The organism is Prevotella multiformis, from assembly GCF_018127985.1.
GTDB lineage: Bacteria > Bacteroidota > Bacteroidia > Bacteroidales > Bacteroidaceae > Prevotella > Prevotella multiformis.
The window spans coordinates 749,729-865,071 of record NZ_CP072357.1; the positions used below are offsets into that span (position 1 = coordinate 749,729).

Genomic DNA, 115,343 nt, shown 5'->3' on the forward strand with positions numbered 1-115,343 from the left:
TACGGAAATGAAAGAGAGACTGCGTCCTACGGTCTTCAAGAACGCCACCTATACCCGGGGCACGAGCTCGGTTCCGGAGCCGGAGGAGGTCGACAAGGCGCTCCGCGAGCTGTTCGCGGAAAAACCATTCATCACCGTCGCCGACCTGCGCCGCCACCTCAACCTCTCCCCTGCCAATTCCTACCGCATCGCTGAACGGCTGGAGAAGGAGGGGCGGATCCGCAACGCCGGCTCCTGGCGCAACAAGGTGTACATAAAAGGCGACGGCGGAAAATGACAGAAGGCGGCCCGCCCATATTGTGGACGGCCGCCTTCTGACCTATAATTGTTACAAGACTTAATCTTTGTTCTGACGCTTGCGCTCCAGATGGTCGAGTATAATCTTGCGCATACGGATGTTCTTCGGGGTCACTTCGACATACTCGTCGCCCTTGATATACTCCAGACACTCCTCCAGACTCATTTCCGTCTTGGGGATAACCCGCGCCTTCTCGTCTGATCCGGAAGCACGGACATTGGTCAGCTGCTTGGCCTTGGTGACGTTGATGACGAGGTCATTGTCGTGGACGTGTTCGCCGACGACCTGTCCGCCATAGACCTCTTCACCTGCATCGATGAAGAACTTGCCCCGGTCCTGCAGCTTGTCGATGGCGTAGGCATAGGCCGTACCGTTTTCAAGGGCAATCATCGAACCGTTGGTGCGGCGGACTATCTCGCCCTTGAACGGCTGGTAGTTCTTGAAGCGGTGTGCCATGATCGCCTCGCCCTGACTGGCCGTCAGCACATTGGTACGCAGGCCGATGATGCCGCGTGACGGAATCTCAAAGGTGATGTTCACACGGTCGCCTTCGGCATCCATGCCGAGCAGGTCGCCCTTGCGGCGTGTCACCATGTCGATCATCTTGCTTGAGAAGTCCGTCGGCACATTGATGGTCAGTTCCTCGATAGGCTCGCATTTCTGTCCGTCGATTTCCTTGTAGATGACCTGCGGCTGCCCTACCTGCAGCTCGTAGCCCTCACGGCGCATGGTCTCGACGAGGACGGAGAGGTGGAGCACACCGCGCCCGCTGACAATCCACTTGTCCATGGAGCCTTCTACAGGGCGGACACGCAGGGCAAGATTCTTCTCCAATTCCTTGTTCAGACGGTCGCTGATATGGCGCGATGTGCAGAACTTTCCCTCCTTGCCGAAGAAAGGAGAGTCGTTGATGGTGAAGAGCATGCTCATGGTAGGCTCGTCCACCGCAATCGGCGGCAACGGCTCCGGATTGTCGAAGTCGGCTATGGTATCACCGATTTCAAACTTCTCCAGACCGATTACGGCGCAGATGTCACCGGAATCCACATGGTCTGTCTTCTTGTGCCCCATTCCCTCGAAAGTGTGGAGTTCCTTGATCTTCGTGCGTTCCTGCGTACCGTCGCGGTGACAGATCGTGATGTTCTGTCCGTCTTTCAAAGTCCCCCGGTGTACACGGCCTACGGCGATGCGTCCTGTATAGCTTGAATAATCCAGAGAGGTGATCAGCATCTGCGGCGTTCCCTCCAGCTGCTTCGGTGCAGGGATGGCCTCAAGAATAAGGTCGAGCAGGTATTCAATGTTGTCCGTCGGCTTCTTCCAGTCTGCCCCCATCCAGCCGTTCTTGGCCGAACCGTAGACAACAGGGAAGTCCAGCTGTTCTTCCGTGGCATTGAGGTCGCACATGAGGTCGAACACCATCTCATAGACTTCTTCCGGCCGGCAGTTGGGCTTGTCAACCTTGTTGATGACAACCACCGGTTTCAGTCCGAGCTGCAAAGCCTTCTGCAGCACGAAGCGCGTCTGCGGCATCGGCCCTTCAAAAGCGTCTACCAGCAGCAGGCAGCCGTCTGCCATGTTCAGCACACGCTCTACTTCACCGCCGAAGTCGGAGTGTCCCGGCGTATCGAGAATATTGATTTTGACTCCTTTCCAGTTGATACTTACGTTCTTGCTCAGAATTGTTATCCCTCGTTCGCGCTCCAAATCGTTAGAGTCGAGAACTTCACCGCTGTTGTCCTGTCCGTCACGGAAGAGTTTACCAGCGAGCATCATCTTGTCAACCAAAGTCGTTTTGCCGTGGTCAACGTGCGCAATAACTGCGATGTTACGAATATCTTGCATTGATTTACCTTAAAAAAGCGTTCGCTAAATTACGCTGCAAAATTACGAATAAAAAATGGAAATCGCTTGTCGTTCCAATAAAAAGTTGTAACTTTGCACAGCATTTTCGGAGAGTCCGATGCATTTGAAGTCGTAACCCGTTGTGATTAAGGCGGCTAACGACGGAAAGATGTAATTGCGAAACGTATTAATCAAAACAAAATCATGTATTTGGACAAAGCTAAGAAAGAAGAGATCTTCGCACAGTACAGTAAGGAACAGAACACGACAGATACGGGTTCTGCTGAGAGCCAGATCGCACTCTTCACTTATCGTATCAAGCACCTGACCGAGCATGTAAAGAAGCACCGCAAGGACTATGTTACTACACGCTCACTGACACAGCTCGTAGGCAAGCGTCGCGCACTGCTCGACTATCTCTACGACCGTGACGTCAACCGTTACCGTGCTATTGTCAAGGCATTGGGTCTCCGCAAGTAAGATCTGCCGACAGCAAAAATAAAAAGTAGAAGAGATGAAGCGATTTCCTTTAGGCTTCTCTCTCCTACCTTTTTATTCTATACATCATCTTGCATCCGGGGTACATTGTCATTTTCTTCAAACGTTTTTTCCTGCCGCTTCCGTCACTCCTCGTAATCATATAAATTGATGATTGACAGAATGCTTACGAGGAATGAAAATGACAGCAAGAGAAAAATGAACTTATATTGTGAGAGGTGTAAAACTTCCCCTTATAGCGGATAGACTTTATCATCCCGGGCTCTGGATGCCCTCTTTATCTCTTTATTGCTTTCTTCCCATTGATGATATAAATCCCCTTTGGGAGATCTTTCCATGACTGATGAAGCCGGACACCTTGTAGAGAGAAGATGACATCTGAGGTTTTATCATCACTCTTTGAGCAGTCTATTCCTGCAGGTCCCAACTCGTTGACAGTATAAAAGACATGACGCATTGCAAGCGTATTCCACACATCCTGACGTTTTCCTTTCCGTTCGATATCTATGTGTACTTCGTAAGTGTGATTGGCTTCTAACTTAGATGCAGGGAAGGTGATACGTGTCTGGGGGGCATTATTTGCAGCATCACAAGGCAGGTATACGTTGTTGACAGCACCCAAATCAATCCACCTGCTGTTTGTCAGATCGAGCAGACGATAGTAGATGGGACCGCGATACCCATTTCTGATCCGGTATCCACTGACTCTTGAATGGACTTGCAGGCCTATCTCTTTTGTTTTGTTGAGTTCAAAGGTTGTATAGTTTGCGTCCTTACCATCCGCCAAGAAGTCAACATAATTAAATTCAATTGTACCTTCATCATTATGTGGCAGCACTTCTATCTCGAAAGGTTGCTTCATTGTAACAGGAATCAGCACGTCCGATCCATTGCGAGTGGCTCTTATGGAAAAGGTTACTTTGTAGGTTCCTATTCCCAAGGCACCGACTCTTCCGGAATTATAGTATTGTGGAAGCATATTGATGGCAAAAGAAGTGTTTCCCAGCCGCTGTGCCACAACATTTGGAGTGAGTAGAAAGCCATTGAACTCCTCGTTTGTCGCGGTATTTCTAAGTGTCATCACCAAGTCGCCGCGCACTTCTTCTCGTCCGGGGTTGTACAGGGTGAAACTGAAAGCTGCGTAATTTCCAGAGTCAAAATAGAACGGGGCAAGCAGACTTGGCGCCTTCTCCATCACAACGATGTCCTTTGGATTATTTGTTTCGACATTCACTTCGTTGTCTGTCAGCTGTACTTGCATCTCATTGGTATGGTTGACACGTGTCCATTCCCCATGCTCTTCGGTCCGTGTATCGAGCATCTCTGAGTAAACAGGTACTAAACGATAGTTTCCATTAGGAACTCCGTCGAAGTTAAAGTTGTTTACATCGAATGACATGGAAGTGAAGATGGATGCCCAAACATGGTCTGTACCTGTTGTTTGATAGACTTTTACCAGCTTGTCATTACTATCATACAGTGCAAGGCCAACCTTTCCTGTAAATACTCCCAGTTCGCCCTTAACGGAACTATATGTTCCTAATTTTTTAATCTCGGCAGTAAAGGTATCAGTTCTTGTCCCTTTTGTTTTGTCAATTGAAAAAGTCGTGGTTGCCCGAGCGTCTAATCCCCGTGGTATGTCTGGCAAAGGAGTGGCTTTCCCGTTGTTTGGATGGACACACAAGACCTGCATTTCATCCCAGAAAGAACCTGTTAACCCATATCCTTGAACATTCAGATAGACAGTGTTGATATCGAAATATCCATCGTATTCGCCTGCCCAACCCCAGTTGATGTGAATATATCCTCGTTCGTCATAGCCGTCGAAAACAAAAGCGTGGTTGCCTCCTGCAACTAAAAGAGGATACCCTTCAGATATTTCTTTCACCACCTCGTTGTGGAACTCGTTTGCAGGCAGGAAGTCTTTATCAAGGAACTTCACTGTATAATCGAATGTGTGCCGAAGGGCATTGCAGGCGTATTGCAGATTAGAGTCGCTTCCTTTGTGATAGTATCTCATCCTGACAGCTTTGCCAACATCACGCATCAGGACACCGACTGCTTGTGCTGAACGGTCTGATCGCATCTCCGCAACAGTATTCTTCATGTCATTCCACCAATAAGCTGTGCTTTTCCTTGCTTCATCTCCCGTAGTTGCTACATAGTCGGTCGGACGGTTCAGGGGCCACTTATGATAGTACATCAGCTGTGCGGTAGCTGTTGCAACGCATCCGGTAGGTGTTGTCCGGCTGCTGATAACCGGTGTGTATTTATTGAAAGGGTAGTATTGGCTCCACTTGCAAGTGAGTAATGGCTCTACTCTCCGCTTGATCGGACCCTGTGTCTGAGGTACTTGTAGAACATTGGCGCGCACAGCTTTCACTATGCGTTCATAGTCTTTTAAGAATTGGGTGACGTAAGTTGACTGACTGTTGACATCGCCCGACTTGCAATCTCCGTAAGCAACAACTTCATTCAGCCTGTTTTCGCCTGATATGATGACGAATTTCTTATCGTCAGGATTTGTAAACAGATAATATGCAGGCTGTCCATGCGTTTCTGACAAGCGTGTCCGGGGTGTGTTGACTGCAAGTTTCGGATGGTTGATATATTTGGATGCAATCTTTAAGGCCTGTTCTTTCGTAATCGGGTTGGCGTTAGCGAAAAGGATGTCTGCAAACAAAGTCAGTGCTAAAAATATCTTCTTCATTTGTTTATTCTGTTAGCCAAATCTATTGGTTTGTTATATTAAAAATCAGTTTGTAGGAATTTAGAAGCGGTTGAAAGGGTAGGCCACGTCTGCTTCTCTTTGTGTAGATAAGTTATTCTTCCCATATTTCTTTTAATGGGGTCATTACAAATTCACGTTCCTGCATGAGCGGGTGGGGAATGATAAGGTCTGGCTCATGGGTACTTAGCTTGTCATAAAGCAGGATGTCCACGTCAATGATACGGTCGGTGTATTGTGCATTGACAGTCTTCTTTGTCCTGCCCATTTCCCGTTCTATCGCCTGTGATGTCTCGAGCAGCTGACGGGGAGCGAGCGGAGTTGAGACACATACACAGGCATTGAGGAAGCGATTGGGGCTCTCGAATCCCCAAGGTTCCGTCTCATAAAAAGAAGACTGGCGCAGGACAGTGCCAATCTTCTTTCCGATCTGGTCTATCGCCTCACGCATGATTGCCCTTCTGTTGCCGAGGTTCGTACCGAGGGCTAAGTAAACAGTATGCATACTAATCGTCGAGTATCAACAGAGAGTCGCCGAAACAGCCGAACATATAACCGTTCTTCACCGCCTTGTCGTACGCCTCCATCACAAGCTCGTAACCTCCGAAGGCGGCGGTCTCCATCAACAGGGTAGAATAAGGGTGGTAGAAGTTGACCAGCATGGAATCGGCAAAGCCGAAATTATAAGGAGGAAAGATAAACTCATTCGTCCATCCGTCATACTCCTTCATCATTCCGTCCGTACCGACAGCCGTCTCCGTGGCTTTTACGACACTCGCACCGACGGCACAGAGATGATGTCCTGCCTGCTTGGCACCGTTTGCAATGCGACAGGCATCGGCATTGATGTGCATCTCCTCGGAATCCATCTTGTGTTTCGTCAGGTCTTCCACCTCGATGTCATGGAAAGTACCCAGGCCGCAATGCAGCGTGATGAAGGCCTTTTTGATTCCACGGATGTCCATCATCTTCATCATCTGTTCCGAGAAATGGATGTTGGTACCCGGTGCGGAGACGGCACCCTCATTCTTCGCAAAGACCGACTGGAAATTCTCCATGTCATCAGCCGACGCATGAGCGAACTCCGCTCCCTTCTCCTTCGGACGGTTGTCAATGATGTAACGCGGCAGCGGCGCTTCTCCCAGCGCATACAGCTCGCGCTTGAACTCATCGTGCGGACAGTCGTAGAGGAACCGTAGCGTACGGCCACGGGAGGTCGTGTTGTCGATGACTTCCGCCACCATCGTTCCCGACTCATCAAAGAAGAGCTTGTTGCCGATACGGATTTTGCGTGCGGGCTCTACCAGCACGTCCCAGAGCCGCATCTCCTGGTTCAGCTCACGGAGCAGGAACACTTCGATCTTGGCATCCGTCTTCTCTTTCGTTCCATACAGGCGGGCGGGGAACACCTTGGTATCATTGAAAATAAAGGCATCACCCTCATCGAAATAATCGAGAACATCCTTGAACCGGATGAAGTCTTCTTCTTTCGGCTCACCTTTGACATCCCCTTTGAACATATCAATCCTGCCCGACTTACGGTGGAGTATCATCAGACGGCCTTCGTCCCGGCGCGTGACCGTGAAGGTCTGCGTGCTGCCGTCGCTGCGTGTGAGCACACGGTCAGAAGAATGAGGATACAGGGCTACCTGCTCTTTCGGCAGGTTGAACTTAAACTGTGAAAGCTTCATATTTCTATAACGAGGTGTTTATTGTTATGTTCTGGGGAGTTTTACATTTTCTCTATTGTCTGCTGCCGGAGCCAGCTTTCGAACCGTTCATAGCTGATGCAGTTCTCCACCTGCACGTCTCCGACACGTGTGCGACGCAATGCCGTAAGGTATGCCCCGCTGTCCAGTGCACGCCCGAAGTCGCGTGCCAGCGCCCGGATATAGGTCCCCTTGCCGCAGACAACACGGACAGTCAGCTGCATTTTCTCCGCATCAAAGTGCAGGACCTCTATCTTGTCAATGTGGATATGCTTGGGCTTCAACACCACATCCTCACCGTTCCTGCGGTAGTCGAAAGCACGTTTCCCATCCACTTTTACAGCACTGTACGTCGGGGGGATCTGCTCGATGTCACCCACGAACCGTACCAGTGTCGCGTCTATCAGTTCCCGGGTGATGTGCTCCGTCGGGAAAGTCCCGTTCACTTCATGCTCCATGTCATAGCTGGGTGTGGTCGCACCTAGCTGGAATGTCGCCGTATATTCCTTCGTGTGCGCCTGCAAGGTCTCTATCTGCTTGGTCATCCTGCCTGTTGCAAGGATGAGTACGCCTGTCGCCAGAGGATCCAATGTACCGGCATGGCCGATTTTCACTTTCCCGTCGTTCGCCTGTGTGCAAAGGTAGCGTATGTGTGCCAGAGCCTTGAAGCTCGTAATCCCATAGGGCTTGTCAATGGGGATGATCACCCCTTCTTTGAAGTTCATCAGAATGTTATTGTAGATGGGAATCAGTCAACCATGTTCAAAGACGCACCGGAGAGCAGCATCACAAGGATGACGGCACCGACGATGATGCGGTACCAGCCGAACCATTTGAAACCGTACTTTGCCAGGAAGTTCACAAACCACTTCATCGCCAGCAGGGCGACGACAAACGACACGATGCACCCTACTGCCAGCATCGCCAGGTTATGTGCCGTAGCCCATGAGCCGTCCTCCTTCAGCAGGTCCAGCAGGTCCAGCAGTGTCGCGCCGGCCATTGTAGGAACCGCCAGAAAGAAAGAGAACTCCGCCGCACGCCTGCGTGTCAGTCCGTTCGCCATGCCGCCTACGATGGTCGCCATCGAACGGCTCGTGCCGGGAATGACCGACAGGCACTGGAACAGACCGATATTGAAGGCGCGCTTCTCATTCACCTCGTTCTCTTCCCGCCCTTTGTCGAAGATGTCGTCACAGAAAAGCATGAACACACCGCCTGCGACAAGCATCACGGCGACTACCCATACGGAGTCGAGCAGCCAGTCGAGCAGACCGCTCTTCTTTGCAGCCATCCCGATGACCACGGCCGGAAGCACGCCGACAAAGAGCAGCCAGTAAAACCGTACAGGATGGATCATCCTGAGGAAAGAAGACCGACAGTCGGCCGGGGCAGGTGTACGGTCAATCCGGAAGAACCGCCTCCAGTACAGGCATACCACAGAAAGGATGGCACCGAACTGGATAATGAAAGTGAAAGCATGGACAAAGGAGTCGCCCTGCGGAACCCCCATAAGATTCTGCGTAATGATCATGTGCCCCGTAGAAGACACTGGGAGGAACTCGGTCAGCCCTTCGACGATGGAGATGATGATAGTCTGTAAGAGCGTCATTCTGCCTCCGCGTCTTTAGCCTCTTTCGGCTGATAGAGTATTGCACCGATAATAGAGACAAACCCGATGAAAGTCACGACCGGAGCGACCTTGATGCGCTGTGCGCTGAAGATGCTCGGGTCAAACACGGTCTCTGTCGAGGAACCGCCGCTCATGAGGATGAACCCGATGACGACGATGAAGACCCCGACTGCCAACAGAATGAAGTTGGCTTTTCCGAAAGCTAAATTTCTTTTGTCCATATTTTCTTAGGCGATGACAGGTGATGAGGGGCGGCATTTTTACTTTTTCACCCTTTTACTTTTTCCTTTTTCTTTTTTCCTTTTTACTTCTGGTTCAGATCTTATACAGGTCGCCCGCCTTCATACGCAGGAACCTGTTTACCGACAGCCACGAGCAGAAAACGGCGATGAGCACGCCGAAGGCCACCATGACGACCGCCGTGATGACCAGTGCCTCCCACGACAGCATTTTCGTGATGTCCGGTTCATAATCGTAGAGGAAACAGACTCCGATGCCCAGCACGACAATGGCCAGCAGGGCGGAAACCAGTCCCTCCAGCACGGCACGCCGCAGAAACGGTGCACGGATGAAGTTCCAGGAAGCACCGACGAGTTTCATCGTGTGGATGGAGAAGCGGCGCGCATAGATACTCAACCGGATCGTATTGTTGATCAAAGAGAAGGAGACGACCGTCAGCAGCACGGCTATCACCAGCAGCACCAGACTGATTTTGCCCAGCGTGTGGTTGACGCTTTCTACCAGGCTCTGGGGATAAGTGATGTCACTCACACCACGATAGGTACGCAGCTCCTGGACAATATTCCGGATGGAGTCATTGTTGGCATAGTTGGCCTTCAACTGCACCTCGATCTCTCCGGTGAACGGATTTTCGCCGGCAAACTCGGCCGGATTGGCTCCCAGCTCCCGTGTGCCCTCTTTCAAGGCCTGCTCCTTGCTGACGAAGTTGAGACTGTTGATATAATGCAGCGTACGCACACGCTGACAGAGTGCTGCGCTCTCCTCCGTACTCATATCGGGCTGGAGAATCATCGTGATGGTGAGATTCTCCTTTACATAAGAGCTGAGATTGCGACTGGTGAAGCCTGTCAGCACGACCATACCAATCAGCATCAGTACCATTGCCGTACTGATACACAGCGTAACAACCTGCAGACTGTGATGACTGCGGGCTTTGTTTCTTCTTTTTGCCATTTCCGAAAAAGGGTATAATACACCGAAATTGATGCAAAGATACTGCAAAATAAAAGAATGGCAAAAGATTTTATAGTTTATTTAGACTTGCCAACACATTTCCATCCTCCCATCCGACAGGTGTGGTTAATTTGTCTTATCTTTGCACACACGCCCCCCGATACGGGCCTCAAACAATTCAGAAAAATGAGCACGATCATCTACCCTTCCCCCGTCTTCGGCCCTGTCCACAGCCGCCGGCTGGGCATCTCGTTAGGCATCAATCTGATGCCTGCAGACGGAAAGATATGCACCTTCGACTGCATCTACTGTGAGTGCGGTTTCAACAAAGACCATCGGACAAAGACGCCCCACCCCTCCCGGGAGGCCGTCGCCCGCGCCCTGGAAGCCAAGCTGAAAGAGATGCAGCGGCAGAACGTACACCCTGACGTGCTGACCTTTGCCGGCAACGGCGAGCCGACTTCACACCCCCACTTCGCCGAAATCATCGACGACACCATCCGCCTGCGCGACGAGTACTGCCCGAAGGCCAAGATCTCCGTCCTCAGCAACTCTACCTTTATCCATCGCCCGAAGATACACGAGGCACTGTCAAAGGTAGACAACAACATCCTGAAACTCGACACCATCGACCCGGCCTATATAAACAAGGTGGACCGTCCTGCACAGCCCTCTTACGACGTGAACCGAATCATCGCCGGCATAAAGGCCTTCAAAGGACAGGCGATCGTCCAGACCATGTTCCTGAAGGGGACGACCGAGGACGGAACCGATGTCGACAACACCTCGGAGGCCTTCGTCGCTCCATGGCTTGAGGCTGTCAGGGAGATTGCCCCCCGGGAAGTCATGATCTACACCATCGACCGTGAGACTCCCGACCAGTTTCTCCGCAAGGCAGCTCCCGAAGAGCTGAATGCCATCCGCGACCGTGTCATCGCATTGGGCATTCCCTGTACGGCATCCTATTGAGGAAGACCGGCTGTCCGGACCGGCAGGAACGTCCGCCTTACCGGGGATGTCTTCACACTTTCCGCCGCCGGATCTTCCGTGCCGCACCCTGCCAGATGCCGGGCACGCCTTATCCTCTCCATGCTCAGCAGAAACAGCTGACGAAATGAGGAAAGGAGGATAAAACGCTTTGTTTTGTCCTGAATTATTACCACCCTGTCTACACCTTGGAAGCGTGAGGACACCTCTCACCCACTGATGGAGAAGAACGATGCAGGAGAGGAGGAAACCATGTTATTTTAAAGATTGCAACCACTTATTTATCAAGTATATACACAATGGAAAGCAAGAGGTGCTTAGTTGCGTTGCAAACAAGCGTCACTTGACAGGTTATCAGGCGTTGGTTGCAATGCTGGCGGGCGTTAGTTAGAACACAGGGAGTGCCCGGTTCCTCCACAGGGTGCTGTTTCTTACATTCCTGACACGTATCATGGCACGGACAAATGAGGGCTGGGACATGAAGAAATGTAAACATATTTCTCACCATGCAGCCCCCACATACCCCTGCCGCAATCAGTACGGCCGTCCTGTAAAGCAGACCGATTCCTGCGATGGGCGGGGAAGTCCCTCCCAGACATAACCTGCATGAAAGAGACGAAGAGGAAAGGAAACAGACGGGAAAGGGCCGGCAAAGAGAATGGGGAGGGAGACGGTCCGCCGCCCGACAAGCCTTCACCGGGACACGGAGACCGGCCAGGCGACACCCTTGCGCCCGACAAAAAAAGCCGGCCTTGCGGCCAGCTTCCTTTGACTGTTTATAAGGCATGGCTCTTATATCTTGCTGATGATTCCCTCCTCTGTCCCACGCACGAAGTCTACGATGCTGCGGATTTCGGCAGAATCGGGCACCTGCTGGTCTATCTGGATGCAGGCATCAAACACGGAGGTCTGGCCATGGAACAGCAGCCGGTAGGCATTGGCAATGTGCTTCTGCACCTTCGCCTCGACCCCGGCCGCATCGCCGATAGTAGGATTCACACCATGGTACTCTACCGGACTTCCACCCGCAATGATATACGGCGGAACGTCCTTGGAGAAGGTCGTACCGGCCTGTACCACCGCATACTGTCCCACACGGGTGTTCGCCTGCTCGACGACGTTCGAGGAGATGATCGCACCCGTACCGATCCGGCAGTCTCCTGCGATCTTCGCACCATAGCCGAAGACGCAATGGTCGCCGACAACAGCGTCGTGGCTGATATGCGCTCCCTCCATCAGGAAATTGTTTGAACCGAGGACGGTTTTACAGCCGCGGTGGGTGGCACGGTTGATGACAACATTCTCACGGATGACATTGTTGTCGCCCAGGACAAGTTCGCTCTTCTCGCCTACGAAGTTGAAATCCTGCGGCAGGGCGGCCAGCACTGAACCCTGGTGAACCCTGTTCCCGTTTCCCATGCGCGTACCGTTCAGAATGCTTACAAAGGGAAAGACGATGCAGTTGTCGCCGATGACGACATCGTCCTCTATGTATACGAACGGGAATATCTTGCAGCCGTCTCCGATCTTTGCTCTCGGAGAAACCTCGGCCTTTGGACTGATTACGCTACTCATAATCTTGATTTTATTAATGATGAATTACTTGGATCCGCCGCCAAGTGCATTGTAAAGGTTTACGATCGCCTGCAGCTTCGTAAACTGCTCCTTGACCTGTGAGATCTCGGCATTGAGCAGACTCTGCTGGGCGGTGATGACCTCCAGATAGGTGCTTGAGCTTTGGGCATACAGCAGCCGGGTATCGTCGACGTTCTTCTTCAGCACACCGATCTGCTGCTCCTGAAGCTGTTCCTTCTCATGCGCCGAATTGTAAGCGACCAGGGCATTGCTGACTTCCGACCCGGCTTTGAGAATACTGTTCTGCCAGGTGTTGTAAGCCTGCCTGTACTTGTCCTGCGCCACACGCAGGCCGGCCTTCAGCTGTCCGCGCATGAAGACTGGCTGTGTGAGACTCCCCACGACACTCAGCAGCAGCTTGCCCGGGTTCACCATCCCGTTGCTGTTGGTCCAGGCCCCCGTAGGTGATATGTTCAATGCCGGATAGAAACGGCTCCGCGCTTCCTGAACGTTATAGAAGCACTGCGCCAGCGCCATCTCGTTGGCATGGACATCGGCGCGGTTGCTCAAGAGCTGTACCCCGATACCGCCGGAGAAGCTGGACGGCAGATGCTGACGGTCCAGGCTGCCGCGGGCGATGCCCTGTGCCGGTTCGCCGAGAAGCAGGCTGAGCGCATTCTCCGTCTCACGGATCTGACGGCGGATGTCGGCCGCCTGCGTCTGCACGCTGTAATAGGCCGCCTCGGCACTCTGCACGCTTGTCGAACGGGCACGGCCGTACTCCATCTGCAGCTTCATCATGTCCCACGTGTTCTTCGTCAGGCCGGACATGTCATCGACGATCTGCTGCTGACGGTCGAGCATCAGGAGCGTATAGTAGAGGTTGGCGACGTTGCAGATAAGCGTCGTCTGCACAGACACCTGATAGTCGCGCATCTGGATGAGCAGCATCTGTGCCGACTTTTTCGCCGAACGGAGCCTGCCGAAGAGATCCACATCCCAACTGGCAGAGACAGGAAGGGTGTAAGCCTGCGTCGAGGAGGCATGCGACCCGAAATGGGAAATCGTACCTGTCGGTGCGAACACCACCGACGGCAGGAAAGCCAGCTTGGAGGTCTTGACCTGCTGCTCGGCGATGTCTATGTTCAATGCAGCGTTGATCAGATCGGGGTTGTTATCGAGCGCCTTCTCGATAAGAACCTGCAGCTGCGGATCAGTGAAGACACTGCGCCACGGCAGGTTGCCGAAGTCGTTGGTGCCTTCCAGCGTCGCCTTGTCGTCAACCGGGTCACGCACAATGCCGTTCACCTTCACGTCAGGACGCTCGTAAGTGCCATAGAGGCTCCTGCAGCCTGTCAGGGACAGGGCCGCAAGAGCAATGACGTATATGTTCGTTTTCATCATGATCATACCTTTCTTATTATTCCTCAACAACATAATCGGTAGCAGGTCCCTTGGAATACTGTTCGAGTTCCTTCCTGACGTTTGCATCCGCCTCGTCATCGAAGACAAGCGGCTTGATGCGTTCCTGCAAATACTGGAAGATGGCGAACAGGGACGGAACCACGAAGACCTGACAGAGCGTGCCGATCAGCATACCGCCGACAGCGGCCGCACCCAGCGTCTGGTTGCCGTTATGTCCTACGCCGCTTGCAAACATCAGCGGCAGCAGCCCGACGACCATGGCCAGCGAGGTCATGAGGATAGGACGGAGACGCGCTCCGGCACCCAGGATAGCCGCATACCTGATGGCCATGCCTGTACGGCGGCGCTCAAGGGCAAACTCAACGATCAGGATGGCATTCTTCGCCAACAGACCGATCAGCATAATCAGAGAGATCTGCATGTAGATGTCGTTGTTGTGACCGAAGACCATCGTGAAGATGAATGCACCCGCCAGACCGAACGGAATGGAGAGGATTACCGCAAGCGGCAGGAGGTAACTTTCATACTGAGCACTCAGAATCAGGTAGACGAAGACGATACACAGCACGAAGATGATTGCGGTAGAGTTCGATGACTGCTGTTCTGATTGCGTCAGACCGGAGAACTCGTAGCTGTATCCCTGCGGCAGGACTTGCCGGGCCACTTCCTCTACCGCCTGGATAGCCTGTCCCGAAGAGTAGCCGTCGGCAGGAGTCGCATTGACGGCAATTGAGGTGAAGAGGTTGAAACGGGTGATGTTGGAGGGACCGTAGACACGGTTCAGCGTACAGAACTCACTCACAGGCGCCATCCCGGAAGCTGTCCTGACATAGATATTGCTCAGTCCGCTCTCGCTCATCCGGCTCTCGACCGTCCCCTGGATCATGACACGGTAGAGTTTGCCGTACGCATTGAAGTTAGAAGCATACAGACCGCCGTAGTAGCCCTGCAGTACGGAAAGGATAGCAGCGGGAGAGGTCCCGGCCTGCTTTGCCTTTGCCACATCCACGTCGACCATATACTGCGGATAATTAGGATTGTATGTCGTCAGCGCACGGCTGAACTCCGGACGCTTGTTCAGGGCGGCCAGATAATCCTGGGTCACCTTGAAGAACTTGTTGAGGTCGCCGCCCGTTCTGTCTTCCAGAGAGAAAGAAAGACCGTTTGACACGCCGTAACCCATGATCATCGGCGGTGCGAAGGCAATTACCTGCGTCCCCTTGATGCTGGCGGTCTGCTTGTAGATCATGCCCAGAATCATGTTGGAGGAGGCCGGGTCTATGAACAGCCCAGCGATTCCCGCACCCGAGAAGACGGACTTGATGCGGTCGAACACACCATATTCGCGCTCGGCGAAAGGCTTCAGTTTGATGATAAACGTAGACTGGTTGGAGCCCTGTCCGGCGAGGAAGTTGTAGCCTACGATCTGCTCGCGGCGCTCGATATACGGGTTACTTGCCAGCATCTTGTCAATCTGGTCGGTCACCTTCTGCGTCTCTTCCTGCGATGTTCCCGGCGGCATACTTACCATGGCGAACAGCGTTCCGGTATCTTCATCAGGCACGAGGCCGGTCTTGGTGAAGGTCATTGTCAGTACGAGTGCGATGATCCCGACCACCACGGACAGCCCGGTGATGAGCCGATGGCTGATCATCTTCTCTACCAATTTCTGATACTTGCCGTTGACCTTCTCGTACTGGACATTGAAGGCAGCATGGAAGCGGTCGATACGCGAGAGCTTCTTTCCAGCCTCCTTGCCGTGCGGTTTCAGGAAGATGGCACAGAGCGCAGGGGAAAGCGTCAAGGCGTTCAGGGCGGAGATGACGATAGACACCGCCATCGTCACACCGAACTCACGGTAGAACGTACCGGAAGTCCCCCCGATGAATGATACCGGGACGAACACGGCCGACATCACCAGGGTAATGGAGATGATCGCACCTGAGATCTCGTTCATCGCATCGATGGCGGCCGTCAGGGCACTCTTATAGCCCAGATCGAGCTTGGCATGGACCGCCTCGACCACCACGATGGCGTCATCGACCACGATGGCAATCGCCAAGAGCAAGGCCGAGAGCGTCAGCAGGTTGATGGAGAAGCCGAATACCCAGAGGAAGAAGAATGTACCGATCAGGGCCACCGGCACGGCAATCATAGGAATCAGCGTCGAACGGAAATCCTGCAAGAAGACATACACGACGAAGAACACCAGCAGCAGCGTGATGAACAATGTACGGACTACCTCCGCAATAGAAGCGAAGAGGAACTCGGTAACATCCTGCTCGATCGTCACCTTCATGCCCGGCGGCATCTGCTTCTGCGCATCCGCCAGAGCCGTCTTCACGTCATCGGCAATCTGCGTGGCATTGGATCCGGCCACCTGATTGACCATACCGATCACTGCCGGACGGTTGTTGTTCTTCATCGCGACAGAATACTGCAGACCGCCCAGCTCCACCTTCGCCACGTCACGCAGGTGAAGCGTCTGTCCGCTGGTATTGCTGGAGATGATGATGTTCCCGTATTCTTCAGCCGTCTTCAGCCGCCCTTTATAACGCATGGTGTACTCATACTTGAGGCTGCTCTGCTCGCCGAAGGAACCCGGGGCAGCTTCGATGTTCTGCTCGGCAAGGGCTGCGGAGATGTCGGAAGGCACCAGTCCGTACTGCTTCATCTTCTCCGGCCGCAGCCAGATGCGCATGGAGTAAGTCTTCACACCCGGCGTCTGGACATCACCGACACCACTGATACGCTTGAGCATCGGCACGATGTTGATGTTGTTGTAGTTCGTCAGGAACTCATCATCATACCGGCCGTCGTCCGTTGTCAGAGAGTACATGATCACGTTGGAACTCTGCCGCTTGGACACCGTCACACCCACACGCGTCACCTCGGCGGGCAACAGAGCCTGTGCCTGCGACACACGGTTCTGCACGTTGACGGCAGCCATGTCCGGATCAGTCCCCTGCTTGAAGTAGACCGTGATCATGGCCGAACCATTGTTCGTGGCGGTAGACTGGATATAAGTCATGTTCTCCACACCGTTGATGCTTTCCTCCAAAGGCGTGATGACGGAGTTCAGCACCGTCTGGGCATCGGCACCCTGATACGAAGTCATGATAGAGATCGTAGGAGGAGCAATATCCGGATACTGCTCGATAGGCAATGAAACCAATCCGATCGCACCCAGAAGTACGAAGAAGATGGATATAACCGTCGAGAGTACCGGCCGTTTGATAAAATTCGTAAATGTCATAATGCTTGGTTGTTAGTCACCTACTTGTCCTCTCCTTTCATAGCCTTCAGAAAGCCTGATGCAGAACTCTGGTTCTCACCGAGCTTCTCGGCTTTCTTGATGGCCTCGTCATACTGTGCCGGCGTAAGAGCCTTGATCTGTGCGCCATCCTCAAGGTTAGAGATACCCTTGCTCACAATGCGGTCCCCCATCTTCAAACCGCTCGTCACGATATAATTGACACCGTCATTCTGCGGATCGACGGTGATCTCGCTGTAATGCACCTTGTTGTCGCCGTCTACCTTATATACAAAGATCTTGTTCTGCACCTGTGCAGTTGCCTCCTGCGGCACCAGCAGCGCATGGTTGTTGTTCTTGGCTATGACGATCTGGCCGCTGCCGCCGCTCTTCAGCAGATGCTCCGGGTTGGGGAAACGGGCGATGACACTCACCGTTCCGGTTGCAGCGTCAATCACGCCGCTTGTCTTGACAATGGCCCCTTCATGCCCATACGTAGAGCCATCGGCCAGCAGCAGGCTGACACCCGGGAAAGCCTTGATGGCATTGTCCAGTCCGTTGTTCCTGCGGCTCAGATTCAATATGTCAGACTCGGTCATGGAGAAGTAAACCTCCATGGAAGATGTGTTGCTGACCGTCGTCACAGGCTGGGCGGATGACGGACTGACCAGTGCGCCCTCCTTGAAGGGAAGGCTGCCGATATAACCGGATGCCGGACTCTTCACGTAGCAGAAGCCAAGGTTATCCTTCGCCGAAGCAAGCATGGCCTGTGCCTGCCGCACGCCTGCTTCCGCCTGACGCACAGCAGCATTGGCCGATGCCACACCGCTCTGTGCCTGACGCACGGCGGCCTGTGCCGTCTCGTAGGCATTCTTCGCCGACTGCAGCTCATAGTCGCCGATCACCTTGTTGTTATAGAGGTTCTTGCTGTTGCTGTAAGTCAGCCGGGAAGTGGCTGCCTGCGCATTGGCAGAGTTCAGACTGGCATTCGCCTGCACGACACCGGCCTGTGCCTGTGCGACACTGCTCTGTGCCGAGTTCACCTGCGCCTGTGCCTGACGGACTGCAGCCTGATAGGTCGCATTGTCAATGACGAAAAGCACCTGTCCGGCACGGACATATTCACCCTCATGTACATTCAGCCTGGTGATGAAGCCGCTCACTTTCGGACGCACCTCTACGTCCTGTATGCCCTTGATGGTGGCAGGATAAGTTGTCTTCAACTGTGCATTGGATGCACCGATCGTAATCACCGGGTATTCATTACTTGTCGGAAGTCCATGCTGACCGCCGCCGCAACTGGCGAGCAACGTCACTACGGCCAGCGCAAACAGTAAGATTCTGTTATTTTTCATATTCAAATAGTTGTATATTCTCTTTTCCTTTTTATCTCAACAGGCGAAAGTCTCATCCGGACATGAAGCCCTTTTGTCCTCCACCAGAACAGGCGTGCCGAAAACTATATTACCATTAGTCAGTTTCCGATTTGCAAATATACTCATTTCTGTCGCAGACCTTTGGTGCCCTGTCCCATTTTTAACAATAATTGTCTATACCAATCCCAAATCCACCGCTTTTTTAGTCAATAGTGCCAGCAGCGGCTCACGTTCGTTGGGCACTTGGTTGTCGAGCACGGCATCCTTCAGTGTCTGTTTCAGCACTCCCACTTCCCTGCTCGGTCTGAGATGGAACATCTCCATGATCTCATTGCCGTCGATGCAGGGCTGCAGCAGCCGTTTATAATCACGCTCCTTAAGATCCTTCAGCTTCTCGCGGACAACACGGAAATTGTCAAGAAAGCGTTTCTTCCTGACGGCGTTCTTGCTCGTTATGTCCGCTTCACAGAGCGTCATCAGGTCGTCTATGTCGTCGCCGGCATCGTTCATCAGCCGCCGGACGGCAGAATCCGTCACCTCTTCGTCGGCAATGACAATCGGACGCATATGCAGGTCGACCAGCTTCTGGACATACTTCATCTTGCTGTCCATCGGCAGCTTCAGCCGCCGGAAGATGCCCGGCACCATCTTCGCCCCCACGAAGTTATGGTTATGGAAGGTCCAGCCGGCTGCCGCATCCCAACGCTTGCACTTCGCCTTCCCGATGTCGTGCAGCAGGGCGGCCCATCGCAGCCAGAGGTTGTCCGTATGCCTGCAGATGTTGTCCAGCACCTCCAAGGTATGATAGAAATTGTTCTTGTGCGCCCGTCCGTTCCTTGTCTCGACCACATCCAGCGCGACGAGTTCCGGGAGGATGAGCTGCAGCAGGCCGCAGCGGTACAGCTCGACAAAGCCCTTGCTGGGCGTCGGCGTCATCATGATCTTGTTCAGCTCCTCCTCGATGCGCTCCCCGCTGATGATCCTGATCCGCTCGGCATTGCGTTCCAGGGCTTCGAAGGTCTCCTCCTCAATGAGGAAATTAAGCTGTGCGGCAAAACGGACACAGCGCATCATGCGCAAAGGGTCGTCGGAAAAGGTAACGTCAGGGTCGAGCGGTGTACGGATAATGCCGTCCCAGAGGTCGTCGACACCGCCGAAAGGATCCACCAGCTCGCCGAAGCGTTCCCTGTTCAGGCAGACGGCCAGCGCATTGATGGTGAAGTCGCGGCGGTTCTGGTCGTCCTCCAGCGTACCGTCCTCCACGGCAGGCTTCCGGCTGTCGTGGCTGTAGCTTTCCTTCCGCGCCCCGACGAACTCCACCTCCGTGTCCTTGTACTTCACCTGCGCCGTACCGAAATTGCGGAAGACGGACAGGTGCGCCTTCCTGCCGAGGATGCCTTTCAGTCCACTCGCCACCTGAATGCCACTGCCCACTACCACCACATCAATGTCGTTAGAGGGACGTTCCAGAAACAGATCGCGCACATATCCGCCGACCACATAGCACTCCAGACCGAGCCTGTCGGCAGCATCTGAAACGTGATGGAATATATCTTTATCTAATAGTTCTGCCAGTTCGGCATCTGAGAGATCTCGCATAGAATAATGTTGTCTTTTATAATATAAAAAGCATTGCAAAGTTACACAAATTACTTTAGTTCTACAAATGATACGGAGAATAAGGTGAAAAACGAGCAGACCTCTACTGTATCATCAACTGCACATTTGAAGGATAATTTCATAAGATAAACAAATACAAAGAAAAAAGTACATGCAGCAAACATTCCCAACCGCTTGGGAATGCGAGTCCCAAGCCTCGGGACAGCTGTTCCCAAGCAATCGGGAATGCAAGTCCCAGACGGTCGGGAATACAGTAGCTGCTGGGTGGGGTTACGACCACACCATAGCTACCACCCTGACTGCCGGGTGTCTGTTTGCGTACCCGGTCATCCTGCGCCCCCTCCTTGCCGACACCCTATCGATGCCTTGCAATCACCTTTCCGTATGGGAATAGTTGTCAATTCATTCGTTTATTACAATGAAAATAAGTATTTTTGCAGTCAAATCAAGATAAGACAATGACAAGTCAACTGACAAAGACACAGCAGGAATTTCAGGACGTGCTCGCTGAATGCAGAAGCCTTTTTGCAAAGAAGCTCCACGACTATGGCGCATCATGGCGCATCCTGCGCCCGTCATCCCTCACCGACCAGCTTTTCATCAAGGCGAAACGCATCCGATCGCTGGAAATCACAGGGGAGAATCTGGTGGGAGAAGCTGTCCGCCCGGAGTTCATCGCCCTGATCAACTACAGCATCGTGGGACTTATCCAGCTGGCAAAAGGCTTTGTCGACAGCGTTGACATGAGTCCGGACGAGGCATTGGCACTCTATGACAGCTATGCAAAGGAAGCCTACGAGCTGATGATAAAGAAGAACCATGACTACGGCGAGGCATGGCGCGATATGCGTGTAAGCAGCTATACCGATCTTATCCTCACGAAAATAGAACGCATCAAGGAAATCGAGGACCGCGGCGGAGAGACACTCGTCAGCGAGGGTATCGATGCCAATTACATGGACATAATGAACTATGCCGTCTTCGGGGCCATCAAACTGCATGAATAAAACCAAGTCCATATCGGTAAATGTGTGCCGCACGCTGCTGGCACTGACGTTCGTCTTCTCGGGATTCGTCAAGGCCATCGACCCGCTGGGCTCGCAGTACAAGATTGCCGAATATCTGGAGGCCGTACAGCTGTCGGCATACGTCCCGGACTGGGCACAGCTGATGCTGGCCGTGGGACTGTCGGCCGTAGAGTTCACGCTGGGCGTTCTGCTGCTGCTCGCCATCCGCCGGCGGCTGGCAAGCAAGGTGACGCTGGCATTCATGGCCGTGATGACGGCCGTGACGCTGTGGCTCACCGTCAGCGACCCCATACAGGACTGCGGCTGCTTCGGCGATGCCATACGCCTTACGAACACACAGACGTTTCTCAAGAACGTCGTCCTGCTGTCGGCTTCCATCGTCCTGACACGGTGGCCGCTGTATCAGGTGCGGTTCATCTCGAAGACCAACCAGTGGATAGCCTTCTACTTCACCATCGCCTTCATCCTCACGGCCTCCCTGCTGAGCCTCTACCACCTTCCCATCTTCGACTTCCGCCCCTATCACATCGGCCAGAACATCAAGAAGGGAATGGAGATACCGAAAGGGGCGAAGCAGACTGTCTACAAGACCACCTTCATCTGCGAGAAGAACGGTGTCACCAAGGAGTTCACGGAGGACAACTACCCTTATGACGACTCGACATGGGTGTTCAAGGACACCCATCAGGAAATCCTGGAGCAGGGCTACGAGCCGCCCATCCACGACTTCTCCATCACCGATCAGCAGACCGGCGACGACCTGACGGACAGCATACTGACCCGGGACGGATATACCTTCCTGCTCATCGCTCCCGTGCTGGAGCGTGCCGACGACAGCAACTTCGGCGAAATCGATGCCGTCTACGAATACGCCAAGGAGAACGGATACGGTTTCTACGGTCTCACAGCCAGTACTGACAAGGCCGTGAAGCACTGGCGGGACATCACCGGTGCGGAATATCCTTTCTATACGACGGACGGCACGACACTGAAGACCGTCATCCGCAGCAATCCGGGGCTGGTGCTGCTCTACAAAGGAACTATCATCAACAAATGGAGCCACAATGACCTGCCGCAGCAGGACGAACTCAACGCACCGCTCTCGCTGATAGAAACCGGACGGGAGCCGGAAGACAGGACATGGACGAAGATTGTACTGATCATCGTCTGCTATGTCTTCCCACTGGCTTTCCTGATTGCCGCCGACCGCATCTGGTCGTGGACAAGATGGGTGCGGAAACGTGAGGAATGGCTCAGGCAGAAGGAAGACTGGCTGAAGCAGAAAGAACAGTCAAACAGATTATATCAACTCTTAAAACGTAAAAGACAAATGAGAAAGAAAATTGTAGCAGGTAACTGGAAAATGAACGAGACCCTGCAGGAGGGTGTCGCACTGGCAAAGGAAATCAACGAGTCGCTGAAGGCAGAGAAGCCGAACTGTGACGTTGTCATCTGTACGCCGTTCATCCATCTTGCAAGTGTTGCACAGGTGCTGGACAGCAGCCTCGTAGGTCTGGGTGCAGAGAACTGCGCCGACAAGGAAAAAGGTGCCTACACGGGCGAAGTGTCAGCAGCGATGGTAAAGAGCACGGGCGCACAGTACGTCATCCTCGGACACTCGGAGCGTCGCCAGTACTACGGTGAGACAGCAGAGATTCTGAAGGAGAAGGTACGTCTGGCATTGGCCAACGGCCTGAAAGTCATCTTCTGCTGCGGCGAGACCCTCGAGGAGCGCGAGGCTGAGAAGCAGAACGAGGTGGTAAAGGCAGAGCTTGACGGTTCCGTATTCAACCTCACGGCAGAGGAGTGGAAGAGCATCATCCTCGCTTACGAACCGATCTGGGCCATCGGTACCGGCAAGACCGCCACATCCGAACAGGCGCAGGAGATGCTGGCTTACATCCGTTCGATCGTTGCAGAGAAGTACGGCAAGGAAGTGGCCGAAGAGACCTCCATCCTCTACGGCGGCAGCTGCAAGGCAAGCAACGCTCCCGAACTGTTCGCCAAGCCTGACATCGACGGCGGTCTGATCGGCGGCGCTTCGCTGAAGGCTGCTGACTTCAAGGGCATCATCGATGCTTGGAAGAAGTAACCAACAGAAACAAAAAAAAGGATTCTATTGGCCTTCTTTTGCGCCAATAGAATCCTGTTTTAACCATTACAGAGAATGAGAAGACTCCTTACAATCATAATGTTCATGCTGACAGCCGTTGCAGCGGCAGATGCCCAGGGGTCGGTGACGGTGACACAGAGTGCCGAAATCGACGCACTTGTCAACGGAAAGAAGCCGGCAAAGAAAACGAACAAAGACCGGAAGAAAGTAGAGAGTCAGCGTGAGACAGCACGTCCGGCCGTCAGACCGCAAGACACCAGACAGCTGGCTGTACCTAAGCTCAACGACCACAAGCCGGAGATCGCACGGCCGGACAACAGCACCCTGCAGCCCCGTGAGGCCGTAAGGACGAAACTGGTGAAACGTTTAGTCAGAAGACCGCACGTCCCTGCACCGGACGAGATGGAAGACACGCGTCTTGTGACCAGACGGGTCAGGAAAGGGATAAAGAAGGTGAGAGGATTCCGTGTACAGGTCTTCAGCGGCGGCAACACACGCATTGCACATCAACAGGCGGACAAGGCCGGACAGAAAGCCAAGGAACTGTTCCCGGAGCAGCCGGTGTATGTCCATTTCTATCCCCCGCGCTGGATGTGTCTCGTAGGCAACTTCACCAGCTATGATACAGCAAGAAGAGTCATGCGGGCCATCCGCAAAGGAGGCTACCCGCACGCCAACGTAATCCGCACGATGGTGACCATCAAGACTTCACAGTTTGTCGACAATTAAATACAAGTTACACCTTATATAATATAACAGCGACAGCCAGACTATGGGAACAGGCAATATATCCCGGACAAGATACGCCCACCCAAGGGACGCTGTCAACCAGAAACAAGAATAATATGACTCCAGAAACACAATTCCGTGAAGGATTAGACGAACTGGCAGCACATTACCGAAAGGTGCTCACCCTCTTAGGAGAGGACCCTGAAAGAGAGGGATTGGAGAAAACCCCGATGCGTGTTGCCAAGGCCATGCAGGTATTGACACGCGGCTATACGCAGGATCCGCACAAAGTATTGACCGATGCGCTGTTTGAAGAAAAATACAATCAGATGGTTATTGTCAAGGACATAGACTTCTTCTCCATGTGCGAGCATCACATGCTGCCATTCTATGGCAAGGCGCACGTGGCGTACATCCCGAACGGACACATCACGGGACTGAGCAAGATCGCCCGTGTCGTGGACATCTACGCACATCGGCTGCAGGTGCAGGAACGCCTGACGGAACAGGTCATGCAGTGCATCAACGACACGCTGAAGCCGCAGGGCGTGATGGTGGTCGTAGAGGCCAAGCACATGTGCATGCAGATGCGCGGTGTGGAGAAGCAGAACTCCATCACCACCACGAGCGCATACAGCGGCGTGTTCGGGTCGAGCAAGACGCGCAACGAGTTCATGGACCTGCTGCGGGGAGAGACAAAGAGAATATGACAGGGGGCTTTCTTCGATATGGACCTAACCAGATACAATTCACACTTAACACATCAAAGAAATGAAAAAGATTATGAATGCTGCCGCCACAGCAATATGCTTATTCGCAATGGCATGGACTGCTGTGAGCTGTTCCAATGATGACAACCATCAGAACTCTGCTGACCAGATGCTCAAGAATATGCTCGGGTCCTATGAGGGTACGTTGGGCTTCTCATATAGTACATCAACAGTTTCCGGATGGCCGACCAGCTGGAAGGTGGATGAGATGCGCATCATCACGATTGACAAGTTCCCTTATCGAACGCTGGCGAACGGTGTGTCAAAGGAAGGATCGACAGGAACAGAGTCACCGCTTCATGCCGCCTTGCTCAAGGCACAGGACGCTCCGCTCAAAGCCGTCATCAAAGGGATCGGGCTGTCTGACAGCAACGCCTCTCTCACCATCATACCGCAAATCAAGTTCAACGTGACAATCGATGGTGACACCTATGAAATGAGAGGCTATATCACGGACAACAAGCCCGTGTTCAGCAGCCGTTACACGATGAGCAACTCAGAAATGGTCCTCGAATTCACGGTGGAGAAGCTGGTAAAGGTGAACAATGCGCATGGTACATCAGAGGTACAGAAAGACTTTGACAGGCCTGTTACCTATTATCTGAAAGCAAACAAGAAATAAGATGAAACTGATTTCATGGAATGTAAACGGGCTGCGTGCCTGTGTGGGTAAGGACTTCGAGCAGCAGTTCAAGGCGCTGGATGCCGACTTCTTCTGCCTGCAGGAGACCAAGATGCAGGCCGGACAGCTCGACATCAGCTTCCCCGGATATACGTCATACTGGAACTACGCTGACAAGAAAGGCTATTCCGGCACGGCCATCTTCACGAAGCACAAGCCGCTGGACGTGACCTATGGCATCGGCATGGACGAGCACGACCATGAGGGACGTGTGATCACGCTGGAGATGGACGACTTCTATCTCGTAACGGTCTACACACCGAACTCGCAGGACGGTCTTCGCAGACTGGACTACAGAATGAAATGGGAGAAAGATTTCCAGGATTATCTCCACAGGCTCGATGAGAAGAAACCCGTCGTGGTGTGCGGCGACATGAACGTGGCCCATGAGGAGATCGACATCAAGAACCCGAAGACGAACCGCAGGAACGCCGGTTTCACCGATGAGGAACGTGAAAAGATGACCCGACTGCTGGACAGCGGATTCATCGACACCTTCCGTTCGCTCTATCCGGAGCAGGTAACCTACTCCTGGTGGTCGTACCGTTTTCGTGCGAGAGAGCGGAACACAGGCTGGCGTATTGACTATTTCCTCATTTCCGAACGTCTGCGAGACCGTCTCGAAGATGCCAAGATCCACACGGAAATCATGGGAAGCGACCACTGTCCGGTAGAAGTCGACCTGAAGTAGGACCTTCGTATGCGTGCCCAGATCAAGACATTACTTCTGATGGCTGCTGTACTGGCAGCCATCGTCGTCTATGCTGTTATCCCTGCGGAGATAACACTGGGCAGCTATACGATCCGGAAGATAACACTTGCCCGCCTCTCCCGCCTGCACATTGAACAGACAAGACAGAAGAGGCGGGCTGTGAAAAAGACACGTCGGAACCAGACTGTCCTTTTCATCGGAGACTCCATGGTAGAGGGACTGTCACGCCGAATGGGCGATTATGCCGGTGAGAACGGACACAGGCTCTACACCGTCATCTGGTACAGTTCATCCACCGAAAGCTGGGGGACGACGCACACACTGGAGCATTACATAGCCCGATACAGGCCGACGTATGTTCTCATCTGTCTGGGAAGCAATGAACTCTTCGTCAACGACCTTGCCAGCCGGGCGCAATATGTACGCAACATCGTGAAGAAGCTGGACGGCATACCCTTTGTCTGGATAAGCCCTTCTGACTGGAACGGCGATACAGGCATCAATGATGTCATACAGGAGAATGTCGGTACAGGACGTTTCTTCGACAGCCGCAATCTCAAGCTCAGACGCGGGAGCGACCATTATCACCCGACATGGGCGGCCGCAGCCTACTGGATGGACACGGCGGCCAGGTTCATTTCCAGCCAACAGTGTGCTGCTCCCTTACAGTTGAACAGGCCCAACACCCACCATAAGGCGACCCGTACGAAGCTCCTGCAACCTTCCTTCGAAGGTTTTAAATGAGACGAAGACAGCTAAAAACGAAACTGACTCATGGCAAAGATAACACAGCTGACAACCACCTTGCTTGATTTCTTGTCCACACAAGACAAGAGCTGGTCGCTGTGTACGCTGGCGTTCATGGCATCCTTCCTCGTATTCTTTGCCATTTATATCGGACTGAACCGCTACCGTCAGCCGTGGACAAAGGCATACGTCATCGCATTCAGCCTCTTCTTTGCCTACAAAGCCAATGGGATACTGATGCTCATGCTCCCCATAACGGCAATCTCCTCATGGTATCTTACCCGCTTCATGATGCGACTGAGACGTGGGAAGATACGGAGATCAGGACTTGCCATCGTCATACTGGCGGAACTCACTCCCCTGCTCTATTACAAGTACACGGACTTCACGCTCGAAATACTCCATGAAATCCTGCACAGCAACTTCTCTCCGGAGAAGATGCTGCTGCCCGTAGGAATCTCGTTCTTCACCTTTCAGGCCATCAGCTATACGGTCGATGTCTACAAGGGACGTTACCCCAAGACCGCAGAACTGACCGACTATGCCTTCTATCTCACCTTTTTCCCGCTTCTCATCGCCGGTCCCATCACCCGTGCCGAAGTGCTGCTTCCACAAGTCGGAAGACCGAGAGAGGACTTCGACAGCGGACTTGTATATAAGGGGCTGTGGCTTATCATCTGCGGAATGGTCAAGAAGGCACTCATTGCCGATTACATTGCACAATACAACAACATCGTGTTTGACGCTCCGGCCGTACAGAGCGGCTTCGGAGACCTGATGGGCGTGCTGGGCTTTTCGGTACAGATCTACTGTGATTTTTCCGGATACAGCGACCTTGCCATCGGTGTCGCAGCCCTCATGGGGTACGAACTGAAAGACAACTTCAACTTCCCTTACCAGAGTCTGAACCTCACCGAGTTCTGGCATCGCTGGCACATCTCCCTCTCCACATGGTTCCGCGACTATCTCTACATTCCTCTGGGAGGCAACCGGAGAGGGGCATTGCGCACCTATCTCAACAGTTTCCTGGCCATGATTGTCGCGGGATTATGGCACGGGGCATCGTGGATGTTCGTCGCATGGGGTGTGCTTCACGGTATCGGTCTGGTCGTCCATAAGCTGTGCAAGAACAACGGACTGGACCGCATTCCCGATAATACGGCAGTAAAGGCCATCAGCTGGTGCCTCACCTTCGGCTATGTCACCTTTGCGTGGATTTTCTTCCGTTCACCTGACATGGCGACAGCCACGACCCTGATGACAAACATCCTCCAGACGACAAGCCTTTCCGATGCCTATACCTTCCTCATGGAATACCCGCTGTGGCTCATCGTCGTCCTCATCAGCCTGGAGCTTCACAGCATCCGCGGCAACGATTACAGCTGGCTGCAGGACCGCTTCGTCCATGCTCCATGGCTCGTAAAACTGGGTATATTCGCCCTGGTGCTGCAGCTGGCCATCAACTTCAGCCAGCACAGCATACAACCTTTCATCTACACGCAGTTCTGATACCGGAGACAGGACGGCAGACGGATATTCCATCGCCAGACACCGACATCCACTTTCTTCGCTGAAGGGCATGATGCCCCAAATCGAATATTCCCCGACAGGCTTCGCTCAGCCTGCCGGGGATCGGTTTTTATAGAGGATTTTACAATCCGGCTTGACAGAGCAAGCCTAAAGTGCAACTCTGAAGCCGCATCTCCCGATGCAGAGACGACAGATCTAATCCCTTTAACTTTATTGCATTGAAAAAACCAATACATCTCCTGGACGGGACTGGACGCCGCCGAATGCCCGCCAAGGCAAAAGCATGCGACAGTCCATGGTGTCCGCAGGAGGGAAACCACTACTGGAGCAGTTCCGCATAGTGCTTGAGATTCACTTTCTCCATTCTCCCGTCAGGATGGGTCACCATCATGTAATTGAACCGTACATGTCCCTCGGCATAAGCCACTACCCCCACGCTTCCATCACGAAGGTTCAGTGTGAGATAGCCGTTACGCTTCCCATTCTCATAGTTACAGTTCCATTTCTCCTTTCCATTTGGATAGTAAGAGGTCACATGCCCGTCAAGCACCGTGTTGGCGTCGTTCCCCAGATCGAGGAAAGCATAGCCTCCTTCGAGCCGCTTCTGACCGTCTGGATAAAAGTCCTGGAAGATGTCACGCTCCTGTCCCTTGTAAGTTTCTTTCGCCAGAAGACGGTAATAAGCCGCCGCATCACGGTCGGCCACTACTTTCTTCTGCTGATTGTAGAATATCGTATCACGAGATACCACCACTGTTGTAACGCCTTCACGCGCAAAAGATGTTGCAGAAACCAAGCACACCAGTGCTAACAAAAGTAATTTTCTCATTGTTGTATAGGTCTTTAATTATCGTTTTGACACCGCAAAATTAGTGCTTAGAAATGACACCGCCAAATAAAAACAAGGGTATTTTCCGATTATTTTTCATGCGTTTTCAGTTGTAATTTACGGTCGCAGAAAATATCAAAACGTAAACAAAATCACGCAGATTAGTTCAGAAAAAGAAGCAGACTATACAAAATTCAAGAATACAAGACCTTCTCCCTGTCTATCTGTCACATGATTGACCTATATCAATTCCGTGTGCAAACAACCGGAACGACAGTGTTGCATTTTGTCAAGAAAACACTACCGGAAGCAGAAGATGAACGGCAGATTGTATCTGCAGGCAACGGGCCGGCCGTGCAGCATAGCCGGTTTCCAGCCATGTATCGACCGCAGGGCAGCGGCGACAGCACGGTTCAAAACGACATTGCCTACCGTCAAGAAGACCATATCCTTCAGCGATCCATCCACATCGATGACAAAGGACACGATCACCTTCCCCCTGGATGTCGATTCCCGGTGGTTGTCACTATAAAAGAGATTCTGTCCGACAGCCTCCGAAATGTTCCCTTCAAACCGGGGCATTGTCTCTGGAAAAACCGAGTCGGCAGGAAGAGCTGCATATACCGCCTCAGCGGGGAGGTGCGCTGTGCCGGCGGCAGGAAGCGGCTGTCGCAGCCATCTCCTGAAATTCCTTGAGAAAAGCACATCTATCACCTCACTGCTCACCAAAGAATACGTGCCCCCGACACTGTCCGTACCGAGATCAAAGCGCACGTACGGTCCCTCCAAGGCAAACTGGCCGGGCAGATGTTCCCAGTCGACAGTATCGGTGAGAGGGGCATTCGACGTCGTGTCAAGTACCTCACAGAACTGATAACGTATGCCGGCATTCCTCCAGAGACGTTCCTGATTGAACACATCTCTCTGTGTCAGGATCTTCTGATGGATAAGGTCAAAGGTGAAGTACAGGTGTCTGGAGGCAATGACCGACTGCTCTCCCCGTTCTTCCAGACAGGCGAGGAAAGAGATGTACCGCCCCGGCTCCAGCCAGAGGCAATGCAGCTTCATGTCGCAATACCGGCGGACGGACGCTCTGTCATCCTTCATCGTCCGAATCTCCTTGCCCCTCCTCTGCTGGAAATTCCGCCATCCTTCCCTATAACCGGCGGACGGCTGTCCGAAGAAGAAAGCCGTAAGACAATGCTGCAGCTCCGGCAGCACCGATCCATTCAGTCCTTCCGGCCATTCCATGTCCATGGAGACACTGGTCAGCGTGTCGCCTTTCTCATACAGATGGCAGGACGCCTCATAGAGCATGGCGTCGCGGGAAGCGACAGTCATCGATGTCTGTGCCGTTGCGGTAAGGCCTACGGCCAGAGAGAGAAGCAAGGGGAAAAGTCTGCCGGTCATCATTTCATAAAAGGTTGTCTGTCGTTTCCGCTGTACTTTATTTCTTCCTCGTGAAGGAGTCGTCGAGCTGCATCTCGCCCGTGAAGCGGATGGACTCTCTTCCGCTGGGGCTCACGATGAGCGAGGCCGCAGCATTGTCGAACACCTCCAATACGATCTGAAAACTCTCGTATTCGTCGCGTGTCGTCATGACGACACGCCGCCCGTTCCTGATCAGTTCTTCCTTATAGTCGGTCAGCGGTTCCAGGAGATGCATGCCACCGCCCGAACCATAAGGTATCTGGTACGCCCGGCCGATATACGGAAGGGAAAGACCGACTGAATCGCCGCTCACCTCGATGCACCAGTCTTCCGCCATATAAACGGAAGGGCCGCGCATGGGATACATCCGGTCTACGAAGACACGGTAGCGGCGTTCACCCAGATGCGCTTTCACAGCGGCCGTCCGCAGGTGCGCCATCTGCTCCTTGGAGACAGGGTTCCCCTCTGAGTCATAATAAGCCGTAGCACAGCCTGCCAGCAGGGCGGCTGCCGAAAGGGACAAAATCAAATGTTTCATCATTTACCTCGCTTTCTTTTAATGTTCCTGCTGTCCTCTCCCTCAAAGCAGGCGTGTACAGAAGCAGAGAAGCCGGCTGCGGGGAGACAGCATGCCTTATTCTATCTTCTCGATCTTCGGCGCCTCCATCTTTTCTATGGCGGGAGCCGACTGCCGGGCAGGCTGCTCCGCAGGAGAAGTCACATCGGGAGCAGGCACCGGAACCGGAGCCTCGCTATGGTCGTCACCAGTCTTCGCCCCCGCCGCTTTCTCTTCCGCCGGCCGGGCATCTTTCCCTTTTCCTCCATCGCCGGCTTTCGCCTCATCCGTCATCATGTCCTGTTTCGAAGCCTTCATCTTCGGCCAGAGATAATCGCCCACAATGTCTATTGTGTCCCTGTCGGCATCGTGCTGGAGCTCCTCTTCCTGCGCATCGTCAGCCAATGGCGCATCATCTTCAGCCACAATGAAATTGTAGGCCAGTCCCAGGAGAACAAGGACAATCAGACCCAGAAGCACCTTAAAGGTGAGGGTCCCGGTAAATCTATGCTGTATATGCTGCTTCAACATCGTCTTGCTGTATAATTATTCTGTTCATGGGAAGTCCTGTTTATGCTCCCGGAAGAAACACAATCCTATATGTTCTCCTTCCCCCTGCAAATTTAGATAAAAATCCCGAATTATAAGCCAATTGGAATAAAAAACCAAAATGAATGCCTCCGAATACTCCTTTCCTGATGTTTGAAAAGGTCTGAATTCTTCAAGACCAGCATGCTGTGTAGAAGCCGTGGAAAGAGGGGGGGGCAGCTTTATGAAACGGCAGATCCGGACACCTGCTTCCGCACAGAAGTTCACCCAATGGACTCTCTTCGACCTTTTTTGACGCACATAAGAAAGACCTTGTCAATCAGTATGGATGACGGTCTCGATGGAATACGTGACCGTTTTATATCGTTGTGAATAACTCCAGTTGTTTATGAGGAGTTACAACCTCAACCCTCTCCTGTAAATCAAAATTGAAGACCATGGCTTCGACCATAGAGTGTCTGTTCTCAATTTTTCCACCGTTATGGTAGAAATGTTCTTTCGTCACGACATTGAAACGCTGCCAGAGACGTTTTATCATCTCATTGGGCCGGTAATCATTGTGATGCCAGGTAGAAAGAATAAATTTCGCACGGGTCTGTGACAAAGCATGGAAAAGTTCCTCTTCATCTTTCTCCGTCCATCCATTGTAATAGTCTACATATCGACCATAATATGGCGGGTCGCAATAAATAATATCGTTTTCACCAGCCTGTGCTATGGTTTCAAGGAAGGAAACATTATTGAAACTCCACGCTTTCTTGTTGATGACCTGAGCGACACTTCCTATTTGATTGCAGATTTTCGTTATATATGCAGGTGCAAATCGTCCAGGTTTTTTACAAAAGGGTATATTCCAATCGCCGCGTCTGTTGAAACGCATCATTCCGTTAAACCCTGCCCGAGACAAAAAAATAAAGTCATAAGGACTATGTTCCTGATTGAACCTGTCGCGAACAAGCCGATAATAAGCATAACCGTCTTCGTCCGCTGTCTCCAAGAGTCTGCTTTCACGCTCAAGATATGTACGCATTGTATAAGGCGTAATTATCCCACTTTGGACTTGTCGATAGAAATTTATGATATGCGGGTTGGTATCCCCTACGATATGAATACCATTGACTGGCGAATTGAAGCCGACTGCACCCGTGCCGAAAAAAGGTTCTATCCAACGTGCATTAAGTGAAATTCCCGATGTCAGAATCAGGTCATTAATCCATGGGAGCAATTTGGTCTTAATACCCTGCGATTTTATAGGAGGAATGATGACAGGCATGTTTATTTTTTCAATTCGTTAAGTATTTTATGCTCTTTTTCCAGATATTCCCGGTAAGTCTCAAGATTATTATAATGAGGTTTCCCAATGCCAGCTTTAGTTGCATCTGCTGCATTATAGAAATTCATCCAATAATGGTCAAACACCTTTTCTCCGAGTGTAGCAAAGGTGCCTTCTCCCTTCGTGAGTTTGTCAATCTCTATGACCCCTCCGATATTCCTCGTGTTTCCACTGCCCGGTCTGTCACATGCAATTTTCCATTTGGGCTGGACAAAGAAAATAAAATGCTCAATAACCGATTTTATTGCATTAAGCTCGTTTATGCTATATACTTTCAGTTCATCCTCAGTACTGACACCTTGCTTATAAAGTATCCCCAGTACAAGATGACATTTATACGCACCATACGGATAATCCGTGTTCTTTTTCACTTTGCGATTACGGAAATATCCCCAATATGAACCTGACGGAAAGAGGATGAAAATTGCCGGTTCACCCAATGGTGTCTACCCCCCGACCGGCCGGAGGACAAACGGGAATAGGATTCCCAACCGGTCGGGAATCCGGTTCCCAGCCGTTGGGAGCAGGATTCCCGGCCGTTGGGAACGGCAGTCCCAGCGTCCGGATCAGCGACGACAGGCAGGAGCGGCCTGTCCCGGCTGCCCAGCCTCCGGACAGCCGGTGCGCCGGCTATTCCTTGATGCGGATGAACGCATTGGCAAGGATGGCTGTCAGACCTCCCGTCGTGATCCCGCTCGAAAAGATGTTCTTGATAATATCGGGCATCTTGTCGAGGATGCCGGGCACTAACTCCACGCTCAGGCCCATGGCAAAGCTGATGGCCATCACCAGCACCGCCTTGCGTGTTATCTCCGTGGCGGCGATGATGCGGATGCCCGCTGCTGCGACCGTACCGAACATCAGCAGCGTCGCTCCGCCCAGCACCGCATCGGGGATGAGGGAGAAGAGCTGGCCGACGACCGGGAAGAGCCCCAGCAGCACCAAAGCTCCGGCGATGAAGTAGCCTACATAGCGGCTGGCGACGCCTGTGAGCTGGATCATACCGTTGTTCTGGGCGAAGATGGAGTTAGGGAAGCTGTTGAAGACGGCAGCCAGAAAGGAGTTGAAGCCGTCGGCAAGGACACCTCCCTGCGCCCTTTTCAGGAAGACGGGTCCCTCGACCGGCTCGCCCGAGATCAGCGAATTGGCGGTGATGTCGCCGAAAGCTTCAACCGCCGTGACGAGATAGATCAGCCCCAGGCCGATGATAGACCCCGCATCGAAGTGCAGGCCGTACTTGAAAGGCACAGGGATGTTCAGGTTTCCCGCACCGCTGATGCGTGAGAAATCAATCATGCCGAGCGCATAGGCCGTCACGCAGCCTATCAGCAGCCCCAGCACGATAGAGCCCATGCGCAGGAAACGGTTGGACGAACGGTTGAAGGAAATAATGCTCACCAGCACCAGCAATGCCAGCCCCAGGTTCTGCAACGACCCGAAAGTCCCGCCGTCCACCGCCGACTGGCCGCCGCCGCAGGAGGTGATGCCGGCCTTGATCAGGCACATACCGATGAGCGAGACGACAATGCCCGATACCAGCGGCGTGATGATCTTACGGGTATAAGGCAGCAGACGGCTCACGACCATCTCGACGACCGATGCCACCATGCAGGCACCGAAGATGTAGCTGAGCCCCAGTCCGACATCCATCTTGCCGCCGATGATGCCGAGCATCCCCGCACCGATGATCGGACTGATGAACGAGAAAGACGTCCCCTGGATGCAGAGCAGCCCCGTCCCGACCGGGCCGAACCTGCGGCACTGGACGAATGTGGCCAGCCCCGACACGAAGAGCGACATCGACACGAGGAAGCCGGTCGTCTCCAGGTCGAACTTCAAGGCAGAGCTGATGATGAGCGGAGGGGTAATGATGGCGACGAAGATCGCCAGCAGATGCTGCAAGGCGGCAAACAGTGTCTCACGGAGAGGCGGACGGTCGTTCAGACCATAGATGAGTTCCTTGGATTTTTCCATTCTTTTACTTTTTAAATGCTATATATAATAAGGTGTACCATGCTTCAGGAAGCGGGAGTGGCCGGCATGCCGCTTCAACGGCCGACGGCCTGCCGCCCCGGAGGCAGACGGATTCATCCAGCAAAGGCAGCGGGCATGGAATCCGCCGAAACAAAAAAGGCAGGCATGAAAGCCCACCTTGGTTCTATTCTTCTCGCAGTTTTATCTCACAATTGTCAAGCGACTCGATGATCGCCAGGCTCTCGCAGCGCACACCGGCCGCCTCTATCACCTCGCGGCCGTGCTGGAACGCTTTCTCGATGATGAAGCCCATCCCCACCAGTTCGGCCCCGGCCTGCCGGCAGAGGTCGATGATGCCCTTAGCCGCATTTCCATAGGCAAGGAAGTCGTCGACGAACAGCACCTTGTCGCCCTTGCCCAGATACTCCTTGGAGATGACGACGTGGTATTCGCGCTGCTTGGTGAACGAAAAGACCGTCGTCGAAAGCATATCGCCCATCGTCGAGGGCTTCTTTTTCTTGGCGAAGACCACAGGCAGGTCGAGCAGGAAGCCCATCATGATGGCCGGTGCGATGCCGCTTGCCTCAATGGTGATGATCTTGTTGATTTCGGTCGAAGCATAACGGCGGATGAACTCCACACAGACCTGCTTCATCAGGTTAGGATCCATCTGGTGATTGATGAACTTGTCTACTTTCAGGATACCGTTCGGGTAACACTTTCCATCCTTGAGGATACGGTCGCGTAATGCTTTCATTGTGCAATGAATCGTTAGTCGGTTTTGAGAATTAATTGCCTGCAAAAGTACTAAAAAGATTAAATATAACGAAAAATACCTGTGTTTTTCTGTTTCCCCGATAATGGAGTTCCTGCTGTGGATAGCAGGTACCCGGCACCATCGCAACTAAGCCTTACTTGACGTGCAAGTAAGGCTTACTTCACGGCTTATCAAGGCTTGGTTGAGAAGCAATCAAGCAACAATTATTACACGATCTTGCAACATGCTGACCACCTGATGTTTGTACCTGCGCCTTCAACGAGTCATTTTTCAGTCCCACTTCTCCATGAGATGAGCAGCTAAAACGCCATTACCACGGTAGTGGAAATAGACTTCTTCTTCAATGCTGCCACAATATCTTTGGCAGTTTCCAAGTCCGTTTCGATCGGAATCGTCCGCTGCGCACTTTTAAGAATATTGTTGAGTGAATTACCCGTGAGCGCATTACTGTTGCCGGAAAGCGAGTTGACAATGTTCACAACCGCAGACTTCTGCTGCTTGCGGGGCACGGTAATCAACTTGATATTATAGCGAGGCTGCGGTTCATCAGCTGGAGGAGCCGGTTTTTCTTCCTGCTCATGCGAATCGACTGGCGGAGGAGCAGGCTTCTCTTCCTCACCCTTCAGATCAGGATTCGTTTCCTTTCCCTGCTTGTCAACTGGTTTGGAGACTGGCTCCCCATGCTGGTCATGCGGTTCAGATGGCCAGAGAATTGGCGGTTGAACCACTGGAACAGGCTCACCCTCTTTTATCTCTACAAGCTGGTTGTTAAAGATTTCGATCAGCTTGGAGATGCCCATTGGCATGTCAGCCGCAGTCACGCAAAGATTGACGTCAATACATCGCTTGCTCTTGAACTCCTCCTTGGTAACATCCGTCATTGCAGCAGAGTCGCCTGGAGCAGAATACTTGGCCTTGAGTTCCACCTTGTCATCCTGCATGCTGCTCTCCGTCACCGTTGCCTGAAAGGTCAAGTTAACCTGTTCTATCTGCAGGTAGGGAACGGGCACGATGCAGATGAGTGGCATGATGAGACGGTTTACCTGTCCACCACTCTCGAAGTAGAAGGTCACGGTGACAGGCTCAAGATTTTCAGAGTGGCCGGGCTTCTTTCTGAACACCACCCCGTAGAGATATTCAAGGGTAGCTCGGGCAGCCTCTTCCTGTGCATTTACACAGGCTGAAAGAGGTCCGCCGATGATGCGATTGAAATCAAGTTCGCTCAGCGAAGAATTCTGCTGGCTTTGTTTGGGGTTATTTAATTCAGGCATATTCTTTCTGTTTTAGAGATTCTTGGAATTGATTCTTACGGGTTATCCGCTGGTTCGTCAGCCTTCCGTATGCGCATACCGTTGCTGCCTGCTATCTGCAACAGACGCGACATGCCATTTGAAGGGGCTGCGGCAACCGCCTTGATGTTCACACGTATGTTGTTGCGCACATCGCTTTTTTCCTGGCGTGACTCGGCAAGCAGGTGATTGGAGGGTGAGAAACGCACCTTTAATCCTTTCAGCTGATGGGTGTTCGAAGACATGATACTTACGAAGAAAGAAAGATCCGCCTGACTGATTTGCAGGAAAGGAAAGGGCACCAGTACCAAGAGGGGCACACGGAGCGTGTGGTTTTTCCCATCCTGCTGAAACGAGAAACTGACCATTACGGGTTCAGAACCATTGTCAGTAGCATGGAAGGCGGTGCGCTCAATGAGGTCAAGCGACTTTTCCAAAGTCTCATGTTGCGCCTCGATGCAGTCGGTAAGCGTCTTGCACATGATGTCAGAGAGCCACATGACATCTCTATACGTCTTCTTCTGGGGGTTGCTTTTCTGTCCGTCACTCATTTCTTCCTACGTGATTTGATTCTTCGTTTAAGATTCTTCTGCACTGCTCCTGCCTTCCCTTCCCGCTCACATCGGGTTTGAAATCTTCATCTTCTAAGCGTTTTTTCCGCTACTAACCCTTTTCCTCATCCGGCTTCCAGTCACTGGATGTGGGACGCCTAATAATGCGAGGGTCGACAGGTCTATCTACGTCAACAGTCCTATCTGCGTCAACAGTCCTATCTGCGTCAGCAGGTCTTCCTTCCGTTCCTAAACGTACAACATCTGCCCTTCTCACAGCTTCAGTACAATCTAGCATGGAGCGTTTTACAGGTATGCGCCACTCTTCGCTGGGACGAATAAAAGAACTGTTCTCTTCTCTGTTGGGACGAGCTACAGGACGTTCAGAATCAACACCAGGGCGAGTTACAGGACTGTCTTCCACTCTGCCGGGGCGGACATAAGAGCTGCTCCCTTCTGCGCTGGGACGAGCCACAGGACGGTCTTCCACTCTGTCGGGGCGGACATAAGAACTGCTTCCTTCTGCGTTGGGGCGAGCCACAGGACGGTCTTCCACTCTGCCGGGGCGGACATAAGAACTGCTCCCTTCTGCGCTGGGACGAGTCACAGGACGGTCTTCCACTCTGCTGGGACGAACTACAGGACGATCTCCCACTCTGCCGGGGCGGACATAAGAACTGCTCCCTTCTGCGCTGGGACGAGTCACAGGACGGTCTTCCACTCTGCTGGGACGAACTACAGGACGGTCTCCCACTCTGCCGGGGCGGACATAAGAACTACTCCCTTCTGCGCTGGGACGTGCTACAGGACGTATATTGTCTATACTAGGGCGAACTATAGGTCTACTAGGTCTACGGCCGTATTCTATATCTATAGAGGAATCCGACGGCTTAGGAAGCCCGTCCTGGGGCAGTCTGCCTGGCCGAGGTCGAAATATAGGATCGGTTGGATTTAAAAGGTCAGGAGCATTACGGCGCCGTTCATTGTCAAGCACATACCCTACAAAGTCGGTATAAGCGGTATCAATATAGCCGTTTTTCCGATACCCCTTGGGCAAATCCTTGTTGTTGAGTTCGCCGTATGTGTACCAGCCATTATACCGTTTGCCGAAGTTTGCAAGGTCTTCCTTGAGAATACGCTGTCCGTCAGTAGAATTAATGTCATTGGGATAGATACGCTGTGCCGTCCTGAGGGCAAGCAGCAGATGGTTGCGCAGCCAGTCATGCCTGTTGCTGCCACGGAGTGTTTCCTGCCGATCAATGTTCCACTGTATGCTTTGTTCTGGGTCGAAAGTGCACTCCGGATGTGGTTTCTTCCTGTTGGTCTCAGGCAGTGCAAACGGATTCCGGGGGTCAGGACGGTTCTCACGGATGCGCTTTTCCTGCGCTTCTTTTCTCCACCGTTCTTTCTCTTCCTTCAGCTTTTGTTCCCTTATCCGTTCCTCCTCTGACTGTTCTTTATGCAGCCTGACCGCCTGTACGAGCGCAGCAATCTTGTCGTGGCGCTTTTTTTCAGCCTCTTTACGGCGTTTTCTTTCGCGTTCCCTTTCTTCTTCAATGCGTTTCTGTTCCTCGCAATCTGCAGCTATGATAGCACGTTGCCGATCCGCTTCCCAACGCATCTCATCCACTTCTTCAGCTGTCAAAGTCTCCTGTATGATGAGATTGTTGCCAAAGAAATCAAGCATTTTTGCCATACCCGACGGCATATCGCTGGTTGCAGCACGGATGCTGATACCCATTTTGCTCTGCATCGAAATAGACTTTTCATCCTCTTCCGTGCGTTTATACCCTTCTGACGCATACTTCGCTTCCATCTTCTCGCTGTCGCATGCCGTGATGTCGGCCGTAAAAGAGAGGTCAACATAGTTGATGCGCATATACGGAATGGGGACAATGGTCATGAGCGGCACCGTCATGAGCATGGGAACTCCCTCCATGATGAAGGAGAAAGTAACAGTTACAGGCTCTCTACCCTCGATATCAAGACTTGAATCGGTCATCGTAAAACCACGGATGAAATCCATTGTGGTCTGCGCGGCCTCAGCCTGCGCATGTACGCATGCAGCCAATGGTCCGCCGATGATGCTTCCGAAGGGGATGGAATTGAGGGCGCTCACGACCTTACTGCCTGCATTTATATTAGTTCCATCTTGCATAATGTTACGGAATTATCGTTGGAATGAACTTGCCTTCTTGAGGTTCTGTTGTGCCTCTTCGACGTTTTTCAGTATCTCCATCGCACGCTTTGACTCGTTACGGTTGATGTTCAGCACGAGGTGGCAGTGTGGACAATGCAGTCCGCTTGCCGAAAGCAGTTCAGTGATGGAAGTAGAAATGAATGTTCCACATTTAGGACAGTTGAGCCCCGGGGTTTTCTGCTGATTATTTGTCATAGCTATAGGTTTTGATATTATTCTTGGTTTTTATTCTTTGATATCACCTTTATGCTGCTGTCTGTTGCCTGCAGCAATCCACGCATGCCATCAGGCAACTGGACTGGTTCGAGCTTTACATGTACCTTGATGTTTGTCATCTTCTGTTCCAATCTCCTAGCTTTTGGCATTTCTGTCGGTACAGGTCGCTTGAGCCTGACGCAGACTCCGGGGGCAATTATCCTTCTCCGCAGTATTTCCTTTTCCAGCGTTGCTGACATTTTCGCCTCCGGAACACTTCTCAGCTGATCCCTGAACACCGGATAACGCTCCAGAAAAAGGTGCCGTTCTTTCTCGTTTACATCGGTTTTGATGTCAACCTGTGCCTCAATGTCAAACGTAGCTTCCGCAACACGCAGCACAGGAAGCGGCAACAACGACAGCTTGGGTATGGAGACAATCTGCTGCAGCCCGTCAGAATCGGTCATTTCAAAGTCAACCATCTTGAGCCTTTCATGTCCATCTCCTATTTTCGAGGGTACCAGTGCATAGTTACGCAGCACCTTCAGATAGTCTTCGGCAGCCTTCTGGTCGGCAGCAACAGTTGACTGGATCATTCCCGTCAGCATATCAGCCAACGTCATCTCCATCGAATCTCCCCCCTTGCCACCTGCAAGGTCTTCAGGACGTATCTCTTGGGTATTGGTAATGTCATTGTCCATAATGCATTGTCAGAGTTTATGATTCAGACTTCTTTATACTTTCCTGCGGTGAGACCGTCAATGAGACACTGTGGACAGCATGCCCGGGCAGCAATGCCAGACGGTCAGCATCGACAATGACATCCATCGACTGAATGCCGTCTTCCGGCGATTTCCCCTGCAGTTCACCGTCAGAAGCGATAGCGAAGCGGAAGGTTATCTCCATGTCGCCAATAGTCACGGCAGGCAGATTCAGCTGATTCATGACACCCGCATCGGCATATTGCTCAGCGAGTGATTCTGTGAGGAGGTTAGCCTCATGCTGCGCCGACAGTACGTCGCGCAGCACTGAGGCTATTACGTCTTGTAATTTCGTCATGTTGAAATTATTTTTATGATACAAATACTATGCGTTGCAGTTTTCCCGCAGTGATTTTGTAGACTCCTTTTTCGCTGAACACAAGCAGCATGTTGTCACCGCTCTGCAGCAAAACAGGAGTTTTCGCGCCGTTAAGCTGAACGCACTTCACCGCCGTCGGCTGGCAAGCTCCCTGTTCGTCACGATAGTTTACCGATATGGCAGCATACCCGTTGGTAAGCGACACCTGTTCTGCCGACACCTGAAGAACACCATTGGGGTCGATGACTTCCGCCGACTCATTGAGTACATCTAACAGTTTGTCGATTCCACGAGGCATATCCCCTTCGCTTGCAGTGATGGTCACGTCCATCGTTGTTTCCACACTGTAGCGCGAGTCACGGGTTGCACCAGAGTCTTTCTTTGACGAATAGCTCGCCGACAAAGTTGCCGCAGGACTTGAGCTGTTCTCCGTTTCAGGTTGTTTGGCACTCTTCCCTGCCGTCTCCCCCTTCCCTGCTGAAGGCTTCTGTGCTCCTCCACCAGAAGAAGACGGCTTGGCAGGCTTGTCACTGCTGCCCAATCTGAAAGTGGTATTGACAGGTGTTCCGCCGCTTCCTACCGAAGCCACGACCGACGAGACTGCATCCACCTTGGCCTTGAACGTGTAGTTCATGGACGTTATGGAGAGGCGTGGCACCGGCATCAGCGTGAGCAGCGGTACCCGCATCTTCACCTGTTTACCGTCGCGGACGAAGTTCATCGTGACATAGGCTATCTGTCCCTGTCCGTCCTCGTCCACTTTTATGCCTTCTTCACGAATGTAACCGAGCGTCTCCTTCGCCAGGTCACGCTGTGCCTTGATAGCTGCACGCAGCGGATTGCCAATGAGCTTATCGAACGACAGCTTGTCAAGCAGGTTCAGGGAATCTTCCACGAAAGCCTTGTCAATCTGCACTTCGTTCAACTCCTTCATCTGTTCAGCCAGGGACGGTTGGCTTGCGCCGCCCTTTTCGCCCTTTCCGACAGTGTCCTTGACACCCTCAAGAATACTCTTGCCTTCCTCAACAACTCCGCCTTTTTCCTCTTTCGGGGACTCGGCATCGTCCTTGTCTTTGTCCCCGGTGTTGCCGTCTTTACGATCAGCTTCACCGCCAGCATCTTTATTGGTGTCCTTATCTTTACCACTGTCTGTGCCTCTCAGATCCTTAACCTTGTTTTCAACAGTCTCCTTGACTGTATCTATAATGCCTTCAAGGAAGCCACCACCCTCTTTTCCGGATGCGCCTTGTGCGGCATCTCCATCCGTTTTCGGGGCTTGCTCCGCAGGCGGAGAGTTGTTGGCAAGATTTTCATCTTTGCTTTTATTATTGTCATCTGGCATAGTCAACTGTTATTTAATTACTTTGATGACCAGCTTTCTCTCGCCGGCCTTTGCACAATAATCTCCCTCTTCATTGAACTTGCAGAGTAATCCAGCGTCGTCAGCAGCCTTCTCACATTTTTTGTCTGTAACTTCACTGCCCAACTTGGAGCCCTTATATTCATACAGGCGAATGTCCTCGGGCATGTAATATCCCTCCTTATTCTTGTAAGAAATATAGGTGCTTCCGCCGCCACCCAGACTGACTACCTGGTCAGAGGCGCGCATTTCACCCTTTGTGTCCGTAGAGTCAATAGAGCTACTGAGTACTTCCAGCACCTTCGACATTCCGGCAGGCATGTCGTCCTGTCCGGCTTTGACGTTCACGTCCATCGTATATTCCACGCTGTATTTGGAATCACGCGTTGCCGTGGAGTCTTTCTTGCTTGATATGCTGGTGCTCAATTCCACGCTGCCACTTGCTACGAGTAGGTTGAATCCCGCCTTTACCTTCGTCCCCATTTCAAATCCGAAGGACTTATGTTCGGTTTTTGAAGTGGATGCTGCCGCAGAGATGCGTGCCTTGAAAGCAATGTCAATCTCGCGTATGGTAAGGTAAGGAATCGGAACTATCGTCAGCAATGGCAGGCACAGAGTTGCCGAACGCCCGTCTTTGCGGTATTCGAAACTCACGTAAATCGCCTTCTTTCCACCGCCCTCGGCGTCAGTCAGCCCCACATCTCTGATAAACTCCCAGGATGCTTGTGCCGCCTTAGCCTGCGCATCAATGCAGGCTTTGAGCGGACTTCCTATGAGCGTACCGAAAGGCAACGACTGCAGCGCATTGGTAGCGACTTGAGAAGGAGTCGTGTCAATGGATGCCATAACCTTGGAAAGATTTAGAAATTAATAATTCGATGATTCTGTCCGAAAGGCATGCTGTTAAGACTGGGCCGGAGCAGCAGGTGTGGGTGCTTTCTGTTCGAGTACCCTCACATTTATCTTCTGTACACCACACTCGATTACATAAGCATTATCTCTCGGTGTAAACTCAAATTCCATGGTCTTGTCCATGTCGTTTTTGGTGGCGCTGGCAGCATCCTTACATTTTATCTGGGTGGAATCATAGAGTCCCGCAGGTGTCTTATACTGGGCAATCACCTTTGCTTTCGCATCCTTCGCCACATAGAACGTGGTGTCGTTTACGGTCAGCTCGCCGTCGGGTGAGCAGAGATCCATCGCTGCACCGAGCAATTCAAGAATCTTTGCCATACCCGCAGGCATGGACTCCTGACCGGCATGTACAGCAACGTCAATCGTAGCCTCAACACTGAACGATGAGTCCTTCGTGCTCTTGGAATCGTACTTGGACGAATAGGATGTGGTCAGGCTGGTTGTCCTTTTCGAACGCCACCCGTTCTTTGTGTCCTTCTTGTAGTCTCGTTTATACTCTGAGGAGTATTCACTCGTATCAGAAGTGTTTTCAACACCGTTTACCGTGGCTTTGAAATTGATGTCAATAGAGTTGATTGCAATGTACGGAATAGGCAGAATCGTCAGCAGAGGAACGCTGATAGTCACCTTCCGCCCATTCTGTACAAAGTTAAAGTACACGTAGATAGCTTCTTTCGTACCGTCTTGCGTTTCGTTCAGACCTACCTCTTGGATGAAATTCACCGTAGTCTGCGCTGCTTGTGCTTGTGCCAGGATACAGGCATTCAGCGGACCACCAATTAAGGGGTCAGTCCTAAAACCCAGTTGCAAGTCTATCCTCTTAAGCACACAATTTCATAAGTATTTATTACCTTTGCATCATGAAGAGTCACCAATTATTACGTTGCATCTTTCCAGATGTACTTGCCGACTACTTTGATGTTGTCGATATTCACGAGAGTGTTTCGCAGTTTGACTTTTGGCTTGACGAGCGTAACTTCATGGAAAAGTCAGACCATAAGTTAGGCACTGTAAGCAGTTATGGTTTTACCAGCGAGCGTGTAATTCAGGACTTTCCTCTTCGTGGCAAAGCCGTCTATCTCCATGTTCGCCGTCGCAAGTGGCGTGACAGTTCCAACGGAGAGATATTTACTTATTCATATGATGACTTGACGGCCGAGGGCAGTAAACTATCCCCCGAGTTCGTTTCTTTTTTAAAAGAATAGAATTGAGTCCACTGCAGAGAGCATCGCAAGCATCGGTGCGCACTATGGCGTAAATGGCAAGCAGTTATCCACACAGTACAAGGAACATTTCAGTGATTATCGTAGCTGGGACCAGTTGGGGCATGCTCAAGACTGGCTATTGTTTGAAGATAACATAGGTGAGAACCTAAGTATTGATGAGACCTGTCTAAGCAGTGGCGAGGTTTATACTTTTCTGACCAACAAGGCGGGAAAGGGCAGAAAAGGGACTTTGGTAGCTGTGGTTAAAGGGACCAAGGCAGAGGACGTCATCCAGGTTCTCAAGACGATAAACCTTTCTAAACGAAAGACAGTCAAGGAGATAACACTCGATTTATCATCTTCTATGATGCGCATAGCCCGCTCTGTTTTTCCAAAAGCACTTATTACCAATGACAGATTTCATGTGCAGAAACTATATTATGATGCTCTGGATGACATGCGTATCGCTTACCGATGGATGGCAAGAGATAAAGAGAATGAGGAGATAAAAGAAGCTAAAAGTAAGGGTAAGGAATATATACCATTTAGATACAGCAATGGTGACACGCGCAAGCAGTTGCTCGCCAGAGCAAAGTTCATATTGACCAAGCACAAGACCAAGTGGACTGAAACACAGAAAGGTAGGGCACAAATCATCTTTGAACATTATCCGACACTGAAAAAGGCATATGATTTGGCTATGAAACTTACCGACATTTATAACATCAAGAGCATCAAGGATGCTGCAAGGCTGAAGCTGGCAAAATGGTTTAATGAGGTTGAAGAGCTGGGAGTGGACAATTTCTACACAGTGATTGACACGTTTGAAAATCATTATCAAACCATACTCAATTTCTTTGTAAACAGAGCTACGAATGCAAATGCCGAGTCATTCAATGCTAAAGTTAAGGCATTCAGGGCACAGTTCAGAGGAGTCACAGATATTCCTTTCTTTTTATATAGACTTATGAAATTATGTGCTTAAGAGGATAGACTTGCAACTGGGTTTTAGGACTGACCCCAATTAAGTTGTCGAAAGGAAGTCCTTGCAACGTTCGGATAGTTTTACCAGTTACTCCCATAGTGTTAAGTTTTTAGTCAGGTTCTTTGAATGGACAGATTGACAGGATAGAACCTGTATAAATCCTGCCACGTCCGGTTAGTTATTCAGCTATATAAATCACTGTGGCCTTCGTTTTAAAAACAAACGCAAAATCTATGTCGCAAATATAGGAAATAAAATAATAACTTCCAAATAATCAGACAAAAAAATCCATTTTCTTTTAAAAAAATCATACAAAGGAAAAATGCACAGAGGGGAACGTTTGCCGTAGCAAGGGCTGTTGGGCGGGAAGCAGGCTTGGTCATATTGGTTGCCAATCCCGGGGTTTCTCTGGAAAATTCCACAGTCCTCCGATGACGGAAAACCCAACGAAGCATCGGGAGCAATGCGCTCCTTGGCCATAATAATATTGTGTAGAAAACAACGGATGCCAGACAGCATTGCAACCAAAGCCCTACTTGAAATACAAGTAAGCCTTACTTCACACGCAACCAAGCCTTACTTACGATGCAATCAAGCACAGACAATTGCACAGCTCTGCAATCAACAGACAACCTGACCTTTGCACATTTTGCAGGAATCGGCCTTTTTCTCCTGCATCCCTGGTGCAGGCCAGAAAGAATCATGCAGGCCTACTTACTGCAGACAAAGCTTCTTTATTATGAAAATATTTATTACTTTTGCAGCCGTTTGCCGGAAGGGGAATGACAGCCCAGACCGGTCTTTTATTCATTCATTATATGTACAAACCAACATTTCAAAAGCGCAGCGTTCTGAAGTTCAAACACTTCTCCAACCACGGCTACTCGCTCTTCGCCGTCCTCGGCAAAGAGGTGCTGGTCGGGGTGCTGAGCGTCGCTACTCTGCAGCATGCCACCGCCAAAGGCATCAGTATCGAGGCCGACAAGGCCGAGACCGACTCAGCTGCTACCGGCCGGGGAGTGATGCTGGATGAGGTAAGCGTGACGGGGACGCGCGCACCGCTGACGGTCAGTCAGCAGGCGAGAATGGTAACTGTACTGAGCCGCGAGGACATCCAGGCGGCGCCGGTACAAAGTGTAAACGATCTGCTGAAGTATGCCGCCGGCGTGGATGTCCGGCAGAAAGGTCCCTTGGGCGCCTTGACGGACGTAAGCATCCGCGGCGGCAACTCCGAACAGATCACCGTCCTCCTCAACGGCATCAACATCTGTGATGCACAGACAGGGCACAACGCCTTTGATTTCCCTGTCGACATCAGCGAAATCGAACGGATCGAAGTCCTCGAAGGGCCTGCAGCCCGGGTTTACGGCACGTCTTCTTTATTAGGTGCCATCAACATCGTAACCCGGACACCACGGCAGACGAGTCTTTCCGCCCATGCAGAAAGCGGCTCCTACGGCTACTTCAGTGCCGGCGTGCGCGGCAACCTCGCATCCGGAAACCGGTGGGACAACCAGCTGTCGGCCTCCTGCACCCGCAGCGACGGTTATCTCCGCAGCAAGGCCGGCCGCCTTAATGCCGATTACCGCACGGCAAAAGCCTTCTACCAGGGCGGCTACACGGATGAGGACATAACCGTGAGATGGCACGCCGGACTGAGCGCAAAGGACTTCGGAGCCAACACGTTCTATTCTTCACGGTATGACGACCAGTTTGAACATACCTTCAAGACCTTCACCGCCCTGCAGGCCGAGAACCTCCGCGGACGCTTCCACATCCGGCCGGCCATCTACTGGAACCGCAGCATGGACCGCTTCGAGCTTTTCCGTGATGCGCCTGACAAATATCCGTTCAACTATCACCGTACGGATATTTACGGTGTCAATCTCAATGCTTATTTCGACTGGACACTCGGACGGACGGCTGTGGGTGTGGAACTCCGCAACGAAGACCTCGTCAGCGGCAACCTCGGCGAACCGCTCTCCCGGCCGAAACACATCCACGGGACAGACCGTGACTACACCGTAGGACTGAACCGGACAAACATCCAGTTCATTCTTGAGCACAACATCATCCTCGACCGTTTCACGCTTTCCGCCGGTCTGACTGCCGTCAGAAACAGCCAGGCGGATATGCCCATGCGTGTCTATCCGGGCATCGATGCGGGTTACCGTATCGGGAAAGCATGGAAACTGTATGCCTCCTACAATGCGTCGCTCCGCATGCCTTCTGTCACCGAACTGTTCTATTCCGTCGGCGGCTACAAGGCCGACAAGCACCTCCGGCCGGAGGAACTATCGGCAATCGAAACCGGTATGAGATACGAAGAGAAGGGTGTCGCAGCAAAGGCAAGCCTCTACTGGAACCATCACCGGAACCTCATCGACTGGATCACGGACGGGACGAAGGACGCCGACGGAGCCTTGATATGGAAAAGCGTGAACTTCGGAACAATCAACGATTTCGGTACAGAGGTCTCACTCGACTTTGACTTCCGGCAGATCTTCCCTGCCCAGCGGTTCTTCAAAAAGCTGGGGATGGCCTACAGCTACATCAGCCAGGACAAAGCGGAAGAGAAAGGGAAAGTGAGCAAATACACTTTAGAGTATCTGAAGCACAAGCTGGTCGGTACGCTCCAGCTGAACCTCTGGCGCAGCCTCGACCTCGGCATCAATTATCGCTTCCAGCACCGCATGGGAAGTTATATCGACAAGAACAACCAAGAGCACGATTACAGGAGCTATGGTGTCGCAGATGCGAGGATGAGCTGGAACACCGGGAAGTGGACCGCATACGTTGAAGCCGACAATCTCTTCGGAACACATTATGTCGACTACGGCAACGTACCACAGCCCGGCGTGTGGATTGTCGCCGGTTTCAGCATCCACCTGTAAGCCGTTGTCTTACACCGGTTCCGTTCACAGGAATGATTCGTGAACGGACGTGTGTCCCCACATCATCACAGCCTGTCATCCGTTTACCGGGGGGACAGGCTGTACGCTGTCAGGAGAAATCGGACACGGCAGCACCATCCCGCACACCGGCTGCTCTGCACCTGAAAAGACTCTCCGGCACCAGCAGGACGGATTCTGTTCTATGACCGGGAAAGCAAGAAAGAGGCTTCCGCCTCCTGCCATAAAGACAACCCCAGCATAACCACTAAAAAACGATTACTAATATTTATATATGTTAATTATTGGGTGTATGCTGCGTAATTCTGCCTTATGAAATGTTATATTTGCAGTACAAAACCTAAAAAGGAGTTGCTGTTTCCGATGAACATCATGGTACATCTCCTCTTACCTAAGCAAAGAACAGACAAATGAGGGGGTATCAGCAGAGGGGGTATCAGGCATAGAACCTATACCGCAGACCACGCCTTGGCAGGTTTCACCTAAATCGAATAAGATTATCAACAAACATAAATTACGAATGAGAAAAGGAAAGATTCTACCAGTAAGTGTTTTCCTGTCTTGCTGCTGTCTGAATGCTTTTGCCAGCGACCATGCCGGTCTGTCCGGCAATATTGGCAAGCATGTCATTGCCGCAGCTGCAAAGGCGAATGCCCCAAAGATTCAGGGGACACAGCAGTCGGATGGTGATGTAAAGGTCACCGGAACCATCGTTGACAACACGGGCGAACCGGTCATCGGAGCGACAGTCCGCGTCAAGGACACGCAGAACGGCACGACGACCGACCTCGACGGCAAGTTCGAACTCACGGCGCACAAGGGTGCGACACTTGTCATCAGCTATATCGGAATGAACACCGAAGAAGTGAAAGTCACCGGCAATGCTCCGCTGACGGTTACGCTGAAAGCCGAGGCACACCAGATTGAAGAGGTCGTGGTAACGGCTCTGGGCATCAAACGCTCGGAAAAAGCGTTGAGCTACAACGTACAGAAAGTAGGCGGTGAGAGCCTTACAACGGTCAAGAACCCCAACTTCATGAACTCTCTCTCCGGCAAGGTGGCCGGTGTGAACATCAACGCCTCTTCTGCCGGCATGGGTGGTGCTGCCCGCGTCGTGATGCGCGGTCCGAAGTCCATTACCCGCAGCAACCAGGCGTTGTACGTCATCGACGGTGTGCCGGTGAACAACACTTCACAGGGGGAAATCAGCGGCGGCGCATTCAGTTCGCAGCCGGGTTCGGAAGGCATTGCCGACATCAACCCCGAGGACATCGAGTCAATCAGCGTCCTCAGCGGTCCTGCCGCTGCAGCCCTCTACGGTTCGGCCGCCGCACAGGGCGTCATCATGATCACCACCAAGAAAGGCAAGGAAGGCAAGGTGAGCGTGACGGTCAGCAACAGCACGCAGTTTGCCAACCCGTTCGTGATGCCGGAGTTCCAGAACTCCTACATCAACCGTGCCGGCGAGGTGAAGTCGTGGGGCGCCAAGACTCCGTCAGCCTATGGGAACTATGACCCCAAGGACTTCTTCAACACCGGTACGAACGTACAGAACAACGTGTCGCTGACTGCCGGTACCGACAAGAACCAGACCTACATCTCCCTGGGTACGACGAACGCAAGAGGCATCATCCCCAACAACAAATATGACCGTTACAACTTTGCGTTCCGCAATACGACGACGTTCCTGAACGACCGGATGACCCTCGACTTCAGCTTCAACTACATCAAGGAGCACGATACGAACCTGACGGCCCAGGGGCAGTACTTCAACCCGCTGACAGCCGTCTACCTGTTCCCACGCGGCGAGAGCTTCGATGCCATCCGCACATTCGAAATCTACGACGAGTCGAGAGGCATCAATGTGCAGAACTGGAACTTCGGCGATGCACTGAGCATGCAGAACCCTTACTGGGTGGCAAAGCGCATGGTACGTTCAAACAACCGCAGCCGCTATATGGTCAGCGCAAGTCTGAAGTACAAGATTTTCGACTGGATGGACGTTGTAGGCCGCCTGCGCTGGGACGATGCCAACACGAAGCAGGAGGACAAGCGTCATGCTTCTACCACCAACCTCTTTGCCCACTCAAAATACGGTTTCTACGGATATGACAAGGTAAACGACCGTTCCCTCTACGGCGACCTGATGTTCAACATCAACAAGACGCTGGACGACTTCTCCGTATCAGCCAACCTCGGCGGTTCGTTCTCTCGCATCAAGTACAATGTAACCGGTTTCCAGGGAGGTCTGAAGGCACCGTCCAACCTGTTCACACCGAACGCCATCGACTACGGTACGGCTACGGCAGACAACCGTCCTATTTATACTGACAATGCCCACAAGATCAACTCCCTCTTTGCCAACGTCGAACTGGGCTGGCGCAGCATGCTGTTCATGACCCTCACCGGCCGTAACGACTGGGATTCGGCGCTGGACGGTACCGACAACGTGTCCTTCTTCTATCCGTCAGTAGGTATGTCCGCCGTCATCTCGCAGATGGCGAAGCTCCCGTCATGGATCAGCTACATGAAGGTGCGCGGCTCATGGGCATCGGTAGGTTCGGCCATCTCGCCCAACATCACCTCACCGTGGCGTTACGTCTACAACCCGGCATCCGGCACTTACAGCACCGTTACCTACAAGTTCCCGAAGAACTTCCGTCCCGAGCGTACCAACTCGTGGGAGGCCGGTCTGACGACGCGGTTCTTCAACAACGCTCTGACCCTGGATGTCACGCTCTATCAGTCGAACACCAAGAACCAGACGTTCCTCCGTCCCATCACCGGCGGACAGGGATTCACTTCCGAATATGTACAGACCGGTAACGTGCGGAACCGCGGTATCGAGCTGTCACTGGGCTACAACCACACATGGGACGACTTCGCATGGAGCAGCAGCTTCACTTACAGTGCCAACCGCAACAAGATCGTCGAGCTGCTCAACGACCCGAATGAGGTCATCAACCAGGGCGGTCTGAACGGTGCGAACATCATCCTGAAAAAGGGCGGCACGATGGGAGATGTCTACATGACGAGCGACTTCAAGCGTGATGCCGAAGGCAACATCGCTGTCAAGGACGGTAATGTATCACAGGTGAACCTTCCCAATCCATCCTACCGTGGCTCTGTACTGCCGAAGGGCAACATCGGTTTCTCCAACGACTTCTCATGGAAAGGCTTTAACCTCGGTTTCGTTGTCACGGCACGCTTCGGCGGTATCGTCATGTCGCAGACACAGGCGCTGATGGATGCCTACGGTGTTTCCAAGGCTTCTGCAGAGGCACGCGACAAGGGTGGCGTAGCCGTCAACAAGGGTCTGGTTTCAGCCGAGAAGTACTACTCTGTAGTCGGTGGTGACAACCCCATCTGGTCCGAATACATCTACAGTGCAACCAACGCACGTCTCCAGGAGGCCCACCTCGCTTATACTTTCCCACGCCGAATGCTTTCCGGCATGGAGCTGACGCTCGGTCTGACAGCCAACAACCTGTTCATGATCTACAACAAGGCGCCGTTCGACCCGGAGGCAACAGCATCGACAGGAACCTATTACCAGGGCTTCGACTACCTCATGCAGCCGAGTCTCCGCACACTTGGTTTCAACGTAAAACTGAAGTTCTAACTATCACACTGATTTAATCAATTCGAAATGAAAAAGAACAATATATACAGAGCTGTCACTGCCTGCACCTTTGCGAGTGCGGTACTATTCTCAATGCCGTCCTGTACGGATGGCTTCCACGAGGCCAACCGTCCGGGGACAGGAGCCTCTGCAGAGGATCTGAACCGTGACAACTACATGACATCCTCGTTCATCGTTCAGATGGAGAACGAAGCTTTCCCCGAGCAGGAAAACACCTACCAGATGAACCAGGACCTCATCGGCAACTACCTGGGCCGCTACATGACCTATGCCAACAGCGGCTTTGCCGAGAAGAACTTCGCCCGCCTGAATGCTCCCAACGGATGGGTGCGCTATCCGTTCAAGGACTCCATGCCCAAGACGGTATCGGCCTTCAAGGAGATTGCACGCGTCACCAACGGGCAGGGGCTGAACTATGCCTGGGCACTGATTCTCCGCGCACAGTCGTTCATGCGGCTCACGGATATGTACGGTCCGATTCCCATCGGGGCTGATCCCAACGACGGCAACGCCTACTCTTCACAGGAGGATGTCTACAAGAGTCTGATTGCCGATCTCAACAAAGCAACCGGAATCATCAGCCCGCTGGTGGCTGCCAACCCCGACCTTACCGTCTCTGCGGAGCATGACAAGGTCTATCAGGGCAAGTTCGCCAAGTGGCTGAAGTATGCCAATTCGCTGAAACTCCGCATTGCCATCCGCATCCGCTTCGTTGCTCCTGCACTGGCAAAACAGCTGGGCGAACAGGCCGTACAGGATGGTGTCATCACGAGCAATGAGGACAACTGCACCATCGCCTACACACCCAACGGACAGTACAAGACCTCCGTCGAGTGGGGCGACAGCCGTGCCTGTGCCGACCTCGAATGCTACCTTACGGGGTACAACGACCCGCGTCTCGCCAAGTTCTTCAAGCCGACCGAGGATGCAGGTCCGCGCACCATCATCGGTTGCCGTGCCGCTGCCAAGATCGGAAACAAGACCACGGCCGACAAAGCCTACTCTGCCGCCAACATCAACCAGAACAGCGAAGGCGTATGGCTCACCGCTTCCGAGATGGCCTTCTGCCGTGCGGAAGGTGCGCTGGCTGGCTGGAGCAACATGGGCGGGACTGCCCAGTCGCTCTACGAAGAGGGCGTAAGACTTTCCTTCGAGCAGTGGGGTGCAGGCGATGCGACAAGCTATCTGGCCGACAACACGTCCACTGAAGCCGATTATGTCGACCCCATCAGCGAATACGGCGGCAATGTCAGTGCCGTAAGCAACATCACCATCAAGTGGGACAATGCGGCCACCGATGACCAGAAGCTGGAGCGGCTTGCCACACAGAAGTGGATCGCCATGTTCCCGAACGGGCAGGAAGGCTGGTGCGAAATCCGCCGTACAGGCTATCCGAAGGTGTTCCCTCTGGCACAGCCGACCGACTACAGCATCCAAGTTGCCAACCGCATCCCCTTCGACATAGACGAGGCTACCAACAACAAGGACAACTACCTCAAGGCCGTACAGCTGCTGAACGGAGCAGACGACTACGCTACCAAGATGTGGTGGCAGCGCAGATAAAACATCATTCATCAACAAACACTCGATAGAAAATGAAGAATATAATCAAGATATTCCTGCTTTCTGCCTGCGCTGCAACGGCTTTCACAGCCTGCAGCGACTGGACAGAGACAGAGACAAAGAACGGAGCCGACCTCACCCACTCCAACAAGTCCGAGGCGTATTACGCACAGCTCCGCGACTACAAGAAGACCGACCATGCCGTGGCTTTCGGCTGGTTCGGCAACTGGACAGGAACTGGCGTGACGTATGAGAACTCCTTGGCAGGCCTTCCTGACAGCACCGACTTCGTCTCCCTGTGGGGCAACTGGAAGAACCCGACCGAGGCCATGCTCAACGACCTGCGGTTCGTGCAGCAGACCAAGGGCACGAAGGTGCTCATCTCCTGCCTTGTCTTCGACATCGGCGACCAGATCACCCCGACACAGACGGACAAGTCCATCTCCTGGAAGGAATGGCGGCACAAGTTCTGGGGATGGGGCGACGACGAGGCTTCACAGATCGCCGCTACCGAGAAGTATGCCAATGCCATCTGCGACACGATCGACAAGTACGGCTACGACGGCTTCGACCTCGATGCCGAGCCAGACTATGCACAGCCTTTCGCTACAGACAAAGAGCTGTGGGTCAACCCCAAAGTCATGGAGGCTTTCGTAAAGACCATGTCCAAGCGCATCGGCCCGAAGTCGGGCACAGGACGTATGTTCGTCGTCGACGGACAGCCTGAGAAAATCCCGGCAGAGTATGGCAACGACCTCAACTACTTCATCCTCCAGGCCTATGCAAGCTCAAGCAATGACGGCCTGAACGAACGTTTCGCTGTCCAGGCAGACCACTTCAAGGATCATCTCACGCCGGCGCAGGTGGCCAGGAAGATCATCGTGTGCGAGAACTTCGAAAGTTCTGCCGGCACAGGCGGCGCCAGATTCACCCTGGACAACGGTACGGTCGTTCCCTCCCTGTGGGGTATGGCTTACTGGCGACCCACCTATGACGGCGTGTCCTACAGCAAAGGCGGCGTCGGCACCTACCACATGGAATACGAATACAACGTTTCCGGACAGACCGGCAACTATCCGTTCCTGCGCAAGGCCATCCAGATCATGAACCCATCTATCCATTAATCAAGACTATCAAATGATGAAATACAACATTTCAAAGCACGTCATGGGAGGGCTCGCAGCAGCCTCCCTGATGCTGCTGGCAGCCTGCAACAACGCAGAGTATTCTCCACTTTCCAACCAGGCTTACATCGCACAGACCAATACCAACGGCAACTCCAACGAAAAGGTGACCATCGGCAACACCGCCGTAACCACCACTGTGAATGTACGCCTCTCCGACCCGGCAACGGAAGACTGCACCTTCGAGGTCGTGACAGACGAAAGCGCGCTCGATGCCTACAACCAGCGCAACGAGACATCCTACAAGGCGCTGCCGAAGGAGTTCTACGCCCTATCAGGCTCAGAAGTGACCATTGAAGCCGGAAAGACCACCTCTTCCGCCGTATCCCTCACCATCAACCCGCTGACACAGGCACTGAAGGAGAGCGGACAGAAGTATGCCGTCGCGCTCCGCCTGAAGAGCAAGGACGGGAAATATGACGTGCTGAACTCCGGCAGCACGATGGTTTACCTGCTCGACCAGGTCATCTACCAGGCCGTGCCGACCATCAACGCATCGCACAACATCCACTTCACCATGCGCCAGGCATACGACCTGAACGAGTGGACACTGGAGTTCAACGTCAACATGAGCGAGCTGGGCAAGGGCCTGGGCGAGCTGAACAACCAGGCTCTCTTCGGTGCATGGGGCAGCAACGGCGGTGAAATCTACACCCGCTTCGGTGATGCTCCGATCGAGGGCAACCGCCTGCAGATTAAGACGCAGGGCACACAGATGAACAGCAAGATGCTCTTCGATGCGAAAAAATGGTATCACATCGCCTTCGTCTGCACAGGCACGAAGCTCTACCTCTACGTCAACGGCGTGCTCGACAACTCCATGTCACTGCCCGGCAACACGACCAACATCGCCAGCCCGATCAACTTCGGCAACACCGATTACCTCAAAGCCGACGTGAAAGTCAGTGAGCTGCGCTTCTGGACCAAGGCACGCACACAGGCACAGGTGCTCAACAACATGTACGCCTGCGACCCGAAGAGCGACGGTCTGGAAGCCTACTGGAAACTGAACGAGGGACAGGGCGACACCTTCGCCGATGCGACAGGGCACGGCAACACCGGTAAGTGCGTGTCCGTCCCCAACTGGGAACAGAACGTGAGAATCGATGGTAAATAAGTTTTTAAGCAAGACCCAATCATGAACAAGAATATGATCAAGACAGTGCTGGCAGGCGCAATGGTAGCCGCCGCACTGACAGCCTGCCAGAGCGAACCGGAAGTGGGAAGCTCGCTCTACCCTACTGCAGAAGAGAACTACGACACAAAAGCCTATCTCTACACCGGCACCGGCGATGACAACAAAGTCATGCTGGGCGGCGTGAAATCGGCGACGGATGTCACCCTGGCGAACGACAGTGCGCTGATCTACGTGCGCCTCTCCTCACCGGCAGACAAGGACGTTACCGTCAGCGTGGCTGCTACCGCCGAGAATGTCAAGACGCAAGGCAATGAGGAGGTGATGGACAAGGATGCCATCCAGCTGAACCGGACGACCGTCACCATACCCAAAGGGCAGGTGACCGCCTCCGAACCTATCGCCGTAAAGCTGAAGGCGGGCGACGGCCTCAAGAAAATCCCCATGCTGAAGAACGGTGCCGTTGCCGTAGCCATCACGTCCGTTGACGGTGCGGCCGCCGGCAGCTCCTACAACAGGGTACTGGTAGCAACCAACTTCAGCTATGAGAACGTCACGACCAACGGTGAACTGAACTACGACAAGAGCATCAGCTACGACCAGTACACCATGTCGACCAACCTCAGGAGAGTAAATGCCGGCAAACTGAACGACGGCAGTAAAAGCACCCTCATTTACACCTATATGTCCTACGGCCCGACATTCACAATGGCGTTCAAGAAAGAGACCCGCCTCACCGGCATCGGCGTCCTTTCCGCATACACGTACTACAACTACGGCGTCAAGGAAGTTGAGGTATTCACCAGCATGGACGGCATGAAATGGACAAGGCAGGGGACGGTTACGGCAGCATCTCCCTATGACGACGACACCCCGCTGCCCATCGTCTTCTCTACACCGGTAACCTGCAAGTATGCGAAGGTAAAGATTCTCTCCTCCTTCCATACCAGCAGCAGACCCCTCTTTGCCGTGAGCGAGATATGGGCGTTTGAATAAGCAGCCCCGGACGAATCTCTTCGCTACGGCGGACACATACTTCTGAAAAAGCCCCCAAAGCATAAGCCCCTCCAGGCCGCGTGCTTTGGGGGCTTTCTTTGTTCGCACAACCGCACACTCAACAACAGGCCATCATCTGCCATTCAAAGGGGCGTTCCTTACACGGCAAGGAACGCCCCTTTGGGCTCAAACCAACGCCCCCTTGCAATGCAAACAGGTACCGTTTTTTGCGTGTCCGGCAACCTGTTGTCCATCAATGTATTATAAAGCCATATTATACTGTACGGAGAACATGAATGACATAAGTCAGTGAATGGCCTGTCCTAAAAATTCCACATCGCCCTGTCGCTGCCAGAAAGCTCGTCAACCCGTCATATCCTGCTTTTATACGGTATCTTCCGCTTTCCCTTTCAGTCGGAAGCGTGAACATGAATGGTGCCAGACATCGACATGACGGCAGGAGGTGGAAAGACAGACCGCTTCCGGACACTGCAACGCATACAGCGGGCGGCGAATGGGCGGCCTGCATGGAGAAAGTCTACCGGGCAGCAACGATAAAATGACCTTTCAAAAGGCTCTGGCCGCAGACAATTCCCCTGCCGAATCCGCAGATACACCACAGCGACAGGCCTCCTCGGAGGTTCTACAGGAGGGCTGCGGCAAGGTGCGGGAACGGCAGAGCAATGCAAGGAGACAATGTACACACCTCCTTTGCTGATACCCGCCGATGCCTGAGCGTACTGTGAAACTTCTGTAATGTAACACAATTCATGGCGCAAAACAACAGCAATAAAAAGTTTTTTAGTATCTTTGCAAGATAAACAATTGCCAAAGGCAATGCGTGAAAGAATATAGATTCACTATTCATAAAACCATACAGGAAGGATCATGCTGATAGACTATAAGAAAGTAAACATATATCAGGACGAACGCCTGATTCTGAAAGATGTAGACTTTCAGGCTGAACAGGGAGAGTTCATCTATCTCATCGGACGTGTCGGATCGGGTAAGAGCTCGCTGTTGAAAACCATCTACGGTGAACTGGACATTGACAGTGAGGATGCCGAGAAGGCCGTTGTTCTGGGCGAGAAAATGCCCGACATCAAACGGAGCCGTATCCCTGCTCTCCGCAGACAGATGGGTATCATCTTCCAGGACTTCCAGCTGCTGCATGACCGCTCCGTAGCCAAGAACCTCAAGTTCGTGTTGCAGGCAACAGGCTGGAACGACCGGAAGAAAATCAGCCGGCGGATCGGGGAAGTGCTGGAGCAGGTGGGCATGACCGACAAAAAGGACAAAATGCCCAGCGAGCTGTCGGGCGGCGAGCAGCAGCGTGTCGCCATCGCACGTGCCCTGCTGAACATGCCGAAGATGATCCTTGCCGACGAACCGACAGGCAACCTCGACCCGGAGACGGCCGCCAACATCGTCAGCATCCTGAAAGACACCTGCCAGACGGGGACAACCGTCATCATGTCGACCCACAACATCAGTCTCCTCGACCGCTTCCCGGGCAGGGTCTATCGCTGCAAGGACGGCGGGCTTTCCCAGCTCAACGACAAGCAGGATGCCTGCGATCTGGACGAGGAAGCAGCACTCATCGAGCCCATCATCGAGCCGGCGCAGGACGAATAGACAGACGTCGCCCAGCGTGAATCCACATACAGAAAAGACAGAAGAAGATGAAAGTAATGAAATTCGGGGGCACATCCGTCGGCTCGCCCGAGCGGATGAAAGATGTAGCCTCACTGATTACAAAGTCCGGGGAGCCCGCATTCATCGTGCTCTCCGCAATGAGTGGAACGACCAACACCCTGATAGAAATATCGGATTACCTCTACCGGAAGAATCCAGAGGGTGCCAACGAACTGATCAACCAGCTGGAACGGAAATATCTCGGACATATCGGGGAGCTGTATTCCACGGAAGAATACAGGCAGAAAACACGTGCGTTTCTGGAGGAGAAATTCAACTATCTGCGTTCCTTCACAAAAGACCTGTTCACTTCGTTCGAGGAGAAGAGCATCGTGGCACAGGGCGAGATACTGTCGACCAACATGATGGTGAACTACCTGCAGGAGCAGGGAGTCAAGGCCGTCCTGCTGCCCGCACTCGACTTCATGCGGACGGACAAGAATGCCGAGCCCGACGGTCAGTACATCAGAGAGCACCTGACAGCCATCATGAAGGAGAACGAAGGCTATCAGATCTGTATCACACAGGGGTTCATCTGCCGCAACGCCTACGGCGAAGTCGACAATCTGCAGCGCGGCGGATCGGACTACACGGCATCGCTTGTCGGAGCGGCCGTCAATGCCGAAGAGATTCAAATATGGACCGACATCGATGGAATGCACAACAACGACCCGCGTGTCGTTGAGAAGACCGAAGCCGTGCGCCAGCTGAACTTTGAAGAGGCTTCAGAGCTGGCTTATTTCGGTGCCAAGATCCTCCACCCCACCTGCGTACAGCCGGCGAAATATGCCGGCATCCCGGTCCGGCTGAAGAACACGATGGATCCGGATGCGGAAGGAACCATCATCAACAACACCCTCGTGAAAGGAAAGATCAAGGCGGTCGCCGCCAAAGATGACATCACGGCCATCAAGATCAAGTCGAGCCGCATGCTCGGCGCATCCGGCTTCCTGCGCAAGGTATTCGAGATCTTCGAGAGCTACCAGACACCGATTGACATGATCGCGACCAGTGAGGTGGGTGTGTCGATGACCATCGAGAACGACAGCCATCTGGCGGAAATCGTCGACGAACTGAAGAAGTACGGCACCGTCACCGTCGATGCAGAGATGTGCATCGTCTGCGTTGTCGGCGACCTCGACTGGAGCAATGTCGGCTTCGAGACACTGGCGACAGATGCCATGAAGGACATTCCGGTCCGCATGATCAGCTACGGAGGCAGCAACTACAACATCTCCTTCCTGATCAGGGAGACCGACAAGCAGTGCGCACTGCAGTCGCTGTCGGATGTCCTATTCAAGTAACAGAACCGGCAGCAGACCGACTTACAGGACACCCGTCGCAGAAGCGGACGCACGGTTTGTGAACCCGCCACCAGATGACTTTACAGCCCTATGTTCCACATGTCCTTACGGATAGCCGCATATAGGATAACGCCACTATACGATACAAATCAGACAGATGACCAACAGATTTCCGACAGACAAGTTCAAGCATATCGAGACCCCTTTCTACTATTACGACTGCAACCTCCTTCGGGAAACTCTGCAGGCGATCCATGAAGAAGTGAGGACACACGCAGACTTTATCGTCCACTATGCCGTCAAGGCCAATGCCAACGCAAAGGTGCTGAAGATGATCAGCCGGGCAGGAATGGGGGCCGACTGTGTGAGCGGAGGCGAGATACAACGCTGTCTGGACAGTGGCTTCCCAGCGGGCAGCATCGTCTATGCCGGCGTGGGGAAGGCAGACTGGGAAATCAATCTCGCACTCGACCACGACATCTTCTGCTTCAATGTGGAGAGCGTCGCAGAACTGGAAGTCATCAACAGTCTGGCTGCGAGGAAAGGGAAAGTGGCAAACGTATGCTTCCGCATCAACCCGGATGTAGGAGCGCATACGCATAAGATGATCACGACCGGACTGGCAGAGAACAAGTTCGGGATTGCCATGCAGGACATGGTGCCGGCCATCCGGGAGGCGGAAAGGATGGCGAACATCCGCTTTATCGGACTGCACTTCCACATCGGTTCACAGATTCTCGACATGACGGACTACCGCCATCTGTGCAGCCGGATCAACGAAATACAAGACGGTCTGGAGGAGCAGGGGATAGAGGTCAGGCACATCAACGTCGGAGGCGGACTGGGTATCGACTATGAACGTCCGGACAGCCATCCCATCCCCGACTTCAAGGCCTACTTCTATGTCTTTGCCCATTACCTGAAACTAAGGGAAGGGCAGAAGCTGCACTTTGAGCTGGGACGTGCCGTCGTCGGACAGATGGGAAGCCTCATCACACGCACGCTCTACGTAAAACAGGGAACGGCAAAGCAGTTCGCCATCGTGGACGCCGGCATGACCGACCTCATCCGTCCCGCCCTCTACCATGCCAGACATGAGATAGAGAATCTGTCGGGCGATGGGCCGGAACAGATCTATGACGTTGTGGGTCCCATCTGCGAGTCAAGTGACGTCTTCGCCAAGGACATCCCGCTGAATACCGTCCACCGGGGTGACCTGATTGCGCTTCGGTCGGCCGGGGCATACGGAGAAATCATGGCTTCGCAATACAACTGCCGCCGGCTGCCTGTCGGCTGCCTGTCTGACGAGCTTTAACAAAAACAATGCAACAAGCAAATGTTCACCTTTGATCATACAACCCTCCTCTTCTCGGCTGTGCTGTTGGCCGTGGCACTGCTGACAGCCCTGTGCAATCCTTTCTTCCGCAGAGTGAGGATATCAGAACACCGGACAGCAACGCCCGAGGCTGATGGAGAAGACACAACGGAGAGAACAGACGAAGGAGGGAAAGCTGTCGGAAGTTCGGCTATCCCTATGCTTCCGGCCGTCTCCATCATCTTCACGCCGCATGACAATGCGGAGGAACTCTCGAAAAACCTCCCATGCTATCTGGGTCAGCACTACCCGGCAGATTTCCAGGTAATTGTCGTCGCTCCGCAGAACGACCATGAGACAAGTGATGTGCTGAAACGCTTTGCCGGCAACAGCCGCCTCTACACCACCTTCATCCCCGATTCGTCCCGCTACATGAGCAGGAAGAAACTCGCTGTCACGCTGGGAGTCAAAGCGGCGAAATACGAGTGGGTGATGATGGCTGATATAGGCTGCCGCCCACAAGGCGATGACTGGCTGCGGACGATTGCCGGCAACTGTTCCGACGGAAGAGAGCTTGTGGTGGGATACACCCGCTATGAGGATGAGACTCCCGGCTACCGCCGCTTCGAACGTTATTACAGGGCACGCTACGCCATGCGCGAATACCAGCACGACAGGGCTTACGCCTGTCCTTTCAACGCACTGCTGTTCCGCAGAAGCATCTTCCTGCACGAAGAGGGATTCCGCGGGAACCTCAAGTATCTCCGAGGAGAGTTCGACTTCATGGTGAACAAATACGCCCGTGCCGGCAAGCTCGTAATGGAGAATGCTCCGGAGGGGACGCTCATCGAGGAGACACCAACGGAAAAAAGCTGGACGGGAAGCCACCTCTTCTATATGGAGAACCGGCGGCATCTGGCGCATACGGCACGCCATCGTCTCCTTCCCTTTCTGGACCAGGCGGCATTGCATGGCAACTACCTGTTACAGAGCACGGCGCTCATTGCCGCCATGCTGCTCGGCCGGTGGACGGTCGCCGCTGCCGCAGGACTGGCACTCATACTGACACTTGTCCTCCGCCTGCTCATCGGCAGGAAAGTTCTGGAGCGTTTCGACGTGGGAATCCCGGCCTGGAAAGTACTCCCCTACGAGATAGCAATAGCATGGCACTACCTGGGTTACAGGATTCAATACCGCCGTGCTGACAAGTACGACTTCATTTCTCATAAACTATAAATGCATATCCTCCATTACATAGACGGTATAGAAGCCGGCAACCTGCTGTCGGATCACCTCCTGCGGCTGGCTGCGGCACAGCGGGAATATGCAGATGTCAGGACGGTCACACAGTCCGACAGGTTCACCAGTGTACTTGCCGACAGCCCGGCAGACATCATACACATCCATGCCTGCTGGGACTACAAGGCCGCAAGATGCGCCAGACAGGCTGCCGGGAAGGGGCTTCCCGTCGTACTCTCACCGCACTGGGGGCTCGACACACGGATCCGTACAACGGAACAGAGGCTCACAAAACGTACGAAGGCACTGCTCTATCAGGCGAAGACAGTGCGATGTGCTGATGCACTCCTCGTCACCAACGAACGTGAGAAGCAGGACATACTCGGACTGGGATGGACAAAACGCATCGACGTAGTGGCAGACAGCGTGCTGGACAGCCGGCAGAGCGACGACCGGATGGCGCAGCAGACACTTGCTTTCTACCGAAAGGTATGCGACACCCGCTATCAGCTTGCCATGACCGCCATGGAGCGGGAAGCCATACCCAGCCTGCTGCACGCCGGACTGGCACAGGAACCGGCACACAATCTCCTGCCCAGCGACCAGCTGCTGAACCTGCGGAGCCTGCATCCTGAGCAATGGAAACGCATCCTGCTCTACGCCGACGACGAAGGGATAAGAGACATCATAGACGACGGCATCAGCCGTCTGCAGATCCAAGCACCGGACATAGACACGACGGCTATCCGGCGGTATGCCCTGCTGGCGCCCAAGGAGACCCGCTCCGTAGACACGAAAGAACTGTCCGGCAACCAGTTCCTGCGACGGCAGCGGCTCAATGACAATCTCAACCGGGAGGAGACGCTGGTCAGAGAAATCGCCGTCATGCTGGCAAACACACAGCGGATAGAACAGGAAGGCAACCTCTCGCTGCGGCAGCTGGCAGACCTCTATACCGCCATCAAATACAATGACTATGACGAAGACCGTCTGGGGGAAGTGCTCCGTCACATGCGCATCTACCGCTATGCACGCCGCATCATACAGGTCCTCTCCGAAAAGATCCAGCTGAAAGAGGGGTTCATGCCCTTCGCTCCACTCAACGACAGACAGACAAGGAAGATCATAAAAAGAAATTACAACCAAAGACATTAGTATATGACACACAAGCATTACGACCTGAAGAAAGACGAACGCTACTTACAGCTGCTGGAACAGTCATTCCCGAACATTGCTGATGCCACCACAGAAATCATCAACCTTGAAGCCATTGCCCACCTCCCCAAGGGCACGGAGCACTTCCTCGCCGACATACACGGCGAATACCAGGCTTTCCAGCATGTACTGAAGAACGCTTCAGGCAATATCAAACGAAAGGTAAACGAACTCTTCGGAGACACGCTCCGCAGTACGGAGAAACGCGAGCTGTGTACGCTGATCTACTATCCGGAACAGAAACTGGAACTCGTAAAGCATGAGGAGAAGGACATCAATGACTGGTACCATATTACGATCTACCGGCTGATAGAGGTCTGCCGAGATGTTTCCAGCAAATACACCCGGTCAAAGGTACGCAAATCCCTGCCGCCAGATTTCTCCTACATCATCCAGGAACTGCTGCACGAACACTCGGACGACAAGGACAAGACCGACTACGTGAGCGCCATCATCAAGACGATCATATCGACCGGACGCGCCGACGACTTCATCATCGCCGTCTGCGAGGTCATCCAGCGGCTTGCCATCGACCAGCTGCACATCCTCGGCGATGTCTACGACCGCGGGCCGGGTGCCCACATCGTGATGGACACCCTGCAGAACTATCACACATGGGACATTACCTGGGGGAACCATGACATCCTGTGGATGGGAGCCTGCGCCGGCAATGACGCCTGCATCTGCAACGTCATCCGCATCGCCCTGCGTTATGCCAACATGGCGACCATAGAAGACGGGTACGGAATCAACCTTATCCAGCTGGCGACACTCGCCATGGACGTGTACGGCAACGACCCCTGCGAGGAATTCATGCCGAAAGTGTCGAAGGACAATCCGCTTGACGAGCGCAGCCTGACCTTGACCGCACAGATGCACAAGGCCATCAGTATTCTCCAGTTCAAGATCGAGTCGCAGATGATCGCCCGCCACCCGCTCTGGAAGATGGATGACCGCCGCCTGCTCCATGCCATCGATTACAAGAAAGGCACGATTGTCGTGGACGGAAAAGAATACAAGATGCGTTCCTGCAATTTCCCGACCATCAACCCTGACCAGCCCGACCAGCTCACTGAGGAGGAGCAGCTTCTCATCGACCGCCTGCACCACTCCTTCACTTCCAGCGAGAAACTGCGCAGCCACATCCGGGCGCTGCTCCGTCACGGCTGTATGTACAACATCGTCAATCACAACCTGCTCTATCACGCATCCATCCCGCTTACAAAAGACGGAAAGCTGAAAGAGGTGGAAATCGCACCGGGTGAGAAACTGAAAGGCAAGGAACTGCTTTATCAGACCGGCATGAAGATACGCTCCGCCTTCCAGACGAACAGCGACCTGCAGACGGAGGAGGAACACCAGGATGCCGTCGACTTCTTCCTCTATCTATGGTGCGGACCGGACAGCCCGCTCTTCGATAAAGCCAAGATGGCTACTTTCGAACGGTATTTCCTGACCGAGAAAGAGACGCACAAGGAGGCAAAGGGTTACTACTTCACCATGCGCGACAATGAACAGACCGTCGACATGATCATGGACGAGTTCGGTGTACAACAGCCCAACCGCCACATCATCAACGGCCATGTGCCCGTCCATGTCGTCAAGGGAGAAAGCCCTATCAAAGCCAACGGGAAGCTGATGGTCATCGACGGAGGATTCTCACAGGCCTATCACAAGGAGACGGGCATCGCCGGCTATACCCTCGTCTACCATTCCCGCGGTTTCCAGCTTGTCCAGCACGAGCCGTTCACATCCGCTGAAGATGCCATCAAACGGGGTACGGACATCGTTTCGACGACCCAGATTGTCGAGATGAATCAGCATCGGCTCCGGGTCGAAGATACCGACAAGGGGAAAGAGCTGCGACTTCAGATTGAAGCTCTCAAGGAACTGCTTTACGCTTATCGCTGCGGTTTCCTCACCGAGCACGAACGGAAAACCCCGCCCAAGGCATAAAGGACAACCGCTGCAGTCTGGTAAACGGGACTCTGTATAAGCCGGGCATCCGCTCCTCAACGCATATAGGACGATGACCGGGACGAACCGGCTTCACCGTCTCCTGCCGATGTACTGATGCCCGACACATACCGTGCTGATGTCCGACACCAGTCGTGATGAAGCCTTGTACGTTTACAATCTGTTGCCCGGATGGGGACAGCCCGTAGGACAAACAGATACGTACTGTCCGAACACAACGTAACTTATTGTAAGAAGGATCCGCTTCCCAAGAGAAAACGAGAAACCACCGGTTGAAAGAAAACTGCGTGCAGGAATCTATGCAATGCAGGTCTTGCCGACAGCGATAGAAAACGTTAAAAGAACAGCGCAAGAGCAAGAAAAGTATGGAAGAGACCGTCCTGCGAGGAGATACGGTCAGCCATACTTTTCTTGCTCTTGCGCTGTTCTTTATATCTGATGTCTTTAAGCAGGTCAGACAATCGTCACCTCCAGTCTGATCCGCAGCATGAGGCCTATCACCCGCAGCAGCTTCGCCTTGTCCTTGGTCGTGTTAGGAACCATTATCCAGCGGTTCTCGACGATCTGCAGCTGAGAATGAACCTTCCGGGAGGTTGTTATCAGTTCATGGCCGCTCCACGTCAGATGTAAACGCATCACATTGTCAACGCCGAGCCGGCGGATCGTCCCAAGATAGACATCCAGTGCACTTCCGTTTGCAACGTATATCCCATCGGGCAACCTGACCCGGATCCGGTCTTTCGTCCGGCTCCTCTTTTCTTTGTCGGCATCAACCTGGACTTCAAAATCCGTACCTGTCTCAATAGACAGATTCAATGACAACTGATCGCTGATGACCCGCAGCTGCATATACTTATTGTCGGTCGACGACTGGGTATTCAGATACCAGCCGTCACAGACGGATTTCATCCACGCCTTGTATTTGGGATAAATCTCCCTGGCAAGTATCGGAAGATGGCATAAATCCAGCTTTATCAAAGGGAATTTGTCCGACCCGATCGTCCTCAATACAGCAATCATCGTTGCAGAAGCATTGTTGCAGCAGATCACCTTCCCATCAGGAAAAGTAACACGGATGAGTTTCTTTTTCGCTCTGAGTCTCCCGTTCTCAATTTCCATTTTATCTTATTTTAGTTGAACATCCGGTTAAACGGTAATACCTGTCTGAGAATGTAGACCGCACAGATGCGGAAGCGGCACCGTCCCGCCACGGCTACGGTCAGAAAGCAATCCGAGGAGGCAGGAGGGATGCCCCAGCCACTATCTGCACTTGCATGCCCTGCCGGCATTGTGCTTAGGAACAAGGACATACACACCGTCTCTGACCGTCGGGAAACTGATTTCGTCTCCGCCTGCACATCGAAAAGCAACGGGCCGCCCGTCACCTGCCGTCACGATGAAGTCTTTTGCCAGACCCGCATACTTCACCACACAGGTGGAACCGGCACCGGAGACGATCCGCACCTTCGCAGCCCGTGCCTTTTCCCATGCTATGTCGACCGTGAAGTTGCCGACAGCCTTCAGTCCCTTGACCGATCCTTTGTCCCAGAAAGCTGCCGGTAAAGCCGGCAGAAGAACGAGCTTTCCACTATAACTCTGCAAGAGCATCTCTGCGACACCTGCCGTATAGCCGAAGTTGCCGTCAATCTGATAGGGTGCATGGGCATCCCACAGGTTCTCATAGATGCCGCCTGCCCCCTCATTCACATCCGTCGTCCACGTCTGCTGCAAGGCCCGCCTGATGAGGTTGTGACAGTGCTGCCCCTCGTGCGCACGGGCATTGAGATTGATCTTATGACCGAGCGACCACCCGGTGCCATGACCGTCGCCGCGGGCAATCAGCGATGTGCGTGCGGCCTGGAACACGGCCTTGTCCTCATCTCCGCTGATCTGGCTGCAAGGATAGAGCCCCATCAAGTGGGAGATATGGCGGTGTGCCCTGTACTCGTCCACCCCGATCTTGCCGGGGTTGTTGAACTGTGACGTGTACTTCCACTCCCGCAGATAGGTCTGTCCGTCAGCAGGGTTGACTTCCGTATGACAGCCATCGTCGAGCAGGGTGAAATAGGCCGCAAGGGAATCACGGAACGTCCTTGAGACCACCTCGTCACCAAGCACCTCGATGGCCTTGCGGGTGTTGTTGAACAGATCCCAGACCAGCTGCTGGCTGTGCGCGGTGGCGTTCTCCGTCGGGCCATGCTCCGGCGACCACTCTTCAGGACACTCGTATGTGCCGTCGGCGGCCTTCACCAGCTTCCGCAGCCAATAGTCAACGGCCGACTTCATCACCGGGAAAGCCTGCCTGCGCAGGTATTCCCTGTCCAGCGTGTAAGCATAGTGCTGCCACAGATGCTGGCAATACCAGGCGTTGGCGACCGTATAGGTGTTGGCGAAGGTGGTGCCAGAGCCATAGATGTTGTTCTCGGTCGGCAACGTCCAGCCGGCATCCACCTTTCCCATGTCCCTGGCAAAGCGTCGCCAGGCAGGCTTCACACACGCCTCACGGTAAATGTAATCGAGGAACGGACGGTGCAGCTCCGAAAGGTTGGTCGGCTCTGCCGGCCAGTAATTCATCTGCACATTGATGTTGGCATGGATGTCAGCGTGCCAGGCAGGGGCGTTGCTGTTGTTCCAGATTCCCTGCAGGTTGGCAGGGAGAGAGACGCCGCGGCTGGAACTGATCAGCAGATAACGCCCGTAACTGAAATAAAGCTCTTCCAGGAAGAGGTTGCCTTGCGGATCGGTACGGTAGCCGCTGATAAGCTGCGGGGTCGGAACGTCACTCCCGGTGCTGCAGAGGGTAAGCAGACAACGGTCGAAGAGCGACTTGTAATCGGCTTTGTGAGCAGCCAGCAGGGCATCATACCCCTTACGCCGGGCACCGTCGACAGCGGCCATCGCACGGCCGGCAAGCTGTTCCGTACCGGAAACATATTCGGGAGCTGCCGCATCGAAGTCGGTCAGACCACGGAGATAGACCGTCATGCTGTTGGCGTCACTCACCTCGACAAGACCCTCCGCATTCTTTGTGACCGTACCGCCGTCCGCTACGATGCGTGCTGCACAGCAGTAGCTTTCCGGAGTGGCCTCCCCCTCATCGTTCTGCCGCCTGACCTGTCCGTCAAAGGTAATCGTAGCCCGGCCGGGACCGTCTACCGTATAGCTTACATGCGACCCATTCTGATCTTTCAGGGCAAGCGTCGTGTTGATCATCCCGCCCCGTGTGGCAGTATATCTGACCACGACACAGCTGTCCGGATTGCTCGCAAAGTAAGTACGGCTGTACCCTACTCCGTCCATACTGAACCGTACGCCTGCCACGGCGTCGTTGATGTCAAGGTAACGCACATAGTCCGTCACTCCTTTCATGCCGCGGCTGCGGATAAGGAGATTGCCGAAGTTCAGATAACTGCCATAAGCGGCCGTGCTGGTCAGACCGCCGAGCTTGCCGCTCCATAGCGTCTTGTCATTGAACTGCACGTCGTCAACGACAATCTGCCCCATCACGGTCGCCCCGAACTGGCCGTTGCCGACGGGCAGACAGGAAGTCATCCAGTCCGTCGCAGGCCTGGTGTACCAAAGCGTGTATCTGTTGGCAGGCCTGAATGCAGCAATGCCTGTCACGGACACCGAATCATCATCAGGCACGCCGCCACGGGCTCCGCCCATCCAAGAGCATACGCCCCTTACGGGAGCCGCACGGCCGCACCTTCCGACCGACTTTCCTTCAGCGGATAGCGAACCACAGACCGCCAGAGAAAGGGCGGCAAACAAGGTCTTTGCTTTTATATTGTTCATTCTTATACATGTCGTGCCTTGCGCCGAGACCTCAATCCCTGACCTCAGACCACTTTCGGGCTTTCAGTTGAATATGAATACCAGTTCCTGACCGGCAAAGGTACGGTATTTTTGAAAGATATGATGTGATATTGAAGTATTTTATACCATAAGAAACGATCCGGAACTGACCTTGCCAACCCCATAATGCCCGCCGTCCCATCCCGTTACCTGCGGTCTCCCCTGCTTTCTTCGTATGCATGCACAGCCTGCTATGGACACATAAGAAGAAAGCAGCATCCACCCGGACAGATCGGCAGAAGTCCATCGACGGTCTTCCCACAGACCTCGCCTTACAGTACAGTTCACAGAGGCCATGCCCTGAGAGCAGGGGACAGAGGCCTCATGCCGCTCACTTGAACAGATCCTGACAGGCTTTCCAGCCGAAATGTCTGTAAAGCCGGTTGAGGCGTGCCTCCCGCTCCCTGAAGGAGGCAAAGTCCTTCCTGCCGTTCTCCGTCCATCCTGTCTCCGACACGGCGGCGACCCGCGGCAGAAGCTGGTAGAAGGCCAGATCACGCCCTACGATATATTCTGTCCAGAGATTAGCCTGTACCCCTTTTATATGCTGTTTCAGCTCGGGAGACGCATCTTCGGGCACCGGATTATAACCGTAGGTCGTCTCCACCGGCAGCAGACCTCCGATGAGGGTCAGGGCATCGTTCTTCGTCTGGTAATAATCAAGATAATAGTAGGCCGTCGGCGACATGATGGCATCCAGTCCACGGCGGGCAGCCTCCTGTCCTCCGGACACACCCCGCCAGCTCATGACGGTCGTCCCTTTGTCTACATCTCCTTCGAGGATCTCGTCCCATCCGATGATCCTACGTCCTTTCTCTGCCAGATGCTTTGCCACCCGGTTCATGAAACAGACCTGCAGCCGGCCCTCCGCAGAGAACCCATCCGTCCCTTTCAGTCCCAGACGCTGAATCTCCGCCTGACAGCGTGGGCACGACTTCCAGCGGTCGCGCGGAGCCTCATCTCCGCCGAGATGGATGTACTTCGACGGGAAGATCTCCAGCAGTTCGTCCAGGACATTGTACACGAACTCATAGGTCTTGGGATTGCCTGCACAGAGAATATCGGGAAATACGCCCCACTCCTCCGCTACCTTGTAAGGGCCTCCGGTACAGCCCAGTTCGGGATAGGCGGCCAGAGCACCGAGCATGTGTCCCGGCATATCGATTTCGGGAATCACGGTGATGTAACGGTCGGCAGCATACTTCACGACTTCACGCATATCCTCCTTGGTGTAATAACCATCGTAAGGCGTGTCGTCATAGAGCCCCGTCATGCGCCCGATAACGGTCTGTGCCCGCTTCGACCCCACCTCGGTGAGCCGGGGATAGCGGTCGATCTGCACACGCCATCCCTGATCCTCGGTAAGGTGCCAGTGGAAAATGTTGATGTTGTGGAGTGCCAGCATATCAATGAACTCCTTGATGAAACTCAGCTTGAAATAGTGGCGGGCACAGTCGAGCATCGTCCCCCGATAGCTGAAACGGGGATAGTCGGCAATTCGGACGGCAGGAAAACCGACGGTCTCCGTCTGCTCCACCGGAAGCGACTTGCGCAGCGTCTGGATTCCATAGAACACTCCGCGAGGAGTTCTGCCCTCCACGGTGATGCCCTTGGGCTTCACGGTGATGACGTATCCCTCCTCGTTCTCTATCCCGGTGTTGAGCTTCAGTGTGATGGCAGTCCCCTTCTTGTCGGTGTCCCCCACTGCGATTCCCGTAGCCTCCCGGATATACTGCTTCAGGAACGAAGCGTTGCGATACATCGCCTCGTCCGTTCCCACAACGTTGACGACGGAATTTTCGTCCAGGACAAATGTCCCTCCTTTCCCTGCCGTAATGCTCTGCGGCAAAGGAACTACCTGATAATTGGCCTCTGTGGCATGGAGCGAAAGGCACGCTATCATCATAGCCACGGAAAACAAGATTTTCTTCATGCTGTCTTTTACTGGATGATGGGTATTTAGGTCTTTATGAAGTAAGCCGGCATGCAGGCTGATGCCAAAGAGGGAACATGAGCAGACCGTATAGAAGCGGTCAACGCTTCGTGTCTTCTTCAGAACCCGCCGGAATGCTGCACAAAGATACAAAAAAGATTAATAATTCCAAGGAGATCACAAAGAAAAAGTGCATGGAGGGAGGAGCGTCAGAAACACACCGGCTCCGGTCATCACCTGCCGGCAGAAAGAAAAGTCGGAAACTTTCCACAAACGTGCCGGAGCATACTGTTCAGCTGAAAGGAAAAAAACAAAAGGGGAACATCTGAGGTCGGATATAAAAAGATAAAATATATTGACATCACACAGCAGCTGATTTCGTTGGAAACATCAAAACCGTCAGCCAATCGTCACGCTACAACTGACAGGAAGTCAAGCAATTGAAAAGCAGGATTTCAACAGATGCCCGGTTGCATCTCAAACAAGCACCCCTTAGCCCCTTGCCAAGCACCGACAACGTCCCAAGTGAGGCCTGATTGGAATGCAAACAAGCGTCTATTGATTCACACGCATGAATTATCTTGACAAAAAACAGCAGACAGACCGTCTCTTCCGTTTTGCTCTTTTGACATTACGCCTCTGCTTTCCCATGTCGCTATCCTTTTACAAGCAACCGGTTAAACGGTCTGCCTCTGTACTCATCAGCTCATTTTTCATAAAGGAAAATACAGAAGATAGCTTAATTGCATTTGGGACAAAAAACTACTGGCACAGCTTCAGCAGGATTCGAGCTTGCAGCAGGAATGATTCCGCTGACAGGGAACCGTACGGTTGTGAGGGCATCTGCAAATAAGCAATATCAGGACAAGGAAGGCAGAGGCGAGGCTGACACCTTTTGGTTTAAGAGCCATATAGATCATGATTGTACTTTTATGATCGGACTCAGTGCATTTTTTCCACAAGCATACGGCCAAGTGGGATGCCGAGCCGCCGGGAAAGCCGTTCCAGTTCTTTCTTCCGCCCAGACTCCATGGGGCGGTCATAGAGCTGTTCGATGACGCATAAACGACCGATAGTGTCGTTGGGAAAAGGATCATCCACTACTTCGGAAGGACAGTAGAATACGATGGCATTCAGGGATTCGTAAACTTTGATGGAGTCGGGAGCTCTATAATTGTAGAAAGCTACTTCCTTTTCCGTCAGCCCGCTGATTTTGTAAACAGCTGTCATGTCGTTGTCGAAGAAGTCATATCTGTATTGCCGTGCAAGGTAATCTCCGTCCTTGCAAAAGCAGGTGGGAGGGAAAAAGATGTCGCTTCCTATGACGTGAAGAAAAAAGGCGGACATCCACAGAAACGTCCCCGTCAATCCTCCGTAAAGGCGTACGGCCAGCTTCCACCTGCGTTTCCGTGCAGCCATCATCAGCGCAAAGGGCGACAAGAGAGCCACCCAGATCAGCCAGTAAGTCAGCCCCCAGCGCAAGTGGGTGTCTTCAGGCAGCAGGATGTAGATCAATCCACAGAGCATCATCGAGCCAAAGTGCAAAGTCGCAGCAATTACCAGTTCCTTGCATTGGACGAATGACTTTATTTTTCCGCATTGAGACCTGATCATAATATTGCCAAAGTTTGTCACGTCACAAAATTACGTTTTTCCGTGTTAACAGACAAACAATCAACCGTCAATTCCGGTTTGTTGTCAGATATTTCCTGCCTCTCGAGTGACATTTCCTCCTCTTCTGACATATAGGCAAGGCCGTGTATCTCCGTTTTTGAGACAAGCCGGATGCTGCCGTACCTGAGGCTGTCGGAGGAAGAAATCCGTATGGAGGGTGCAGGATGGAGAAGAAGGTGTTGCCGTAAGTGAAAAGACAGCCGGTTGGCAAACGGCCGGGGGAGGTCCGTGGACGCATGGTACGCCTTCCGCTGCGACGGCCGGCTGCCATGCGGCTGTTGACGTTTCTGCTTTCTTGCCGGAAAACAGTGTTTCACCGCCGATACTTTTTCTTTTTTTTCAAACTTGCAGGCAACTTTTTCTTTTGTACTTTGCTTATATCTTTTTTATTTGCTATCTTTGCGCATGGAATAAAAGAGACTTCTTAAATTATAAAATGGCTAAAATAAAGACAATCGGCATTTTGACTTCCGGCGGTGATGCACCGGGTATGAATGCGGCCATCCGTGCCGTGACAAGAGCGGGTATCTACAACGGATTTGACATAAAGGCCATCTATCGTGGGTATGACGGACTGATTACAAACGATATACGTCCTTTTACAACCGAGAATGTCAGCGGAATCATCGGCCAAGGCGGAACGATTCTGAAGACGGCACGCTCCAAGGAGTTCGCTACGGAAGAAGGCAGGAAGAAGGCACATGACAACCTTGCTGCCGCAGGCATTGACGCGCTGGTGGTCATCGGCGGGAACGGGTCGCTGACTGGCGCCATGAAATTCGCACAGGAATTTGACATCTGCTGCATCGGCCTGCCCGGCACCATCGACAACGACCTCTATGGGACGGACAACACCATCGGCTATGACACGACGATGAACACCATCGTGGAGTGTGTCGACCGGATCCGTGACACGGCACAGAGCCATGAACGCATCTTCTTCGTCGAGGTGATGGGACGCGACGCAGGATTTCTCGCCCAGAACTCCGCCATTGCAAGCGGTGCGGAAGCAGCCATCATCCCGGAAGACTCGACGGATGTGGATCAGCTGGCACGTTTCATGGAACGCGGCATCCGCAAGTCGAAGCGAAGCTGCATCGTCATCGTTTCCGAAAGTCCGAAGTGCGGTGCAATGTATTATGCCGACCGTGTGCGCAAGGAGTTTCCCGACTACGACGTGCGTGTGTCAATCCTCGGACACCTGCAGCGCGGCGGCCGGCCGTCGGCGCGTGACCGCATTCTGGCAAGCCGGACAGGGGTCGGTGCCATCGAGGCCATCATGCAGGGACAGCGCAACATCATGGTAGGAGTAAGAAACAATGAGGTGGCTTACGTTCCGCTGTCAGAGGCCATCCGGTCCGACAAGCCTTTCGACAGGAAACTGATCAAGGTTCTCGACGAACTGAGCATCTGATTCCAGGGCATGACGTGCACCTTGTTATATATAGAGAAGAAAGTAATAATAAAAAACAACAAAGATATTTATGTCACAGATTAATGGGCGTATCTCCCAGATCATCGGTCCTGTTATCGATGTCTTCTTTGATACCAAGGGAGAGAATCCTGAGAAGGTTCTGCCTAAGATTTACGATGCCCTGCGCGTAAAGCGTCCGAACGGGCAGGATTTGATCATCGAGGTACAGCAGCACATCGGGGAGGATACCGTGCGCTGTGTGGCCATGGACAATACCGAAGGGCTGCAGCGCGGTCTTGAGGTCGTACCGACAGGCAGCCCTATCGTCATGCCCGCAGGAGAGCAGATCAAGGGACGCATGATGAACGTCATCGGCCAGCCTATCGACGGCATGGAGCCTCTGAAGATGGAGGGGGCTTACCCCATTCACCGCGAGGCGCCGAAGTTCGAAGAACTGTCTACGCACAAGGAGATGCTCCAGACGGGCATCAAGGTCATCGACCTGCTTGAACCTTACATGAAAGGTGGCAAAATCGGACTTTTCGGCGGTGCCGGCGTGGGCAAGACGGTGCTGATCATGGAGCTGATCAACAACATCGCCAAAGGGCATAACGGCTACTCCGTGTTTGCCGGTGTAGGGGAACGTACCCGTGAGGGAAACGACCTGATCCGGGACATGCTGGAATCCGGCGTGATCCGCTATGGCGAGAAATTCCGGAAGGCCATGGAGGAAGGCAAGTGGGATCTCTCGCTTGTCGACCAGGAGGAACTGCAGAAATCGCAGGCCACCCTTGTCTACGGACAGATGAACGAACCGCCGGGGGCACGTGCTTCTGTGGCTCTCTCAGGACTGACCGTTGCAGAGGAGTTCCGTGACCACGGAGGCAAGAACGGTGAGCCGGCCGACATCATGTTCTTCATTGACAACATCTTCCGTTTCACACAGGCAGGTTCAGAGGTTTCTGCATTGCTGGGGCGTATGCCTTCAGCCGTGGGTTACCAGCCGACGCTGGCCAGTGAAATGGGTGCCATGCAGGAACGTATCACATCGACAAAGCGCGGTTCCATCACTTCCGTACAGGCCGTCTATGTGCCGGCTGACGACCTGACCGACCCGGCTCCGGCGACGACCTTCACTCACCTGGACGCAACAACCGAGCTGAGCCGTAAGATCACCGAGCTGGGCATCTATCCGGCCGTAGACCCGCTGGGCAGCACGTCGCGTATCCTTGACCCGCTGATTGTCGGCAAGGAACACTATGACTGCGCACAGCGCGTAAAGCAGCTGCTGCAGCACTACAACGAACTGCAGGACATCATCGCCATCCTGGGTATGGACGAGCTGTCAGACGAGGACAAGCAGGTTGTGAACCGTGCGCGCCGTGTGCAACGGTTCCTGTCCCAGCCGTTCACAGTCGCCGAGCAGTTCACGGGCGTCAAAGGCGTCATGGTCCCTATCGAGGAAACCATCAAGGGCTTCAACGCCATTCTGAACGGTGAGGTCGACGACCTGCCGGAGCAGGCGTTCCTGAACGTAGGTACAATCGAGGATGCCAAGGAGAAGGCCAAGAGACTTCTGGAGGCTACACAATAACAGCTCCTTGTGCAAACAGAATCATAATAGATTTGTCTATGTTGACACTTAAAATAGTTTCCCCCGAAAGGATTGTCTTTACAGGTGAGGTGGAGAGCGTGCTGGTCCCAGGGACTGTGGGGCAGTTCGAGATTCTCAACGACCATGCTCCTATCATCTCGACACTGGTTGAAGGCAAGGTCGTCTACAGCGTAAAGGGCACAAAGAAAGAACTTCAGATCGCAGGCGGCTTCGTCGAAGTGAAGAAGAACGAGGTGAGCCTCTGCGTGGAGATATGAGGATCCGGCAGACACCGGTAACAAGACAGTAAAGGATGGACTACAACAAGATACAAAAGCAATACAGCAAAGTGAGCCTGTGGATAACCGCCGCGCTCTACCTTGTCGGACTGCTTGTCGTACAGCTGACGGCACACGCTGCTTACATCAGCATGCTAACGATCAGCGTCTGTTTTTCCGTCCTTGCCGCATCCGTCTATGGCGGGGCATGGAAAGCAATAGCCAGTAAGTCGCCGGCGGTCCTGGGCAAGTTTTATCTTGCAGGGTCGCTCCTGCGCATGCTGCTGGCCTTTCTGGTCATCCTCGTCTACGCACTGGTGACAAAAGACCGCAAGGCGGTCATCAGCTTTGCCGCCGTCTTCATGGTTTTCTATCTCGTGCTGCTGGCATTCGACACCATCTATTTTTCAAAAGTGGAAAAGAACAATAAACCAATAACTGACAAATGAAATATCTCAAGCATTTGCTTTGCATGACCGCAATGCTTTTCCTGCTTCTGCCGGGGGCAGCAGCATCCGAGAGCAAGGGAGGAGGCGTTGATCTGCAGGGTATATTGTGGGGACACATCAAGGACTCGTATGAGTGGCATGTCACGAACATCGGTGACAGGCCGGTCATCATCAACCTGCCGGTCATCGTGAAAACATCCGACGGGTGGTACGCAGGATGGGCAGAGGACTTTGCCGAAGAGCCGCTGGAAAGCGGCCCGCACGCCGGCTACCGCCCCTGCAGGAACAACCCGAATCTGTTCATTGCAACGAAGGGCAACTACGAACGGCGAATCGTCGAACTGCAGAAGGACGGGACGGAAGTGCGCCCCTTTGACCTGTCGATAACGAAGTCAGTGTGCGTGCTCTTCATCGATGCGATCCTCCTGCTGCTGTGCATCCTCATTCCCGCACGCTGGTGCCGGAAGCACAAGGTCACAGACAAGGCTCCCAAGGGTTTCACAGGACTGATGCACATGTTTGTGATGTACGTATATGATGAGGTGATCAGGCCGACATTGGGCAAGGAGTCCGACAGATACGCGCCTTACCTGCTTACCTGTTTCTTCTTCATCTTCGTCGCCAACGTGATGGGCATCGTACCGTTCCCACCGGGCGGCGGCAACCTGACGGGCAATATCACGATTACATTCTTCCTTGCAGCATGCACGTTCCTGGTAACCAACTTCTCCGGAACCAGGCATTACTGGAAAGACATTTTCTGGCCGGAGGTGCCTGCATGGCTGAAAGTACCGGTACCTTTGATGCCGGTCATCGAGATCTTCGGTATCTTTACCAAACCTTTTGCTCTGATGGTCCGTCTCTTTGCCAACATGATGGCCGGCCATGCCATAGCCCTGGCCCTGACGTGCATCATCTTCATCATGGCGACAATGGGCGTGGTACTGAGTACCTCGATGACGGTCGTGAGCGTGGGCATGAGCATCTTCATGATGCTGCTCGAGATCCTGGTCAGCTTCATTCAGGCACTGGTGTTCACGATGCTGAGCGCAGTATTCATCTCACTGGCCCGTGTACACGAAGCTGAAGCCTAAGAGGAAGCCGAACGGTAAATACAGAAAAAGTAAAAGGGATGAAAACGAAAAGAAAAGCCGGACCGGCCTCGCCGTCCTGACAGTCCCCATCAGAAAAAGTCAAAGGCCGCCCGGCACGATCCTGACGGATGAAAGGGCATTAGACCGTAAAAGAAACAAGAATAAAACAATTAATATTTAAAAGCAAAAACTATGTTGACATCATTGTTATTAGCAGCAGAAACTGCAAAGTTGGGCGCCGCAATCGGTGCAGGTATCGCAGCCGTAGGCGCAGGTCTTGGTATTGGTCGTATCGGTGGTCAGGCTATGGATGCCATGGCGCGCCAGCCGGAGAAAATCGGTGACCTCCGTTCTTCCATGATCATCGCAGCCGCTCTGGTCGAGGGTGTTGCTTTCTTCGCAGCAATCATCGCCCTTCTCTGTGTATTCTAAGCCGCAGGAAGGACTATTAAAACAATTGGTAAGAAAAGTAATTTAGCAGCTTATGTCATTATTATTGCCAGATGGTGGTTTGCTCTTCTGGATGACCATTGTCTTTCTGGTGGTCTTCTTCATCTTGTGGAGATGGGGTTTCCCCTCGATCATCAAGATGGTGAATGATCGCAAGGAGTACATCGACGAGAGTCTTGCCAAGGCAGAGGAAGCCAACTTGAGGCTTGCCAACATTCAGAAACAAGGTGAGGAGCTGCTCATGGAAGCACGTGAGAAACAGGCACAGATCCTACGGGAAGCGGCTGACACACGGGATGCCATAGTCGGACAGGCACAGGAGAAGGCACACGGAGAGAGTGCCCGCATCCTTGCAGAAGCCAAGGCCGAGATAGAAAACCAGAAGCAGGCTGCTATTCGTGACATCCGTTCGCAGGTAGCAGAACTCTCGGTACAGATTGCCGAGAAGATTCTGCACAAGGAGCTTGCCGGTTCAGCCGAGCAGACCCGGCTCATCGACAGCTTGTTGGATGAAGTTGCTTCTTCTAACGGAACAGAACGTAAATAATCGCTTATGAATACAGGTGTAATATCGGTTCGCTATGCCCGTGCGCTGCTGAAGAGTGCCTGTGAGCAAGAACTCGAAGACAAGGTCTATTCCGTTATGCAGACCCTTGCCCAGAGTTATCTCCAAGTACCGGAACTCCGTGCGGCGATTGAAAATCCGATGCTCCCGAAAGAGAAGAAACGCAAGCTGCTGGAAGCGGCCTGTGGAGATGACTGCCCTGAACTGATCGCGAACTTCCTGTCCCTCGTCATGAAGAAGGACAGGGAGGAGTTGCTGCAGTTCATGGCGAATGACTATGTTACCCTGTACCGCAAGCAGAAGAACATCATTCGCGGAAAAGTCATCACCGCTTCACCTGTTTCTCCGCAGACAGAAGACAAGATGAAGGCACTGGTCCAGTCCAGGGCACAGGGAGCTGTCGAGTTCAACACCGAGGTCGACCCTTCACTCATCGGCGGATTTATCCTCGAGTATGATACTTACAGAATGGACGCCAGCGTGAAGAACAAACTGAATGCTATCCTCACACAATTAAAAAAGTAATAAATTAATAACATGTCAGATAAAATTAAACCAAGTGAGGTGTCTGAGATTCTTGCAAAGGAGCTTCAAGGCATCAACTCTGAGGAGAAGTTTGAGGAAGTCGGCACAGTCCTGACCGTCAGCGACGGCGTGGCGCGTGTCTATGGTCTTCGCAACGCTGAAGCCAATGAGTTGCTTGAATTTGAGAATGGCACCATGGCAATTGTCATGAACCTCGAGGAAGACAATGTCGGCTGTATTCTCCTGGGACCTACCTCAGGGATCAAAGAGGGAGAAAGCGTGAAACGTACGCACCGCATTGCCTCCATCCGTGTCAATGACAACTTCTTGGGACGTGTAGTCAATCCGCTCGGAGAGGCAATCGACGGAAAGGGCGACATTGATCTGGCCGACTCCTTCGAGATGCCGCTGGACCGCAAGGCTCCGGGGGTGATCTTCCGTCAGCCGGTGAAAGAACCCTTGCAGACCGGTCTGAAAGCTGTCGACTCGATGATTCCTATCGGCCGTGGCCAGCGCGAACTGATCATCGGCGACCGGCAGACCGGCAAGACTGCTATCGCCGTAGACACCATCATCAATCAGAAGAGCTTCTACGAACAGGGAAAACCGGTCTACTGCATCTATGTCGCCATCGGCCAAAAGGCTTCTACCGTAGCGACCCTGGTGCAGAACCTGAAGGATCACGGAGCACTGCCTTATACGATCATCGTCAGTGCGACAGCCGCCGATCCGGCCGCCATGCAGTATTATGCTCCGTTTGCCGGTGCAGCCATCGGCGAGTACTTCCGCGACCGCGGCTACTCTGCCCTTGTCGTCTATGACGACTTGTCAAAGCAGGCGGTTGCCTATCGTGAGGTATCCCTGATTCTCCGTCGCCCTTCCGGTCGTGAAGCTTATCCCGGAGATGTATTCTATCTCCACTCACGTCTGTTGGAACGTGCCGCACGCATCAACGACCAGCAGGAGATCGCCGAACGAATGAACGACCTGCCCGAATGCATGAAGGGGCATGTAAAGGGTGGCGGATCACTCACCGCCCTGCCCATCATCGAGACACAGGCAGGTGACGTGTCAGCATACATCCCCACCAACGTGATTTCCATTACTGACGGTCAGATCTATCTTGAGACAGACCTCTTCAACCAAGGTTTCCGTCCCGCCATCAACGTGGGTATCTCCGTATCCCGTGTAGGCGGATCGGCACAGGTGAAGAGCATGAAGAAAGTGGCCGGTACGTTGAAAATCGACATGGCGCAGTACCGGGAGCTGGAGGCTTTCTCCAAGTTCTCTTCCGATATGGACAAGGTCACCGCAATGACCCTCGACCGCGGCCGTAAGAACAACCAGCTGTTGATTCAGCCGCAGTACAGTCCTATGCCGGTCGGAGAACAGATAGCCATCCTCTATTGCGGCGTACACGGGCTGATGCGGGATGTGCCGGTCGACCAGATCCGCAGCTGCCAGGACCAGTTCCTCGACAGTATGCGCTCTGCTCATGCCGACGTAATCAGCGAACTGGCTTCCGGGAAGCTGGAAGATACTTCTGTAAAGGTGATTGAGGAAGTCATGGGCAATATTGCCGGACAATACAAATAAAGACAATAAGGAATGGCATCGTTAAAGGAAATCAAGACCCGTATAGCCAGTGTTCAGAGTACTCGCAAGATCACGAGTGCGATGAAGATGGTTGCCTCGAGCAAGCTGCACCATGCGCAGAATGCCATCGAGAGTATGCTTCCTTACGAGGCTATGCTCGAACACATTCTCAAGACGTTCCTTGTCTCTACGCCCGATACGGATACTCCGTTCGATGTGCAGCGGCCTGTGAAGCGTGTCGCCTTGCTTGTGTTCTCCTCCAGCAGTTCTCTCTGCGGCGGATTCAATGCCAATGTCATCAAGCTCATGCTACAGGCGATTGCCGAGTATCACGCCATGGGACTGACCGACAAGGACATTGTCATCTATCCCATCGGACGGAAGGTCGCAGAGAAAGCGAAGAAATGCGGATATACCTGCGTGTACCCCTACCCTAACCTTGCCGAGAAACCCAACTCCGAGGATTGCCGCAACATTGCAAAGGAACTGGGACAGAAGTGGCTGGACGGTGAGTTTGACAGAGTAGAAATGATCTACCATCACTTCAAAAGTGCAGGCAGTCAGATTCTCCAACGCAAGAACTTCCTCCCGATCGACCTCGAGGAGGAACTCAATGCAGATACGGAACGTGACCTCTCGTCGAACGTCTCCTCAAAAGCCGCACAGGAGTATCTCAAGAAGAAGGGGGAAAGTACCGCACGGAAGTCGGACACAGAGGCGGTCGTCCCCCTCAACGACGACTTTATCGTCGAGCCCGACCTGCAGACCGTCTTGCGGACACTGGTGCCCAAGCTGCTCCATCACATGGTCTTCACGGCGCTTCTGGACAGCAATGCTTCCGAGCATGCAGCCCGTATGGTCGCCATGCAGACGGCAACGGACAATGCCGATGACCTGCTTCGTTCGCTTCATCTGCAGTACAACAAGTCGCGCCAGGCAGCCATCACTTCAGAACTTCTTGATATTGTCGGTGGTACGGTGAACAACTGACATGACAGACAGTCCTGTCCTCTTTGCAGCAGACAGGACAGAAAGCAAAAGCAGCAGGGACAGGTTGACAGCCTGTCCCTGTTTCTTTTGTAACCGTAAATCCCGATTGCATGATGTGCCCTTTGCAAAGAGATCCATCCGAAGGCACAGCCTTCCGTCCGCCCTTTAGAAATCTACCGTGACCCGTACGTTGATCTGTCTTCCCGTGAGATAGTTCGGGACGGCATATTGCTGACCGGCAATGTCCGTCACCCAATAATAGGAGTTGACATTATTGATACCGAAAAGGTTGAGACAGTCTATGCCGAGCCAGATGTTCTTGAAGATGGTGTTACGACTGCCATCATGGTTGTCCAGCAGACGGTAACTCATGCCGATGTCAGCACGACGATAGGCAGGTGCACGGAAAGTATTGCTCTCCAGTTCCCTATGCGGAGCAGAGAAGGGAAGTCCATCTGCAAAAGCCAGTTTCAACGACATCCGCCAGCGTGTCGACCCGGGGAAGAAGTCGGTAAAGTAGAGATTCAACGAATACCGCTGATCCGTCGGGAGCGGAATACGCCTGCCGTTCAGCTTCATACTGGTGTTCATGATGCTGAGCGTCAGCCATGAATCAGTACCTGGGACGAACTCGCCAAAGAGTTTAAGGTCGAGTCCTGCGGCATGCCCTGTAGCCGTATTATCGCCATAGTACGTCACTTTCACGTTGTCAACAGAATAAGGAACAAGTCGTGAGAGCGCTTTGTAATAGGCCTCGGCCGTGAACTTGAAAGGACGGCCCAGCATTTCAAAACGATAGGACATACCGGCCAGGGCATGGATGGAACGCTGTGCCCGGATCTTCTGATTGAGTGTGGCGTATGTGATGCCGTTGACCATCGACGTGTCGCGGAGTTCCTTGTAGAACGGCGCCTGATAATAGAGGCCGCCTGCAATACGGAAACTGATATTGCGGTTCCTGCCCGGCGTGATGGTGAGGGAAGCACGGGGCGAAAAGAGGCTCTCACCGCTGAAGTCCCAGTGGGCGAAGCGTACACCGTAATTCAAGGTGAAGAGCGTCGGCACGGAATCGCGTGTCTGGAAATTCCACGCATCCTGCAGATAGCTCTCGAAGCGTTTCGCATTCAGATCGTTGCGTGCCCGCAGCGAGTAGATCATCTTCAGGTCACGTCCTGTATGAGGAATATTGTAACCTGCTGAATCACGGTATTCATATTCAGCCGAGTTCTCCGTTATCTTTTCCACCTTATAAGTCAGTCCCCCTTCTATTCTGTGTCTACCGGCACGATGCAGCACCATCAGCTTCAGACTCTTCACATCGGCATGGAGATAGTCACGTGAATGCTGCATATAGGTTCCTACACCCAGGTTCTCGGAGGTCTCGGTCTGCGTGAGCCAGTACTGTCCCTGAATGTCGTACCGCTCCTGCTCCTTGGTCGTGAAAGCGGATGCAAGGAGCGACAGATCTGTACGGGACGACAGATGGCGTGTAACGCCCAGCGAACCGAAAAACGTGCGGAAGAGATCCTTCTCCTGTCCGTCGAAGTAAACACGGAATTTCTTTACGTTCTGCAGTGTGCCGAAGTTCGTCTCACGGTCTTCCGGTTGGAAGTCATAGTGATTGTCGGACATGTTCCCGATGAAGTCCATCTGCCAGCGTTTATCAGGCTGCCACGACAGATAAGTCTGATAATCAAGGAACGACGGCCGGTATTCTCCCTTCGTCTGGAGCGAACCGAGAAGGTAGCGGTTGGTCTTATAGCGCACGCCGTTGGTCCATGTCAACTTCTTTGTAGCCAGTCCGAAGTAGGCACTTGCTCCTAAGAGCGAGGCTGAAACAGAGGCTTCCGTCTTCTTTGGCCGTTTATAGGTGATATCCAATGCGGAACTCATTTTGTCCCCATATTTTGCTTCAAACCCGCCGGCCGAGAAGCCGACACTCTCCACCATGCCCGGATTGATGACGGAAAGGCCTTCCTGCTGTCCGCTACGCACGAGGAAAGGACGGAACACCTCTACATTGTTGATATATACGGAGTTCTCATCGAATGAACCGCCGCGCACGTTGTACTGTGAAGACAGCTCCGAGTGGGTCGATACACCGGCCTGTGTCTGCACCATCTCTTCCACCGCATTGCCTGATGCAGACGGTCCCTGCCTTGTCTTCTGGACATCAAGTTCCTCCGTCGTTCCGTGCTGTTTGTTCCTCCCCTCGACAACGACCTCCTGCAGCGCATTGTCGTCAGCGAGCTGGACAAGCAGTGTCTGCTTCCCCTTCGGACGGCGCAGCACCCTCGTCTTGGACTTATAGCCTATCATCGAGAAGCGCACCTTTACGGAGTCTTCGCTGTGCAGCTGCATGCTGAACTCTCCCTTGAGGTTGGTCATCGACAGCTTTCCCTGCGACACAACCATGACAGAGGCCAGTTCTATCGGATTGCCGTCCTTGTCGGAGACCTTCCCCTGAAGCGTGAATGTCTGTGCCGGTACCAGCTGAGCTGTCAGAAGGAGCAACAGCAGTAATATATGTTTTCGGATGTCCTTACGTTTCATAACTTCTATATAACGCAGAGCCCTTTGTTTTATTGCATTCGCCCGACAGTCTCCGAAGGGAAAGAGCATTCCCCCGACGTACCCGGCCGCCACGGCCGGTATTCTTTAAAAGAAAAAGTCCCGCAATCGACATTGCAGGACTCTCCGAATCATTCTTCTTATGGGTTTGACTGTTTCAGCCCAAGTACTTCATCAGCACACGGGCATTGCCGCTCTCACGGATCTTCTCGATAGCCTTCTCACGGATCTGGCGGACACGCTCACGGGTCAGTCCCATTTCCGTACCGATTTCTTCCAACCCTTTCTCCTGGCAGCCGATGCCGAAACACTCCGTGACGATCTTGATCTCACGATCCTTCAGCGTGTTCTGAAGAACAGCACGAAGATCGTCAGACATTGACTCGAAGTCAACGCCACGGTCAGTGCGCGAGTCATCACCCGATGACAGCATATCGCTCATTGAATTGTCGTCGTCATCGCTGAACGGCGCGTCGATACTCATGTGATGGTTGTCGGCGCTCTGGCTCTGACGGATACGTGCCTCGTCGATGCCGGTCAGCTCGGCCAGCTCGTGGATGGACGGACGGCGGTTGTGCTTCTGCACAAACTCATTCGTGACCTGATTGATTTTCGAGATGGCTCCCACCTGGTTCAGCGGCAGGCGCACGATACGGCTCTGTTCGGCAATGGCCTGCAGAATACTCTGACGAATCCACCAGACAGCATACGAAATGAACTTGAACCCTCTCGTCTCGTCGAATTTCTCGGCAGCCTTTACCAGACCGATGTTCCCCTCATCGATAAGGTCGGTGAGAGAGAGCCCCTGATGCTGATACTGTTTGGCTACGGAAACGACAAAACGGAGGTTGGCCTTGATCAGCTTTTCCTTGGCACGCTCGCCCTTGCGACCGCCCTTGTGGATTTCCTGTGCCAGCTCAATCTCTTCGTCAACAGTAATCATCGGCTCACGCCCGATTTCAACGAGATACTTGTCCAGTGCCTCACTCGATCGGTTGGTGATACTCTTCGAAATCTTAAGTTGTCTCATGAATTGTGTACTATTTCCTCCTTAAAATATAGCTGTTTCCCGTTATCCAGATCTGATACGGCGTGCAAAGGTACATATAAATAGGTAAAATCCCAAACGGAGCGTGCCCCGTTTGGGATTTTTTACGTTTTTTTATAGGTCGGATTGTGATTGTAAACTCCTTGGAGAGGAATTGACCGGGGAAAAATCGTTATTTCCAACTATGTTCTATCAGTTTTGAGGTGGATTCCATCTCCATGTTCATTCCCATCATCTTCATCTTCCCCTTCCCCGTCTGGTCGTTCAACCATCCGTTCTTCAGAAAGTGATAAGTGTCCGTACCGTTGAAGTCGATGTCGGTCATTCCCATGGCCTTCATCTGTTCCCAGTTGTTCTCAATCTGGGAAGTGACCTCTTCTCCCATTCCCATCTTCTTCATATTGCCTATGAGGAAAGCCTTGACATCCTTCTCTCCCATATTGGCCTTGCTCTGCGACACTACCGTGAGCATCCCGAGAATATTGCTTACTTCATAGCTGACAATCGACTTGATGCCCTGTATTTCCTTTTCCTCCTTGTCGCCGGTCTTCAGCGTCTTTCCATAAAGATTGAAAAGGCTCTTCTCCTTGAAGTTGTCTGTGACGCTCTTTTCAGAGAACAGGTCGTTCAATGCCATGATCATCTTTGCCTTCGGCGAAACCTTCTCCATATCGGGATTCTTTTTGTAGGTGGAATCGATTTCGGCAAGGGCAGCCCTCGTCATCTTCCCTACCACCTCTTCATAGTTCAACAGCTTCTGCAGTCCACCGTTCACATCCGTCTGGAAAAGAAGAGGCACGTTGTCGACAAAACGGCTGAGCCGGTCGCCCACCTGATAAGCCAGTTCCGTATTCCCCTCCGTCTTCGTGTCTTTCGTGAGGAACTCCACCTTGTAGCCATCAGGGGCGGCATCCTTCACCTCGACAAATGTCCTGTTGGTCACCTTTACGCTCTGCGAGCCTCCCCCCATGGGAGCCGTCATGCCGATGCTGGTAACATTCTCATAGGTCGCTCTGTCGCCTTTCTGCAGGCTGACTTTGAGGAGTGTCTGTGCGCTCAGTGCCGTGACGGCAAGAAGCAGTGCAAAAGTAAGAAATGTCTTTTTCATAAGCGTTGTTGTTTAGTTTAAATGTTTATTAGGTGTTGGAAGGCAGGGATGATGGTTCAATCCCTGCCTCCGGCTGTCAATAGGATCTTGCAATGATGACGCGATACTTGGCCGGCCTTCCGCTTACCATGTCCGTACCCGGTGTCTGCTCGAACATATAAGGAACGCAGCGGATAGTGGCCTGCGTGTCTTCCTTGATCTTCGCCTCGGTCTCTTCGGTACCGTCCCAGTGGCAGAGGAAAAAGCCTCCGTCCTTTACCTTCGCCTTGAATTCCTCATAGTCTTCGCACTCGTAGATGTGTGCGTCGCGGAAGTCCTTTGCCTTCTTGAAGATGTTGTCCTGAATGTCGTCAAGGAGGCTCTTCACACGCCCGACGATGCCGTCGAAGCTGACGCTCTCCTTCTCCAACGTGTCACGGCGCATCACCTCAATGGTGTTGTTCTCCAGGTCGCGGCCGCCCATAGCCAGCCGCACCGGCACTCCTTTCAGCTCGTAATCGGCGAACTTGAATCCCGGACGCTTGTTGTCGGAATCATCGTATTTGACCGTGATGCCCAGCGCGCGCAGCTCGTCGATGACCGGCTGCAGCTTTTCGGAAAGTTCCTTCAGCTGCTCCTCCCCCTTGAAAATAGGGATGACGGCCACCTGAATCGGTGCGATACGCGGAGGGAGCACCAGGCCGTTGTCGTCGGAGTGGGTCATGATGAGCGCACCGATCAGGCGCGTGCTGACCCCCCATGATGTTGCCCATACATACTCCGGCTTGTTGTCCTTGTTGAGATAAGTGACATCGAACGACTTGGCGAAGTTCTGTCCCAGGAAGTGGGACGTACCGCTCTGCAGGGCCTTTCCGTCCTGCATCATCGCCTCGATGGTATAGGTGTCCAGCGCACCGGCGAAACGCTCCGTCTCGCTCTTCACACCCTGCACAACCGGTACGGCGAGCCATTTCTCGGCGAAGTCGGCGTAGACGCGCAGCATGGTCTGCGCCTCCTTCTCCGCCTCTTCACGGGTGGCGTGGGCGGTGTGTCCCTCCTGCCAGAGAAACTCCGACGTGCGGAGGAACGGCCGTGTGCGCATCTCCCACCGCATGACGTTGCACCACTGGTTGCACATCAGCGGCAGGTCACGCCACGAATGGATCCAGTTCTTATAGGTGTTCCAGATGATGGTCTCACTCGTAGGGCGGATAATGAGTTCCTCCTCCAGTTTCGCATTGGGGTCGACCTCGACGCCGTTGCCGTCCTCCGTTGCCTTCAGGCGGTAGTGCGTCACCACGGCACACTCCTTGGCAAATCCTTTCACGTGCTCAGCCTCACGGGAGAGGAAGCTCTTCGGAATCAGCAGCGGGAAATAAGCGTTCTGCACGCCGGTCTCCTTGAACATCCTGTCGAGCTGCGCCTGCATCTTCTCCCATATCGCATAGCCGTAGGGTTTGATGACCATACAGCCACGTACGGCAGACTGTTCCGCCAGTTCTGCCTTCACTACCAAGTCATTGTACCATTGAGAGTAGTTCTCCGCTCTCTTGGTCATGTGTTTCAGTTCTTTTGCCATAATTATATTTTTCTGCTTTATACTGATTCTTTAGGGGATTCCCATTTTCTTATAGGAGTTTCCCTTTTGTCCCCTTTGCAGGAAACGCTAACTTTGTACAGAAATCAGCAGGCGACCACGAAGGAAAGTTTATTTCCATCTGTCGGGTGCAGCTAATTCTCTGCAAAAATTATGCAAACGAGCACAAAGGAAGCTTGCTTCCATTTGTCGAATGCAGCTAACTTTCTGCAAAAATACAAAAAAATGTTGGCAATAAATGCCCCATAGCATATATTTGTTTAACTTTGCATGAATAAAACAGAATCGGTGCGGCGACAATATCGGACACTGAAGGTAAAAGATAATTATTAATCCATAAACAGTTTTGGTTATGAAGAATATGAAAGTAATGGCAGCCGGCATGTGCTTACTGACTGTCGTAAGCTGCCAGACGAAACAGGGTACAGGATCATTGATCGGCGGCGGTGCCGGTGCGGCACTTGGCGGCATTGTCGGTCAGATCATCGGTCACAACGGCAAGAGCACGGCCATCGGTGCAGCCATCGGCGGCGCCATCGGTGCAGGAGCCGGCGCACTCATCGGCCGTCACATGGACAAAGTGGCACGCGAGGCAGCCCAGGCGCTGCCGAATGCCCGCGTCGACAAGGTGACAGATGCCAACGGACTGCAGTGCGTGAAGGTCACCTTCGATTCAGGAATTCTCTTCCCGCTGAACGGTTCCAACCTGAACGCATCTGCCAAGAACGACCTTACCAAGTTCGCAGGACTGATGAAACGCAACTCCAACTGCGACGTTGCTATCCAGGGCTACACCGATGCTTCCGGCAACGACAACATCAACATCCCACTGTCACAGCGTCGTGCCGAGTCTGTATCGTCCTATCTGAAAGGACAGGGCGTCACCGGCAGGCAGATCCGCTCGGTACAGGGCTTCGGAAGTGCCAACCCCATCGAGAACAAGACCGTCAGCCAGGCCAACCGTCGTGTTGAGGTCTATCTCTATGCTTCCTCCGAGATGGTCCGCCAGGCTAACAACGGCACGTTGTAACCCGGGAAGAGACCGCCCTGCCCCTCTCTACAGACGGGTCGAGGGAACAGGGAAGGCCTCCTGCTTCTCTTGAGGACTGCAAAGACAGTCTTTCCAGCCACCGGGAACAGGATTCCCAACGGCTGGTACTCGTATTCCCAACGGCTGGTACTCGCATTCCCAACGGCTGGGAATCCGAATACCGCCGGACAGGTATGCTGAATACAGACTTACCCGGAGCCTCTCACAAGCAGGCAATGCCCATGCTGGGCATACGAAGAAAAGCCCATTTCAAAACTCGCTCATGAGTAGAGAAATGGGCTTTCCTTTGTTTTCAGGCATATTCTGAGGATTCACACTGGACATCAGACCCTTTCAGGCTTCAATAATCGACCGGGACAAAATACGATTCGGATCACTTCTCCGGCGTACCGCATGGGGAGAATGAGAGCTTTACCATGACGGGATAATGGTCTGAGATGTTGCGGCGCGACTTGCCGAGCCAGTAGCTGTTGGTGAAGATGGCATAATGCGGAATATCGAAGTCGGAGGAGACGAATACGTGGTCTATGCGGGCATTGCTGCGGCTGTCCTGCATGAAGTCGTTCCACGTACCGGTGGGTGCCATGCGCTGTCGGGCATGGGCATAGCAGTCGCGCAGGATGCCCGAACGGGAGAATATCCCGTAAATCTCGTCCGCCTGGTCAACGTTGAAGTCGCCCGTCAGAATCGTTGGCTGCGCCTTGGCAAGCTGCCCTATGCGTTGCAGGATGAGGCGTGCACTCTCCCGCCGTGCCACAGTGCCCACGTGGTCCATGTGGGTATTGAAGAAATAGAACTGCTTTCCCGTCGTCTTGTCCTCGAACTTCCCCCACGTACAGATACGGATGCAGGCAGCATCCCATCCCAGCGAAGGGCGTTCGGGCGTCTGTGAGAGCCAGAAGTTACCGCTGTCGAGCAGTCTCAGCAGGTCTTTCCGATAGAAGACTGCCGCATATTCGCCCTCTTCCCTGCCGTCATCACGCCCCACACCGATGTAGTCATACCTCTCCAGCCCCTGCAGGAGGTCACGCAGCTGCGTGGCAAGTACTTCCTGTGTGCCGAAGACGGCAGGCTGCTCGAAGTTGATGAAGTCGCATAGCTGCGGACAGCGTTGTGCCCACGCATTGCCCTCCTTCCGGTCATCCGGGTTGTCATACCGGATGTTATACGTGCCCACATAGAGTCGCTGGGCAGAGAGGCTGCAGGTAAGCAGCATTGCAAGGATGAGTGTTGTCAGTCTGTACATGATTCCGGTTTTTATGTGCTGCAAAAGTACGCAATCTTTTTGTAACAGGCGAGCGTGTCCGGCATGATTTGTCTGTACGCATGAGGAAAGCCGGTTTGCAGCCGCTTTCTGAAAATAATCTGCTATTTTCCTCTAAAGACAAAGAACTTTCTTTATCCAACTGGCTTGTAAATCACAGCATTTTATAACTTTGCATACAGCCGTCAGCCTGTAAAGGGCATACTTACTGAAGCCTGGGTGGATGACGGCTTCCCGATATGGAAACAAAAGCACCAGATGCCAAGGGTTCTTATGAGCCCATCTTTTCTTTTTCCCCTCAATTCCGCAGCATTTTTCCTTGTGAGGCGATTTTATGTGTTGAGATGTCTTTTTGGAGCTCTATATGTTGATACGAGGATTTTCGGGGCTTCCTGGGTCTTACCTGGGCATGAAATCCCCCACCCAAACCAATGGGGAATATGATAACCACAAAGAAATGCTGCTTATTCAAGGAATACTTCAGAGTAGTATGCTTTGTTTGTATACAGGTTCAGAACGTTCCTCCTTCCTGTTCGCACCCATTTTGCCGGCACGCTGACAAAATGCAGGATAAATGCTTTCAGCCTGCTTGTCCTTTTCAACGGCTTGACCTTTTCGCTGATATGACGGACGAGGTAGAGATAGAAGTTCTTCAGCATGGCGGTAACCATCATGAAAACCATGTTCTCAGCCATGAAGGAAAAGGGCAGATGTGCCCACCCGAAGTCATTGTTCTGTATGTCGAAGTTCTTTTCGCTCGCTCCGCGTTCATTGTAGAATGTAATGATGTCCTTCTCTGTGGATGTCCGGTTGTTGGTAAGGATACAGCGGTATGTGTATATCACTCCGAACATATCCGTCTGTACCCTGCCGTGCCTGTCTTTCAAGGGAGTACGCTGTACGACAAGCCTGTATGACTTTCCTTCGATGAGGTTGTCCATGCTGACGGAGGTGACATCGCACCTCTCATAACCAACCTCAACGCTCTTCCATTCTTCCAGCTGGCGGAACTCCCCGCACCGGCTGCCGCAGTTGGCAGCACGTATATAGAACGTGTTGCAGCGCTGCTCTACGGTCTGGATGATTTCCTTCGAGAACGACCCGCAGTCGGCACGGAAACGCTCTGTCACAACACCAGGCTCGGAGGTCACACGGTCCATGATGCGGCGGAGCGTGTCCTGCTGATGGAATTTCACATTGGTGTTTCCGTCACGGTTCTCACCTCCGACTATGATGCCCCCGATGGAAGCCCAGCCCGGGAAACAGCCATGGTCCTGCCTGTAGGAATACTTTGCATCGAACTTGCGGGCAGGAACAAACTGGTGGTCAAAGTCCAGGTCAACATGGCTGCCCGCCTTTACAAGCCCCATTCTCCGTATCATCCGTAAAAGTAAGGTGTTCAGCTTCTCTGCAGTGTTGAAACTGTACGACCTGCCGGAGGTCTCACTCCTGTAGACAATATTCTTCTCGGCAAGCGCCTTCAGTCCGCGCCCCACGGTGTCGGCACCGGGTAACAGCGTACCAGGTCTCTGCCTGAACTTTCCTATGAGCGAATTGATGTCCTCAAGGCATTCTCCACCACAAAGGTAACTGAAGAAGAGAGAGCCGAAAATACTTCCATGGCTGAATGCTTTGCCGCTACTTCCACGTCTGCCCAATACAGATTCGGTAAGTTTTTCAAAGCCCAGCTTTGAGAAAACGTCCATGATATGATAAATTCCACCGAAAGAAGTGATATTCTCGTTTTTAATTGCTACCTTTGTCATGTCAGTTTTTTGCTTGCTTGTTATGTTTGCAGCACCAAGATAGGTGAAAATTCTGACATGTCCAAGTGTTTTGAGGACTTTGTCTCTCAGGCACTTGGAGTTCTCACAAGAAATTGTGCTGCGGAATTAAGGTTTTTTACGAAAATAATTATTTATTCTCGTGAAAAAAACAATTATTCTCACGAAAGTTATGGGTTTGCTTTCGTGAGAATAACAGGGATTGTAATGCTTTTCTCTTATAGAAAAGATATGTTTTAAAAGTCTGATTATAGCTTGATAATCAATGTGATTACACCTTTCTGAAAAGGAAGGAATGTTATTCTGCCGTCAGTTCAAGCACCCGACTTGCACCCTCATAGGCTGAGAGAACCATCAGCCCCACTTTCATCAGGTAATCACCCGTGTATCTTTGTCCGTTGCAGTGCAGTGCAGAAGTCGTGTTAGGCATAAGATTGATTTCCTTCACCGTGTAAGTGCGGTTGGCATCCAGCCCCTGTAGGCGTACAGCCTGCTGTGGTTCGGAGTAGCGTGGGTGCAGGTCGTAGGCGAAGAGCACTGCCTTCTTCTTGTCCTGCGATACATAGTTTACTGCCATATGATGGGTCTCGTAGGGTGAAATCAGGCGATAGAGCTCTCCGTCAAGAATGACTTTTTTCAGTCGGTTCCAGTTAGTAACGGCATCCTGTGTGAACTTGTAATCCTCCGGTTTCATCGTTTTCAGGTCAAGGTCGAAGCCGAGTTTACACATACTTGCTACGTCTGTCCGGAACTTGATGCTTGTTCGTCTGTTCCAGTTCGTGACGTGTGCTGCCAGTGCCTTTGATGGGAAGAACTTCGACATACTGTATTGTATGTAGAGACGTTCGTATGGGTCGGTATCGTCGGAAGGCCAGAATTCGCCGTAATATTTCAAAGCCTGATAGTCGCATCGGCCGCCACCACCAGAGCAGAGCATCATCTCCAGCTTTGGATATTTTGCTTGAATACGGTCGAGAACCTTATAAAGCCCGCGCACATATTCGATGTATAGGTTGCCTTGGTTTGCCTTCTGATAAGGAGAGTATATGTTTGTGATAGGGCTGTTGCAGTCCCATTTGAAGTAAACAATGCTCGGATTCTCCGTCATCAGACGGCCTACGATGCTGAAGACATAGTCTTGTACCTCCGGATTGGAAAGGTCGAGCACTAATTGATGACGGTAGTAGTATGTCTCACGGTTAGGCAGTTCAATCACCCAGTTCTTATGTTTCTCGTAGAGTTCACTCTTAGGATTGACCATTTCAGGTTCAATCCACAGCCCGAACTTTACGCCCGCTGTCTCTGCAGCTTTGGTCAATGCAGGAATACCACCGGGCAGTTTCGTGCGAGTTGGTTCCCAGTCGCCCAGTCCGGCACGATCGTCCTTGCGCGGATACTTGTTGCCAAACCAGCCGTCATCCAATAGGAACATGTCAACACCCAGTTCCTTTGCGTCCTTCATCAGCTGTGCAAGCGTCTCCTGAGTGAAGTCGAAGGCAGTATTCTCCCAGTTGTTGAGAAGCGTCATACGGTTTCCCTCGCCGTTCCAGAGCTGATACCTGCGTGCCCAGTTCTGCAGATTACGGCTTGCCTGACCTGTTCCGTTCCCGCTCAAGGTGAAGATGAACTCTGGTGTCTTGAAAGTCTCGCCGGCCTTCAGCCTATAATTTGAAGCGTAAGAATTGATGGCGGGGATGACACGAAGGCAGTTTACATTGTCTATCTCAAAGGTAAAACTGAAATTACCTGTCCATCCGATAGTGCCCAGCATCACCCGTCCTTGGTTCTCCTGTGCAGGCTGGTCGAAGCCTATTTCAAAGAAAGGCTCGCTCTGTTCGGCTGCACGTGTGCCGAGTTTCGTGTCTACAATTTTCTTTCCGAACTGCAACTGCTGTACGGCCGGCTGCCCCTCACGTGCCCAGTCTCCGTGGTAGTTGGTGAGAAAATACTTGGAACTGTTGAAATAGAACATACCACTTGCGTAACGCCAGAGCGTGATGGGCGACTTCTCGTTGTGCTTTATCTCGCTCCATGTCTTGATGACATTTTCCTTTGTATATGCCACATAATGAAGTGTTACCTGCACGGCATACTTGTCGTCAGCCAGTTGTATGATGGTTTCTGTTCCACCGGGCACGGCTTTCTGTGTGCTGTTTTTATAGTATAAGTAGGTGGACTGATTTCCGTCAGCATGTGTAATCGCCAGTGCCGGCTCAAACATGTCTTCTCCGCCAGAACCGGGATAAGCCTCACGCCCACGAAGTCCATACGCACCATCGGAGCCGGGATAGCTATTCCAGTTGAAGTGGTCGAAGTCTGCTGTGCTGTTCAGTTTCTCGCCTAAGTAGACCTGATAGAGTCTGTTCTTAGGTGATACCTGCAGAATGAGGTCAATGTTATCCGTGTTGATGCGGATGGATTGTTTGTCGGCTGCTCCTATGCTGAGGCTTAGGAGGATGCCGACGAAGAGTAATAATAGCTTTTTCATCTGTGTATTCTTAATTGTTCTTGTTATTTATATTGTGTCCGCTCTTGCTGTTATGAAGTTGTTATAAAGCAATGCTGTTCTCTGCTTCGAGGTCTATACCAGCTTCCACAGTTTCCTCTTGCGGCTTTTCCATCTTCTTTTTCATCCTGCTTTTAATTGACCTTATGGCTTGTGACGTACAGCAGAAGGCATCAGCTTTCTGCTCGTCGGTCATTCCGTTATGTTCCATTATGTAGTAGAATGTCTCCTTTGGTGTGAAGGCATAACGGGGATTGTTGAGGATATAGGCAAGGTCATAGTCAAAGTTAGGCATAATAGCATTGAGTGCCTGCTGTTCACGTTTGCCCATCTGTGAGATGTTCCCACCTTTCAGAATCATGTAAAGTGTGTCTATTCCCAGCTTGATCTGCTCGATGGAATCAGCTGTTTTGTTGTCTCCACTATGTATATGTACCTGTTGTTTCAGTTGTTCCAGTTCGTTGAGTTTGCTGTCAATTTCAGCTTTCATTTCGTCAATTGTCGCATTCTTGCGTCGGAGGGTCAGCTGGATGTTCTGCTCAGTTTCCTCCTGTTGTCTGCGATAGACAAGCAGTTGTTGGTGCATACGACGGCGAAACCATATTACGATGCCCACTGTAAGGAGTATCAGAAGGATAGCAAGATAAGCGATGTAGAGTTGCAGCTGTAGGGCTTTACGCTGTGCGACAGCCACCTCATAGCGGTCCTGAACCTGTACAATCTCGATGTCTTTCTCCGGTGAAACCGATAAAATCTGTCTTTTTTCTATTCGTTTCCGCACCTCTTCGATGTGGCGTTCCTGGTCTTTTCGTATGCGAGGCTTGAAGGATTCAGCCTTCTTGACATACAGCAGGGCGGAGTCACGTTGTCCCATTTGGTTGAATACGGAAGCCTTCCCGATATAGATGTCGGTCAACCGGTGGCTTCGTTTGTTCCCATTACTGTGTCGGGCTGCGTGGTTGAAGTATTCGAGTGCCAGTTTATATGCGCCGTTCTGTGCGTTCAGTTGGGCTATACGATAGTATGTGTTGAACTTCAATGAGTCTTCTGTTACGGTGAAAAGGTGCTTTTCTGCTGCTTTCAGCTGACACATTGCATTGCGGGTCTTGTGCTTAGCCATGTAGAAAGCTGCACTGTCAAGCCGCATACGGGTGATTCCATCGTCTGTGGCAGGATAGTTGGGAAGTTTCTTTTGGCTGCACGAAAGCAATGTCAAGAGGCTTACCAGTAGTAAAAAGGTTCTTTTCTTCATACTTGCAAAGATACACATTCTGCTGCGTATTGCCAAATCAGGGTGAGGGGAAATGGGGTGAAAAGCTATCTTGAAGCTCGGTAAAGTGCGAAAAAGAAGGAACTTTTATAACTTATGGTGTGTCAAAGAATTAGTTTTATTGTGTGTAAACGGCTGATAGTTAGAGGTGTTTTCTTTCCATCTGTGTCAATTCCAAAGGAGGTGTTGCATTGCGTGACATTCTTATTTACCTTTGCATTGACAATAAGTTCCAATATATGTCATCTGCAAATCATAAACCTGCGGCGACGTGATTGCGTTTAAGCGTTGGCGCAGGTTTTGATTTAAGAGTTTTCCCAAGTCCTTCTCAGGTTGAGGAGATTGTTTGTAATAGTTTCTCGAAAGGCAGCGTTAAATAGCTGTAAAAGGAGAATAAATCAAAAGGTTTATATGGTGAAGCGAATTTTGTCAGCAATGTCACTCAGTATCTTTATGGCAGTATTGGTTAATGCCGAACAGAAGGATATTCCGATGAAATCTGATAAAAAAGAGGTTCGGAAAGATTCTGTCGATACTATAAAAGTGGTAAATGAAACACCTGTGAAGATTATTTGTTGTATTCCTCCAATGCCATCTTTTCCAGGTAATATCCAACAGTTTCTTAGTGATAATCTGGTATGGCCAGCTGGTCGTAAGAACAAAAAGGTTGAAGGAAAGGTGATTGTTAAGTTTTATATAGAACGTGACGGCACTTGTTCTCAGTTCAAGATACTTCGTTCGTTGAATCCTGCTTTTGATGCAGAGGCGTTAAGAGTATTGAAGTTAATGCCGAAGTGGAATGTGGATTCAATGGCTGAAGGTGGGACTTGGTTTGTTTTGCCTGTTAGATTTAAGAAGCAAAAAAGTCAACTTTAAAAGTATATTGTCATGATAAGGAAATTGTTGTTAGTCCTATTAGTAAGTTTGTTTGCTGTTGGTAATGTCAATGCGCAGAAGCAGAAAAGGTCGATGAAACCGAAGAAAAAGGAATGTTTTGAACGTCCTTACTGTGTAGAACCAAGTTTTTCTCCTGTTTGCGATACATTGAATGTGGACACATTAGGGGCAAAGATGTTTGAAACAGTTGAGGGATTGAAACCTTCATTCCCAGGTGATCTTTTGAACTTTATAGCATTAAATCTCCAGTATCCGCCCGAATTGTCTGAAAATACGGTGTCGGGAAGAGTTATTGTAAAGTTTTTTGTGACCCCTTCTGGTCGTTGTTGTCTGTTTAGGATTATGCGTTCCGTAGACCCATATTTGGACAGGGAGGCACTTCGTGTGCTGAAACTGATGCCTGCATGGGAGTGGGAAAGAAGACCGAAGCAAGGAGTTTGGCAGCTTGTACCAGTCACTTTCAGGGTATTATAAGAACAGGTTGCTCATATTACAGCCACACGTTGTAAGGTGTTTAGTCGTTGTTAAGATTGGTGCTTGCCCTCCGCACGGTTGGTGTTTGCCAAGAGCACCAACCGTGCGAAGCACCAGCACATAGGTAGAAAAGAGTAACTGTAGTCTACTATGCAGCTGGGTTATGCTTTCAATCAGTATGACAAAGGGCAGACTAAATCCATACTTTCCTTTCTATACCTCATTTCCGCAGCGTTTTTCCTTGTGAGGCGATTTTATATGTTGAGATGTCTTTTTGGGGCTCTATATGTTGATATGAGGATTTTCGGGGCTTCTAGGGTCTTGCCCAGACATGAAATCCCCCACCCAAACCAATGGGGAATATGAGAACCACAAAGAAATGCTGCCTGTTCAAGGAATACTTCAGAGTAGTATGCTTTGTTTGTATACAGGTTCAGAACGTTCCTCCTTCCTGTTCTCACCCATTTTGCCGGCACGCTGACGAAATGCAGGATAAATGCTTTCAGCCTGCTTGTCCTTTTCAACGGCTTGACCTTTTCGCTGATATGACGGACGAGGTAGAGATAGAAGTTCTTCAGCATGGCGGTAACCATCATGAAAACCATGTTCTCAGCCATGAAGGAAAAGGGCAGATGTGCCCACCCGAAGTCATTGTTCTGTATGTCGAAGTTCTTTTCGCTCGCTCCACGTTCATTGTAGAATGTAATGATGTCCTTCCCGGCAGATGTCCGGTTGTTGGTAAGGATACAGCGGTATGTGTATATCACTCCGAACATATCGGTCTGTACCCTGCCGTGCTTGTCTTTCAAGGGAGTACGCTGTACGACAAGCCTGTATGACTTTCCTTCGATGAGGTCGTCCATGCTGACGGAGGTGACATCGCATCTCTCATAACCAACCTCAACGCCCTTCCATTCTTCCAGCTGGCGGAAGTCCTCGCACCGGCTGCCGCAGTTGGCAGCACGTATATAGAACGTGGTGCAGCGCTGCTCTACGGTCTGGATGATTTCCTTCGAGAACGACCCGCAGTCGGCACGGAAACGCTCTGTCACAACACCAGGCTCGGAGGTCACACGGTCCATGATGCGGCGGAGCGTGTCCTGCTGATGGAATTTCACATTGGTGTTCCCGTCACGGTTCTCACCTCCGACTAGTATGACGATAAAGCGATTCTTCTGTTTCATCATCTGTCTGAACTGCCTCGTAAGCCTCTGCTGGTTAGGGCTTCATTTATTCCAGCCGGACAACGCTCTGCCCAACGCCACACTGGACACGGCTCTCTATCATGCCATGCTGTGGACGGCACCGTCGTGGCTTTATCTCTTCGGACGGCTTGTAGACTGGGTGGCAGACTACAGCAAGGTGGGGGCGGTGCTGCTGGGTATCGCCCTAACAGGTGTCATGCTGCTGGCAGGCATCGCCTACATTTTCATTGCCGGCTTCTTCTCGCCGCACGATGTACTGTATGAAGACGACACACATATCGTCCTGAGCGGGGAACGCGGCTGCCGTCCGGCCGCCTTCGTCTGTGAGAAGCGGGGGCTGTCGGAACGGCAGCTGATAGATTTTCCCTTGCCTTATGAGGCCGGGGAAACGACCGAATGGAAGTTCTACGACAGACTGGGCGTCGTTGTCGTCGGAGAGGTAAACGAAGGGCCGGTGAGAGAGACCGGGGATTCAAGATGCTACCAGTTCTATGTGACTGACACGACGGCCTACACCCGGCATCAGGCTGAGGTGCGGCGGTTGTGCAAGACGTACCCGAAAAAGAGGAGGCGTTACTTCACCAGCGGACGCACAGACGGCAACGGTGACCTTCCTCCTGTTCCCTTGAATATGAAACTTGGCTAAACGAACCGAGAGGAAGGGAGGAGATGTCGGATGTTGATGTCTCAAGTAGAGAACGACAGCATGACGATGTTTGCCATGCACTATGACCATCCAAATCCCGCTGTCAGGACTTACCGGGGACTCACTGCCGGCAGGCAATGCCCATGCTGGGCATACGAAGAAAAGCCCATTTCCAAACTCGATAATGAGTAGAGAAATGGGCTTTTCCTGTTTTCAGGGGGGGGACTGTCACTTGAAAAACGTCATGCGATGCGTCTGTATCTCCGTTGCAAACTGTTCTCCGGCCTGATGCCGATGCTTCTGTTTCCACACATACACACATCCGTCACACCCCTTCTTCCTCGGACAGTTCCTGTTCCGTCTTCGGCGTTTCGGGAGAAGTCTGGTCACTGGGGGTGTCAAGCTGGGTGGCCTTGCGGATGCGAAGGTGGCTCATGTTGTCGAGTGTCACGTCCATGGGGACATACTCGTCGCTGTTCGGGTCGGGGGATCCGACGCTGGCGCCGAAACAGAGCACTTTCCCCTCTGCACGGTCGAACATGAAACCGACAAGCGCCCCGTTCTTTCCGTATTGACTGTCTGTACACTCCCTGAAATCATCCTTCGTGAAAGTACGGTCATAGAACAGGGAACCGTCTTGCCGCAGCACCTGAAGCAGGATCTTGTTATCGTAATACTCCCTGCCGTCCTCGTCGTGTACCATGGCGAGCGACTTGTCGGCGAAGCGGCGGATACGGATTGTGAACGTACTTCCCAGCCACTGCACCTTCTTCTCGTACTGGAAGTCGGACATCTGCTGCGGACCGGCGGGCACCTTGGGCCTGGGCGCAATCTTCGTGATAATATCGTTTGATTTCTTTTCCTGCCTGCAGGCACTTACTCCCAAGAGTATCAGTCCCATGAGCAGGAACCGGAATATTCGTCTTGCCATAATCTATGATTCTTGTCACAAAAGTACGCAATTTCTCCGAACCCTGCAAGAATGAGGTACGAAAAGAAGTCGCCGCCGTTCCCCGTCCGGATGGCGGTCCGGACAGAGGGAACGGCGGCGACAACCGGCCGTGACAGACAGCGGCAGGCTTACAGGCACTCCCTTATCAACTTCATCAGCTGCTCCTCTCCCAGCCCCGACCGTTCGGAAGCTGTACGGATCGTCGCTTTCTTGAGCATGATTTTGCCCAGAGGCGTATTCATCATCTTGAACGAGGGATAGCGTGCCGCAAGTTCCTTCTTCAGGTGAGGATAAGCGGCAAAGAGGTCTTTCAGACGTGTGTCAGGAGAAAGTTCAAGAGCATCGGACGGCTTTCCCGCACCGTCTTTCTCTCCGTCCTGCGAGGCTGCTGTCTCCGCCGCATCCTCTGGACGGGCAGAGCCGCCGGATCCGTCCTGCGCATCTTCTGTACCGGCCCAGGTAAGCAAGGTCTGCGAGCCTGTCAGCTTCCGGATATGCGTACAGTCCTGCATCATCTCCAAGACACCACGGAAACGTCCTTCTGCGTCACGCACGGCAATATAGACAATGTAGAGGAATACCTCCGGCTTGTTGATCCAGAACTCCGCCTTGTCCTGTTCTCCGCTGCGGAACTTCTCTACGATCTCCTTCACGATGTGCACACTCTTCCTGGGATGACAGTTGACGACCTGCCGACCGATGACATTCTTCGACCTCGGGAAGACACGGTGATCCGTATCGGAATAGAACTTCACCAGTTCATTCTCGTCCACAAACGATATATCAACCGGCAGATGCTTGTAGATGAGATTGATCTGCTCCAGCGTCAGCTTGCCCGTCGTCACATCCAGTTCCTGCTGCGTCCCTGCCGAATAGCCATACTTGCAGAGCAATGCCTGCAGGTCGGCGGCAAACTCCGAATGGGGTGCCGGCCGTGGGGAACGGGATGCGGAAGAAGGGTCTACACTGAAGAAGGCAAAGCCGATCTCCCGGTCGCCTGACTTCATTTCCTCGAACTCCTCCGGCGTGATCAGCGCAAGTGAGGTAGGATAAAGGATCGTCTCCTCCTTCTCCATCAGGTCGCGGGCGTGGGCGACAAGCGGGGCCTGGGCTGCGATGAAGCGTTCCTCATCGCCTTCTTCCAGCAGCTGTGCAGCCTCCTTGATCTCGTCCCGTATAAGGTCGTCGAAGTTCCACATCGTCGTTGTAGGACGGTCGAAGCCCTTCTGCTCCAGAAGCGGATAGAGCTGATTCTGCTTGCGTTGGTAATGGACAGGATACCGGCGTATCTGGTCGTAGAGTTCCAGCCACTGGTTCTTGATCATCGGATACTGCACAAGGTCTTCCACGGCAAGCAGCAGGCGGCGCATCTCGTCATTCTCCTTATAATAATGTGTGAGGGGATGGTCTGCGGGAAGCTCCGGACGGCTGTTGTCCATGAACCCGTCCAGCATCTGCATCACCTTGCGCATATCCACCCGGATACATTCATCGTCATCTCCGGCCTTGAGGTTCTGCTCCATGTAGGCAATGTGATAGGGGCGGATGCTGCCCACCTTCGTCCGCATCACCTCACGGGCTTCCTCCAATGTGATTTGTCCTGTCTCGTACTTCTCTTCCGTCTCCAACAGAATCTGCATCTTCTCCATCTCGATTTTCGGGAGAAAATCTTTCATCTTATTTGCCATAACTGTTACTGATTTGTTGATTCTGCCGCAAAGATAACGCTTTCCGCCGACCCTCAGGATAACAAATGTGCCCGCAGAACGTTAAATAACGATAATTCGGAGAGGAGGCTTTCCTTGACCTGCATCCCAGTCGGATACCGCTACAACGTATAGGGTATTTTCGGGTACGGTGCGGCCTATTATGCAGAAACTCTTTGCAAGGATGGAATATAATCCCTAAATTTACAGGCAGCGACATGGCTTCACACGAAAGGATAACAAAATGAAAAGTTTAAGATTACTGTTCCCAGAGACCCCGAAGTCTCCCAAGACTTCCTGCATACTACTGGCGTCCCGCCTCATCTCCCGGCAGCGGGCCTGCAAGAAGATGCAGAGGGACGACATTTCCAGAACCGGCCTGCAAAGTGAAGGATAGTTATCCGGCTTTCAAGACGATTTAAGACGATTGCTGTCCGGTAAACATTTTCCATACAGGCCGGCCGATCCCTTCTGCCCGCATGCCGGTGACAGGAACGAGCCCTACTTCCTGCCGATGTGCTGATGACCGAAACCAGTCGTACTGAGGGCTTGCACGCCTGCCGTTGTTGTCCGGAAGGAAACAACTCGTGGCAAGAACCAGAGACCGGGGCACTACCAGCACTCCAGTTCCTCTGCGATCTCCGGCATCGTCTCACGCCGGAATACGGGACTCTTCACACCCGAACGCTTCTGCGACCTGTAATCTTCCAACAGGCGGAAAGCATATTTTCCAAGTGAGAAGATGGCTATGAGGTTGCAGACGGTAATCAGTCCCATGAAAAGGTCGCCGAGACTCCATACAAGATCGAGACTTGCAAGGGCACCGAACAGAACCATCACACCGCCTGCCATGATGCGGAGGAAGAGGATGGGGGAAGACCGGCGGGTTAGGAAACGCACGTTGGCCTCGCCATAGTAATAGTTGCCGATGATGCTGCTGAACGCAAAGAAGAAGATGGCAATGGCGACGAAGACAGGTCCGGCGCCGCCCACCTCGTTCTCCAATGCGCCCTGCGTAAGCAGGATCCCGGACTCGGAACTCCGGGTATAAATCCCGCTGATGATGATGATGAAAGCGGTACAGCTACAGACGAGCAGGGTGTCAGTGAACACACCGAGCGACTGGATAAGTCCCTGCTTCACGGGATGACTGGTCGATGCGGTAGCAGCGATGTTGGGGGCGGAACCTTCGCCCGCCTCATTGCTGAAAAGTCCCCGCTTGATGCCGTTCATCATCGTGGCTCCCAGCCCGCCGCCGACGACCGGCCCGATACCAAAGGCGTTTTCTACGATTATACGGAAGACATGAGGAATCAGCTGGAGGTTCATGGCGATGATGACAAGTGCAAGAATCACATACCCCACTGCCATCAACGGAACGAGCACGCTGCTCACTTTCGCAATGCGCTGGATGCCCCCGAAGACGATTGCCAATGAGAGTACCGCAAGCACTACACCCATCCAGAACGGATCAATGGAAAAGGCTTTCTGCATGGCACCGCAAATGGTATTGCTCTGCACGGAGATATACGCCATACAGAACGTCATGGTGATAAGAACCGCAAAGAGCCTCGCCATCCATTTGCAGTGCATACCGTACAAGATGTAATAAGCCGGTCCACCGATGAACGAGTCGGCATGACGGCGCTTATAAAGCTGGGCGAGCGTAGACTCGACAAAAGCCGTCGACGACCCCAGGAGGGCTATCGCCCACATCCAGAAGACGGCTCCCGGCCCGCCTATGGCGATGGCACTTGCCACACCGGCGAGGTTGCCCGTCCCGACACGGGAGGCAATCGATACGGCAAAAGCCTGGAAAGAAGAGACGTGCTTCTCGCCGGCATCCTGCCTGTCCGCCGATTCCCCCAGCAGGCGGATCATCTCGCCTACCATACGGAACTGTACGAAATGCGTCTTCCAGGTAAACCACAAGGCACAAGCGACAAGGCCTGCCACAAGGAGGTAAGACCACAGAAAATCATTGATTGACACGATAGAACTGTTCAACCATCCGTCAGCTGAAAATATTTCCTTCATAGGTCGACACTTTTGTGTGAGCCGCAAAAATACAAAAAACGATCGAGAATATTCCCGATCGGTACAGAAAAAACGGTTCTTGAAATTGACTTTCACGATATTTTCACTAACTTTGCACACTACTAACAACTGATAAACACATGGTACGTAAAAGAAAAAGCAAGTTCAGAGACGTAGGCGAGTTCTTCATGATTGCACTGGCGATGGTCATCGGCAGCTTCGGCTGGTGTGCCTTCCTGCTTCCGCATCACATCACTATCGGCGGAATAGCCGGCATCGCATCCGTCATACAGTGGGGATTCGACATCCCCGTACAGTACACCTACCTCATCATCAACGGCATTCTGCTCTTCGTCGCCCTGAAGATACTCGGATGGAAGTTCTGTGTCAGGACCATCTTCGCCGTTCTGGTGTTCGCCTCTTCCACGTCCATCCTCCGGGAGGTGTTTGCCGAGCATGCGCTCTTTGCCAACGAGCCGTTCCTCGCCTGCGTAGTGGGCGGCGTTCTGTTAGGAATCGGAGTAAGCATCGCCTTGCAGTACAATGCCAGTTCGGGCGGGTCGGATGTCATCGCTGCAATGATCCACAAGTACCGTGACATCTCGCTCGGACGGGTCATTCTGGCCTGCGACCTCTGCATCATCACTTCCAGCTACCTTGTCCTGGAAAACTGGGAGAAGGTCATCTATGGCTATATCGTCCTCTTCGTCATGACCTATATGGTGGATTATCTTATCAGCGGAATGCGCGGGTCGGTACAGTTCTTCGTCATTTCGGAACACTGGGGAGAGATCGGCACGGCAATCAACAACGATGTAGACAGAGGCTGTACCCTGATCGAGGCACGCGGCTTCTATACAGGAAAGAAAGTGGGTATGCTCTTTATCATCGCCCGCCGCTCAGAGGCGCACTCCATCTATCAGGTCATCGACGAGATCGACCCCAACGCCTTCGTCTCACAGGGCGTCGTAAACGGTGTCTACGGCATGGGGTTTGACAGGATGAAGGTGCCGCACAAGAAGAGAACCGTCGAGGAAACAGTCAGGGAACGGGCATAACAAGAATAAGGAGAAACAGACAAGATGGATATTCAGGAACTTAAGGACAAGCGTATCGCCGTATTGCTGTCAGGGGGCGTGGACAGTTCGGTTGTCGTGTACGAATTGGCACGGCTCGGTCTGCATCCCGACTGCTTTTACATAAGAATCGGTCCGGAAGAGAAGGAGGAATGGGACTGCAGTTCGGAGGAAGACATGGAAATGGCGACCGCCGTTGCACACCGCTTCGGCTGCAGACTGCAGATTGTCGACTGCCACAAGGAGTACTGGAATCAGGTGACACGCTACACGATGGAGAAGGTGAAGGCCGGCTTTACCCCCAACCCCGATGTAATGTGCAACCGGCTGATCAAATTCGGTGCCTTCGACGAGAAGATGGGACACGGCTACGACCTCATTGCCACGGGACACTATGCCCAGACGGAATGGATTGACGGACGCAAGTGGCTCACGACAAGTCCTGACCCGGTAAAAGACCAGACGGATTTCCTTGCACAGATCTACGACTGGCAGCTGAAGAAAGCCGTGTTCCCCATCGGGCACTACGAGAAGGACGAAGTGCGCAGAATCGCCGAACAGGAGCATCTCATCAATGCACACCGCAAGGACTCACAGGGCATCTGTTTCCTGGGCAACATCGACTACAACGAATATGTACGCCGTTATCTGGGCGAACAGCCCGGGGACATCATTGAACTCGAGACTGGGAAAAAGATCGGCGAACACCGGGGACTGTGGTTCCATACCATCGGACAGCGCAAAGGCCTCGGTCTCGGAGGAGGCCCCTGGTTCGTCGTCCGGAAGGATGTGGTGCAGAATATCCTCTACGTCAGTCATGGTTACGATCCGGAAACAGCCTACAAAAGCGATTTCCCGCTACATGACTTCCATTACCTTACAGAAGGTGTCACGGAATTGCCCGAGAAGATCACCTTCAAGATCCGCCATACTCCGGAATACCACCCGGCAACGGTCGAGCAGCTGCCGGACGGAAAGAGCATCATCCATTCTGCCGAACCTATCCATGGTGTAGCACCGGGACAGTTCTGTGTCGTCTATGACGAGTGCCACCACCGCTGCTACGGATCGGGAGAGATTGCACTATGATAAAGAAAGAAGGTCGCACGTTCAACGGCGGAAAGGAAGACCTTATCTCTCCATCTCACACGAGTCTCTCTAAGGAGCAATACAAGTACCAGAAAGCTGCAATTGGACACCTCAGCAAAACTCTGTTCACGCAAAAGAATCCGTATCGGTCATCCATAAGCTGTATGAAACCTCTGCAAAACTCCCTTACATGAGATTCCCGGAAAATGTAACTTGTTGATTATCAAATATACGGTTTGAAACAAATAGAGTTTTACAGAAGATTCCGTATATATTAAAGTCGCTTTGTGAGGGAGGTTTACGGGTCTCTTGATTTACGAACGGACATAAACCCAAACAGCCATATCGAAGCATGAACCGCTTCGATATGGCTGTTTTTATGTTACAAAGAAAGAAGATGAAGCGTCTCTCTGATGCGGGGAAGGAAGGGAGAGGGACTTCCTCTATATAATTATGGGGAAATCTCCTTATGGAGCTTTACAAGGACTGCCTGCACACTTCTGGAAAACTTATTTTACATTCCCCTTCCTACTGTCAGAGACTCCGTCTCTTCCTGCAAAGCAGCCGGACCAGTTCGCCGATCCACAGGACAAACGAGGTAGAAGCAATGATGGCAAACCAGTCTGCCAGACTGAGGGGTGTGACATTGAACATCCTGCCACCGAACTGCACAATGAAAACCTGCCCGACGAAGACCATCAGGGCGATCATACCAAAACCGCCGCAACCTTTGAAGTGGAAAGCACTGCGCCCCGTTGCAAAGGCACGTGCATTAAACATGTTCCAGAACTGCAGCATCACGAAGACAGTGAAGAACAGGCTCAGCTCATGATTCGTCAGTTCACGCTTTCCACCGCCATGCCACGCCAGCAGATCAGACATCGAACTGACAGATGCGTATTCCAACAGATAGAGCAGACCCAACAGCAGGGCAAAGAAGAGCCCCCCCACTCCGATGATCTGCCGGTTCATAGACGGTGTGATGATAAACGCATGACGGTCACGGGGCTTGTCGCGCATGACCGACTCCGACGGCGGGAGCGAGGCAAGGGCTATGGCCGCAAAGGTATCCATAATAAGATTCACCCACAGCATCTGAGTTACCGTGAGCGGACTCTGCGTCCCGATCAGCGCACCCGCCAGCACGATGAGACAGGCTGCGACATTCACAGTCATCTGGAAAAGGATAAAACGCTGTATGTTCTGATAGAGTGAACGTCCCCACATCACCGCTCTTCCGATGGAACGGAAAGAATTGTCGATAATGGTAATGTCGGACGCTTCCTTGGCAACGCTTGTCCCGTCGCCCATCGACAGACCTACATGGGCCGCCTTCAGAGCCGGCGCATCATTGGTTCCGTCACCCGTAACAGCCACGACCTCATTCTGCGCCTGCAGAGCCTCGACCAGCCGCCGCTTGTCCATCGGACGTGCACGGGCTATGATTTTCAGACTGCCGACACGTCTGGCAAGCTTGTCATCGCTGAGTGCCTCGAACTCGGGACCGGTAATGACACTGCTGTCATTATCCTTCTCTGTCCATAACCCCACCTGTCGACCTATCTCTTTGGCGGTCCCCGGCGTGTCGCCCGTGACAATCTTCACGTCGATTCCGGCATCAAGACACTCACGAACAGCAGCCGGCACTTCCTTGCGAACAGGATCGGCAATGGCTACAATACCTTGGAAGACCAGTCCGCATTGCCGTTCTTTCAGGGAGTCGAGAATCTTGCTGATGGCTCCCTCCTGCATGCTGATGCCGGAATCTTCGGGAAGGATCATACAGGCAAAGCCCAATGTACGCATCGCCTGGTTCTGCCATGCAAGCAGCCGGGCGCCGATCTCATCCCAGGAACGGTTACCCATTACGGAGGTGCAATCGTGCCGGATGATGTCCGTCGCTCCTTTTATATACAGGATGGTCTTTCCCGGCAGCCGGGCCGAGCGCACAAGCGTGCCCATGCACTTGCGTTCTGTAGAAAAAGGCAGTTCGTCAATGACCTCGGCATCCGCACGCAACTGACGGTAATCACAGCCCTGATCGTGCAGCCACAGCAGGAGTGCGCCTTCGGTAGGATTCCCAAGAACTGTCGGATGCCGGGGATCAGAGAAATCGAGAGAAGCCGTCGAATTGACGGCAATTCCTTCCCATGCCAGTGCCTGATGTTCGGCAGTAGTGCAGTCGATTTCCATTTCATGTACCCGCATCTGGTTCTGTGTCAGTGTCCCCGTCTTGTCTGTACAGATAACCGTCGTCGCCCCCATCGTCTCGCAGGCGTGCATCTTGCGGACAAGGTTGCTGGTCTTGAGCATGCGGCGCATGGAGTAAGCCAGCGAAAGCGTCACCGCCATAGGCAAACCCTCTGGTACGGCCACGACGATGAGCGTCACGCAGATCATGACTGAGTCGAGAAGGTATTGCAGGAAATGAATCCAGCTGAAATCACAACTGAGAAAGAACATCGCCAGACGTGCGATGAGAATGACGGCGGCAATGGCATAGCTCGCCCGGGTGACAAGCCGACCGAGACGTTCAAGCTGCTCGGTGAGGGGCGTCTTCACACTGTTGTCAATCTGTGAAGCCACGAAAACCTTTCCGTTCTCAGTACTGTCTCCGACCTTCTCCACACGGAAAACGCCATGTCCCTCCATGACCTTCGTGCCACGCAGCACATGATCCGTCGGGAACGTGGCCTCCTTGTCGAAGTCCTCCCTGTGTGTGCTCTTGCGGCAGACAGGCTCACCGGTCAGCGACGACTCGTCAACATGGAGAGCCGTTGCCTCAAGCAGTACGCCGTCGGCCGGCACTTCCGCTCCGGTATTCAGCAGGACGACATCCCCCACGACAACATTCCGCTTGGCAATCTTCGTCGTGTTGCCATTGCGTATCACCTCCACAGGTTCATCGTCGTCCACCTGGTTGAGGACAGCAAATGCCCTGTTGGCTTTCTCTTCAAAGAAGAAAGCCATCCCTGTCGCCAGAAAGATGGCAACAAAAATACCCACAGGCTCGAAGAACACCTCGGCCCCTTCGTCCAGCCCATAGTGCTCGTAAAAGGAAATACAGATTGAGAAGAATCCCGCAACGATCAGGATGATGACAAGCGGATCCTTGAACTTCCGCAGGAAACGCAGCCAAAGGGGTGTCTGTCGAGGTGGGGTAAGGAGGTTTTCGCCATATTTCCGGCGGCTGTCAGCAACCTCACGGTCGTTAAGTCCTGTATATATCTTTTTCTGATTCATAATGTTTTGTCTTTGTGCGGAGAACGATGCCGAGCAGAAAGAGGTACCGATGGGAATAGGCGGACTGCCATGGACATTCCTCTCACGCACGATGCTCTGAAAGAGATGCAAAAGGCATCTCCCTACAGTGCATTCTTCACCTCTATGTAATTCTTGAACAGCCAGGAATGTCCTTCAGCAAGCAACTTGACGACTTCTGCACAGACAAAGAGACCGACGAAGACGAGAAGGATGAAGAGAAGGCTGAAACCGAAGAATATCCAGAGGTCGCCGTCGGCATATTTCTCCTGAAAACGGCGAAGCCATGAAGACGAGCGGCTCACAAACCGGCTGGTTGTCTCGGTGGCATTCTTCAACGTCTCACCGGCCTGGATAGAAGCATGCAATGCACGATGGGAAGCCTCAGCCAGCCTGGAACGCATCTCGGCGAGTTTCTCCTTCGAAGGCGAACTGACAAGACGGGACGAGACCGTAGGGAGCGATCCAGCTTTCTTCACAGCAACGGGGGTGGCAACAGCCAGCGGAACGACCGATCGGGCATGCACACGCAGCGGCTCCGGCGCATCGAACCTGCAATTCAGCACATTCCCGCAATAAGGACAGCGATACTTCATCGTCCCATATTTCTCAGTCTCAGCCACAAAGTCGCGGCCACATTTGCTACATTTGACAGTGTACCTCATACGAGGGGCAAAATTATAAAAAATAGTTGAGATGAATGCAGGAATAAAAAGATTATTGCAAGCGTACCTCCCTCTCGGCCAAGAGAACTTTTCAAGAATACAGGCAGGCGCTAAAAGCTACAATCTCCTTTCTACAGGTACGGCCATCTTCACCGTCCGGCATCTGCTCAAGACCTGTTCAAGAACCGACCAGACTGCAACGGTCTTCTGGGGTCAGTCCTAAAACCCAGTTGCAAGCCTATACTCTTAAGCACATAATTCCATAAGTATTTATTACCTTTGCATCATGAAGAGTGACCAACTATTACGTTGCATCTTTCCAGATGTACTTGCCGACTACTTTGATGTTGTCGATATTCAAGAGAGTGTTTCCCAGTTTGACTTTTGGCTTGACGAGCGTAACTTTATGGAAAAGTCAGACCATAAGCTAGGCACTGTAAGCAGTTATGGTTTTACCAGCGAGCGTGTAATTCAGGACTTTCCTCTTCGTGGCAAAGCCGTCTATCTCCATGTTCGCCGTCGCAAGTGGCGTGACAGTTCCAACGGAGAGATATTTACTTATTCATATGATGACTTGACGGCCGAGGGCAGTAAACTATCCCCCGAGTTCGTTTCTTTTTTAAAAGAATAGAATTGAGTCCACTGCAGAGAGCATCGCAAGCATCGGTGCGCACTATGGCGTAAATGGCAAGCAGTTATCCACACAGTACAAGGAACATTTCAGTGATTATCGTAGCTGGGACCAGTTGGGGCATGCTCAAGACTGGCTATTGTTTGAAGATAACATAGGTGAGAACCTAAGTATTGATGAGACCTGTCTAAGCAGTGGCGAGGTTTATACTTTTCTGACCAACAAGGCGGGAAAGGGCAGAAAAGGGACTTTGGTAGCTGTGGTTAAAGGGACCAAGGCAGAGGACGTCATCCAGGTTCTCAAGACGATAAACCTTTCTAAACGAAAGACAGTCAAGGAGATAACACTCGATTTATCATCTTCTATGATGCGCATAGCCCGCTCTGTTTTTCCAAAAGCACTTATTACCAATGACAGATTTCATGTGCAGAAACTATATTATGATGCTCTGGATGACATGCGTATTGCTTACCGATGGATGGCAAGAGATAAAGAGAATGAGGAGATAAAAGAAGCTAAAAGTAAGGGTAAGGAATATATACCATTTAGATACAGCAATGGTGACACGCGCAAGCAGTTGCTCGCCAGAGCAAAGTTCATATTGACCAAGCACAAGACCAAGTGGACTGAAACACAGAAAGGTAGGGCGGAAATCATCTTTGAACATTATCCGACACTGAAAAAGGCATATGATTTGGCTATGAAACTTACCGACATTTATAACATCAAGAGCATCAAGGATGCTGCAAGGCTGAAGCTGGCAAAATGGTTTAATGAGGTTGAAGAGCTGGGAGTGGACAATTTCTACACAGTGATTGACACGTTTGAAAATCATTATCAAACCATACTCAATTTCTTTGTAAACAGAGCTACGAATGCAAATGCCGAGTCATTCAATGCTAAGGTTAAGGCATTCAGGGCACAGTTCAGAGGAGTTACAGATATTCCTTTCTTTTTATATAGGCTTATGAAATTGTGTGCTTAAGAGTATAGGCTTGCAACTGGGTTTTAGGACTGACCCGTCTTCTGCCCAGACCCGTGAACCTCTACATAAGCCATCCCCCTGCACTCCATTGGCTGGGCAATACAATGACTCCAAGGGGGAAGCAGTACTCCATTCCTTTGTGTATGACTGAAGCCGACGGCGAAAACGTCGTTAACAACGGTTCACTGGAAGCAGTGTTTCCGTCCGTTTATGTATGACTGAACCCCCAAAGGAAATGGCCTTGTCCTTCTACAAGCACAAGCATCAGGATAAAGAAATACCGCCACAAGAGAATGGGCTTATTTGCAGGTTATTTGCATGCAACCTTGAATATAAGCGTATGATTCCAGAAAGAACCGTGCCGTCATAGCTAAACGTTCTTAGCCGATAAAAAATTATAAAAGCCTGATACTGCGGAAAGAGGGGGATTCGAACCCCCGAAACGCTTTAGGCGTTTACACGCTTTCCAGGCGTGCCTCTTCAACCACTCGAGCATCTTTCCCGGTTCCTCCCTGTCCCCTACAAGAGAGACAGATGTTATTTCGGAGTGCAAAGGTAATACTTTATTTCCTATGAAGATACTATCATACGCCTTTTTATGATTATTTAAAGTTTCGGGGAAGAAGGAGTCACCGCCCAACAACCAAAGTCCCTTCTTCTATAGACCTATATGCTTCAGACAGTCCTATTAACGGTTACAGGTAGACGGCCTTTTGAACATATTGCCGTCCAGTAAACTTTCCCGATAAGCCGGCTATGCGGCTCTCGCCATAGAGATGTTATAGCAACAGGAGAAGAAACGGCTGACCATTTCCACAGATGTATTGATGACCAGCGCCCTCCATGGGGCTGGTAAAACAACGGGCACACAGATGGCAGACACCGGGCACGCTGATGGATCTCACGCATACAATCTGTTGTCCGGATGGGAGCAATCTTTAGTGGAAGAGGTGCGGCACTGCCAGAAGCGGAAGCAATATATCTGATGAAACAGAGGGTTGCATTTCGCCTTCCAACAGACAATTTACACACGGGAACCTCCGCTGCTCAGGGTTTACCGGACAGCCATATTCAGCATGTCATTCGCATCAACCTTGACTTAAAAAGCCACACCCAACCCATAGAAGGGCCGGATATGGCCTTTGTTTCAGGCTGGTCTCAAGGATTGTCTTTGAGGTTCTCCTGCCTTTAGACGAGTACATTTGGTTTCTCCCCCGAAAAGAGCATGGCAGACTACACGAATGAAGGAGAAAGCAGAAGACACAGCCTCTAAGCGAGAATCCATCAAAGGGAATCCTCAAGACCTACCCGTTAAGAACTGATGGGTCAACCGTCGCTATGCCACATCCTGTCTACTTGACGATGCGCTTTTTCCCATTCACGACATAGCCCCCCTTGGGGAGGTTCTTCAGGTCGACAGCTCCCTTGGCAATACGGACACCGTCCAATGTATAGACTTCATAACTATCCGCATCCTGGCTGATGTCTACGATGCCATTTGACGAATTCTTGACGGTGAGCTTCGCCGGGAAATAATTGAAGAGATAGTTCTCGGACTGTCCTCCGCTGACTTCAATCGTGTACTCTCCGGCAACATCGAAGGAGGTTACCACCTTCCCTTCGTGATCCTTGACGGTGAAGACAGGAGCTTCGGTCAGTTCTACGGTCGTTTCATCGTTCTGCAGTCCATCCACCGTGTAATCGAAGACAGGCTTCTGCTTTATCCCGACAGTCACGTCTTTCGCCCTGAGGTTGGCCGTAGCCTTCTGGACAAACAGAGAACCGTCGACAAACTCAACCTGCTCTTCCGTGATGGTCCCGCGCCCGACCTTGATGACATACTTGCCTACCGGCGATGCAGGCTTGGCTTCACAGGTCAGCACAGGCAGACCCTCGACAAAGTCGCCTTTCATCTGCCAGCCGAGCTTCGGGTTCTCGCTACCATACGTCCGGACTGTGTTGCGTGCCTTGATGGTCGTGCCGAACTCAACGATGTTAAAGTCCTTCCACTGACCGCTGCGCTTGTAGAGCATCTTTGTGCCGGAAGGTACCTGCAGCTTGACGGACTCTCTATTGAGGTCGGAAAAGACCTTGCGTCCCAATGTCGGTACGTTCTTGGCATAGATGCGGATTACAGCAAGGCTGCTGGCACCGGCGAAAGCCTCGTCGCCGATGTCCGTGACCGTAGCCGGCAGTATGACTTTCGTCAGATTGCTGCACCCGGAGAAACCATAGTTATGAATTTTGGCTATCCCCTTCCCGACCGTAAAGCCGTCGGTGTTATAAGGCATTACAGAGATAATCTCTTTTGCATCCTTTGTCATAAGCACCTGTCCGTCGAAGACATAATCACAGTCCTCCCCGGTCGGTATGGACACCGTCTCGAGGCGCGGCATGCCTCCCAGTGCCCCGTCGCCAATGGCGGTCGTCGTCTTGGGCAGGACAAGTTTGTGCAGCCGTCGGCAGCCATAAAACGCCTTTTCGGGTATCTCATGCTTCTTGCCTGCGGAGGTGCGTACACCACCGGAAAGGTAAAGTTCGCCACCGCCGACAATCTCGGCATCGCCAAGGTCAAGATCCGTCAGCGAACTGCGCACCACCGTTCCGTCCACGCCGCATCCAGCAATCTGCCGGATGGTACGCAGGTCCGTCGAATTGATCTGTCCGGTCACCTTCAGTTTGGAGATTCTTTCATAAAGAGAGTCCTCGACAAGCGATGCCAGTTTGCCCGGTTCACTGACATGAACCGTATCCTCGACCAGCTCACCCCGTATGCCTTCAAAGCCGATGATCATGTCCTGCCCTTCCGAGAACTTAAAGGAGCCGGGATTCAGAAGACTGATGTCATAGTATCCGTCTGAAGAACCTTCCCATCCCCAGTTGATCCACACCTTGCCGGTGGCATCATATCCGCAAAGGACAAAGGCATGACCGCCGTTACCGCGATCCACGCCTGTATAGAAGATGGCACGGCGTTCGTTCAGTTCATTGTAGATGATGTCCATCCATTTCTCCTCACTATAACGGCCGCGCCGAAGCATCTGTGTCGTCTCGGGATAACCCAGGTTGCGCTTGAGTCCTTCACAGGCGTTTTCCGTGTAAGTACCCGATCCGTCAGTGGCATAGATCATGTCGGCAGCCACACCACAGTCGAGCATCAGCTTTGCCACAGCGTTGCCCTGTGCCGTATTGTACTTTCCTTTGTAGCTGTCGATCATGTTTCCCCAGTCATAGACACTCTCATCATAGTTGACGGTCACTTTCTTC

General features: G+C 52.5%; 92 protein-coding genes, 1 tRNA gene and 1 pseudogene (2 of these 94 running past the window's edge). 44 read left to right on the forward strand and 50 right to left on the reverse strand.

Translation table 11 applies throughout. The features are described 5' to 3' along the window. On the forward strand, positions 1 to 277 hold the final stretch of the coding sequence (locus J4864_RS03010) for an HU family DNA-binding protein (RefSeq protein WP_211814542.1). The gene continues 332 nt to the left of window position 1, outside the view; 277 of the gene's 609 nt are visible here — the last part of the coding sequence; the start codon falls outside the window, past its left edge; it ends in the stop codon at positions 275 to 277. Positions 278 to 337: 60 nt separating this feature from the next. Here the strand turns inward: J4864_RS03010 and typA are convergent, their stop codons facing one another. Then, on the reverse strand, positions 338 to 2,140 hold the full coding sequence (gene typA / locus J4864_RS03015; protein ID WP_211814543.1) for a translational GTPase TypA: 1,803 nt from the start codon (positions 2,138 to 2,140) through the stop codon (positions 338 to 340). A gap of 204 nt (positions 2,141 to 2,344) precedes the next feature. Here typA and rpsO point away from each other — a divergent pair, with 204 nt between their 5' ends. After that, entirely contained in the window at positions 2,345 to 2,620 is a 276-nt protein-coding gene (gene rpsO, locus J4864_RS03020) for a 30S ribosomal protein S15 (protein WP_007368721.1), read from the forward strand. Between the two features lie 295 nt (positions 2,621 to 2,915). On the opposite strand, the gene J4864_RS03025 is transcribed toward rpsO, so the two are convergent. The 7 genes from J4864_RS03025 to J4864_RS03055 all read right to left on the reverse strand — a co-directional run bounded on the left by J4864_RS03025 (position 2,916) and on the right by J4864_RS03055 (position 9,899). Continuing rightward, positions 2,916 to 5,348 carry a C10 family peptidase gene (locus J4864_RS03025; protein WP_211814544.1) on the reverse strand — a complete coding sequence of 811 codons (2,433 nt, stop codon included), beginning with the start codon at positions 5,346 to 5,348 and terminating at the stop codon, positions 2,916 to 2,918. Positions 5,349 to 5,460: 112 nt separating this feature from the next. After that, the gene (gene folK, locus J4864_RS03030; RefSeq protein WP_211814545.1) at positions 5,461 to 5,871 is read right to left on the reverse strand and encodes a 2-amino-4-hydroxy-6-hydroxymethyldihydropteridine diphosphokinase; all 411 of its coding nucleotides are present in this window, start codon (positions 5,869 to 5,871) and stop codon (positions 5,461 to 5,463) included. A 1-nt stretch (position 5,872) separates the two neighbouring features. Further along, positions 5,873 to 7,057 (reverse strand): S-adenosylmethionine:tRNA ribosyltransferase-isomerase, encoded by a 1,185-nt coding sequence (locus J4864_RS03035; RefSeq protein ID WP_007368724.1) that lies wholly within the window; start codon positions 7,055 to 7,057, stop codon positions 5,873 to 5,875. Positions 7,058 to 7,098: 41 nt separating this feature from the next. After that, positions 7,099 to 7,800 carry a tRNA pseudouridine(55) synthase TruB gene (gene truB / locus J4864_RS03040; RefSeq protein WP_211814546.1) on the reverse strand — a complete coding sequence of 234 codons (702 nt, stop codon included), beginning with the start codon at positions 7,798 to 7,800 and terminating at the stop codon, positions 7,099 to 7,101. A 23-nt stretch (positions 7,801 to 7,823) separates the two neighbouring features. Continuing rightward, positions 7,824 to 8,684 carry an undecaprenyl-diphosphate phosphatase gene (locus J4864_RS03045; RefSeq protein WP_211814547.1) on the reverse strand — a complete coding sequence of 287 codons (861 nt, stop codon included), beginning with the start codon at positions 8,682 to 8,684 and terminating at the stop codon, positions 7,824 to 7,826. After that, complete coding sequence (locus tag J4864_RS03050; RefSeq protein ID WP_007368727.1) at positions 8,681 to 8,926, reverse strand: DUF3098 domain-containing protein; 246 nt, start codon at positions 8,924 to 8,926, stop codon at positions 8,681 to 8,683. The genes J4864_RS03045 and J4864_RS03050 overlap by 4 nt, the downstream gene beginning before the upstream one ends. 94 nt (positions 8,927 to 9,020) lie before the next feature. Further along, positions 9,021 to 9,899, reverse strand: a complete 879-nt coding sequence (locus tag J4864_RS03055; protein WP_040554829.1) for a cell division protein FtsX — start codon at positions 9,897 to 9,899, stop codon at positions 9,021 to 9,023. Between the two features lie 186 nt (positions 9,900 to 10,085). Between J4864_RS03055 and J4864_RS03060 the strand changes: the two genes are divergently transcribed. Then, a complete protein-coding gene (locus J4864_RS03060) occupies positions 10,086 to 10,868 on the forward strand; it encodes a radical SAM protein (protein WP_040554831.1) in 783 nt (260 codons plus the stop codon). Between the two features lie 810 nt (positions 10,869 to 11,678). On the opposite strand, the gene lpxA is transcribed toward J4864_RS03060, so the two are convergent. The 5 genes from lpxA to J4864_RS03085 form a co-directional block, all read right to left on the reverse strand. After that, entirely contained in the window at positions 11,679 to 12,461 is a 783-nt protein-coding gene (gene lpxA / locus J4864_RS03065) for an acyl-ACP--UDP-N-acetylglucosamine O-acyltransferase (RefSeq protein ID WP_211814548.1), read from the reverse strand. Between the two features lie 24 nt (positions 12,462 to 12,485). After that, positions 12,486 to 13,865 (reverse strand): efflux transporter outer membrane subunit, encoded by a 1,380-nt coding sequence (locus tag J4864_RS03070; RefSeq protein ID WP_211814549.1) that lies wholly within the window; start codon positions 13,863 to 13,865, stop codon positions 12,486 to 12,488. Positions 13,866 to 13,881: 16 nt separating this feature from the next. Next, entirely contained in the window at positions 13,882 to 17,142 is a 3,261-nt protein-coding gene (locus tag J4864_RS03075; protein ID WP_211814550.1) for an efflux RND transporter permease subunit, read from the reverse strand. 20 nt (positions 17,143 to 17,162) lie between these two features. Further along, on the reverse strand, positions 17,163 to 18,494 hold the full coding sequence (locus J4864_RS03080) for an efflux RND transporter periplasmic adaptor subunit (RefSeq protein ID WP_211814551.1): 1,332 nt from the start codon (positions 18,492 to 18,494) through the stop codon (positions 17,163 to 17,165). Positions 18,495 to 18,689: 195 nt separating this feature from the next. Further along, positions 18,690 to 20,114: a CCA tRNA nucleotidyltransferase gene (locus J4864_RS03085; protein ID WP_211814552.1), complete on the reverse strand. Its 1,425-nt coding sequence runs from the start codon at positions 20,112 to 20,114 to the stop codon at positions 18,690 to 18,692. Between the two features lie 479 nt (positions 20,115 to 20,593). Between J4864_RS03085 and J4864_RS03090 the strand changes: the two genes are divergently transcribed. From J4864_RS03090 to J4864_RS03125, 8 genes are all read left to right on the forward strand, one after another. Beyond that, positions 20,594 to 21,142 (forward strand): DUF1599 domain-containing protein, encoded by a 549-nt coding sequence (locus tag J4864_RS03090; protein WP_004352336.1) that lies wholly within the window; start codon positions 20,594 to 20,596, stop codon positions 21,140 to 21,142. Next, positions 21,135 to 23,255 carry a BT_3928 family protein gene (locus J4864_RS03095; RefSeq protein WP_211814553.1) on the forward strand — a complete coding sequence of 707 codons (2,121 nt, stop codon included), beginning with the start codon at positions 21,135 to 21,137 and terminating at the stop codon, positions 23,253 to 23,255. The genes J4864_RS03090 and J4864_RS03095 overlap by 8 nt, the downstream gene beginning before the upstream one ends. A 75-nt stretch (positions 23,256 to 23,330) precedes the next feature. Beyond that, the gene (locus J4864_RS03100; protein ID WP_211814554.1) at positions 23,331 to 24,005 is read left to right on the forward strand and encodes an SPOR domain-containing protein; all 675 of its coding nucleotides are present in this window, start codon (positions 23,331 to 23,333) and stop codon (positions 24,003 to 24,005) included. A 116-nt stretch (positions 24,006 to 24,121) separates the two neighbouring features. Further along, positions 24,122 to 24,715, forward strand: coding sequence for a GTP cyclohydrolase I FolE (gene folE, locus J4864_RS03105; RefSeq protein ID WP_211814555.1), 594 nt, complete (start codon positions 24,122 to 24,124; stop codon positions 24,713 to 24,715). A gap of 61 nt (positions 24,716 to 24,776) precedes the next feature. After that, complete coding sequence (locus J4864_RS03110) at positions 24,777 to 25,397, forward strand: DUF4840 domain-containing protein (RefSeq protein ID WP_211814556.1); 621 nt, start codon at positions 24,777 to 24,779, stop codon at positions 25,395 to 25,397. 1 nt (position 25,398) lies between these two features. Continuing rightward, complete coding sequence (locus tag J4864_RS03115) at positions 25,399 to 26,148, forward strand: exodeoxyribonuclease III (RefSeq protein ID WP_211814557.1); 750 nt, start codon at positions 25,399 to 25,401, stop codon at positions 26,146 to 26,148. Positions 26,149 to 26,157: 9 nt separating this feature from the next. Then, the gene (locus J4864_RS03120) at positions 26,158 to 26,913 is read left to right on the forward strand and encodes an SGNH/GDSL hydrolase family protein (protein ID WP_211814558.1); all 756 of its coding nucleotides are present in this window, start codon (positions 26,158 to 26,160) and stop codon (positions 26,911 to 26,913) included. A 30-nt stretch (positions 26,914 to 26,943) separates the two neighbouring features. Then, a complete protein-coding gene (locus tag J4864_RS03125) occupies positions 26,944 to 28,425 on the forward strand; it encodes an MBOAT family O-acyltransferase (RefSeq protein WP_211814559.1) in 1,482 nt (493 codons plus the stop codon). 340 nt (positions 28,426 to 28,765) lie between these two features. Here J4864_RS03125 and J4864_RS03130 read toward each other — a convergent pair whose 3' ends face one another. The 17 genes from J4864_RS03130 to J4864_RS03210 all read right to left on the reverse strand — a co-directional run bounded on the left by J4864_RS03130 (position 28,766) and on the right by J4864_RS03210 (position 44,314). Further along, positions 28,766 to 29,275, reverse strand: a complete 510-nt coding sequence (locus tag J4864_RS03130; RefSeq protein ID WP_007368746.1) for a toxin-antitoxin system YwqK family antitoxin — start codon at positions 29,273 to 29,275, stop codon at positions 28,766 to 28,768. Between the two features lie 300 nt (positions 29,276 to 29,575). Next, positions 29,576 to 30,688: an energy transducer TonB gene (locus tag J4864_RS03135; RefSeq protein ID WP_246479425.1), complete on the reverse strand. Its 1,113-nt coding sequence runs from the start codon at positions 30,686 to 30,688 to the stop codon at positions 29,576 to 29,578. A gap of 34 nt (positions 30,689 to 30,722) precedes the next feature. Further along, positions 30,723 to 31,247, reverse strand: a complete 525-nt coding sequence (locus J4864_RS03140) for a DUF4251 domain-containing protein (protein WP_211814560.1) — start codon at positions 31,245 to 31,247, stop codon at positions 30,723 to 30,725. A gap of 93 nt (positions 31,248 to 31,340) precedes the next feature. Continuing rightward, a complete protein-coding gene (locus J4864_RS03145; protein WP_007368749.1) occupies positions 31,341 to 31,793 on the reverse strand; it encodes a hypothetical protein in 453 nt (150 codons plus the stop codon). A 376-nt stretch (positions 31,794 to 32,169) separates the two neighbouring features. Further along, positions 32,170 to 33,084: a DNA adenine methylase gene (locus J4864_RS03150; RefSeq protein WP_211814561.1), complete on the reverse strand. Its 915-nt coding sequence runs from the start codon at positions 33,082 to 33,084 to the stop codon at positions 32,170 to 32,172. Between the two features lie 2 nt (positions 33,085 to 33,086). Further along, positions 33,087 to 33,515, reverse strand: a complete 429-nt coding sequence (locus J4864_RS03155; protein WP_246479426.1) for a type II restriction endonuclease — start codon at positions 33,513 to 33,515, stop codon at positions 33,087 to 33,089. A gap of 259 nt (positions 33,516 to 33,774) precedes the next feature. Then, a complete protein-coding gene (locus J4864_RS03160) occupies positions 33,775 to 35,118 on the reverse strand; it encodes a nucleobase:cation symporter-2 family protein (protein WP_211814563.1) in 1,344 nt (447 codons plus the stop codon). A gap of 184 nt (positions 35,119 to 35,302) precedes the next feature. Next, positions 35,303 to 35,875, reverse strand: a complete 573-nt coding sequence (gene xpt / locus J4864_RS03165) for a xanthine phosphoribosyltransferase (RefSeq protein WP_211814564.1) — start codon at positions 35,873 to 35,875, stop codon at positions 35,303 to 35,305. A 320-nt stretch (positions 35,876 to 36,195) separates the two neighbouring features. Next, positions 36,196 to 37,167, reverse strand: a complete 972-nt coding sequence (locus J4864_RS03170; RefSeq protein WP_211814565.1) for a DUF2589 domain-containing protein — start codon at positions 37,165 to 37,167, stop codon at positions 36,196 to 36,198. A 35-nt stretch (positions 37,168 to 37,202) separates the two neighbouring features. After that, complete coding sequence (locus J4864_RS03175; RefSeq protein ID WP_007368757.1) at positions 37,203 to 37,736, reverse strand: DUF2589 domain-containing protein; 534 nt, start codon at positions 37,734 to 37,736, stop codon at positions 37,203 to 37,205. Positions 37,737 to 37,848: 112 nt separating this feature from the next. Further along, positions 37,849 to 39,894 (reverse strand): DUF2589 domain-containing protein, encoded by a 2,046-nt coding sequence (locus J4864_RS03180; protein ID WP_211814566.1) that lies wholly within the window; start codon positions 39,892 to 39,894, stop codon positions 37,849 to 37,851. Positions 39,895 to 39,906: 12 nt separating this feature from the next. Next, a complete protein-coding gene (locus J4864_RS03185; protein ID WP_007368758.1) occupies positions 39,907 to 40,131 on the reverse strand; it encodes a hypothetical protein in 225 nt (74 codons plus the stop codon). Positions 40,132 to 40,148: 17 nt separating this feature from the next. Then, positions 40,149 to 40,832: a DUF2589 domain-containing protein gene (locus J4864_RS03190; protein ID WP_007368759.1), complete on the reverse strand. Its 684-nt coding sequence runs from the start codon at positions 40,830 to 40,832 to the stop codon at positions 40,149 to 40,151. Positions 40,833 to 40,848: 16 nt separating this feature from the next. Then, positions 40,849 to 41,190: a hypothetical protein gene (locus J4864_RS03195; protein WP_211814567.1), complete on the reverse strand. Its 342-nt coding sequence runs from the start codon at positions 41,188 to 41,190 to the stop codon at positions 40,849 to 40,851. Between the two features lie 13 nt (positions 41,191 to 41,203). Then, positions 41,204 to 42,553, reverse strand: coding sequence for a DUF2589 domain-containing protein (locus J4864_RS03200; protein ID WP_211814568.1), 1,350 nt, complete (start codon positions 42,551 to 42,553; stop codon positions 41,204 to 41,206). Between the two features lie 9 nt (positions 42,554 to 42,562). After that, positions 42,563 to 43,417 (reverse strand): DUF2589 domain-containing protein, encoded by an 855-nt coding sequence (locus J4864_RS03205; protein WP_007368762.1) that lies wholly within the window; start codon positions 43,415 to 43,417, stop codon positions 42,563 to 42,565. A gap of 57 nt (positions 43,418 to 43,474) precedes the next feature. Next, the gene (locus J4864_RS03210; protein ID WP_246479428.1) at positions 43,475 to 44,314 is read right to left on the reverse strand and encodes a DUF2589 domain-containing protein; all 840 of its coding nucleotides are present in this window, start codon (positions 44,312 to 44,314) and stop codon (positions 43,475 to 43,477) included. 32 nt (positions 44,315 to 44,346) lie between these two features. Here J4864_RS03210 and J4864_RS03215 point away from each other — a divergent pair, with 32 nt between their 5' ends. From J4864_RS03215 to J4864_RS03280, 14 genes are all read left to right on the forward strand, one after another. Continuing rightward, positions 44,347 to 44,691 (forward strand): ISAon1 family transposase N-terminal region protein, encoded by a 345-nt coding sequence (locus tag J4864_RS03215; protein WP_007369112.1) that lies wholly within the window; start codon positions 44,347 to 44,349, stop codon positions 44,689 to 44,691. Position 44,692: 1 nt separating this feature from the next. Further along, positions 44,693 to 45,676: an ISAon1 family transposase gene (locus tag J4864_RS03220; RefSeq protein ID WP_449579657.1), complete on the forward strand. Its 984-nt coding sequence runs from the start codon at positions 44,693 to 44,695 to the stop codon at positions 45,674 to 45,676. Positions 45,677 to 46,494: 818 nt separating this feature from the next. Further along, on the forward strand, positions 46,495 to 48,570 hold the full coding sequence (locus J4864_RS03225) for a TonB-dependent receptor plug domain-containing protein (RefSeq protein WP_211814570.1): 2,076 nt from the start codon (positions 46,495 to 46,497) through the stop codon (positions 48,568 to 48,570). Positions 48,571 to 49,108: 538 nt separating this feature from the next. Further along, positions 49,109 to 52,210, forward strand: a complete 3,102-nt coding sequence (locus J4864_RS03230; protein WP_211814571.1) for a SusC/RagA family TonB-linked outer membrane protein — start codon at positions 49,109 to 49,111, stop codon at positions 52,208 to 52,210. Positions 52,211 to 52,237: 27 nt separating this feature from the next. Then, positions 52,238 to 53,794, forward strand: coding sequence for a RagB/SusD family nutrient uptake outer membrane protein (locus tag J4864_RS03235; protein ID WP_211814572.1), 1,557 nt, complete (start codon positions 52,238 to 52,240; stop codon positions 53,792 to 53,794). 32 nt (positions 53,795 to 53,826) lie between these two features. Continuing rightward, the gene (locus J4864_RS03240) at positions 53,827 to 54,918 is read left to right on the forward strand and encodes a glycoside hydrolase family 18 (RefSeq protein ID WP_211814573.1); all 1,092 of its coding nucleotides are present in this window, start codon (positions 53,827 to 53,829) and stop codon (positions 54,916 to 54,918) included. A gap of 13 nt (positions 54,919 to 54,931) precedes the next feature. Further along, entirely contained in the window at positions 54,932 to 56,095 is a 1,164-nt protein-coding gene (locus tag J4864_RS03245; protein ID WP_211814574.1) for a DUF1735 and LamG domain-containing protein, read from the forward strand. Between the two features lie 21 nt (positions 56,096 to 56,116). Further along, complete coding sequence (locus J4864_RS03250) at positions 56,117 to 57,109, forward strand: discoidin domain-containing protein (protein WP_211814575.1); 993 nt, start codon at positions 56,117 to 56,119, stop codon at positions 57,107 to 57,109. An 888-nt stretch (positions 57,110 to 57,997) separates the two neighbouring features. Next, on the forward strand, positions 57,998 to 58,744 hold the full coding sequence (locus J4864_RS03255) for a cell division ATP-binding protein FtsE (RefSeq protein ID WP_211814576.1): 747 nt from the start codon (positions 57,998 to 58,000) through the stop codon (positions 58,742 to 58,744). 47 nt (positions 58,745 to 58,791) lie between these two features. Then, positions 58,792 to 60,108 (forward strand): aspartate kinase, encoded by a 1,317-nt coding sequence (locus J4864_RS03260; protein WP_211814577.1) that lies wholly within the window; start codon positions 58,792 to 58,794, stop codon positions 60,106 to 60,108. 157 nt (positions 60,109 to 60,265) lie between these two features. Then, positions 60,266 to 61,423 (forward strand): diaminopimelate decarboxylase, encoded by a 1,158-nt coding sequence (gene lysA / locus J4864_RS03265; RefSeq protein WP_211814578.1) that lies wholly within the window; start codon positions 60,266 to 60,268, stop codon positions 61,421 to 61,423. A gap of 21 nt (positions 61,424 to 61,444) precedes the next feature. Continuing rightward, positions 61,445 to 62,659: a glycosyltransferase family protein gene (locus tag J4864_RS03270; protein WP_211814579.1), complete on the forward strand. Its 1,215-nt coding sequence runs from the start codon at positions 61,445 to 61,447 to the stop codon at positions 62,657 to 62,659. Next, complete coding sequence (locus J4864_RS03275) at positions 62,660 to 63,817, forward strand: glycosyltransferase (protein ID WP_211814580.1); 1,158 nt, start codon at positions 62,660 to 62,662, stop codon at positions 63,815 to 63,817. It begins immediately after the preceding gene. 3 nt (positions 63,818 to 63,820) lie between these two features. Continuing rightward, the gene (locus J4864_RS03280; RefSeq protein ID WP_211814581.1) at positions 63,821 to 65,833 is read left to right on the forward strand and encodes a fructose-1,6-bisphosphatase; all 2,013 of its coding nucleotides are present in this window, start codon (positions 63,821 to 63,823) and stop codon (positions 65,831 to 65,833) included. Positions 65,834 to 66,307: 474 nt separating this feature from the next. Here the strand turns inward: J4864_RS03280 and J4864_RS03285 are convergent, their stop codons facing one another. The 4 genes from J4864_RS03285 to J4864_RS03300 all read right to left on the reverse strand — a co-directional run bounded on the left by J4864_RS03285 (position 66,308) and on the right by J4864_RS03300 (position 73,259). Beyond that, a complete protein-coding gene (locus tag J4864_RS03285) occupies positions 66,308 to 66,973 on the reverse strand; it encodes a hypothetical protein (protein ID WP_211814582.1) in 666 nt (221 codons plus the stop codon). 141 nt (positions 66,974 to 67,114) lie between these two features. After that, the gene (locus J4864_RS03290) at positions 67,115 to 69,652 is read right to left on the reverse strand and encodes a glycoside hydrolase family 95 protein (protein ID WP_211814583.1); all 2,538 of its coding nucleotides are present in this window, start codon (positions 69,650 to 69,652) and stop codon (positions 67,115 to 67,117) included. A gap of 391 nt (positions 69,653 to 70,043) precedes the next feature. Continuing rightward, a complete protein-coding gene (locus J4864_RS03295) occupies positions 70,044 to 71,645 on the reverse strand; it encodes a beta-N-acetylhexosaminidase (protein ID WP_211813498.1) in 1,602 nt (533 codons plus the stop codon). 942 nt (positions 71,646 to 72,587) lie between these two features. Then, on the reverse strand, positions 72,588 to 73,259 hold the full coding sequence (locus tag J4864_RS03300) for a hypothetical protein (protein ID WP_211813499.1): 672 nt from the start codon (positions 73,257 to 73,259) through the stop codon (positions 72,588 to 72,590). A gap of 496 nt (positions 73,260 to 73,755) precedes the next feature. On the opposite strand from J4864_RS03300, the gene pfkA reads away from it, so the two are divergent. The 10 genes from pfkA to J4864_RS03350 all read left to right on the forward strand — a co-directional run bounded on the left by pfkA (position 73,756) and on the right by J4864_RS03350 (position 82,274). Further along, on the forward strand, positions 73,756 to 74,733 hold the full coding sequence (gene pfkA, locus J4864_RS03305; protein WP_040554845.1) for a 6-phosphofructokinase: 978 nt from the start codon (positions 73,756 to 73,758) through the stop codon (positions 74,731 to 74,733). A 70-nt stretch (positions 74,734 to 74,803) separates the two neighbouring features. Further along, positions 74,804 to 76,327 carry a F0F1 ATP synthase subunit beta gene (gene atpD, locus J4864_RS03310; protein ID WP_007368788.1) on the forward strand — a complete coding sequence of 508 codons (1,524 nt, stop codon included), beginning with the start codon at positions 74,804 to 74,806 and terminating at the stop codon, positions 76,325 to 76,327. A 38-nt stretch (positions 76,328 to 76,365) separates the two neighbouring features. Further along, positions 76,366 to 76,605 carry an ATP synthase F1 subunit epsilon gene (atpC, locus tag J4864_RS03315; protein ID WP_007368789.1) on the forward strand — a complete coding sequence of 80 codons (240 nt, stop codon included), beginning with the start codon at positions 76,366 to 76,368 and terminating at the stop codon, positions 76,603 to 76,605. A gap of 35 nt (positions 76,606 to 76,640) precedes the next feature. Next, positions 76,641 to 77,054 carry a hypothetical protein gene (locus tag J4864_RS03320; RefSeq protein ID WP_211813500.1) on the forward strand — a complete coding sequence of 138 codons (414 nt, stop codon included), beginning with the start codon at positions 76,641 to 76,643 and terminating at the stop codon, positions 77,052 to 77,054. Further along, a complete protein-coding gene (gene atpB / locus J4864_RS03325; RefSeq protein ID WP_007368791.1) occupies positions 77,051 to 78,148 on the forward strand; it encodes a F0F1 ATP synthase subunit A in 1,098 nt (365 codons plus the stop codon). The genes J4864_RS03320 and atpB overlap by 4 nt, the downstream gene beginning before the upstream one ends. Positions 78,149 to 78,340: 192 nt before the next feature. Further along, positions 78,341 to 78,580 carry an ATP synthase F0 subunit C gene (gene atpE / locus J4864_RS03330; protein ID WP_004352373.1) on the forward strand — a complete coding sequence of 80 codons (240 nt, stop codon included), beginning with the start codon at positions 78,341 to 78,343 and terminating at the stop codon, positions 78,578 to 78,580. A gap of 52 nt (positions 78,581 to 78,632) precedes the next feature. After that, positions 78,633 to 79,145 carry a F0F1 ATP synthase subunit B gene (gene atpF / locus J4864_RS03335; protein WP_211813510.1) on the forward strand — a complete coding sequence of 171 codons (513 nt, stop codon included), beginning with the start codon at positions 78,633 to 78,635 and terminating at the stop codon, positions 79,143 to 79,145. A 6-nt stretch (positions 79,146 to 79,151) separates the two neighbouring features. Then, a complete protein-coding gene (locus J4864_RS03340) occupies positions 79,152 to 79,688 on the forward strand; it encodes a F0F1 ATP synthase subunit delta (RefSeq protein WP_211813515.1) in 537 nt (178 codons plus the stop codon). 12 nt (positions 79,689 to 79,700) lie between these two features. Beyond that, positions 79,701 to 81,284, forward strand: coding sequence for a F0F1 ATP synthase subunit alpha (gene atpA / locus J4864_RS03345; protein WP_211813517.1), 1,584 nt, complete (start codon positions 79,701 to 79,703; stop codon positions 81,282 to 81,284). Positions 81,285 to 81,296: 12 nt separating this feature from the next. Continuing rightward, positions 81,297 to 82,274 (forward strand): F0F1 ATP synthase subunit gamma, encoded by a 978-nt coding sequence (locus tag J4864_RS03350; RefSeq protein ID WP_007368796.1) that lies wholly within the window; start codon positions 81,297 to 81,299, stop codon positions 82,272 to 82,274. A gap of 165 nt (positions 82,275 to 82,439) precedes the next feature. Here the strand turns inward: J4864_RS03350 and J4864_RS03355 are convergent, their stop codons facing one another. The 4 genes from J4864_RS03355 to proS form a co-directional block, all read right to left on the reverse strand. Further along, positions 82,440 to 84,827 (reverse strand): TonB-dependent receptor, encoded by a 2,388-nt coding sequence (locus tag J4864_RS03355; RefSeq protein ID WP_211813523.1) that lies wholly within the window; start codon positions 84,825 to 84,827, stop codon positions 82,440 to 82,442. A gap of 175 nt (positions 84,828 to 85,002) precedes the next feature. Next, positions 85,003 to 85,875, reverse strand: coding sequence for a sigma-70 family RNA polymerase sigma factor (locus J4864_RS03360; protein WP_004352439.1), 873 nt, complete (start codon positions 85,873 to 85,875; stop codon positions 85,003 to 85,005). A gap of 190 nt (positions 85,876 to 86,065) precedes the next feature. Further along, positions 86,066 to 87,001, reverse strand: a complete 936-nt coding sequence (locus tag J4864_RS03365; protein ID WP_211813524.1) for a hypothetical protein — start codon at positions 86,999 to 87,001, stop codon at positions 86,066 to 86,068. A gap of 76 nt (positions 87,002 to 87,077) precedes the next feature. Then, positions 87,078 to 88,559 carry a proline--tRNA ligase gene (proS, locus tag J4864_RS03370; protein WP_211813526.1) on the reverse strand — a complete coding sequence of 494 codons (1,482 nt, stop codon included), beginning with the start codon at positions 88,557 to 88,559 and terminating at the stop codon, positions 87,078 to 87,080. Between the two features lie 370 nt (positions 88,560 to 88,929). Between proS and J4864_RS03375 the strand changes: the two genes are divergently transcribed. Next, positions 88,930 to 89,607: an OmpA family protein gene (locus J4864_RS03375; protein WP_211813528.1), complete on the forward strand. Its 678-nt coding sequence runs from the start codon at positions 88,930 to 88,932 to the stop codon at positions 89,605 to 89,607. Positions 89,608 to 90,001: 394 nt separating this feature from the next. On the opposite strand, the gene J4864_RS03380 is transcribed toward J4864_RS03375, so the two are convergent. The 4 genes from J4864_RS03380 to J4864_RS03395 all read right to left on the reverse strand — a co-directional run bounded on the left by J4864_RS03380 (position 90,002) and on the right by J4864_RS03395 (position 96,452). Further along, the gene (locus J4864_RS03380; RefSeq protein ID WP_211813530.1) at positions 90,002 to 90,874 is read right to left on the reverse strand and encodes an endonuclease/exonuclease/phosphatase family protein; all 873 of its coding nucleotides are present in this window, start codon (positions 90,872 to 90,874) and stop codon (positions 90,002 to 90,004) included. 482 nt (positions 90,875 to 91,356) lie between these two features. Further along, positions 91,357 to 92,658, reverse strand: a complete 1,302-nt coding sequence (locus J4864_RS03385) for an IS1380 family transposase (RefSeq protein WP_211813539.1) — start codon at positions 92,656 to 92,658, stop codon at positions 91,357 to 91,359. Positions 92,659 to 92,974: 316 nt separating this feature from the next. Then, positions 92,975 to 95,164 (reverse strand): alpha-galactosidase, encoded by a 2,190-nt coding sequence (locus J4864_RS03390; protein ID WP_211813542.1) that lies wholly within the window; start codon positions 95,162 to 95,164, stop codon positions 92,975 to 92,977. Between the two features lie 61 nt (positions 95,165 to 95,225). Beyond that, positions 95,226 to 96,452 (reverse strand): hypothetical protein, encoded by a 1,227-nt coding sequence (locus J4864_RS03395; RefSeq protein WP_211813544.1) that lies wholly within the window; start codon positions 96,450 to 96,452, stop codon positions 95,226 to 95,228. A 411-nt stretch (positions 96,453 to 96,863) separates the two neighbouring features. On the opposite strand from J4864_RS03395, the gene J4864_RS03400 reads away from it, so the two are divergent. Both J4864_RS03400 and J4864_RS03405 read left to right on the forward strand, forming a co-directional pair. Next, positions 96,864 to 97,328 (forward strand): energy transducer TonB, encoded by a 465-nt coding sequence (locus tag J4864_RS03400; RefSeq protein ID WP_050696110.1) that lies wholly within the window; start codon positions 96,864 to 96,866, stop codon positions 97,326 to 97,328. Between the two features lie 12 nt (positions 97,329 to 97,340). Beyond that, entirely contained in the window at positions 97,341 to 97,823 is a 483-nt protein-coding gene (locus J4864_RS03405; RefSeq protein ID WP_211813548.1) for a TonB family protein, read from the forward strand. 389 nt (positions 97,824 to 98,212) lie between these two features. Here J4864_RS03405 and J4864_RS03410 read toward each other — a convergent pair. Next, positions 98,213 to 98,980: pseudogene (locus J4864_RS03410) on the reverse strand (transposase); the annotation flags it as partial. Between J4864_RS03410 and J4864_RS03415 the strand changes: the two are divergent. Further along, positions 98,979 to 99,674 carry a hypothetical protein gene (locus J4864_RS03415; RefSeq protein ID WP_246479354.1) on the forward strand — a complete coding sequence of 232 codons (696 nt, stop codon included), beginning with the start codon at positions 98,979 to 98,981 and terminating at the stop codon, positions 99,672 to 99,674. The pseudogene J4864_RS03410 and the gene J4864_RS03415 sit on opposite strands and share 2 nt — an antisense overlap. A 30-nt stretch (positions 99,675 to 99,704) precedes the next feature. Continuing rightward, positions 99,705 to 99,866: a hypothetical protein gene (locus tag J4864_RS03420; protein WP_007368807.1), complete on the forward strand. Its 162-nt coding sequence runs from the start codon at positions 99,705 to 99,707 to the stop codon at positions 99,864 to 99,866. Between the two features lie 133 nt (positions 99,867 to 99,999). Here J4864_RS03420 and J4864_RS03425 read toward each other — a convergent pair whose 3' ends face one another. The 3 genes from J4864_RS03425 to J4864_RS03435 form a co-directional block, all read right to left on the reverse strand. After that, positions 100,000 to 100,605, reverse strand: coding sequence for a DUF4738 domain-containing protein (locus J4864_RS03425; RefSeq protein WP_211813551.1), 606 nt, complete (start codon positions 100,603 to 100,605; stop codon positions 100,000 to 100,002). Between the two features lie 149 nt (positions 100,606 to 100,754). Next, positions 100,755 to 102,314, reverse strand: coding sequence for a DUF438 domain-containing protein (locus J4864_RS03430; RefSeq protein ID WP_211813553.1), 1,560 nt, complete (start codon positions 102,312 to 102,314; stop codon positions 100,755 to 100,757). A 630-nt stretch (positions 102,315 to 102,944) separates the two neighbouring features. After that, positions 102,945 to 104,369 (reverse strand): alanine/glycine:cation symporter family protein, encoded by a 1,425-nt coding sequence (locus J4864_RS03435; RefSeq protein WP_211813557.1) that lies wholly within the window; start codon positions 104,367 to 104,369, stop codon positions 102,945 to 102,947. A gap of 140 nt (positions 104,370 to 104,509) precedes the next feature. Here J4864_RS03435 and J4864_RS03440 point away from each other — a divergent pair, with 140 nt between their 5' ends. Both J4864_RS03440 and mnmA read left to right on the forward strand, forming a co-directional pair. Then, entirely contained in the window at positions 104,510 to 105,427 is a 918-nt protein-coding gene (locus J4864_RS03440) for a YitT family protein (RefSeq protein ID WP_007368813.1), read from the forward strand. A 24-nt stretch (positions 105,428 to 105,451) separates the two neighbouring features. Beyond that, complete coding sequence (gene mnmA, locus J4864_RS03445; RefSeq protein WP_211813566.1) at positions 105,452 to 106,534, forward strand: tRNA 2-thiouridine(34) synthase MnmA; 1,083 nt, start codon at positions 105,452 to 105,454, stop codon at positions 106,532 to 106,534. A 534-nt stretch (positions 106,535 to 107,068) separates the two neighbouring features. On the opposite strand, the gene J4864_RS03450 is transcribed toward mnmA, so the two are convergent. Next, complete coding sequence (locus tag J4864_RS03450; RefSeq protein ID WP_211813569.1) at positions 107,069 to 109,777, reverse strand: calcium-translocating P-type ATPase, PMCA-type; 2,709 nt, start codon at positions 109,775 to 109,777, stop codon at positions 107,069 to 107,071. A gap of 122 nt (positions 109,778 to 109,899) precedes the next feature. Beyond that, positions 109,900 to 110,460: a TFIIB-type zinc ribbon-containing protein gene (locus tag J4864_RS03455; RefSeq protein ID WP_040554853.1), complete on the reverse strand. Its 561-nt coding sequence runs from the start codon at positions 110,458 to 110,460 to the stop codon at positions 109,900 to 109,902. 286 nt (positions 110,461 to 110,746) lie between these two features. On the opposite strand from J4864_RS03455, the gene J4864_RS03460 reads away from it, so the two are divergent. Next, positions 110,747 to 111,091, forward strand: a complete 345-nt coding sequence (locus J4864_RS03460) for an ISAon1 family transposase N-terminal region protein (RefSeq protein ID WP_211813571.1) — start codon at positions 110,747 to 110,749, stop codon at positions 111,089 to 111,091. 1 nt (position 111,092) lies between these two features. Next, entirely contained in the window at positions 111,093 to 112,076 is a 984-nt protein-coding gene (locus J4864_RS03465; RefSeq protein WP_449579656.1) for an ISAon1 family transposase, read from the forward strand. A gap of 414 nt (positions 112,077 to 112,490) precedes the next feature. Here J4864_RS03465 and J4864_RS03470 read toward each other — a convergent pair. Further along, positions 112,491 to 112,578, reverse strand: a tRNA-Ser gene (locus J4864_RS03470). Positions 112,579 to 113,428: 850 nt separating this feature from the next. Further along, positions 113,429 to 115,343 carry the 3' portion of a C10 family peptidase gene (locus tag J4864_RS03475; RefSeq protein ID WP_211813580.1) on the reverse strand. It continues 641 nt past the right edge of the window, so the window shows 1,915 of its 2,556 coding nt (coding positions 642–2,556); its start codon lies off the right edge, out of view; its stop codon occupies positions 113,429 to 113,431.

Excerpts from the sequence above, each read along its gene's own strand:
- J4864_RS03455 (WP_040554853.1), bottom strand. The coding sequence starts at position 110,460 with ATGAGGTACACTGTCAAATGTAGCAAATGTGGCCGCGACTTTGTGGCT.
- J4864_RS03035 (WP_007368724.1), bottom strand. The coding sequence starts at position 7,057 with ATGAAGCTTTCACAGTTTAAGTTCAACCTGCCGAAAGAGCAGGTAGCC.
- J4864_RS03175 (WP_007368757.1), bottom strand. The coding sequence starts at position 37,736 with ATGAGTGACGGACAGAAAAGCAACCCCCAGAAGAAGACGTATAGAGAT.
- J4864_RS03295 (WP_211813498.1), bottom strand. The coding sequence starts at position 71,645 with ATGAAGAAAATCTTGTTTTCCGTGGCTATGATGATAGCGTGCCTTTCG.
- J4864_RS03115 (WP_211814557.1), top strand. The coding sequence starts at position 25,399 with ATGAAACTGATTTCATGGAATGTAAACGGGCTGCGTGCCTGTGTGGGT.
- proS (WP_211813526.1), bottom strand. The coding sequence starts at position 88,559 with ATGGCAAAAGAACTGAAACACATGACCAAGAGAGCGGAGAACTACTCT.
- J4864_RS03420 (WP_007368807.1), top strand. The coding sequence starts at position 99,705 with ATGTTGATGTCTCAAGTAGAGAACGACAGCATGACGATGTTTGCCATG.
- J4864_RS03055 (WP_040554829.1), bottom strand. The coding sequence starts at position 9,899 with ATGGCAAAAAGAAGAAACAAAGCCCGCAGTCATCACAGTCTGCAGGTT.
- J4864_RS03260 (WP_211814577.1), top strand. The coding sequence starts at position 58,792 with ATGAAAGTAATGAAATTCGGGGGCACATCCGTCGGCTCGCCCGAGCGG.
- J4864_RS03350 (WP_007368796.1), top strand. The coding sequence starts at position 81,297 with ATGGCATCGTTAAAGGAAATCAAGACCCGTATAGCCAGTGTTCAGAGT.
- J4864_RS03255 (WP_211814576.1), top strand. The coding sequence starts at position 57,998 with ATGCTGATAGACTATAAGAAAGTAAACATATATCAGGACGAACGCCTG.
- J4864_RS03185 (WP_007368758.1), bottom strand. The coding sequence starts at position 40,131 with ATGACAAATAATCAGCAGAAAACCCCGGGGCTCAACTGTCCTAAATGT.
- J4864_RS03180 (WP_211814566.1), bottom strand. The coding sequence starts at position 39,894 with ATGCAAGATGGAACTAATATAAATGCAGGCAGTAAGGTCGTGAGCGCC.
- J4864_RS03125 (WP_211814559.1), top strand. The coding sequence starts at position 26,944 with ATGGCAAAGATAACACAGCTGACAACCACCTTGCTTGATTTCTTGTCC.
- J4864_RS03070 (WP_211814549.1), bottom strand. The coding sequence starts at position 13,865 with ATGATGAAAACGAACATATACGTCATTGCTCTTGCGGCCCTGTCCCTG.
- J4864_RS03440 (WP_007368813.1), top strand. The coding sequence starts at position 104,510 with ATGGTACGTAAAAGAAAAAGCAAGTTCAGAGACGTAGGCGAGTTCTTC.
- J4864_RS03195 (WP_211814567.1), bottom strand. The coding sequence starts at position 41,190 with ATGACGAAATTACAAGACGTAATAGCCTCAGTGCTGCGCGACGTACTG.
- J4864_RS03230 (WP_211814571.1), top strand. The coding sequence starts at position 49,109 with ATGAGAAAAGGAAAGATTCTACCAGTAAGTGTTTTCCTGTCTTGCTGC.
- J4864_RS03435 (WP_211813557.1), bottom strand. The coding sequence starts at position 104,369 with ATGAAGGAAATATTTTCAGCTGACGGATGGTTGAACAGTTCTATCGTG.
- J4864_RS03275 (WP_211814580.1), top strand. The coding sequence starts at position 62,660 with ATGCATATCCTCCATTACATAGACGGTATAGAAGCCGGCAACCTGCTG.
- lysA (WP_211814578.1), top strand. The coding sequence starts at position 60,266 with ATGACCAACAGATTTCCGACAGACAAGTTCAAGCATATCGAGACCCCT.
- rpsO (WP_007368721.1), top strand. The coding sequence starts at position 2,345 with ATGTATTTGGACAAAGCTAAGAAAGAAGAGATCTTCGCACAGTACAGT.
- J4864_RS03365 (WP_211813524.1), bottom strand. The coding sequence starts at position 87,001 with ATGAAAAAGACATTTCTTACTTTTGCACTGCTTCTTGCCGTCACGGCA.
- J4864_RS03095 (WP_211814553.1), top strand. The coding sequence starts at position 21,135 with ATGAATAAAACCAAGTCCATATCGGTAAATGTGTGCCGCACGCTGCTG.
- J4864_RS03450 (WP_211813569.1), bottom strand. The coding sequence starts at position 109,777 with ATGAATCAGAAAAAGATATATACAGGACTTAACGACCGTGAGGTTGCT.
- atpC (WP_007368789.1), top strand. The coding sequence starts at position 76,366 with ATGTTGACACTTAAAATAGTTTCCCCCGAAAGGATTGTCTTTACAGGT.
- J4864_RS03395 (WP_211813544.1), bottom strand. The coding sequence starts at position 96,452 with ATGTGTATCTTTGCAAGTATGAAGAAAAGAACCTTTTTACTACTGGTA.
- J4864_RS03320 (WP_211813500.1), top strand. The coding sequence starts at position 76,641 with ATGGACTACAACAAGATACAAAAGCAATACAGCAAAGTGAGCCTGTGG.
- folE (WP_211814555.1), top strand. The coding sequence starts at position 24,122 with ATGACTCCAGAAACACAATTCCGTGAAGGATTAGACGAACTGGCAGCA.
- atpA (WP_211813517.1), top strand. The coding sequence starts at position 79,701 with ATGTCAGATAAAATTAAACCAAGTGAGGTGTCTGAGATTCTTGCAAAG.
- J4864_RS03430 (WP_211813553.1), bottom strand. The coding sequence starts at position 102,314 with ATGGCAAATAAGATGAAAGATTTTCTCCCGAAAATCGAGATGGAGAAG.
- J4864_RS03060 (WP_040554831.1), top strand. The coding sequence starts at position 10,086 with ATGAGCACGATCATCTACCCTTCCCCCGTCTTCGGCCCTGTCCACAGC.
- J4864_RS03200 (WP_211814568.1), bottom strand. The coding sequence starts at position 42,553 with ATGCCAGATGACAATAATAAAAGCAAAGATGAAAATCTTGCCAACAAC.
- J4864_RS03235 (WP_211814572.1), top strand. The coding sequence starts at position 52,238 with ATGAAAAAGAACAATATATACAGAGCTGTCACTGCCTGCACCTTTGCG.
- pfkA (WP_040554845.1), top strand. The coding sequence starts at position 73,756 with ATGGCTAAAATAAAGACAATCGGCATTTTGACTTCCGGCGGTGATGCA.
- J4864_RS03150 (WP_211814561.1), bottom strand. The coding sequence starts at position 33,084 with ATGCCTGTCATCATTCCTCCTATAAAATCGCAGGGTATTAAGACCAAA.
- J4864_RS03160 (WP_211814563.1), bottom strand. The coding sequence starts at position 35,118 with ATGGAAAAATCCAAGGAACTCATCTATGGTCTGAACGACCGTCCGCCT.
- J4864_RS03245 (WP_211814574.1), top strand. The coding sequence starts at position 54,932 with ATGATGAAATACAACATTTCAAAGCACGTCATGGGAGGGCTCGCAGCA.
- J4864_RS03120 (WP_211814558.1), top strand. The coding sequence starts at position 26,158 with ATGCGTGCCCAGATCAAGACATTACTTCTGATGGCTGCTGTACTGGCA.
- J4864_RS03215 (WP_007369112.1), top strand. The coding sequence starts at position 44,347 with ATGAAGAGTCACCAATTATTACGTTGCATCTTTCCAGATGTACTTGCC.
- J4864_RS03400 (WP_050696110.1), top strand. The coding sequence starts at position 96,864 with ATGGTGAAGCGAATTTTGTCAGCAATGTCACTCAGTATCTTTATGGCA.
- J4864_RS03045 (WP_211814547.1), bottom strand. The coding sequence starts at position 8,684 with ATGACGCTCTTACAGACTATCATCATCTCCATCGTCGAAGGGCTGACC.
- J4864_RS03300 (WP_211813499.1), bottom strand. The coding sequence starts at position 73,259 with ATGATCAGGTCTCAATGCGGAAAAATAAAGTCATTCGTCCAATGCAAG.
- J4864_RS03415 (WP_246479354.1), top strand. The coding sequence starts at position 98,979 with ATGACGATAAAGCGATTCTTCTGTTTCATCATCTGTCTGAACTGCCTC.
- J4864_RS03075 (WP_211814550.1), bottom strand. The coding sequence starts at position 17,142 with ATGACATTTACGAATTTTATCAAACGGCCGGTACTCTCGACGGTTATA.
- J4864_RS03145 (WP_007368749.1), bottom strand. The coding sequence starts at position 31,793 with ATGTTGAAGCAGCATATACAGCATAGATTTACCGGGACCCTCACCTTT.
- atpE (WP_004352373.1), top strand. The coding sequence starts at position 78,341 with ATGTTGACATCATTGTTATTAGCAGCAGAAACTGCAAAGTTGGGCGCC.
- J4864_RS03250 (WP_211814575.1), top strand. The coding sequence starts at position 56,117 with ATGAACAAGAATATGATCAAGACAGTGCTGGCAGGCGCAATGGTAGCC.
- J4864_RS03355 (WP_211813523.1), bottom strand. The coding sequence starts at position 84,827 with ATGAAACGTAAGGACATCCGAAAACATATATTACTGCTGTTGCTCCTT.
- atpF (WP_211813510.1), top strand. The coding sequence starts at position 78,633 with ATGTCATTATTATTGCCAGATGGTGGTTTGCTCTTCTGGATGACCATT.
- J4864_RS03290 (WP_211814583.1), bottom strand. The coding sequence starts at position 69,652 with ATGAACAATATAAAAGCAAAGACCTTGTTTGCCGCCCTTTCTCTGGCG.
- J4864_RS03425 (WP_211813551.1), bottom strand. The coding sequence starts at position 100,605 with ATGGCAAGACGAATATTCCGGTTCCTGCTCATGGGACTGATACTCTTG.
- J4864_RS03205 (WP_007368762.1), bottom strand. The coding sequence starts at position 43,417 with ATGGCATCCATTGACACGACTCCTTCTCAAGTCGCTACCAATGCGCTG.
- J4864_RS03240 (WP_211814573.1), top strand. The coding sequence starts at position 53,827 with ATGAAGAATATAATCAAGATATTCCTGCTTTCTGCCTGCGCTGCAACG.
- J4864_RS03360 (WP_004352439.1), bottom strand. The coding sequence starts at position 85,875 with ATGAGACAACTTAAGATTTCGAAGAGTATCACCAACCGATCGAGTGAG.
- J4864_RS03135 (WP_246479425.1), bottom strand. The coding sequence starts at position 30,688 with ATGATGACCGGCAGACTTTTCCCCTTGCTTCTCTCTCTGGCCGTAGGC.
- J4864_RS03390 (WP_211813542.1), bottom strand. The coding sequence starts at position 95,164 with ATGAAAAAGCTATTATTACTCTTCGTCGGCATCCTCCTAAGCCTCAGC.
- J4864_RS03080 (WP_211814551.1), bottom strand. The coding sequence starts at position 18,494 with ATGAAAAATAACAGAATCTTACTGTTTGCGCTGGCCGTAGTGACGTTG.
- xpt (WP_211814564.1), bottom strand. The coding sequence starts at position 35,875 with ATGAAAGCATTACGCGACCGTATCCTCAAGGATGGAAAGTGTTACCCG.
- J4864_RS03050 (WP_007368727.1), bottom strand. The coding sequence starts at position 8,926 with ATGGACAAAAGAAATTTAGCTTTCGGAAAAGCCAACTTCATTCTGTTG.
- atpB (WP_007368791.1), top strand. The coding sequence starts at position 77,051 with ATGAAATATCTCAAGCATTTGCTTTGCATGACCGCAATGCTTTTCCTG.
- J4864_RS03460 (WP_211813571.1), top strand. The coding sequence starts at position 110,747 with ATGAAGAGTGACCAACTATTACGTTGCATCTTTCCAGATGTACTTGCC.
- J4864_RS03405 (WP_211813548.1), top strand. The coding sequence starts at position 97,341 with ATGATAAGGAAATTGTTGTTAGTCCTATTAGTAAGTTTGTTTGCTGTT.
- J4864_RS03025 (WP_211814544.1), bottom strand. The coding sequence starts at position 5,348 with ATGAAGAAGATATTTTTAGCACTGACTTTGTTTGCAGACATCCTTTTC.
- J4864_RS03140 (WP_211814560.1), bottom strand. The coding sequence starts at position 31,247 with ATGATGAAACATTTGATTTTGTCCCTTTCGGCAGCCGCCCTGCTGGCA.
- folK (WP_211814545.1), bottom strand. The coding sequence starts at position 5,871 with ATGCATACTGTTTACTTAGCCCTCGGTACGAACCTCGGCAACAGAAGG.
- J4864_RS03100 (WP_211814554.1), top strand. The coding sequence starts at position 23,331 with ATGAGAAGACTCCTTACAATCATAATGTTCATGCTGACAGCCGTTGCA.
- atpD (WP_007368788.1), top strand. The coding sequence starts at position 74,804 with ATGTCACAGATTAATGGGCGTATCTCCCAGATCATCGGTCCTGTTATC.
- J4864_RS03190 (WP_007368759.1), bottom strand. The coding sequence starts at position 40,832 with ATGGACAATGACATTACCAATACCCAAGAGATACGTCCTGAAGACCTT.
- J4864_RS03380 (WP_211813530.1), bottom strand. The coding sequence starts at position 90,874 with ATGTACAGACTGACAACACTCATCCTTGCAATGCTGCTTACCTGCAGC.
- J4864_RS03225 (WP_211814570.1), top strand. The coding sequence starts at position 46,495 with ATGTACAAACCAACATTTCAAAAGCGCAGCGTTCTGAAGTTCAAACAC.
- J4864_RS03280 (WP_211814581.1), top strand. The coding sequence starts at position 63,821 with ATGACACACAAGCATTACGACCTGAAGAAAGACGAACGCTACTTACAG.
- J4864_RS03385 (WP_211813539.1), bottom strand. The coding sequence starts at position 92,658 with ATGACAAAGGTAGCAATTAAAAACGAGAATATCACTTCTTTCGGTGGA.
- lpxA (WP_211814548.1), bottom strand. The coding sequence starts at position 12,461 with ATGAGTAGCGTAATCAGTCCAAAGGCCGAGGTTTCTCCGAGAGCAAAG.
- truB (WP_211814546.1), bottom strand. The coding sequence starts at position 7,800 with ATGAACTTCAAAGAAGGGGTGATCATCCCCATTGACAAGCCCTATGGG.
- J4864_RS03285 (WP_211814582.1), bottom strand. The coding sequence starts at position 66,973 with ATGGAAATTGAGAACGGGAGACTCAGAGCGAAAAAGAAACTCATCCGT.
- J4864_RS03375 (WP_211813528.1), top strand. The coding sequence starts at position 88,930 with ATGAAGAATATGAAAGTAATGGCAGCCGGCATGTGCTTACTGACTGTC.
- J4864_RS03090 (WP_004352336.1), top strand. The coding sequence starts at position 20,594 with ATGACAAGTCAACTGACAAAGACACAGCAGGAATTTCAGGACGTGCTC.
- mnmA (WP_211813566.1), top strand. The coding sequence starts at position 105,452 with ATGGATATTCAGGAACTTAAGGACAAGCGTATCGCCGTATTGCTGTCA.
- J4864_RS03110 (WP_211814556.1), top strand. The coding sequence starts at position 24,777 with ATGAAAAAGATTATGAATGCTGCCGCCACAGCAATATGCTTATTCGCA.
- typA (WP_211814543.1), bottom strand. The coding sequence starts at position 2,140 with ATGCAAGATATTCGTAACATCGCAGTTATTGCGCACGTTGACCACGGC.
- J4864_RS03085 (WP_211814552.1), bottom strand. The coding sequence starts at position 20,114 with ATGCGAGATCTCTCAGATGCCGAACTGGCAGAACTATTAGATAAAGAT.
- J4864_RS03170 (WP_211814565.1), bottom strand. The coding sequence starts at position 37,167 with ATGCCTGAATTAAATAACCCCAAACAAAGCCAGCAGAATTCTTCGCTG.
- J4864_RS03340 (WP_211813515.1), top strand. The coding sequence starts at position 79,152 with ATGAATACAGGTGTAATATCGGTTCGCTATGCCCGTGCGCTGCTGAAG.
- J4864_RS03130 (WP_007368746.1), bottom strand. The coding sequence starts at position 29,275 with ATGAGAAAATTACTTTTGTTAGCACTGGTGTGCTTGGTTTCTGCAACA.
- J4864_RS03270 (WP_211814579.1), top strand. The coding sequence starts at position 61,445 with ATGTTCACCTTTGATCATACAACCCTCCTCTTCTCGGCTGTGCTGTTG.